Consider the following 114067-nt stretch of genomic DNA (forward strand, 5'->3'; position numbering starts at 1 on the left):
GGCCAGAACACCTCGCAGCACAGCGCACAGTTCGGTGGCCGCCGGGCAGCTCGTGAGCAGCTGCAGTATCTGTGCGAACGATCCGAGCAGGACAACATCGAGGTGCGGGTCCTGCCCGTGGAGGTCGGAGCGTTCCCGGGCGCCGGCCATGCGGTGTTGTACGAACGGGGTCGTGTCTCAGCTGGACACCGTGCAGCTGGACTCGGCTCACGGACGCGAGTTCACTCATGCCGAAGCACAACTCTCGAAGTATCAGACCCATATGGACTGGTGGCGCGCCAAGTCATTGGACCAGCAAGCTTCGCGAGAGCTCGTGCACAGTATCGTCCGTCAACTCTGAGGAGCGGCTGACATGACCGAGATCGCGTGGGAAGAGCCCTACTGCGGTGAGGGAAACAACTGCTTCCGCATAGGTACAGACGAGGACGGTCGCGCCTACATCGCCGTCGCCGGGCAGGAGCAGCGCCACCTCACCGACAGCCGGGAAGCCCTTCGCGCCCTCATCCTGGAGATCAAGTCGGGGAAGGCCGATCACCTGTTGTAGGTCGGTCCTCCGTGCGAGGGAAGGAGACCTCCACCCGCCGGTTCTTCTTGCGGCCGGTTTCCGTCGAGTTGTCGGCGATCGGGTACTGCTCCCCGTAGCCGCGGACCTCGTACGTGACGTCTGCGTCGTTCAGTTCCTTGGCCAGGACATCCTGAACGGCGTTGGCGCGCTGTTTGGACAGGACGTCGCCGTGCGCCGATGAGCCCAGGTTGTCCGTGAACCCGAAGACCCGCACCCTTGTCGCGCCCTGAGCCCTGATCTCCTCGGCGATACCGGCGATACGGGACTTCGACTCGCCGCTCAGCCTCGCGCTGTCCTTCCCGAATAGCACCTCGGCCTGGAGGGCGAACTTCACCTTGGTGTTGGTGTCCTCACGGCGCTCGTCGCCGCTCTGGTCCTCCACGACCGACTTGATGTCCAGCACCTTGGGCTCGGCCAGGGTGGCGCCGTCGGGGAGTTTCAGGTCCGGGTCGTTGGGGTCTACGTCCACGGGGGCGGAGGCCGACGCCTCCGTACCCGGGGGTACCGATGGGCCGTCGGCAGCATGGCCCACAGTGGCTCCGGCTGCGTTTGCTGCAATCAGAACGGTCGCAGCGAGGAATGCGGTCAGGCGGGCGTGGATCACGGTGACCTCACCCGGAAATTTCAATGACAGCGGCGGCGAAGGTAGGAAGCTGGAACGTGACTTCTGCGGTTTCGGTGGGGGGTGCAGGGAACTGCATGAAGACGGGAACGGTGGCCCCGGCCTTGATCCTCGGCAGATTGGTCGTCGCGAGAGGTCGACCATCCGTGTCCCGCAGGACGTAGTAGCGCTTCTTACCCGCTGAATCCACGAGAGTGGCCCCACCGAGCGATGATCCGTGCCTGATGATCTCGGTCTCGTCGCCCGCAGTGCGTACCGAAACACGAGCAGGCTGATCTCCGTCGTTCTTCAGTTCACCACTGACGGTGATGAAGCCCCCAGCGTCTCTCGTAGCGGAAGTAATCTTGAGTACGAGGTCGCCCTCCCCCTTGGCCTCCGCCAGCGGCTCGTCGGCTCCTTCTTGTGCGCTGGTCTTTGATCCGCCGTTCTTGGCAGCAGTTGCGGATGCACCGGACTTGCGGTCGTCGCCGCCTCCCCCGTCCCCCCCGCCGCAGCCGGCTACGCCGAGGGCCAGGACGGCCGCGGCAGCCATCGCGACCACCCCTCTATGGGCCTTCGTAGTGAACCGAATGCTCATGCTTCCGCTTCCTTCTTACTCGTCATTCGCTGGTTGATCGGCCAGGTGGACATCGAATAGGTCCCGGGCGTCCGGGCGATGGGACGTGTCCTCCGGGTCCAACTCCCACTCCTCGTCCTCGCATTTGAGCTGCGGTAGGACGTCCTCTTCCACGACAGTGGCGGACAGCTGGAACGTGCAGCGGGCGTCGATAACCGCGGTGGCAGAGGCCTGTGACCTCCGGTTCTCGGTACCGGGGACTATCGACTCCCCCACGGTCCGTGTGGTCTCAACGTCGACGGTGACGCTCAAAGGCCCTTCCGGGCTACAGGCCAGCACACGGGCATTGTTCCGCGCTGCAAATTGATCAGCTCGCCAGCAAGAGGAGGCCAGTCCCGCCGCATCGCCTTCGAATATTCCCTGCCAACTGGCCGGGTCGAGAATACTGTCCACCCAGGCGTCGGCCAGCTGCTCCCGTCTGTCCTGGGCTGCGGCGAGTGCCGCTGCATCGGCGGCCGTTTGAGCACCATTCCGGTTGGCTGCGGCCTGGCCGACTGCGAAGTACGCGAACGCGAGAAAGAGCAGGCCCCCGATCACGGTTATGTAAATAGGGAACGCCTGCCCTGCATCTCCATATTTGCGGAGAAGAGTCAGCCCGTCACTTCGTCGATCTTGGCCACAATCGCGTCGTAGATCGACTGCCCGATATCCGTCCCCGTAATTGCCAGCACGATCGCCACCACCACCGCGATGATGCCCAGATACTCCACCGCCGTCTGGCCCCTGTCGTTGCGGGTGGTGTGGGTGTGCAGATTGGCGATGAGGGTGGTCAGCCGGTTGGGCATGGGGGGTTCCTCCTGGGTGGGCGGGGCCGTCGGCTGGAGCGTACGGCTGGGGTGGCCGGCGTGTGGAGGGTCCGTGGGCCCAAAGGCGGGCCCAGGCGGACGGCGTCCGGCGTCGGTTGCGTGTGCTGCCCCCGTTGGTCACCGCGTGTCACTCCCCGCCTCGTCGGGTGTCCGGCGCCGTGCCGAGCCACTTCGCGGCGGCCTCGGAGCGGCTGGTGCTGTGCAGCTTGGCGAAGATGCGGTTGATGTGGTTCTTGACCGTCTTCTCGCTGATGAAGCACGCTGCGGCGATCTGCTGGTTGGTCATGCCGGACGCGATGAGGTCCATGATCTCCGCCTCCCTCGCGCTGAGCCGGAACCTCGCTCGGGCTTCCCGTCCCACCGACGACGACTGTCCCACATGAAGTTGCATCTGCGAAAGAGAGTTGGCGGAATTGCCTGACCCTGGGCTATTTGACGTTTCGTCAGTGTGTGCAGTCGCAGCTTCGTGTGCTGTTCGCCGTCGGAGGCCCGAGCGCAGTGCCTCGGCCGCCGTCGGGGTGAAGTGGGCCCCGCCGGCGCAGGTGTCCCGTACTGCGGACACCAGTTGCTCGGCGGTGAACTCGCCGTGGACCAGATAGCCGGACGCCCCGCGGTGCAGGGCCTCCTGGACGGTCTCCGACTCCCCGCTGTACGTCAGCATCATGACCGGGGCGATTTGCACCAGGTGAGGCAGGGCCGCGAGGCCGTCCATGCCGGGCATGCGTACGTCCAGCAGGACGACGTCGGGGCGCAGGCGCCGGGCCGACTCACAGGCCTCGTGGCCGTCCGCGGCCTCGGCGACGACCATGATGTCCGCGCGGCCGGACAGCAGGACGGTGAGACCGGCCCGGACGACCGGGTTGTCGTCGGCCACGATCACGCGCAGCGGTGGCCGGTGCATCGGGGCGCCCCCTCTCCAGTCGTCAGCGGCAGATCCACGCGGACCTCCGTGCCGGTCGGGTGGCCGCCCCGGCCGATGCGGATGCGGGCGCCGACCGCCGCCGCTCGCTCGGCCATGCCGAGCAGGCCGAAGTGACCGGATCTGCGGAGGTCCCGCAGGGCCAGGTCCGGGGGGAGGCCGACGCCGTCGTCGTAGACGCTGAGGTGCAGTTCCTCGCCGTCGGCTCCCGTCCGGACCCCCGCCCGAACCTCGACACGCGTCGGGGCCGCGTGGCGGTGCGCGTTCTCCATCGCCTCCGCGGCGATGGTGAGGAGGTCGCGGGCGACCGGGGGAGGGACGAAGCCCCTGCTCGTCCCTCCCGCTGGGCCGGTGGCTCCCACGGTTCGGTACTCCGTACGGATGCCGGTGCGGGCGGTGAAGGCGGCGGTGTGTGCCCGCAGTTCTGCCAGTACGTCCGTCTCCTCGTCCTGGCCCGGCTCACGGCGCAGGTCCGCCAGGAGCTCGCGGGACTCCGCGGCAGCCCTGCGGGCGGCCCGGGCGATCAGTGCCGCCTGCTGCCGTACCCGCTCGGGGTCCAAGCGTGCGGGGTCCGTGCGTGCGGGGTCCGACGAGACGGCCAGGCCGTCCGCGGCCAGGGCGACGCCGTGCAGGGTCTTGGCGACCGAGTCGTGCAGCTCGCGGGCGAGCCGGGCGCGCTCGGCGCCGACCGCCTCTGCCACGGCCAGGCGCTCCCGCACCGCCGTCAGGGCCTCGGTGGCCGAGCCGAAGCGGAGGAGAAGGCTGCGGAGGCTCGAGCCGGCCGCGCCGGCGATGACGCACAGGCCGGGGAGCAGGGACAGCTCGGCCACGCCCGGGTTCGGGTTCTCCAGGGCCGCATGGACCAGGAGCAGGATCAGGGACTGGAGGGAGGCGAAGAGGGCGGCCCCGCGCCAGCTGTAGGACAGGCCGGCCAGCAGCGGGGTGCAGAGGCTGACGTAGGACAGCGGGGTGTCCGGGCCCGCGGCGATGAGGAGCAGGGCGCCGAAGAGGGTGTCGACGGCGAGCAGAGTGGGGTGGCGCAGCAGGAGCGGGCCGAAGCGCTCCCAGTCGCGGAACAGGACGTAGGAGACCATGAAGGTGACGACCACCGCCGCGCCGACCAGGCGGACGCCCAGACCCGCCCCGGCGTTGAGGAGGGCGGTGGGGGCCGCCACGGCTATCACGGCCAGGCGGAAGCCGAAGACCTGGCGGCACAGGGCCTGGAGGGCGTTCACCTGGAGGCGGAGCGCGGGGGCGGAGGAAGGGGCGGGAGCGGAGGCCGGTTCCTTCGCGGATTCTCTCGTGGATCCCCTCCTGGATTCCGCCTCGGATTCCGCCTTGGACTCCGTCGCGGGTTCGGTCGCGGGTTCGGTCGCGGGTTCGGTCGTGGATTCGGTCGTGGATTCGGTCGTGGATTCGGTCGTGGATTCGGTCGTGGGCCGGTGCTGCTCCTGCCGTCGGCTCGCGTGCCGACGGACGGGCCACGGTCGCGCACCCTGTCCCGCGCCCGTCGCCCCGGCGGCCTTCGTCCCCGGTACCGGCATCGGCACCGTCCTCACCCGCACCACCCCCGGCCTACTCACCGGTGATCGTCCCGAAGTCCGTGCCCGAGCCCAGGATCAGGCCCGCGGCGAGCAGGATCATCGTGGCGGGCACCATGAACGTGGTGATCATCAGCGTGGCCTTGGGAACCGCACGCGCCGCCTTGCGCCGGGCGTTCTGGGCGTCGGTGCGGCGCATGTCCCTTGCCAGCGACACCAGCGTGTCGACGATCGGAGCGCCCAGTTCCTCGCCCTGCTGCAGGGCCGTGACGAACATCGCCACCTGTTCCGAGTCGTTGCGGCGGCGCAGCTCCGCGAAGGCCTGGCGGCGGCTCATGCCGAGGTCCATCTGGCGCAGTGTGATGCGCAGCTCGTCCGCCCAGGGGCCCTCGTAGCGGGTGGCGACGCGGTCGAGGGCCTGGCGGAAGCCGAGGCCGGCACTGACCACGACGGCGAGGACGTCGAGGAAGTCGGGGAGGGTGCGCTCGATCTCGTCCTTGCGGATCCGGATCGCCGACCAGATGCCGACCTCCGTCCAGAAAGCGCCGAAGGCCAGCAGGAGGAGGGCCACCAGGTACTGCCCGCGGAGCAGGAAGACCAGGAAGCCCACGGCGCCCAGGAAGCCGTAGACCGCGCGGCGGGCGGCGTAGCGGTCGATGGTCAGGCCGCCGGGGTTGCCCGCGAGATCGATCCTGCGGCGGTACTTTGCGACCTGGGCCGGGCCCATCAGGCGGAGTACGGCGGGGGCGTAGCGCATGCCGAGGCGGTCGATCAGGGAGTCGACGGGGCCGGTGCGGGTGGCGCCGACCTCCAGGGCGAGTGCGAGGTCGCCGGGGAGCCTGGCCTCCGCCCGGTACATGCGGATGCCGGCGAAGACGCCGCAGACGGACAGAGCCATCAGCAGGGCCAGCAGGATTGCCATGTCTTCCGTCCCCCTCCTCTTACACGTCGATCCGGGACATGCGGCGGATGAGGACGAATCCGAGCGCGTACAGGCCGAAGGCGGTGATCACTGCCGCTTGGCCGGCCGGGGAGCCCGTCATGCGCTCCAGGGCGCCGTCCTTGACCCCGTTCATCAGGAGCAACGAGCCGATGCCCATGACCGGGACGGCGTACGACGTCATGTTCACCTGGGAGAGCTGGGTGCGGATCTCGCGCCGGGTCTCCTTGCGCTCCTCGAGGGTCTCGGTGAGGTTGCGCAGCGCGCTGACGACCTGGCCGCCGGCGCGGTTGGCGAGGACCAGGGTGGTGACGAGGACGACGAGTTCGCGGGAGGGGAGACGGTCGGCGAGCTCGCCGAGGGCCTCGTCCATCGATGCGCCGACCGCCAGCTGGGCGGCCACCTTGCCGAGTTCCTCGCCGGCGGGAGCCTCGAGTTCCTCCGCCGCCATGCCGATGGCGGTGCGCAGGGCGAGTCCGGCCTGGGTGGCGTTGGCGAGGATACGGGCCAGTTCGGGGAGTTGGCCGATGAACTTCTCGATGCGTTTCTGGCGTTGCCAGTCGAGGAACTGCACGGCCAGCCAGCTGCCCAGCAGTCCGGCGATCGGGCCGAAGAAGGGGGCCAGGGCGGCGTGGCCGGTCAGCCACAGGCCGGCGACCGCGGTGAGCATGTAGACGGTGAACTCACCGGGGGTGATGTCCAGGCCGGTGGCGGCCAGGCGGAGTTCGAGTCTCCGGCCGAGCTGGGTACGGCGCAGGCGGCGGTCGAGTGTGGGGAACAGCCGCCGGCGGCCCGCGGGCGGTATCTGGCCGGTGGCCGTGAGCCGGTCGACGAGGGCCCGGCGCTGGGCCCGGCCGGCCGCGTACGAGTGCAGGCCCGCCACGGCCAGGGCGCAGGTGAGCAGGGTGACGCCCGTGGTGAGGGTGACGAGGGTGGACAGTTCCGTGGAGGGCATGGTCGGGGCCTACCTCCCTGCTTCTCGGGTGGCGAGCTGGGCCACGGTGTGGGCGACGCCGAACGCCTGGGGGACGGGCTGGCTCGCCATGTAGAGGCGGTCGGCGGTGCGGCGCGGGAGGGGATGGTGCTCGAAGGTGCCGTGGATGCGGCCGTCGGGGGTCATGGGCCGGGCTTGGAAGCGGGCCACCGTGTGCAGGCGGTACGGTTCGCCGCCGTGGCTGGCCAGCAGGGCGATCTCGGTGATCCGGCGGGCGCCGTCGGCGAACCGGGTGAGCTGCACGATGACGTCGACGGCGCTGTTGATCTGGTCGTGCAGGGCGGCGAAGGGGACCTCGACGTCGGACATGGAGGCGAGGGTCTGCAGCCGCATCAGGGCGTCCTCGGCGCTGTTGGCGTGGACGGTGGCGAGGGAGCCGTCGTGGCCGGTGGACATGGCCTGGAGCATGTCGAGGGACTCGCCGCCGCGGACCTCGCCGACGACGATGCGGTCGGGGCGCATCCGCAGGGAGTTGCGGACCAGGTCGCGGATGGTGATCCGGCCCTGGCCCTCGACGTTCGGGGGGCGGGACTCCAGCCGGATCACATGGCCCTGCTGGAGCTGGAGTTCTGCCGAGTCCTCGATGGTGATGATGCGTTCGGTCTCGGGGATCAGACCGGAGAGGGCGTTGAGGAGGGTGGTCTTCCCGGTGCCGGTCGCGCCCGAGACGATGATGTTGAACCTGGCCTGCACCAGGCCTGCGAGCAGGTAGACCATGTGCTCGTCGAGGGAGCCCAGGCCGATCAGCTCCTGGAGGGTGAAGGAGCGCGGGAAGCGGCGGATGGTGAGGGTGGCGCCGGTCAGGGAGAGCGGCGGGATGATGACGTTGACCCGTTCGCCGGACGGGAGGCGGGCGTCGACCATCGGGTTCGACTCGTCGACGCGCCGGTTGACCGTGGAGACGATGCGTTCGATGGTCTGCATCAGCTGGTCGTGGGAGGCGAAGCGGAGCGGGAGCTGTTCGACGCGTCCGGCGCGTTCGACGAAGACGGCGTCCGGGCCGTTGACCATGATCTCGGTGATGGACGCGTCCTCCAGGAGGGGTTCCAGGATGCCGAGGCCGAGGGCCTCGTCCACGACGCGGCGGATCAGCTGGGAGCGCTCGACGGTGGACAGCACCGGGCCCTCGCGGCTGATGATGTGGCCCAGCACGCGCTCCAGCCGGGCCCGGCGCTCGGCGGCGGCGAGCGAGCCCATCTCCGCGAGGTCGATCTCCTCCAGGAGTTTGGCGCGGTAGGAGGCGACCAGATGGCTGTCCTCGCCCCGGCCGGGATGTTCCTCGGGCGAGTGGATGCGTGCGCGCAGGCTCATGCGTCCGGCTCTCCTCGTTGCTCGGTCACTGTCGGCTTCCTGGATCGGTCACGGTCGCGGGTCGGGGTCACGGGTCACGGGTCACGGGTCACTGGTCGGGGGTCCCGGGTCACTGGTCGGGGGTCCCGGGTCACTGGTCGGTGTCGCGCGGCATGGTCGCGGTCCTGGTGGCATCCCCGAAGTCCCAGCCGGGGACGACGGAGGGGATGTCGACGGTGGCGGTGACCGTCACCTCGTCGCCGCCGTGGGACGCGGGGCAGTCGGTGCCGTCGGCGAGCCAGCCGCTGACCGCCGCGGCGCAGGCCGCCTGGGCGCTCTCGTCGAGCGAGGCGCTGCGAGCGCCGGCCCGGGCGGCCGTACCGGCCTGCTGGGCGGTGTAGGCGATCAGACCGAGCTGTACGGCGGCCAGGGCGACGAGGATCAGGACCGGGAGGAAGCCGAGGTACTCGAGGGCGGCCTGCCCCCGGTCGCCCCGGCCCCTCGTCCGTCGGTCATCGGCGTATGACGCCTCGGCCCGTCCGCCACCGGCGAGCGATGCCCCGCTCCGTCCCTCACGGTGGAATGACTTCTCGGCCCGTCCCTCACCGGCGCACGACGCCTCGGCCCGTCCGTCACAGGCACACGCCCCCTCGGCCCGTCCCTCACCGGCGCATGACCCCTCCACCCGCCCGCCACCGGCGCACGACCCCACAGTGCGTCCGTCACAGACCCACGCCCCCTCGAACCGTCCCTCACCGGCGAGCGACCCCTCGACCCGTCCCTCACCGGCGCACGGCGTTCCGGTCGGCTTGGTACGGGCGGAAGCCACGGCAGTGGGCCTGGCACGGGAGCACTGCATCTCAGTCGGTCTCCTCCTCCACGGCCCCTGCGCGGCCGTGCACGTCGAACGGGAAGCCGACCGCGCCCGGGAAGAGGAGCGGGACCCGGATCCGGACGTCGGCGGTGACAAAGCCGTTCGCGGTGGAGCAGTTCACGTCGGCGTCCCCCTCCCAGGCGCCCGGCAGCTTCTCCAGGCCGGCCGCCCGGCATGCGCCCTGCCGCTCCCCCGGACTCGCCGCCGTCGCCGCCCGTACCGCCTCGTCGGCAGCATTACCCGCCAGCGTGTACGTGTATCCCACGAGGACGAGCTGCCACAGCACCACCAGCGTGGCGAGGATGGCCGGGGTCATGCCGAGGAACTCGACGGTGACCTGGCCGCGGTCGCGCGGCCCGGCTCCGGTGCGGTGGCCCGCCCTCATCCGCCCGCCTCCCTGCGCCGCCGCAGCCCCGCCGGTGCGCGGTCGCCGCGGTGTCCGCGGTCGCCGCGCAGCCGGCCGCCCCTGCGGGTGCCCTCGGTGGCGGCGGCCAGGCCGAGTTCGCCGGCGAGGCGCCACAGGGCCTGCTTCACCGCGCTGCGGTGGTCCAGCGCATGCAGCCGGCCCGCGTCGACGACGCTCTGGAGCTCCTTGAAGCCGGCCGGGACGGTGGTTCCGGCGACCGCGGTGCCGGTGATCCGCTGGACGAGGGCGGGCTGGATCTCCGTACCGCGGATGTGCCGGTTGACGACGACGGTCGTCTCCTCGGCCTTGCGGATCTGCAGCCGGTCCCACATGCGCACCGTCCGCTTGGCGCCCCGGACCGCGATCACGTCGGGGGTGGTGACGAGCAGGGCGATGTCGGCCAGTTCCACGGCCGCGGCACCGGCGCCGCCGAGCTGGGCGCCGCAGTCGACGACGACGACCTCGTAGCGGGAGCGCAGGGCGCTGATGATCTGGCGGGCGGCACGGTCGCCGACCTCCTCGCCGCGTTCGCCCTCGCCGGGGGCGAGGAGCAGGGCGAGGCCGGTGTCGTGCCGGAAGACGGCGTCGGCCAGGACGCGCGGGGAGATGTCGGTGATCGCCGCCAGGTCCGCGACCGAGCGGCGGAACTGCACGTCCAGGTAGGAGGCGATGTCGCCGGTCTGGAGGTCCATGTCGAGCAGGGCGCTGCCGCGGCCGGATGCCTGTGCCGCCAGGGCCAGGTTGATCGCGGTGACGGTGGTGCCCACGCCGCCCTTGGCTCCGCAGACCGTGACGACGGTGCCGCCGGAGCCCGTGAGCAGGTCGGCGCCGGAGCCCAGATGGCGGCGGACGCCGACCGACCACTGGGCGACCGCCTGGACGCGGCTGGCGAGTTCCTCGTAGCCGAGCGGGAGGGCGACCAGGCCGCGCGCGCCGTGGTCCATGGCGGCCTGGAAGAGTCCTGGGCTCGCGTCGGAGGTGACGAGGATGACGCCGACGGCGGGGAAACGGAGGGCGACCTCGCGGATCAGTTCCAGTGCGGGGACGGGGCCGATCCGCTCGTGCACGACGACGACCTCGGGCAGTTCGTCGACCGATTCGGCGGCCAGCCGGGCGAGGGTGTCGACGAGCTGGGTGGAGTCGGTCACCGGGGCCACGGGTTCGGCGTCCGGGAGCTGGCTGAGCAGGGTGGTGACGGACCGGACGGCGTCCGCGTCGCCGACTGCCGGGAGGATCCTCGTGGGCATGCGGGCCTCTCACTTGTCCTTCGCGAGTTCGTACGTCCGGTCCTCCTCGGGGACCGTGGTGTCGCCGCCGGGTGCGACCAGCGCGAGCCGGACCCGCTGGGCGAACGACTCCGCGTAGGTGATGCGCTGGGCGTCGAGGGTGGACAGTGCGAAGGTGATCGGGACGGCGTCGGTGGGTTGTCTGTCGCGGCTGCTCTCGTCGGGGTCCAGCGCGGTGATCTCGCCGATGTCGAGGACCCGGGCATTGGTTACGATGATCTTGGACTGAGCGGGGTCACCCTCCCGCTCTCCCTCGAAGGTGGCATACACATTGACGGTGGAGCCCGGCGTGATCTTGCCGGCGACACCGGTCGCCGCATCGACCATGATGGCGACCTCCTGCTGCCCGGGCTGCAGGGCGGGCTGATCGACGATCATGTCGCTCTGCAGCAGGGAGCCTTCCTTCAGCGTGGTCACGGCGATCTTGCCGCGGATGTCGGCGAGGTCGGTGACCGCGTTCTGCGACAGCCAGCGCTCGGGCATCTCGATCTTCTCGAACTGGTTGGCGTTCAGCGCGGTGTAGGGCTGCACGTCGGTCCCGACGCGGTAGGCGATCACCTCCGGCCCCACCTTGGACTTCACGTCGCTGATGACGGACAGCACTCCGGCGAAGGCGCCGAGGGCGCAGACGACGGACAGGACCAGCAGGATCACGCCGCGGCGCTGACGGGAGTTCATGGGCCGTACAACCTCGTCGGGGGGTGGGGGTCGTGCGCGGTCGGGTGGGCGGAGGGGGCTCTGCGGCCCCGCGGTTCACGTGTCAGGGAGCGGATCTCCGGGTGTCCGGGTGTCCGGGTCGCCGGGTCATTGCCCGGGTCACCGGCTCACCCGGTGAGCATGCGCCGCTCGTCCCGGGCGGCGCGGGCGAGTTGGCGCGGACGGTTCGGCGGCGGGAGTGCGTCGTGGGCAGGTGGCGTACGCCAAGTCGAAGAGCGGCAAGCGCAAGGGCGCCCGGATCGGCGCGCCGCGGTTCAAGGCCCAGCGGAAGGCGCGCCTTGCCTTCCGGTTCACCACGGGCACGATCCGCGTGGACGCCGACGGCCGTCACGTCACCCTGCCCCGGCTGGGCACACTGCGCACCCACGAGCCCGCAGTGAAGCTCCTCGCCCGTGTCCAGGCCGGGACCGCCCGGATCCTGTCCGCGACCGTACGCCACGAACGCGGACGCTGGTTCGTCTCCTTCCAAGCCGAGGTGAAGCGGGACCTCGAACGCGTGGCGCGTCCGGATGCGGCGGTCGGGATCGACCTCGGCGTGAAGACCCTCGCGGTGATGGCCGACTCCACGGGCGAGATCCGCACCGTCGCGAATCCCGGCCACTACGACGCCGCCCGCGCGCAGCTGCGCCGCGCCTCCCGGATCGTGTCCCGCCGGCAGGGTCCCGACCGCAGGACCGGACAGAAGCCGTCGAAGCGGCGGGAGAAGGCCAACACGGCCCGCAACAGGGTGCATCACCGGGTGGCGAACCTCCGCGAAGACGCCCTGCACAAGCTCACCACCAGCGTGGCCGCCGAGTACGGCACCGTCGTGGTCGAGGACCTCAACGTCGCCGGAATGCTCCGCAACCGGCGCATGGCCCGCAGGATCGCGGACGCCGGATTCGGGGAGATCCGCCGCCTGCTCGACTACAAGACCGGCCAGCGCCACGCCACCCGCATGGTGGTCGCGAGCCGCTGGTACCCGTCCTCGAAGACCTGTTCCGGGTGCGGCGCGGTGGAAGCCGAGCTGCCGCTGCACGTGCGGACCTACCAGTGCGACGCCTGCCACCTGGTCATCGACCGGGACGACAACGCCGCGCTCAACCTCGCCGCCCTCGCGGCAGCCGCAGTGACTGGTACCGGAGTGGCCGGAGACCAGGGCACCGCCCCGGTGGTGTCGAAGCCTCGTGGAGCCGACCGTAAGACCCGCGCCACCCGCCTCCGCCGCATGGCGGAGGCGGGGCGGGCAGGTGGCGCAACCCTGCCGCACCAGCGGCAGACGGAAACGAGAGACGGTACTCAAGCCGAAGCCCTCACGCTTTGGTGATGTGACGGACCTTCCGGGCCGAGATGCCCGGAATGCTCAGAGCCGCTGAGGCTCTGAGCAACGGTCGCGGAGCAGAACACGCACCGGTCGCCGATGACGTCCAGGCCGCACCAGTGGCAGGTGTTCTGCCGTACCGAGGCGACCAGTTGGTAGAGGACCGACAGGTCGGGCAGGTAGGAGCAGAACTCGACCAGCCTGCCGGTGCCCCACCAGCGGGAAGACTCGGCGGGCAGCGGGCTCTCGCGCAGCCCCGTGACGTTCCAGGACGGGGCCAGGGTGCCGGTGACCCAGTCGGCCTGGAGCTGCCCCCGGGCCACCAGCAGCCAGGTGGCGAACTCCGGTCCGGGCAGGGCGGCTCCGGCCCCGATGCGCACCAGCCGGGGCTCGGGGTGTGCGAGGACGCCGAACTGGCTGCCGGGCATCCAGGATCGGGCGTGCGAGGTCAGATCGACGGGGATACGGTCGAGCCGGGTGACGGAGCCGAGCAGGGCGCCGGCGTGCAGGTAGTGGGTGAGCAGCCGGCCGGCCGAGGCGAGGACGCCGGGGCCGAGGTCGCAGGAGGCGAGCTGGCGCAGCTGGCGGGCGAGTACGGCGAGTCCGAGCGGTGGCAGCGAGGGACGGAACAGGGCGATCCGGTCGCTCTCCAGCAGCGAGCGGACGGTGTGCAGCCGGCGCTCGACGGCGGCGGGGGCGGCCTGCGAGCAGACCACGATCAGATGTCCGTGCTGGTCGATCAGCATCTGGAGGTCGGCGAGGGCCTGCTCCAGCGGCCGTCTGTCGATGTCGCCGAGCACGACGGCGGGCATGGTCCGTTCGTCCTGCGGCGGCAGCGCCAGGTCGGCGCCGGTCACGGCGATGGCAGTTGGCACACGCGGCTCCCCGTCTCCCCATGCCCCGCGGTCCGCCGGTGTTACTCCGGCACACCCGGACGACTTCACAGCGTGACTACCTGAGCACTGTATCCACGCGTCCGTGACCGGAGAACAGCGTTTCTGTAGCTGGGGAGCATCTTCTGTCGCGCAAGTTCCGCCAAACCGGGGCAGGTTGGGGCGCTCGACTCCGGTATGGACCTGACTCTTGACATCGCAATTGGTCTGGACCACCTTAATGACCCAGCGGTGGCCACCGTCCCCATCCCTCCCCACTCCCCCACCGGAGGCCCCAGTGGACCCCGTACACAGACGGCTCGGACGACGGACCCGGTTCTGGGCGGGAGCCGTCACCGCCGCGCTCGCCCTCTCTGTCACGGCCGTCGGCCAGGCGTCCGCCGCCGACGTCAACAACGCGAGGAACCCCGGGTTCGAAGCCGGTCTGAGCAACTGGAGCTGTTCGGCGAACAGCGGTACGACCGTCTCCTCACCGGTGCACGGCGGCGCCGCCGCGCTCCGGGCGACCCCCGCCGGGCAGGACAACGCCCGCTGCAGCCAGACCGTCAAGGTCCGGCCGGACTCCGAGTACTCGCTGAGCGCGTGGGTGCAGGGCGGGTACGCGTACCTGGGGGTGACCGGCACCGGCACGACGGACGTGTCGACCTGGACCCCGGACTCGGCCGCCTGGAAGCAGCTGTCGACGGCCTTCCGCACCGGCTCCTCGACCACCTCGGTGACCGTCTACACCCACGGCTGGTACGGGCAGGCGGCCTACCACGTGGACGACGTCTCCGTGTTCGGCCCCGACGGGGGCGGCGGCGGTGACCCCGACCCGACGGTCCCGGCCACCCCGGCCGGTCTGAACGTCACGGGGACGACGTCGTCGTCCGTGTCCCTGTCCTGGAACGCGGTGTCCGGGGCGACCGGCTACAGCATCTACCGCGACGGCACCAAGGTGACCGCGGTGACCGGCACGACGGCGACCGTGACCGGGCTGGCGCCCGACACGTCGTACGGCTTCCAGGTCACGGCGACCAACGCGGCCGGCGAGTCGGCCCGGTCGGCGACGGTGACCGGGCGGACGGCCGAGTCCGGCGGGGGCGGCGGCGACCTGCCGCGGCACGCCGTCACCGGCTACTGGCAGAACTTCGACAACGGCGCCACGGTCCAGACGATCGCCGACGTGCCGTCGCACTACGACATCATCGCCGTCGCCTTCGCCGACGCCACCGCGACGCCCGGCGCGGTCACCTTCAACCTGGACTCGGCGGGCCTCGGCGGCTACACGGTCGAGCAGTTCAGGGCCGACGTCCGGGCCAAGCAGGCGGCCGGGAAGAAGGTCATCATCTCGGTCGGCGGTGAGCTGGGCACCGTCCGGGTGAACGATCCCGCCTCCGCGACGGCCTTCGCGAACTCCGTGTACTCCCTGATGCAGACCTACGGCTTCGACGGCGTCGACATCGACCTGGAGAACGGCCTCGACGCGACCTACATGACACAGGCGCTGCGGGAGCTGTCCGCCAAGGCCGGCCCCTCGATGATCCTCACCATGGCGCCGCAGACGATCGACATGCAGTCGCCGTCCAACTCCTACTTCCGGACGGCGCTGAACGTGAAGGACATCCTCACGGTCGTCAACATGCAGTACTACAACAGCGGCACGATGCTGGGCTGCGACGGCAAGGTGTACGCCCAGGGCACGATCGACTTCCTCACCGCCCTGGCCTGCATCCAGCTGGAGAACGGCCTCGACCCGTCCCAGGTCGGCCTCGGCCTGCCGGCCTCCACCCGGGCCGCGGGCGGCGGCTACGTCGCCCCGAGCGTGGTCACCGCCGCGCTGGACTGCCTGACCCGGGGCACCGGCTGCGGCTCCTTCCAGCCGCCGCGGACCTATCCGTCCCTGCGGGGCGCGATGACCTGGTCGACGAACTGGGACGCGGCGTCGGGCAACGCGTGGTCGAACGTCGTCGGCCCGCACGTGGACGCCCTGCCGTAGCACCCGCTCCCGCCCCGGGGTGAGCCAGCCGCCCCCGCCCACGTCGCCCGTGGGCGGGGGCGGCGGTTCCGCGCCGGCCTCGGCGGAACTGCGGGAGGCTGCGTTCAGCCCGGAGTGGGACAAGATGCGGTGGGCGGCTCTCCCGGGATCGGCTCCCTAGAAGAAGTCCGACCAGGGCTGGTCCCAGATCTCGCGTACGCCCAGCACCAGGAAGAGCAGTCCGGCGACGGCGAGCATCGTGTTGCTCAGCATGCCGCTGCGCCATTCGGCGGGCGTTCGGGAGGAGTTGAGGAGCCAGATCAGGGTCAGGGCGAGGAACGGCATGAACGCGGCGCCCAGCACTCCGTAGATGATGACCAGGCGGAAGGGCTCGCCCTGGAAGAGCAGGACGATGGGCGGGAAGGTCAGCCACAGCAGATAGGCGCGGAACGGCCAGGAGCGCTCCCGGCGGCCGGAGGCGATCTCCTCGCCCTTCGCCTCCGTCTTCGACCTCAGTCGGCCCACGAAGTCGGCGAACATCAGGCTCACGCCGTGCCAGACGCCGATGAGCGAGGTGAACGTCGTCGCGAAGAAGCCGATGAGGAAGAACTTCGCGGTCGCGGTGCCGTACTCCTCGGCCAGGATGTCGCCGAGCTGCACCAGCCCCTTGCCGCCGCCGGAGAGGGAGATGTTCGCCGCGTGCAGCAGCTCCGCGCCGACGACGAGCATGGCGACGACGAAGACGCCGGTGGTGAGGTAGGCGACCCGGTTGTCCAGCCGCATGACCTTCATCCAGCCGGTGCTGGTCCAGCCCTTGGCGTTGACCCAGTAGCCGTAGGCGGCCAGCGTGATGGTGCCGCCGACGCCGCCGATCAGGCCCAGGGTGTTGAGGACGGCGTCCGGCTCGTCGGGGACGACCGGGACGAGCCCGGCGAAGGCGTCGCCGAGGTTGGGGGTGACCCGGACCGCCAGATAGACGGTCACCACGAACATGACGCCGACCAGGACGGTCATGACCTTCTCGAAGACGGCGTACTTGTTGAACCAGACGAAGACCAGGCCGGCCAGGCCGCAGGCCATGCCCCACCACTCGAGGTCCATGACGTCCGGGAAGAGGGCCTGCAGCGGCAGCGCGGTGGCCGACATGGCCGCGGCGCCGTAGACGAAGCCCCAGATCACCACGTAGACCGCGAAGAACCAGGTGGTCCAGCGGCCGAGGCCGGCCCAGCCGTCGAAGAGGGTGCGGCCGGTGGACAGATGCCAGCGGCCTGCCGCCTCGGCGAGGGAGATCTTCACCAGGCAGCCGACGACCGCCGCCCAGAGCAGGGTGTAACCGAAGTTGCTGCCGGCGATGAGGGTGGCCACCAGGTCACCGGCGCCGACCCCGGTCGCGGCGACGACGATTCCGGGGCCGATATAGCGCCAACTGGACTTACGGGGCGACGAGTCGGGGGAGCGGGAGGTACCGGAGTCTGTGGTGTTGCCCGTGGTGTCCGCCATGGAGGTCAAGAAAGCCCATGGCGGACGGCGGGACAAGAGGGCGTGCGTGGATCTTCACACGGTGCCCCTACTCGGCGGACTTCTCCTCGGCGGGCTTCTCCTGGACGGGCTTCTTCGCGGCGGGCTTCCCTTCGGGCGCCCTCGTGACCCCGTCGGCGTCCTCGGAGTCGTCACCGTCGTCGAAGTACGCGTCCAGGACCCGGTCCAGCGCCGCCTCCCACTCCTTGAAGTCGGAGCGGGACTTCGCCTCGATCTCGATCGGGTACCAGCGGCGCTCCGGCGTGTGCACGGTCACGGTGAACCGCTTGCCGAAGCGCGCGGTCTCCGTCTCGACCGCGCCGATCTCGTCCCAGCGGAACTCGCACTCCTGGTCGTCGAGACCGAGGCGGACGCCCCTGTGGTCGGCGACCATCCGGGCCCGGCGGTCGGATGCCTCGAAGACGGGCCCGTCGGGGTCCGCCGCAGCCTCCTCGGACTCGCCGCCGCGCTGCTCGTCGCGCCCGCCGACGGCTGCCTCCTCGGCCCGCCCGGCCTCCCCGGTCCCCGCCCCGCCCGGCTCGGCGTCCGCCGGCTGTGCGTCTTCCGGCGTCGCGTCCTCCGGCTCGGTGTCCTTCGGTTCGCCGGCGGCGGGCGAGGTGAGCCCGGGGATGAAGGCCGGGTCGAATCCGGCGCCTTCCAGAGGCTTGCTGCTCGATCCTATGCGCTGCTCCACAGCGGGCAGTATGGTCCAAGACTCTGTGCGGGTCACACTCAGCCCCGTCATCGTTACGTCGGCGACGCCTGACCAGTGCCGTTCTCACCCCCCGGGCGGGTGAGGCGGAGTGGTCCGCGAGGGGGATCGCTGGTGACATGGGAGGCACGCCGCACAGGCGCGGCCCCGTGGGCGACGCGGTGCGGCCGACGCCAGGACGGGAGGGCCCGGAGATGAGCGGCGACACCTGGACCGGTGTGGCGGTCGCCTCGGTCATCGCCGCCTATGCGCTGGGCTCACGGCGGCTGGCCCCGACACCGGTGTCGTCGGCGATGGTGTTCGTCGGTTTCGGAGTGCTCCTGGGGCCCGCCGCCCTCGACGTCGTCGATCTCCAACGGCACACCGGGCCGATCCTCTCGCTGATGGAGGCGGCTCTCGCCCTGGTGCTCTTCACCGACGCCATGGCCGTGCGCCCGCGGGATCTGCGGTCCGGCGGTTTCCTGCCGGCCCGCCTGCTGGGGATCGGGCTGCCCCTGACCATCGGGGCCGGCTGGCTGCTGGCCTGGCCCCTGCTGCCCGGACTGACCGTCTGGGAGCTCGCGCTGGTCGCCGCCGTGCTCGCCCCGACGGACGCGGCCCTCGGCAAGACGGCCGTGTCCAGCCCGCGGATCCCGCCTCTCGTGCGGCGGGGGCTGCATGTGGAGAGCGGCCTCAACGACGGCATGGTGCTGCCGTTCTTCCTGCTCTTCCTGGCAGCCGTGCCCGGGACGTCCGCCGCGGAGGAGGGAGTGGCGGGTGTCTTCTGGCGTTCGCTCGTGCTGAGTGCGGCGCTGGGCCTGCTGGTGGGCGGGGGCGGCGGCCGGCTGCTGCGGGCGGCGCAGGCGCGGGGGTGGGTCTCGCAGGAGTGGGAGCAGCTCTTCGTACCGGCTGTCGCCGCGGCGTCGTACCTGCCGGCCGTCCTGGTGGACGGCAGTGGCTTCATCGCGGCCTGGGTCGCCGGTTTCGGTTTCGGTGCCGCCCTGCGCCGGTACCGCGCCACCGGCCCGGCGTCCGGTGGCGCGGTACCGGACGGCCGGGAGCGGACCGCCGACTTCACCGAGCACCTCGGCGGGCTCCTGGCCTCGATCAGCCTGCTGGTCTTCGGGGCGGTGCTGCTCGGCCCGGTGCTCGACGAGCTGAGCTGGCGGGCCGTCGGCTACGCGGTCCTCAGCCTCACCGTTGTCCGGATGCTGCCGGTGGCCGTGGCGCTCACCGGCAGCGGACTCCGGCCGCCCACGACGGCGTACGTCGGATGGTTCGGTCCGCGCGGTCTGGCGTCGGTCGTGCTCGGACTGCTCGTCGTGGAGGAGCAGGTTCCCGGCACGGAGACGCTGGGAGAGGTGGTCGCGGTCACCGTCGCGCTGAGCGTCCTGCTGCACGGCGTCACGGCCTTTCCGCTGGCCGGGCGGTACGGCCGCTGGCACGCGAGGAGCACGGCCTCCGGCCGCGAACTGCGCGAGGGGGCGCCGGTACCGGAGTCCCCGCAGCGACGGATCGACGCCCGCTGAACCGACGGACGGCGGATTGCGGGAGAACGCCGCCGCGGGTCCGTGGGTCGACCGGGTCAGCCGAGTACGGCGAGTGCGTCGATCTCGACGAGCAGGCCGGCGGGCAGTCCGACGTAGACGGTGGTGCGCGCGGCGGGCGGCCCGGTGAGGCCCTGCTCGGCGAAGTAGGCGTCGTAGACCTCGTTCATCTCGGCGAAGTGGTCCACGTCGGTCAGGTAGACCCGGATCATCATCACGTCGTCCCAGCCGGCGCCGCCCTCCTCGAGGACCGCCTTGACGTTGGCGAGGGTCTGCAGGGTCTGCTCGCGCAGGGTGGGGCCGGCTGGAGTGGGGGCCCTGCCCTCCTCGTGGGGCAGGAAGCCGACCTGGCCGGCGACCTGGAGGATGCTGCCCTTCTTCACCCCGTGGGAGAACCTCGCCGGCGGGGCGGTGTGGGTCGCGGGAGTGAGGGCGGTCTTGTCGGTCATCTCGTGTCCTTCGCGGGGTGGTGCTGGACGGGCGTTCTGCCGGAGTACTCGCCGCTGATCGCGTCGGCCGTGCGGCGCACCAGCGGGAGCAGGGTGAGGAGTTCGTCGGCGGTGACGACGACGTTCGGCGCGGAGACCGACATCGCGGCGACGACTCTGCCGTCGGCGCCGCGGACGGGGGCCGCGACGCAGTTGATGGACTCCTCGTGGCCGCCGAGGTCGCTGGCCCAGCCCTGTTCGCCCACCTTGGCCAGTTCCTTCAGGAACGCTTCGGCGTGGGGGGTCGAACGGGCGGTGTAGAGGGGGTAGTCGAGCTTCTCGGCCACCGCGCGGCGCTCGTGCTCGGGGAGGTCGGCGAGGAGGAGCTTGGCGACGGCCGCGACGGTGATGGCGACCGGCTTGCCGATCCGGGAGTACATGCGGACCGGGTAGCGGCTCTCCACCTTGTCGATGTAGAGGACCTCGTCCTCCTCGTAGACGGCGAGGTGGACGGTGTGTCCGCACTGCTCGTTGAGGCGTACGAGGTGGGGGTGGGCGATCTCGCGGACGTCCAGGTTCTCCATGGCCTCCTGGGCGAGGGCGATGAGCCGGGCGCCGAGGCGGTAGCGCTGGTCGGACTGGCGGTAGACGAAGCCGTGGTCGTGGAGGGTGCGCAGCAGGCGCAGCGCCGTGGACTTGTGGACGCCGAGGCGCTCGGCGACGGTGCCGAGGTCGGCGGGGCCCTCGGCGAGCAGCGGCAGGATGCTGAGCGCGCGGTCGACGGTCTGGCTCATGGTGTGCGTGCCTCCTCGGCCTCTTCGTCGGCCCGTTCGCCGGCCTGGGTCCAGCCGGGGCCGAGTCGCAGTCTCCCCCACGCGGTGTCGTCCAGCGCGGCGAGCCGGTCGGCGTGGTGCCGGGCGGGGGGTGCGGCGAGGTCGCCGGGGGCGGTGAGGGCGGCGGCGGCCGTCAGATGCCCGTGGCGCAGCCGGTCGCGGACGGGCAGTCCGCGCAGGGTGGCGGAGAGGAACCCGGCGGCGAAGGCGTCGCCCGCGCCGACGGCGGCGACGACGTCGACGCGGAGGGCGGGCACGGTGGTGGTGTGGGGTCCGTGGAAGGCGGTGGCACCGGTGCCGCCCTGCTTGACGACCAGCACCTCGGGTTCGGGCAGCGCGGCCCGGACCGCCTCGGCACCGCCCAGTCCCCAGGCCTCGTCCTCGCCGACGAACACGATGTCGGCGCCGCGGGCCAGCTCCAGCAGTACGCCGGGGCCGTCCTGGGCGGTGGTGCGCCACAGTCCGGGCCGGTGGTTGACGTCGAAGGAGACGAGCGGGCGGCCGGGGCGGCGGGCGGTGAGCCCGCGCATCAGCCGCAGGCAGTCCGCGGAGAGTGCGGCGGTGATCCCGGACAGGTGGAGGATGCGGCCGGCCCGGATCGCGGCGAGGTCCAGGTTCCCGGCCGACATCGCGGACGCCGCGGATCCGGCGCGGTAGTAGGCGACCTCGTGCGCGTCGGTGGCGCGGTCCCCGGCGGTGCGGAAGTAGACGCCGGTCGGGCGGTCGGGGTCGCGGCGTACGGCGGAGACGTCGACGCCCCGGCCGCCGATGGCCTCGATCAGGTGGTCGCCGAAGCCGTCGGCGCCGACCCGGCCGACCCAGCGCGCGGAGTGTCCGGCTGCTGCCAGGACGCAGGCGACGTTGGACTCGGCGCCGCCGATTGCCCGGTCGAAGGAGGGGACGTCGGCGAGGCGGCCGGGACGGGAGGGCAGGAAGGTCACCATGGACTCCCCGAGCGCGACGACATCCACGACATCGGAGGCACCGGCCACGGGGCCGGGGGCACTGTCCGCGACGTCGGGCCCGGTGCGGGGTCGTCCGTGGGCGGTCACTATGGCGTGGGCTCCTGTCCTTCTTCGTGTTCCTCGCGGGCGGCGGATCCGTTGACCCCGCGTTCGGCGAGATGTTAGACAGCGGCAAGCGATATACGCAATGAGTGTTGCGTTCAACGCAACGCACCTGATCAGGGAGGTTTCATGGCCCTCGATGACACGGGTATCGGCACGGGCTCGGGCACCGGCTCCGGTGCCGAGGCCCTCGCCCGGCTGGCCGGGGAGCGCGTGGACCACCGCTTCAAGGGCCTCCCGCCGGACGCGCACGGCCTGACCGTCGCCGAGCTGGCCGCACAGCGCCGCAACCTGTTCACCGGCGGCTTCACCACGCCCGTGCTGGCCCTGTCCGCCGAGCGGCTGGAGCACAACCTGAAGGTGATGGAGACCTACGCCGCCCGGCACGGTCTCGCCTTCGCGCCGCACGGCAAGACGTCGATGGCCCCGCAGCTCTTCCACCGCCAGGTCGAGCACGGGGCGTGGGGCATCACCCTCGCCGTCCCGCACCAGGTGCGGGTGGCCCGCGCCTTCGGTACCCGGCGGGTCTTCCTGGCCAACGAGCTGGTGGACGCGGCGGCCCTGCGCTGGATCGCCGCGGAGCTGGCGGCCGACCCGGAGTTCCGTTTCGTCTGCTACGTCGACTCGGTGCGCGGTGTGGAGCTGATGGACGCGGCGCTGCGCACGGCGGAGGTCTCCCGCCCGCTGGAGGTGGTGGTCGAGCTGGGCGCCGGTGAGCGCGCCCGGACCGGGGTGCGCACGGAGGCGGAGTGCGCGGCGGTCGCCGACGCGGTGGCGGCGTCGGCCGCGCTGCGGCTGGTGGGTGTCGCCGGGTACGAGGGCGAGGTGCCGGACGCCGACCCGGAGAGGGTGCACGCGTGGCTGCGCCGGCTGGTCGCGCTCGCCGCCGGCCTGGACGGGGCGGGCCGCTTCCCGGAGGCGGACGAGATCGTGGTGAGCGCGGGCGGCAGCGCCTGGTTCGACGCGGTGGCCGACGTCTTCGCCGAGCTGCCCGGGCTGTCCCGGCCGGTGCTGAAGCTGCTGCGCTCGGGCGCCTACGTCTCCCACGACCACGGGCACTACCGCGAGCTGACCCCGTTCAACCGGGTCCCCGGGGAGGGCGCCCTGGAGCCCGCGTTCCGGCTGTGGACGCAGGTCGTCTCCCGGCCCTCGGCCGAGCAGGCCTTCACCAACGCGGGCAAGCGGGACGCGGCGTACGACCTGCACCTGCCGTTCGCCCAGGTGGTGCGCCGGGGGGAGGACGAGCGTCCGGCCACCGGCATCGAGGTGACCGCCCTGTCCGACCAGCACGCCTGGCTGCGCACCGGCCCCGAGGCGGATCTGGAGGTCGGCGACTGGCTCGGCCTCGGGCTGTCCCACCCGTGCACCTCCTTCGACAAGTGGCAGCTGATCCCGGTGGCCGAGGCGGACGGCACGGTCGTCGACTACGTCCGTACGTTCTTCTGAGGGGCCCGGCATGGTGAGGGGGCCCGGCATGGTGAGGGGGCCCGGCATGGCAGATCCGGCCCTGGCAGATCTGGTCATCCGGGACGCGGACGTCGTCGACGGCTCCGGCGCCCCTTCCTACCGCGCCGACGTGGTGGTCGACGGCGGGCGGATCGCCGGGATCGTCAAGGAGGCGTCGGCCGCGGGATGTCAGCGCCCGGCGGCACGCCGCGAGCTGGACGCCGAGGGGCTGGTCCTGGCCCCCGGCTTCGTCGACATGCACGCCCACAGCGATCTGGCACTGCTGCGGGACCCCGACCACAGCGCCAAGGCCGCGCAGGGCGTCACGCTGGAGGTGATCGGTCAGGACGGTCTGTCGTACGCGCCGGTCGACGACCGCACGCTCGGCGAGGTGCGCCGGGCCGTCGCGGGCTGGAACGGGCCGGGCGACGACGTCGACCTCGACTGGCGGTCGGTCGGCGAGTACCTGGACCGGCTCGACCGGGGCATCGCGGTCAACGCCGCGTATCTCGTCCCGCAGGGCACGGTGCGGGCGCTCGCCGTCGGCTGGGAGGACCGGGAGGCGACCCCGGCCGAGCTGGAGCGGATGCGGCGGCTGGTCGCCGAGGGCCTGGAGCAGGGCGCGGTCGGCATGTCCTCCGGGCTGACCTACACGCCCGGCATGTACGCCCGGGACGCCGAGCTGGCCGAGCTGTGCCGGGTGGTGGCGTCGTACGGCGGCTACTACTGCCCGCACCACCGCTCGTACGGGGCCGGGGCGCTGCGGGCGTACGAGGAGATGGTGGAGCTCACCCGCCGGACCGGCTGCCCCCTGCACCTCGCCCACGCCACCATGAACTTCGGTGTGAACCGGGGCCGGGCGCCCGAGCTCCTGTCCCTGCTGGACGACGCGCTGGCCGCGGGCGCCGACATCACCCTCGACACCTACCCCTACACCCCCGGCTGCACCACCCTCGTGGCGCTGCTGCCGAGCTGGGCCGGCGAGGGCGGTCCCGAGGCGGTCCTGGAGCGGCTGGCCGACGAGGAGACCGCCGAGCTGATCCGGCACCACCTGGAGGTGACCGGCTCCGACGGCTGCCACGGCGTGCCGGTGGAGTGGGAGACGATCGAGATCTCCGGCGTCACCGACCCGGCGCTGGCTCCGTATGTGGGCGGTACGGTCCTGGACTCGGCGCGGCGGCGCGGCGAGTCCCCGTGGGCGGTGGCGCGGCGGCTGCTGCTGGCCGACCGGCTGGCGCCGACGATCCTCCAGCATGTAGGTCACGAGGAGAACGTCCGCGCGATCATGCGGCACCGGGCCCACACCGGCGGTTCGGACGGCATCCTGCAGGGTGCGAAGCCGCACCCGCGGGCGTACGGCACCTTCCCGCACTACCTCGGTCACTATGTGCGCGAGCTGGGTGTGCTGTCGCTGGAGGAGTGCGTGGCGCATCTCACCTCGCGCCCGGCGGCCCGGCTGCGGCTGCCGGACCGGGGGCTGGTGCGCGAGGGGTACCGGGCGGACCTGGTCCTTTTCGATCCGGCGACGGTCGCGGCGGGCTCGACCTTCGCCGAGCCGCGCCGGCTGCCGACGGGCATCCCGTACGTACTGGTCGACGGGCGGTTCGTGATCGAGGACGGGCGGCGCACGGACGTGCTGGCGGGGCGTGCGGTGCGCCGGACGCCCCGGTGAGCCGCGTGGTGGCCCGGGGGCACGGGTGAGTCACGTGGGGCGGGTGGGGCCGACGGGACGCCGACCGGGCGACATCGGGGCGAACCACGCGTCTCACGTGGCGGAAAACACGGCCCGCCGGGTGTGACCGGGTCGTAAGCTCGCGGACATGCAGGTGATCCAGTCGACCAAGCTCGCCAACGTCTGTTACGAGATCCGGGGTCCGGTGCTCGAGGAGGCGATGCGGCTCGAGGCGGCCGGTCACCGCATCCTCAAGCTGAACACCGGGAACCCGGCGGCGTTCGGCTTCGACTGCCCGCCCGAGATCCTGGAGGACGTCCTCCGCAACGTCTCGACGGCGCACGGCTACGGCGACGCCAAGGGCCTGCTGGCCGCGCGCCGGGCGGTCGTCATGCACAACCAGACCCTCGGCATCGAGACCGACGTCGAGCACGTCTTCATCGGCAACGGCGTCTCCGAGCTGATCGTGATGGCGATGCAGGGCCTGCTCGACGACGGCGACGAGGTGCTCGTACCGGCGCCGGACTACCCCCTGTGGACGGCCGCCGTCTCGCTCTCCGGCGGCACGGCGGTGCACTACCGGTGCGACGAGCAGTCCGACTGGATGCCGGACCTGGCCGACGTGGAGCGGAAGGTCACCGACCGCACCAAGGCGATCGTCATCATCAACCCCAACAACCCGACCGGGGCGGTGTACGACGAGGCGATGCTGCGCGGTCTGACCGACATCGCGCGCCGCCACAACCTGCTGGTCTGCTCCGACGAGATCTACGACAAGATCCTCTACGACGACGCGGTGCACACCCCGACCGCGGCCATCGCCCCGGATCTGCTCACCCTCACCTTCAACGGCATGTCGAAGGCGTACCGGGTGGCCGGCTACCGGGTCGGCTGGATGTCGGTCTCCGGACCGCGGGCGCACGCCGAGTCCTATATCGAGGGCCTGACGATCCTGGCGAACATGCGGCTGTGCGCGAACATGCCGGGCCAGCACGGGGTGGTCGCGGCGCTCAGCGGGCGGCAGACCATCAACGACCTGGTGCTGCCGGGCGGGCGGCTGCGCGAGCAGCGGGACGTCGCCTACGACCTGCTGACCCAGATCCCGGGCGTGACCTGTGTGAAGCCGAAGGGTGCGCTGTACCTCTTCCCGCGGCTGGACCCCAAGGTCTTCAAGATCAAGGACGACCGGCGGATGGTGCTGGACCTGCTGCGCCAGGAGAAGATCATGGTCGTCCAGGGCACCGGCTTCAACTGGCCCGAGCCGGACCACTTCCGGGTGGTGACCCTGCCGACGACCGTGGACCTGAGGGACGCGGTGAGCCGGATCGGCACGTTCCTGGACGGCTACGCCCAGCCCTGACGGTCACCCTGTGTATACAGGAACCCCAGTTTTGTGAACGGCTCAACTTTAGATTGATTCTAAGCTAGGATGGCTTCCTGAAGCACTCAGGAGGCCCTCCCATGTACGAGCCGATCCGCAGCAAGTCGGTCAACAGCACGGTGGCCGGCAGCACCTCCTTCCCCCACCGCTCCCGCGAGGAGGAGCTGGACATCCAGCTCTCCGGCCATCTCGCGGCCCTGCTCGCCGTCACCGACGAGCTCCGCGCACTGGCGCCGTCCGCCGATCTGGACGCCGCCGCCGAACGGCTCGCCGGACAGGTGGCCCGGTTGCGGGGAGGACGGACGCCGGCCCGGGTGCCGCTGACCGCGGCCAAGGGCGAGCCGCATGTCGCCGCCCTGCACCGGCGCGCCCACACGCTCGCCGGGCGCGCCCTGGTCGTGGCGGCGTCGCGCGCCGACACGGCGGTCGCCATCCTCGCCGCGGAGCGCATGGACGCGCACGCCGCAGCTCTGGAACCCCGCGAGCTCACCTCCCGCTGAGCCCCGCCCCCTCCGGGGCTCCCCCGACGGCCCCGGTCCGCGCGCACCCGCAGCGACGCGCGGACCGGGCGCCACGGTTTCAGTACTCAGATGGCATGCAGTACGCGAAGATGCGCGCGATCGCCGAGGAACTCGGAGCCTATGCCGAGCACCTCGAAGGCGCTTGGAGCATCGAGATCGGCCCCGCCGGCCCGATACTGGCCATGATGTGCCCGTCGAAGCGTCACGAGGGCACGGTCCGACGCATCCGCGATCAGCGCAACGCGCAACTCCCCGCCACTCACCCCGAATACATCGGCGAGAACGGCCCCGAGATCGAGCACCCGGCACTCGCCCGTATGCGCCGCCCCGACGCCGTGGTCATCCCCGAAGACGTCCTCGACCAAGAAGGAGCCGTACATCTACGGCGATTCCGTGCCCTTCGGTCCCTGGGCGATCGAGACCTCCGGCTTCCGCCGCCACGGAAGGCCCGGCAACGGCGCCGGCTGACGGCCCCGGTCCGGCAGGGGGTGCGGTGCACAGGCTGCGGGCCGGGTCCGTCGCACGCCGTTGTGCGGGGACCCGGCCCGGACGGGATGCTCCCGCGCTCCGGGACATCGAGCTACGGGAGCGGGGAGCACCCCCTCGCGACCGGCTTTCGTGACGACATCACTGGTCAGGGCTAGTCGAACCGGCCGCGGAGACTACGGGGGCCACGGAGGGCCCGGGGAGGTCAGCCGAGGCGCTCCACCAGGGCGCGGTACTGGTCCCACAGTTCCTTCGGGGTGTGGTCACCGAAGGTGTTGAGGTGCTCGGGGACCAGCGCGGCCTCCTCGCGCCACACGTCCTTGTCGACGGTGAGCAGGAACTCCAGGTCGGCGTCGGACAGTTCCAGCCCGTCGGTGTCGAGGGCCCCCTTGGCGGGCAGCACGCCGATCGGGGTCCCGACGCCCTCGGCACGGCCGTCCAGGCGCTCCACGATCCACTTCAGGACACGGCTGTTCTCACCGAAGCCGGGCCAGACGAACCTGCCCTGGTCGTCCTTGCGGAACCAGTTGACGTAGTAGATCTTCGGCAGCTTGGACTGGTCCCTGTCCTTGGCGACGTCGATCCAGTGGCCCATGTAGTCGCCCATGTTGTAGCCGCAGAACGGCAGCATGGCGAACGGGTCGCGGCGCAGCTCACCGACCTTGCCCTCGGCGGCGGCGGTCTTCTCGGAGGCCACGTTGGCGCCGAGGAAGACGCCGTGGTTCCAGTCGAAGGACTCGGTGACCAGCGGCACGGCGGTGGCGCGGCGCCCGCCGAAGAGGATCGCCGAGATCGGCACGCCCTTGGGGTCCTCCCACTCCGGCGCGATGATCGGGCACTGTGCCGCGGGGACGGTGAAGCGGGCGTTGGGGTGGGCGGCGGGGGTCTGCGAGGACGGCGTCCAGTCGTTGCCCTTCCAGTCCGTCAGGTGGGCCGGGGTCTCCTCCGTCATACCCTCCCACCAGATGTCGTTGTCGTCGGTCAGCGCCACGTTGGTGAAGACCGAGTTGCCCCACAGGGTCTTCATGGCGTTGGCGTTGGTGTGCTCGCCGGTGCCGGGCGCGACGCCGAAGAAGCCGGCCTCGGGGTTGATGGCGTACAGGCGGCCGTCCTCGCCGAACCGCATCCAGGCGATGTCGTCGCCGATGGTCTCGACCGTCCAGCCGGAGATGGTGGGCTCCAGCATGGCGAGGTTGGTCTTGCCGCAGGCGGACGGGAAGGCGGCGGCGACGTACTTGGACTCCCCCTGGGGCGGGGTCAGCTTCAGGATGAGCATGTGCTCGGCGAGCCAGCCCTCGTCACGCGCCATGACCGACGCGATGCGCAGGGCGTAGCACTTCTTGCCGAGCAGGGCGTTGCCGCCGTAGCCGGAGCCGTAGGACCAGATCTCGCGGGTCTCCGGGAAGTGGGAGATGTACTTGGTCCGGTTGCAGGGCCAGGGGACGTCCTCCTGGCCGGGCTCCAGGGGGGCTCCGAGGGTGTGCACGGCCTTGACGAAGAAGCCCGTGTCGCCGAGCTCGTCCAGGACGGCCCGGCCCATCCGGGTCATGGTGCGCATGGCCACGGCGACGTAGGCGGAGTCGGTGATCTCGACGCCGATCGCGGACAGCGGCGAGCCCAGCGGTCCCATGCAGAACGGCACGACGTACATGGTCCGGCCGCGCATCGAGCCGCGGAACAGGCCCTCGTCGCCGGCGAAGATCTCCCGCATCTCCGCGGGCGCCTTCCAGTGGTTGGTGGGACCGGCGTCCTCCTCCTTCTCGGAGCAGATGAAGGTCCGGTCCTCCACGCGGGCGACGTCCGTGGGGTCGGATGCCGCGTAGTAGGAGTTGGGGCGCTTGATCGGGTCGAGCTTGCGGAAGGTGCCCTTCTGGACGAGCTCCTCGCACAGCCGCTCGTACTCGGCCTCGGATCCGTCACACCAGACCACGTTGTCCGGCTGGGTCAGCTCGGTGATCTCGCCGACCCAGGAGATCAGCTCCTGGTGCTGGGTGGGGACGGGGGGAGCCGCGATGTCGCGCGCCACGATTGCTCCTAGGTGAGGGATGTGTTGTTGGAGGCCCCGTGGGGGCTGCGACCCGGATGCTTCACGGTGGATCCCTTGGCGCTCATCCGGTGCCGACCGCACTCATTTGATCATCCGATGTGCGCGCCCATCTGTCCAGAGGGCCGCACACCTGAGCAGCGTGAGGATCGCCACGCACCTCGGCTTATCCCTGTTTTTCTTTGCGTATACGTTGGGTTCGCCTGGAACTTCTTTTACTTCGCGCCCCAGCCGGACCATCGCATGAGACGATGGCCACTCTGCGGCACATCATCCGTTCGTACTGATACGTAACCTACGGTTCCGTAGGTACCATGCGGCGCATGTCTGCGCCCGCCTTCGACGCGCCCAGGGACACGCCGGACGCCGGCGACGGTCCCGTCGCGCTCTCGCTGCCGCATCCGGTCAAGCCGAAGCTCCGCGGCTGGCTGCATCTCGGCATGTTCCCGGCCGTCCTCGTCGCAGGTCTGATCCTCACCGCGCTCGCGGACTCGACCCGGGGGCGTATCGCCTGCGGGATCTACGTCCTGACGGCCTGCCTGCTGTTCGGCGTGAGCGCGCTGTACCACCGGGGCAACTGGAGCCCGCGGATGGACGGCGTGCTGCGCCGCCTGGACCACGCCAACATCTTCCTGATCATCGCCGGCACCTACACCCCCCTCACACTGCTGCTCCTGCCGGAGGCCAAGGGCCAGTGGCTGCTGTGGGGCATCTGGGCCGCCGCCGCGGCCGGCATCGTCTTCCGCGTCTTCTGGGTCGGCGCCCCGCGCTGGCTCTACACCCCCTGCTACATCGCCATGGGCTGGGCGGCCGTCTTCTACCTGCCGGACTTCATGCAGGCGGGCGGTATCGCGGTGCTGGTCCTGGTGATCGTGGGCGGCCTGCTCTACAGCGCCGGAGGGGTGGTCTACGGCATCAAGCGCCCCAACCCGTCACCGCGCTGGTTCGGCTTCCACGAGGTCTTCCACTCCTTCACCCTCGCGGCCTTCATCACGCACTACGTCGGGATCTCGCTGGTGGCGTACCAGCACGCCTGACACGACCGGCAACGACACCCGGGGCCACGGCGGCACGCCGTGGCCCTTTTCCGTGCCGGCTTCCACGGCCAGTGGGCTAGCAGTAACTCTCTTTTGAGAGCTACTCTCAATTCATGGTAGCTGTCACTGAACCGGTCGCGGTTCCGCGCGACCCCCGCCGCTGGTGGGCCCTGGGCGCCCTGGTCGCGAGCATGCTCGTGCTCGGATTCGACCTGACGATCCTCAACGTGGCGCTGCCCACGATGGCCGTGCAGCTGGGCGCCGGCACCGCCGAGCTGCAGTGGATCGTCGACTCCTACGTGGTGGTCTTCGCGGCGCTGATGCTGCCCGCCGGGCTGCTCGGCGACCGGTTCGGGCGGCGCCGGATGCTGGTCGCGGGCCTCGCCGTGTTCCTCGCCGGCTCGCTGTTCGGCGCCCTGGCCGGCACCCCCGCGCTGGTGATCGCCGCCCGCTCGGTGATGGGGCTGGGCGCCGCGCTGGTGATCCCGCTCGGCCTGTCCGTGCTGCCGTCGATGTTCGGCGAGGACGAGCGCGGCAGGGCCGTCGCCGCCGTCAGCGCCTCCATGGCCGCGGGCCTGCCGCTCGGACCGCTGGTCGGCGGGCTGCTCCTGGACCACTACTGGTGGGGCTCGATCTTCCTGGTCAACGTGCCGATGGCCGCCGTCGGGATCGCCGCCTGTCTGTTCCTGCTGCCCGAGTCCCGCGACCCCTCCGCACCCCGGGTCGACGCGCTGTCCGCCGCGTGCAGCGCACTGGGGCTGGGCGCGCTGGTCCTCGGCATCATCGAGGCGCCCGAGCGGGGCTGGGACAGCGCGGTGGTGCTCGGCGCGTTCGCGACGGCCGCGGTGCTGCTGGCCGCGCTGGTGGCCCGGGAGCGGCGGGCGGTGCGCCCGATGCTCGACCTGAGGCTGCTGGGCCGCCGCGGGTTCCTGTGCAACACCCTGGCCGCGACGCTCGGGACCTTCGTCTTCACCGGACTGCTCTTCCTGCTGCCGACGTATCTGCAGGAGATCGGCGGCAGCGACGCGTTCGGCACCGGACTGCGGCTGCTGCCGATGATGGGCGGACTGATGGTCTCCGCGCGGGTGAGCACCGCCCTGGCCGCGCGGTTCGGCCCGCGGCCGGTGGTCACCTCGGGTCTGGTGGTGCTGTGCTTCGCCGCGCTGCTCGGCTCGCGCACCGAGACCGGCGGCGGCTACGGGTTCACCGCGCTGTGGCTGACCATCGCGGGGCTCGGCTTCGGCCTGGCGATGGTGCCCGCGATGGACGCGGCGCTCGGCGACATTCCCGCCGAGGAGTCCGGCAGCGGCTCCGGGCTGCTGATGACACTGCGTCAGGTGGGCGGTGCGATCGGCATCGCGCTGCTCGGCAGCCTGGTCGCGGGAGCCTACGGCGCCCGGCTGGACACCGCCGGGCTGCCCGCCGCGGAGGCCGAAGCGGCCCTGGAGTCGGTGAGCGGCGCGCACGCCGTCGCCGAGCGGCTCGGCCTGCCGGACCTGGCCCGCTCCGCCGACGCCGCCTATGTGGACGGCATGGGTACGACCCTCGCGGTCTGCGGCATCGCGGCCCTGGTCACGGCGGCGCTGACGGCGCTGCTGCTGCCGAACCCGCGGCCGGCCGCGCAGCGCGGCGGCGCCGGGGCCGTGGTGCCCCGGGAGGCCGATGACCGACAATGAGCGGTATGACCACGGCACGAACCCCTGTTCCCGAGGGCGCCCGGAACCTCGGCCTGCGGGAGCGGAAGAAGATCAAGACCCGGCTCGCGATCAGGGAGGCCACCTACGCCCTGGTCCGCGAGCAGGGGTACGACGCCACCACCGTCGAGCAGATCGCCGAGCGCGCCGAGGTCTCCCCGAGCACCGTCTTCCGCTACTTCCCCACCAAGGAGGACATCGTCCTCACGGACGAGTACGACCCCGTGATGGAGGACCTGCTGCGCGAACGCCCCGACGACGAGCCGGTGCTGGATTCGCTGCGGTGGGCGATCCGCAAGGCGATGACCCTGGCCCTCGCCGACAGCACCGCCTTCGGGCAGGAGGAGATGATGCTCCGCGTCCGGCTGATGGCCGAGGTGCCCGCCGTGCGCTCCCGGCTGCTGGAGAGCATGTCCGTCACGGGCCGGCTGCTGTGCCGGGCGCTGGCCGAGCGCACCGGCCGGGACGAGCACGACCTGGAGGTGCGGGTCTACGCCATGGGACTCATGGGCGCCCTGCTGGAGGCCACCCTCTACTGGGCCGAGCACGACTTCCGGGACGACCTGCCGGAGCTGGTCGACCGCACCCTGGCCACCTTCAAGGACCTCCCCCGCCCCTGAGGCCATGACATGCTGACCGGGTGAACGGTCCCGAGATCCACGTCGAGTTCGCCCCCGAGCTGCACCTGTTCGTCCCCGCGGCCCGCCGTACCGGCGCGGCCCGGGCCGCCGTCGACGGCGTCTCCACACTGGGCCATGTGGTGGAGTCGCTCGGCGTCCCGCTCACCGAGGTCGGCGCGCTGGTCGTGGACGGCCGCGAGGTGCCCCGCGCGCATGTCCCCGCGGCCGGCGAGTCGGTGGCCGTGCGCGCCGTCCCGCGCCCCCAGCATGTGCCCGGCGCCCCGCTGCGCTTCCTGCTCGACGTGCACCTGGGCACCCTCGCCCGCCGGCTGCGCCTGCTCGGCGTGGACACCGCGTACGAGTCGACGGACATCGGCGACCCGGCGCTGGCCGCGCGGTCGGCCGCCGAGCGGCGGGTGCTGGTCAGCCGGGACCGGGGGCTGCTGCGCCGCCGCGAGCTGTGGGCGGGCGCCTACGTCTACAGCACGCGGCCCGAGGAGCAGCTCCGCGACGTCCTGGACCGCTTCGCGCCCGAGCTGCGCCCCTGGACCCGCTGCACGGCCTGCAACGGGCTGCTCCGGCAGGCCACCAAGGAGGAGGTCGCCGACCAGCTCCGCGGCGGCACGCACCGCTCCTACGACGTGTTCGCGCAGTGCGGATCCTGTGGCCGCGCGTACTGGAAGGGCGCGCACCACGAACAGCTGGTGGCCATCGTGGAGCGCGCCCTCGCCGAGTTCGCGCCGGAGCGCTGAGCGCTCCGGCGGAAGTGCCGCGCTGTGCCGTCGCACGTCCGCGGCGCCGTCGTGGCCGGCCGCGCAGTTCCCCGCGCCCCTTCGGGGCGCTGCCGAACCGCAGCGGACGTCGCCCGACCTGCTCGGCTAGCGCTGATCCTCCGGGGTCTTCGGGGTCTTCGGGGACTTCGGAGTCCTCTTCTCCGGGGCCTTCTTGTTCTTGAAGTCCCCCTTGCCGCAGGCGGTGCCGTCGCGGTTCCGGTCCAGGTTCAGCGGGTCGTCCTTGCCGTTGACCTCCAGCGGGCCGAAGTCGTGCTCCGCCAGCCAGGTGCAGCGGGCCTGGGTCGTCCTCTTCACCTCGGCCGGGAACGTCGTCGGCACGCACACGTTGGCGGAGCCGTAGTGCCGGTCACAGCCGGAGATGGTGGGACTGACCGGCTGGGAGGCGCGCTTCCTGCCCGGCTCGGTCACCCTGCCCTCCGGGGCGTCGGCGAAGGAGTGGACGTGTGCGGAGGCGTCCTTGCTGCTCAGCGCCTGCGGGCCGTCCAGGTGCACCCACTTCGCCACCGAAGGCACGCCATTGGCGTCCACCGCGAAGAGCATGTACCAGCCGGGCGGCGCCAGGTTGGGGTTGCTCGTCACGTTCAGGTCGACGTTGTTGCCGTCGACCGACAGCGGCAGGTCCACGAACCGCTGGTTGGGGTCGGAAGAGTGGGTGACCGCGGCCGGGCGGATCAGCTCGGCCTTGGCGATCGGCCGGTCGACGGTGATGCGCTGGGTGTCGCCGTAGTTCCACTCGGTGTCGATCACCGAGGTGATCTCCGGCCGCTCGCCCTTGAGCAGATAGGGCGGCGTGTAGATCGACACGTCGTGGTTCCAGGAGCCGTCGCCCGGGTTGTCCCCGGTGGTCATCACCCGGCCGTCGGGCAGCAGGAACGCCGACGAGTGGTAGCCGCGCGCCTCGGGATCCGGGGCCACCGGGTCGAAGGTCTCCGTCTCCGGGTCGAAGATCGACGTCTCGTACACCGGGTCGGCGCGGTTGTGCAGCGCGCCGCCGGTCTCCAGCACCTTGCCGTCCGGCAGCAGCACCGCGGAGACGTACATCTTGCCCTGGGCGCCGGTCTGCGGGACCGGGCCGGCCCCGTAGTCGACCGTGCCCTGCGGGATCGGCGGGCCGGCGACGTAGGACGGGTTCGGCTGCTTGAGGTCGATGATGTCGGTGAGGCGGTTGGCGTCCGGGTTGGTGTCGATGTTGCCGCCACCGAGGGTGAGCACCTTCTGGTCCTGTGCCGGGGGCAGCAGCACGCTCGCGGACTGGTCGCGCTCGTCCTTGTTCCGCAGGCCGGGCACCTCGGTGATGGTGTTGGCCTCGTAGTCGTAGATCGACGAGCCGGTGCCGGGCGTGCCGTTGCCGAAGACATGGCTGCCCGAGTAGAAGAGGCGGCCGTCCTGCATCAGGATCATCGACGGGTACAGGCCCCAGAACGACCAGGTCTGGTTGACCTGCCAGGTCGGCAGCCACTTCTGCTGCTCGTCGGACCAGAGCTCGGCCGTCACCGAGCCGGAGGAGTCCTCGCGCAGCCCGCCGAAGGAGATGACGTCCCCGTTGCCGAGGATCGTCGCCGACGGGTACCAGTGGCCGTCGTTCATGTCGTTGGTCTTGCTGTAGGTCTCGGTCTCCGGGTCGAAGATGTACGAGTCCTTGTAGCCCTGGTAGCCGATGGTGCCGTCCGCCGACGGATAGCCGGCGTTGCCGCTCATGACCAGCACCCGGCCGTCGCGGAGCTGGACGTGCCCGGCGCAGAACATGTCCTTCGGGGTGGGGATCGTCCGGTACGTGCCGTCGGCCGGGTCGTACACCGCCGAGGTGAAGGTGCCCGCCTCGAAGAGCTCGGGGTCGTTGCCGGAGCCGGCGATCAGCAGCACCTTGCCGTTGTGCAGCACGACGGAGTGCATCGAGCGGACCGGGTTCTGGGTGGCCAGCACCTCCCAGCGGCCGTCGGCGCACTCCTCGGGCGTGCCGGTGCACTCGGGCTCCGGGACCGGTTCGGCGACCTGCTCCATCGTGTAGTCGTCGGTGGTGGCGGAGCCGGTGCCGTAGACGGAGACACCCCAGCTGATGCGGTCGGTGCCGACCGGGATCTCGGGGGTGCGGACGCTCGCCTCGGTCCAGTCGGCCGCCATCTCCAGGGTCTTGAGATCGGTCCAGTACTGCCAGCCGGCCGTCGTGTCGTGCCGGAACAGCGTGATGTTGGCGTCCGGGGTGGTCGTCTTGTACCAGAGCGACAGGTCGTACTGCCTGCCCTCGGTCACCACCGGGGCGCACTCGGTGGACTCGGTGATCAGAGCCTTGCGGTCCCCGTCGACCCGGCGGGTCAGCTCGACCTTCATGGCCTTGGAGCCGCTGTGCGCGTCGGTGACGGTCTCGAAGGTGAAGTCGTTGTCGCCCCAGCCGGACTTGCTCCAGCAGTACGGCATGTCGCCGGTGCCGGCGGTCTCGAAGCCGGGGTTGGTGATGAGGTTGGCGGCGGACGCGGGCTGGGGTGCGGTCAGGAGAAGGCCGGTGGTGAGCGCGCCCACCGCCAGCAGGGCGGTGCGCCTCCGTCTCGGGGTCATGCGACTTCTCATGCGTTGCTCCTTGCTGTGCGGCTCCTGGTGGTGCGGGACCTGCCGGACCTACGGGGCAGGTACACGAGCGCCTCCGTCCCCACGAAGCGCAGGACGAAGGTGATGACGAGCGCGAGCGCGGTGGCGGGCAGCACGGCCAGGCCGAACTTCCCGACGAACAGGGCGATCAGCGGAATGCGCAGCACCAGGTCGGCGTTGGCGAGCAGCGCGAACCGCACGGTGCGGTCGGCCCAGTGGCGGTGGCGGCGCCGCTCGCGGAACAGAAGCCGCTCGATGAGCAGGAAGTTCCAGACCACGCCGAACTGGTTGGCGACGATCTCGGCGGGCAGGTAGTGCAGCCCGGCCTCGGTCAGCACCCACAGCGCGGTCAGGTTCGGCACGAACCCGGTGAGCCCGATCAGCCCGAAGACGACCATGCGGGACAGCGGCGAGGCGGTGCGCAGCCCGGCCAGATGACGCAGGAAACGGGCACCCTCCTGCGCCGTGGACTTGGACTCGCCCGCGTACCGCTCCTGGAAGACGAACGGCACCTCGGCGACCCGGTCGGGGCGGCTGCGGACGGCGAGCTCGAGGAGGATCTTGTAGCCCAGGGGTCGGAGCAGTTCGGCGGTGACGGCGCTGCGGCGGATGGCGAAGAAGCCGCTCATCGGGTCGCTGATGCCGCGCAGCCGGCGCGGGAAGAGCGCCTTGGTCAGCCAGGTCGCCGCCCGGGAGACGGCGACGCGGTAGCTGCCGGCGAGTCCGGCGCGGCTGCCGCCCTCGATGTAGCGGGAGGCGACGACGAGCGCGGCGCCGGATCGCTCGCCGGTGGCGACCAGGTCGGGCACCAGGGAGGGCGGGTGCTGGCAGTCGCCGTCCATGACGACGATCCAGTCGGAGGTGGCCGCCTTCATGCCCTCGACGACCGCGCCGCCGAGCCCGCCGACGGGTTCCGGCCGGTGCAGCACGGTGACCGGGAACGGGCAGTCGGGTGCCGCCGCGCGGATCACCTCGGGGGTGTCGTCGGTGGAGTCGTCGACGAAGACGACCTCGCAGGGCAGCCGGGCCGGCACCGACTCGGTGATCCGGCGCAGCAGCTGCCGGACGTTCCCGGACTCGTTGAAGGTCGGTACGACGATGGTGACGGCGCCCGGCTCGGGGACGTCCGTGGCCCGTACGGGAGACTCCCCCAGCTCGCCGGGGACGAGGGACTCGTGACTCATCGGGTGCCTCCGGTGGCGTGCTGGATACGGCGGATCTCGATGCGGTCCTCTCCGGTGCCGAAGACGGCGACCGGCGCCGAGTGCTCGATGGCGGCCTTGACGGTGGGCAGGTCGACCGCGTCGCGCCGTACGGTGGGCGAGGCGACGACGTACTCCAGGTCGCGCCAGCCGCGCGGCAGCGTCTTCGTCACCGCCGGGTCGAGGTCGGCCTTGTAGAACCAGATGACGCCCGGCCCGGGCTCGTACCCGGCGTGCACCAGGTCCAGCCAGAGCGCGTCGTCGACGAGGACGCGCGTGTCCGCGGGGTGCTCGACCTCCTCGGCCATCCAGCGCGAGGCGGCCTCGTAGGGGGCGTTGGCGTCGGCGGTCACCGCGGTGCGGTCGCCGTCGTACCAGCGCGGGACGACGTAGGCGCCGGCGGCGAGGGCGAGGACGGTCACGAGGGCGTAGCGGCCCCGGGTGACGGCGCGCCGCTCGGCCTCGGAGCGCCGTCTGCGCAGCACGGCGTGGGCGACGCTCGCGGTGCCGCCGGCCAGCACCAGGGCGAGGAACGGCAGCGCCTGGATCACGTACATCGCGGGCAGATAGCCGTCCGGCCGCAGGGCGAGGGCGGCCAGGACGGCGACGGCCAGCGCGGGTCCGGCCAGCGCGCGGGCGGTCACCGACCAGCGCCACAGGACCAGCAGGAGCAGTGCCCCGGCGAGCCCGCCGAGCGGCAGCACGCGGTCGTAGTACAGCCACGACTGCAGCACCCCGTACGAGCCGGTGCCCTCGTCCAGGATGAAGCCGGAGCCCGGCCGGGTCAGCTGGTAGGTGATGCCGTCCCAGAGGGACACATGGCCGCTGCCCGGCAGCAGCTCGCCCTTGAGCAGGGCGAACAAGGGGTACGAGAACCCGATCAGCGCGCAGGCCGTCACCGCGCCGGTGAGGGCGAACTTGCGGGTGTCGCGGTGGCTGTGCCGCCAGGCGGTGACGAACAGGGCGGGCAGGACGAGGAGCATCGTCTCCTTGGTGAGCACGGCGGTGGCGGCGGCGACACCGGCGCCGAAGTGGTGCCAGAGATGCCGGCTCGGGGAGGCGGCGAGGGCGAACGCCAGCAGGGTCCACATCACCGCGAGGTTGTCGAGGAAGATCTCCCGCTGCAGGACGACCGAGAGCGGGGAGAGCCCGAACAGGACCATGGCCAGCCCGGCGGCCCAGCGGGGCAGCGACAGGCGGCGGGCCAGGACGTAGACCAGGACCGCGGAGGCGGCGCTGATCAGCAGCATCACCGCACGCATGGTGCCGACGGTCATCGACTCGGGGCTGAGCAGGGCCGGTATCCAGGTCAGCAGGGCGAGCTGGATCCAGCCGAGCGGCGGGTGGTCGTACCAGTAGGTGTAGTGGGCCAGGCCGTCGCCCTGCTGCACCGCCCAGGCCTGGGCGAGATAGGTGCCCTCGTCGTCGCTGAGCGTCGGGTAGGCGGAGATGTTCCAGCCCTGCACCACCAGGATCGCGACGAGCAGTACCCCGCACAGGATCAGGTCGGGCCGGGAGGAGCGCAGCCGGGTGGGCGGGCCGGCCGCCGGACGGTCGGGAGCGGTGTCGTGGGCAGGCTGCCGCTGCGCGGGGACCTTGGTGGCGGTCGCCGCGGGAAGGGTGGAGGTCACGCAGGAACGTCCTCTCGGTCCAGGTGCGCGAGATGGGCACCGACATGACTGGTCAGCTCCCAGTCGTTGCGCCCGCGCTGCTCGCGCCAGACGGCGCGGACGGCCGCGCCGGCGAGCAGGACCTGGTAGAAGGGGCCGCCCACGATCAGCTTCAGGTAGTGCACGAAGCGGACCCGCAGCCCGTACTGCTTGCCGAAGTCGTGCAGGCCGACGACCTCGAAGGCGAAGGTGACCAGGGCGGTGACGGCCGGCAGGAAGGTGATGAAGGCGATGGCGACCGGTACGTCGAGGAAGATCGCGATCGCGGCGTTGAGCGGGATGATGATGCCGGTGAAGGCCTGCATGAACGGCGTCATCAGGGTGTAGCGGGCGAGCAGCCGCTGCCCGAAGGTGGGCAGTTGGCGCCAGTCCTTCTTCCGGTAGACCTGCAGGAAGCCCTGGTTCCAGCGGGTGCGCTGCTTGAGCAGCGACATCAGGGTGCCGGGGGTCTCCTCCCGGGTGACCATGTCGGAGTCGTAGGCGACGACGACCTTCTTGCCGGTGCTGGACAGCCGGACGCCCAGGTCGCAGTCCTCGGCCAGGCAGTTCGGGTCCCAGCCGTCGGCGGCGCGGAGCACGTCGGTGCGGACGAAGACGGTGTTGCCGCCGAGCGGGATGAACCCCTTCTGCGCGTGCAGGTGCAGCCGGGAGCGGAACCAGAAGAAGTACTCCAGGCAGTTGCGCAGGCTGTACCAGCTGGAGTGGAAGTTGATCAGCTGGACGCCGCCCTGGACGACGTCCGCGCCGGTCGTGCGGAAGGCGTGGTCCACATGGGCGAGGAGCTCCGGGTGGACCTGGTCCTCGGCGTCGAAGACCCCGACGACGTCGCCGCGGCAGTGCGGCAGCGCGGTGTTCATCGCCTTCGGTTTGTTCTTCTTCTCGTGGGTGTCGACCACGACCCGGACGCGCGGGTCACGGGCCGCGGCCCGCTCGGCGACCTCGGTGGTCTCCGGGTCGTCGTGGCCGACGATGACGATGATCTCGAAGTCGGTGTGTGTGGACTGCAGCAGCCGCTGGATGGTGTGGTCCAGCACGGCCTGTTCGTGCCTCGCGGGCAGCAGCAGTGAGAACGACACGTGCTCGGCGCCGTCCGGACTGCTGAAGCGGGTGGAGGCCAGCACCTCCGGCGTGCGCCAGGCGTGCATCTGCCACCACAGCGTGAACGCCGCCATCCAGAACAGGGCCAGTGAAACGGCAGCGACGCATATGGACGTCAGCAAGAAAAGATCCCCCCAGATCCCCAAGTCCCCCGGTGGTGCTCCGGGCGCACCCACGGTCGGCGCATCCGGGTGCTGCGGCGGTCCCCACCGCCGCGGCACGGGGGAGAGACTATGAGTGATCTGTGAAGCGCGCGGGCGATTTTGGTGAAGGGCGTGTTTCTTCACAAACACGCCGAGGGCTGAACATTTACCCCGTCCACTACGTTCAACCGCGTTGCGCTTCTGTCGACTTCCGACCGTTTCAGCTGTTCAGCGCCGTGCGCAGCCGTTCCGCTTCGGTGGTCGGCGCGTCGCAGGTGAAGTTGCGGCACACGTAGGCGGCCGGTGCGCCGTCCACCAGCGGCCGGCCGGCCAGCAGCGGGAACTCTTCGCTCCCCTCGACGCCGGCGGCCACCACCGCGCCGGGCGCGGTGCCCAGCAGCGCGGTGCGGTGCAGGGCCGTGGTGGCATCGTCGGCGAGGGCGGGACCCACGACCGCGATCTCCCGCGGCCCGTCGAGCAGCGCCTCGGCGGCGGCCAGCCCCCAGCCGATGAAGCGCGGCACCCGCGGACCGAGCGCCTTGACCACGCCGAGCGCGCGCTCGGCGGCGGTGCGGTGCGGCTCGGCGCCGGTGTGGGCGGCGTAGGACAGCAGGGCGCCGGCGGCGGCGGTCCAGCCGGACGGGGTGGCGTTGTCGGTCGGGTCCTGCGGGCGGCGGATCAGCCGCTCGGAGTCGGCGGCGGTGTCGTACAGGGCGCCGTCCTCGCCGGTGAAGCGGATCAGGACGTGGTCCAGGAGCAGCCCGGCGAACTCCAGCCAGACGCCCTCGCCGGTGACCGACGCCAGGGCGAGGAAGCCCTCGGCGACGTCGGCGTAGTCCTCCAGCACCCCGGCGTTGCCACCGGCCCTGCCGTCCCTGCTGGTGCGGGTGAGCCGGGCGTGGTCGTCGAGGTGCAGCCGGACCATCAGGTCGGCGGCGGCGACGGCGGCCTCGACCAGGTCGGGGCGGTCGAAGTAGGCACCGGTCTCGGCGAGCGCGGCGATCGCCAGGCCGTTCCAGGCGGCGACCACCTTGTCGTCACGCCCGGGAGCGGGGCGCTCCGCGCGGGCGGCGAGCAGCCGTTCCCGGATCCCCTCGATCCGTCCGGCGTCGAACACGCCTTCGCTCTGCGGCAGCTGCAGCACCGAGCTGCCGTGCTCGAACGTGCCCTCCTCGGTCACGCCGAAGTAGGCGGCGGCGAGCTCGCCGTCGGCGTCCCCGAGCACCTCGCGCAGCTGCGCGGGGGTCCACACGTAGTACGCGCCCTCGACGTGCCGGCCCGTTCCGCCCTTCTGATGACGGGCTTCGCGCGGCGCCGCCTCCTCGCTGTCGGCGTCCAGCGCGGAGGCGAACCCGCCCTCCGGCGTGCGCAGTTCACGCACCAGGAAGTCGGCGGTCTCCAGGGCGACCCGGCGGGCGAGGTCCGAGCCGGTGGCCCGCCACAGATGCGCGTAGACCCGGCACAGCAGGGCGTTGTCGTAGAGCATCTTCTCGAAGTGGGGTACCAGTGGTCCACCCGCCCTGGGAGTGAGTACGTACCGGTGGAACCCGCCTCCCACCTGGTCGTACAGGCTCGAACGGGCCATTGCGCCGCACAGCCCTTCCACCATTTCCAGCGCCGCCACGGAACCGGTCCGCGCGTGGTGGCGCAACAGGAACTCGATCACCATCGACGGCGGGAACTTGGTGTCTCCCTTGAACCAGCCGCTCGCGGGGTCAATGTCCCGGGTCAGTTGGAGGAGGGCCAGAGCCTGGGTCTCCTCGGTGGGCAACCCTGCGGCCCCGATGCTCAGCTCCCGTTCGGCAAGGTCTCTGGTGATCTTCGCGGCGACTTCACCCACCTCGTCGCGCCGACCCGTCCACGCGCTATGGACGCCTTCGAGTACCTGCTGGAAGGACGGCATCCCGTGCCGGGGCCCGGGAGGGAAGTACGTGCCGAAGTAGAACGGCTCCCCGTCCGGCGTCATGAACACGGACATGGGCCAGCCGCCCTGCCCGGTGGCCGCCTGCACGGCCTCCATGTAGACGGAGTCCACGTCCGGGCGCTCCTCGCGGTCGACCTTGACCGACACGAAGTGCTCGTTCATGTACGCAGCGGTGTCGTCGTCCTCAAAGGACTCATGCGCCATGACGTGACACCAGTGGCACGCGCTGTAGCCGACGCTCAGGAACACGGGGACATCGCGCCGCCGGGCTTCTTCGAAGGCGTCCGTCTCCCATGGCCACCAGTCAACGGGGTTGTCCGCGTGCTGGAGGAGGTACGGGGATGTGGCCTGCGCGAGTCGGTTGGGCATACCCCCATCCTTGCGCACCCGCCTCGGCCCCGCCCATGCGCCACGGGACCGCGCACGAACGGGGCAAAGGGATGGCCGGCTCAGTGCTCGCGCGGACGGACCGGCTGACGAGTGGCGGCACTGCGCCACCACCACAGCCCCCGGCAGGCGGGCAGGGAGAGCCCGAAGAACTCCCCGCACCGCGCGCACCACGGCAACCCGTTCTCCGGGTCGGTGGGGCACTCGGCATTACATCCGGGGGCACTTCGGCACGGGACCTGGTGGCCGGGTCCGATACCCGGCCTTGCGCTTCGAACTCACTTCTTGGTGATTGTGTCCTTCTTCGACAGCCAGTCGAACTCAAGGCGTTCGAGGATCGGGGTGTGGTCCCCCTGCCGCGCGGCGGGCTTGACCGTGATGCCCTTCTCTCCGAGGGCGCACCTCAGGAGCATCCGCTTGTCCGCCATATCCGCCGATTCCCATGCCTCACGCAGGGTGTCGACCTGTGTGAGGGGGGAGAGGTCTGCCCCCGCGTCCAGCGCCTCAAGGGTCGCGGTGGTGCTCTCGAAGGAGGTACACCGTGACCGCCGAGATGGTGGCGCCCGCGTGGATGCATTCGCAGATCAGCGTGGAGCAGTACGACTCCTGGTCCGAGGAGCAGTGCGCCGGCATCGAGATCGTGGACGGGATGGTCGTCGTGATCCCGAGCGCCTCCAAACGGCACAACCGGCTGGCTCGGGTCCTGGCCAATGCCCTGGACTCCGCCGCGGGGCCCGACTGGAACGCGGACACGGACTTCGACGTCCGTCTGCAGGACGTTCCCCTCACCAACCGCCGTCCGGACGTCATCGTCTACCGGGCGGAGACCATCGACCTCACGCTCACCCGCCCCGAGCATGTGCTCCTGGTCGTCGAGGTCGTGTCGCCCGGTTCGGAGACAACCGACCGCGTCGTGAAGGTGGACCAGTACGCCAGGTCCGGCATCCCCTTCTACCGGCGGGTCGAGCAGGCCCGCCACCGGCGTCCCGATCGTCTACACCTACGTCCTCGACCCCGCCACCAAGGCTTACAGGGACGGCGAGATGTTCACCGGCACGGTGGATGCCACCGCACCTTTCTCCCACACGGTCGATCTCGGGGACCTGTAGGGACGTTGCGGGCATCCGTGGCTTCGGGCGTGGAAGGTGGCCGGGCACGTCGCCGTCCATCGAATCCGCACGGCAGGTCTTCACAACCCCGGCACGCGCCGTGAAGACACACGCTTCGTCCCGCCGGTCATCTGCGGTCGGCGCCGCAGCCCCCTGCCGCACCGGACAGGAAACGCCAAGGGGTGCCCGGCCCAGCCATACGCCATGGCTCAGGCGCGGGTCGTGGTGGGCGCCTGCTCGGCTGGGACGCTCTGCCGGGCCGTGCGCGTCCGCCCGGTGCCCGCGCCGGACGGGGCAAGGAAGCCGACGAGGAGCGCGGCGACGCCGAAGCCCACCGCGACGGACAGCGCGACGCCCGTGAACTGGCCGAAGAGCTGGGGCACCTGGGCACCGAGCCCGGCGCCGAGGTTGAGCAGGAAGCCGTAGACGGCCAGCACAGTAGCCCGGGAGGCACCTGCGGCCGTCCCCACCGCCTGAATCAGGGCGGGTCCCGCGGTGGTGGCCGCGAGCATGGTCACGAACAGCGCCGCGCCCAGTCCGATGACACTGTCGTGCGCGAGACCTGCGGCGGCCATCCCGAGGGCGGCCAGCACCAGCGCGCCCGCAGCCCGCCGACCCGCGCCGATGCGGGACAGGGCGGGGGCGAGCAGAACAGAGGCGATCAGCGCGGGCAGCGCGCTGGCCCGCAGGGCGAGGATGGCGTTGGCATCGCCGACCAACTGCTCGGGCCCGTACAACTGGACCGCGGTGTACGCGGCAGTAATCCCTCCGAGCACCACCAGCGCGCTGAGGAACAGCGGCAGCAGCCGACCCAGACGCGGGGCGGCGGCAGTAAACTGGCCTGTCTCGTGCGATGCGGGGGGCAGCGCGTCCGGCAGCATCACCTTGTAGATCAGCACCGCGGCCACCGCGAGCAGCGGCGCGGAGATCCAGAACACCGAGTCCCAACCAGCCGCCGGTGCCAGCAGCTGACCCGCCATCTGCCCGATGACGAGGCAACCGCTCAGACAGCTCGAGAAGATCGTGATGCCGACGGCGAGGCGCTCACCCGGAAGCCGCTCACCGAAGTACACGTACACCACAGGCGGGACGACACCAGCCGCCAGGCCCTGAAGGGCACGCACCACAGACCCGCTCAGCAGATCACCGGTCAGCGGCATGATCGCGGTGAAGGCCGCGAGTACAGCAAAAGACCAAGCGATCGTGGCGCGCCGCCCGAGCCACCTGGTCAGCGGCGCAGCGAGCAGCGAACCGCAGGCGAAGGCAATGGCGAAGGCGGAGGTGGCCCAGGCTGACGCCTCCTGCGTCACATGCCACGCGTCGGCCAGGTAGGGCATGAGCGGGATCGACAGATATGCCTGGCAGGCCAGGATGACGGCGGCCGGGGCCAGCGTCCACAGGGTTCTGGCGAACGGCGCCGTCGGGGCGCTCGCCTTGTCGGAATGCTTCAAGGGTGGGGACTTTCTATGGAAGGGCAGGGAAAGGTGCGGACTCGGAGCATCTGCCAGCAGGCCGCGTCCGCGACGAAGTTGGCGGCGCGACGGACAGAGCCCTGGGTGGCCAAGGGGCATCGATGACGCCAGTTCGTTTGGTCCCGGCAATCCGCCGAACGCGACGAGAGCTAGTTCCATGTCGAATAGTACGACATCAAATCATCTCGCACGAGGCCCTCTAGAGTGGGGACGTGGCAGAGAAGACGCAGCAGACAGACGCGGTGGACGAGATCCTCGCCCAGTGGCACAGGGAACGCCCCGACCTGGATCTGGCAGCCATAGGGATCTTCGGCAGGCTGGGGCGGCTCTCCCTCCTCCTTGGACCAGCCCTCGACGAGGTGGCCGCCGGCCACGGACTGCGACCCGGCGAGTTCGACGTACTGGCCACCCTGCGCCGCTCCGGGCCCCCGTATACGCTCATCCCGTCGGCACTCGCCCAGACCCTGATGCTCTCCCGCGCCGGAATGACCAACCGGCTGGACCGCCTGGAGGCCGCCGGTCTGGTGGAACGCACCCTCGACCCCGCGGACCGCCGCAGCTTCCGGGTCTCCCTCACCGACCGCGGCTATGAACTCGTCGACGCCGCAGTCACCGACCACGTCGCGAACGAGACTCGACTCCTTTCCGCCCTCACTCCCGAGGAGCGCGCGGCCCTCGACCGGGCCCTGCGTGGCCTCCTGCACGCCATCGGGTAACAGCCGCCTGCAGTGGCACCAGTGGCAGGCGCTGCAGCCGACGCTCAGGAACACGGGGACGTCGCGCCGCCGGGCTTCCTCGAACGCCTCGGCCTCCCATGGCCACCGGTCGACGGGGTTGTCCGCGTGCTGGAGGAGATAGGGGGACGTGGCCTGCGCGAGTCGGTTGGACATGGTCCCATCCCTGCGCACCCGCCTGCGCCCCGCTCATACGCCACAGCGCAACACACGCACCGCACGGAGCGGGGTGACGGCGCTCGGCGCCGAGCGGCCGGACCGGCACCTGTGCTGCCCCGCCCGGTCATGGCTCGGGACCGGGACAGCCGGGAAACGGCAACCCAGGGCCGGTCGTCCCCCGGCTCTCGGACACATACGGCCGGGTGGTCCGGCGACCAGGACGGCCGCTTCGCACACCGGCCCACGGTGGGCTGACGTGACGGGCTTCTTGCGCCACAGGCCCGTCGACTGGCACTGTTCGCACGTTTGAACAGATCTACGGCCACCAGGAACTGCAGGCGGAGGATGGACGAGCAGGCGTTCGACGCCTTTTACGCCGGGAGTGTGGGGCGGCTCATCGGCCAGCTGTACGCCATGATCGGCGACCGTGCCGAGGCGCAGGACGTGGTCCAGGAAGCCTTCGTCCGGGCCTGGGAGCAACGGGCCCGGCTGGACGAGGACGGTGCACCCGAGGCATGGGTGCGTACGGTGGCCTGGCGGCTGGCGGTGAGCCGGTGGCGGCGCGTGCGGACCGCGCTCTCCTTCGCACGGCGCCAGGGCCCGCCCCCGGACGTACCGCCGCCGGACACCCACCATGTGCTGCTGGTGCAGGCGCTGCGGCAGATCCCCGCGGCGCAGCGGCGGGCCATCGTCCTCCACCACCTGTGCGATCTGGAGGTGAAGCAGGTGGCTGCCGAGACCGACTGCCCCGTCGGTACGGTCAAGGCACAGCTGAGCCGGGGGCGGGCCGCGCTGGCAGGGATTCTGGCCGATAGCGAGCTGGATCCGCGGGCGGGCCGAGTATCGGAGGTGGAGCATGGCTGACGAGACCCGTCTGGACGATCACCTCGCCGGCCTCGCCGCCGAGGGCCGGCGGTTCGCCGTGCCGCTGGCTGCGGAGCAGATCCGGGTGCGCGGTGACCGGCGTCGGCGCCGTAAGCGGGCGGCCCGGTTGTCGGGCGGTGTGCTGCTGGCCGCTGCCGTCGCCGTGGGGGGCCTGTCGCTGGTCCTGCCCGGCACGGAGTCGGCACCGGCCGCCGGGAGGCCGACAGCGCCGAACTCGCTGCCGTTCGTGCCCCCGACACCGGCCCCGGGTGAGGAGTACGCCGTCGAGATCGGCTACGTGTACGGCGCGGTGGTGCTGGAGGACGCGGTCCGGGTCACCGTGAAGCAACTCCGTACCGAGCGGGGAACGGCCCTACCCACCGGGGTGGTGCACCAGGTGACCCTGTCGCCGCAGACTCCGGTCGAGGTGGAGCGGTTGGCCGGTGGGAAGCCCGGGGACATGCGGCTGGGGGAGCTGGTGGACCGGCTGCGCGGCGGGCCACGGTGGGTGTTCGCCCTCGACTACGACGGTGAGGGCCGGGTTCGGTCGCTTCGGGAGGCGTCCTGGCTGTCCGTCGGGTGAGCTTCGGCGGCGGCAGAAAAGTCCGGCCGGGATGCAACCCGGGGGGCGGTGTGCGGCGTAGAGACCGTGTAACCCGACCGCACCGGCTTCCAGGAGAACGTTGACCATGTCTGCCGCACGTCACGGGGCCACCATGCGCCTGCTCACCGTTGCCGCCCTCGGCGCCCTCGTCCTGACCGGATGCGGCGAGAAGGGCGAGGAGCCCACGGATCCCAGAACCGCCGCGGCGACGGACGCCACGGCGACGGCACCGGCCGACGGTGGCGGGACGGCCGCCCCGTCGGACGACGGTGCGGGTTCGCAGGATGTACAGGCGTCGGCCGGTGGGTCCGCGTGGGCCGGCACCAAGCAGTTCGTCACGATCGACCGGGCCTGGACCGAGGGCGGACTGACCCGTCTGTCGGTGCGGCCGGCCCAGAAGGAGGTCAACACCCGGTTCGACACGTGGGAGATCATCCCCGGCACCGGGGACTTCACCACCGTGACCATGGCCGAGGACGCCCGGATTCTGCTGACGACCCCGGTGCGCGGCGACGATGCCTCCGGTGCCGGCCGGGGCGAGCCGCTGCCGTCCTCCCAGGCCGAGTTCGTCACCCTGCTGCAGCAACTGGACCCCAGGCTCGCCCCGGGCATCGGGTACGACCTGAGCTTCGACGGAGAGGGCCGGGTGGCCAAGCTGCAGTCCCTGTTCCGGCCGTGAGTCGCGCACGCCCGGGCCTCGTGGGGCCGCCGAGGCCGGGGAGCGTGGCTGACGGGACCGGCGTCGGGACCGTCTCGCCGATCTCGCCGCCGCGGGGCGCCGTGGTGGCCGGCAGTGGACGATCCGGCCGGGGATGCAGCCCGGTCGGATCGTGCGGGGCGTAGAGACCGTGCAACCCGAGCACCGGATCAGCCGGACTCCGGCCCTCTACGGGGGCATCGGGTACGACCTGGTCGTCGACGGAGCGGGGCGGGGCGGGGCGGGTGACCGGCCTGAAGTCGCGGCGCCGGACCGGGTTCCGGGGTCCGGGTGCCGCGCCGGACCGGAGTCCGGGGTCACGTGGCACCCGGCTCTGTGCGACGTCATGTCCCTGGCGGCAGGTAGGGGGCGGCGCCGGCTCCGCGAGGGCCACGGGGCACTTCTGGCTCGCGCCCGTCATCGCGCTGCCCACGATGATGTGGTCCCGGCGGGACATCGAGGCCCCCCGGCAGGGCGGTCGCAAAGCCCTCAGCCCGTCCCCGTCAGGTTCTGTTCGATGGCGTCGACGGTTCTGAGCAGGATGCGTGCCGCGCCGCGCAGATCCTTGCTGTGCACCGTGTCGCCGACGACGACCGCGGCCACCGGGCCGGTTCTGCCGAGGCGGACCGGGGCGGCCAGCTCGACCAGTTCGGGGATGGCGGCGCTGCGCGCGTAGGACAGTCCGGTCCGCCGGATGCGGGCGAACTCGCGCCGCATCGAGTCCGCCACGGCGGGCCCCGTGCGCGGGCCGGCCGGCGGGGTGGTCCGGAGGTCCGCCGGGTTGCGCACGGCCATGGCGAGCAGCAGTCTGCCCGCCGCCGAGGTGTGCGCCGGGACCGGCCCGCGCAGTGCCATCGCGAGCCGGACGTGCTCCTGACCGTAGAGGGTGCCGACATGCTGGACCCTCGTGCCCGAGAGGGTGCCGAGGCTGACGATGCCGTTCGTGAGCTGGAACAGCTCGATCAGGAAGGGGGTGATCGCGAAGCTGAGCCGGTGCACTCCGGCCGGACCGCTGGTCGCCGCCAGCCGGAAGAGATACGCGCCGAGTTCGTAGGACTTCGACTCCATCCGGACGGCGAGGCCGATGTCGGTCAGCACCCGCAGCAGACGGTGCAGGGTCGACTTGGGCAGGTCCACCAGACGTGACAGCTCCGACAGGGTCAGCGGCCGCGACGCCTCGGCCAGCGCTTCGAGGACGGCGAGCGCCCTGCGCAGCGGTCCTCCCTCGGGCCCGGGCTCGCTCGCGAGCAGCGCCTGAGGGTTCGGTTCACCGTCCACCGCGATACTCCCGTCGCTGAAGCAGTCACCCGGCTGGTCCATGGCTACCGGCGTCCGGACGACGGGCTCAAGATCGGGCGGTGGTGCTGTCCCGTGGGGTCTTCGGACCGGTCCCCTTCGACGGCCACGCCCCTTGCGGACACGACGGCCACGACCGTTCCGGACACCACGGCCACGACCGTTCCGGAAACCGGAAACCGGCGTTGAGCGGGCGGCCCCGGCCTTCCTACTGTCCCGGGCATGGCTGATGTGAGCGCGGACGTCGCACCCGAGAACCGCATCGCCCGCCGTGTGCTGCTGGCCGGTCCCCGGTCCTTCTGTGCAGGTGTCGAGCGGGCCATCGAGATCGTCGAGCAGGCTCTTCGGACGCGGGGCTCCCCCGTCTATGTCCGCAAACAGATCGTGCACAACGTCACCGTCGTCGAGGACCTCGCCGGTCGCGGCGCGGTCTTCGTCGAGGAGCTGGACGAGGTGCCCGACGACGCCACGGTGGTGTTCTCCGCGCACGGGGTCTCCCCCGCCGTGCGCCAGGAGGCGGCCCGGCGCGGCCTCGAGGTCATCGACGGAACGTGTCCCCTGGTCGCCAAGGTGCATGCCGAGGCGCGCCGTTTCGCGGCCCGGGGCGACACGGTCGTGCTGGTCGGCCACGCCGGGCACGAGGAGGTCGAGGGGACGCTCGGCGAGGCGCCGGAGTCGATGATGCTGGTCCAGTCGGCCGACGAGGCCCGCGAGCTGGCCCCCGCCGACGGGCGGCGGATCTCCTATCTGACCCAGACCACGCTCGCGGTCGACGAGACCGCGGAGGTGGTGGGCGCGCTGCGGGAGAGGTTCCCGCAGCTGAAGGAGCCGCCGTCGGAGGACATCTGCTACGCCACCACCAACCGGCAGGCCGCGCTGCAGGCGATCGTCGCGGAGGCCGACCTCGTCCTGGTCGTCGGCTCGCGGAACTCCTCCAACTCGGTCCGTCTGGTGGAGCTCGCGCGCCGCGGGGGCACCCCGGCCGAGCTGATCGACCGGGCCGGCGACATCCGGCCGGAATGGCTGGCGGGAGTACGCACCGTGGGGCTCACGGCCGGCGCCTCGGCACCGCCCGCGCTGGTCACGGAGGTGGTGACCAGGCTGGGCGACTTCGGTCCGGTCCGGGTCGAGGAACGCGAGATCGCCCGCGAGACCGTGCACTTCGACCTTCCCCCGGCCGTCCGCGGCGACGCCCGGCGGGCCGCGGACGACCCTTCCAGCTGAGCGAGGAGAGACGTGTCACCGACTGTGCTCGGCCGGGTCACCGGCCCCGAGGAGCTGAAGAAGCTGAGTCCGGAGGAGCTGCCCGCGCTGGCGGGCCGGATCAGGGAGTTCCTGGTCGACAGGGTCTGCGCGGCCGGCGGGCACCTCGGCCCGAACCTCGGCGTGGTGGAGCTGACCATCGCACTGCACCGCGTGTTCGACTCCCCGGCGGACCGTATCGTGTTCGACACCGGCCACCAGGCCTACGTCCACAAGATCCTGACGGGCCGGCAGGACGCCTTCGGCTCGCTCCGTGCGGCGGGGGGTCTGTCCGGCTATCCGCTGCGCGAGGAGTCCCCGCACGACCTGGTGGAGAACTCGCACGCCTCCACGGCGCTGTCCTACGCGGACGGCCTGGCCAGGGCGCAGCGGCTGCTGGGCGAGGAGCAGCGCCGCGTGGTCGCGGTGGTGGGGGACGGCGCGCTGACCGGTGGCATGGCCTGGGAGGCGATGAACAACATCGGCGGCGGTGACCGGCCGGTGGTCGTGGTCCTCAACGACAACGGCCGCTCCTACGATCCCACGGTCGGCTCGCTGGCCGGTCATCTGGCCGACCTGCGCAGGTGCCGGTACCGGGGCCAGAACCTGTTCGAGACCCTGGGCTTCGCCTATCTCGGGCCGGTGGACGGGCACGACATCGCCGCCGTCGAGCAGGCGTGCCGTCTCGCGGCGGGGCTGGACCAGCCGGTGGTCGTCCACTGTGTGACCGAGAAGGGCCGCGGCTACGCCCCGGCCGAGAACGACGAGGCCGACCACATGCACGGCATCGGTGTCGTCGACCCGGTGACGGGCCGGTCGCGGGGCGGCTCCCCGCCCTCCTGGACCGGTGTGTTCGGGCAGGAGCTGGAGCGGATCGCGGCCGAGCGGCCCGACGTGGTCGCGCTGACCGCCGCGATGCTGCGGCCGGTCGGGCTGCACCGGTTCGCACAGCGGTTCCCGGAGCGGGTCGTCGACGTGGGCATCGCCGAGCAGCACGCCGTCACCAGCGCCGCGGGGCTGGCCATGGGGGGTCTGCACCCGGTGGTCTGTCTGTACGCCACGTTCCTCAACCGTGCGGTCGACCAGATCATGATGGACGTGGCGCTGCACCGGCTGCCGGTGACGTTCGTGCTGGACCGTGCGGGGGTCACCGGTCCCGACGGGGCCAGCCACCACGGCATGTGGGATCTCGCGCTGCTGGGCGCGGTGCCGGGGATGCGGGTCGCCGCACCGCGTGACCCGGTCCGGCTCGCCGAGCTGCTGGGCGAGGCGGTGTCCGCGCACGACGGTCCGACCGCGCTGCGGTTCCCCAAGGGCGGCAGCGGCCCGGAGATCCCCGCGCTGACCCGTATGGAGGGCGTGGACATCCTGCACCGCACCCGGTCCCGGCCGCTGGACGTGCTGATCGTCTCCACCGGGGTGCTCGCGGGCGCCGCGGTGCGCGCGGCGGAGCAGCTGGCCGGGGAGGGCCTCGGGGTGACGGTCGTCGACCCGCGCTGGGTGCTGCCGGTCGATCCCGCCCTGGTCCATCTGGCGTCCCGGCACCGGCTGGCGCTCTGCGTCGAGGACGGGGTGCGTGCCGGGGGTGTGGGCACGGCGCTGGCGCAGGCCGCCGCCGACGCCCGGATCACCACGCCGGTGCACGGTCTGGGGCTGCCCCGGGAGTTCCTGAGTCACGGTGACCGGCCCGGCATTCTCGCCGAACACGGCCTCACCGCGCAGTCCATCGCCGGGACCGCGCTCGCCCTGCACGGCACGGTGGCGGCTGCCCACCGGCCCGCACCCGGTGCCGCTCGCCCAGCGGCGTCGGGTGCCGCTCGCCCATCCGCATCCGGTACCGATCTCACGCCCTCGCCAAGTACGGATCTCACACGCTCGTCCAGTACGGATCTCACGCCCTCGTCCAGTACCGCTCTCGCACCCGCACCCGACGGGGAAAGGACACTCCGGTGACCCAGGTCGCGCTCGGTATGCCCGCTCCGCCGCCCGTGCCGCTCGCCGCTCGCCGACGTACCCGACAGCTGCGGGTGGGGGCGGTCGGGGTCGGCAGTGACCACCCGGTCTCGGTGCAGTCGATGACCACCACGGTCACGGCCGACGTCAACGCCACCCTGCAGCAGATCGCCGAACTCACCGCCGCCGGCTGCGACATCGTCCGCGTCGCCTGCCCGAGCGCCGACGACGCCGAGGCGCTGCCCGCGATCGCCGGGAAGTCCAAGATCCCGGTGATCGCCGACATCCACTTCCAGCCGAAGTACGTCTTCGCCGCGATCGAGGCCGGCTGCGCCGCGGTGCGCGTCAACCCCGGCAACATCAAGAAGTTCGACGACCGGGTGGGCGAGATCGCCCGGGCGGCCCGGGACCGTGGCACGCCGATCCGGATCGGGGTGAACGCGGGCTCGCTGGACCCGCGCCTGATGCGGAAGTACGGCAGGGCCACCCCGGAGGCGTTGGCCGAGTCGGCGCTGTGGGAGGCCTCGCTCTTCGCCGAGCACGACTTCCACGATCTGAAGATCTCGGTCAAGCACAACGATCCCGTGATCATGATCCGTGCCTACGAGATCCTCGCCGAACGCTGCGACTACCCGCTGCACCTGGGCGTCACCGAGGCGGGGCCGGCGTTCCAGGGCACCGTCAAGTCGGCCGTCGCGTTCGGGGCGCTGCTGCGCCAGGGCATCGGTGACACCATCCGGGTGTCCCTGTCGGCGCCTCCGGTGGAGGAGGCCAAGGTCGGTGCGCAGATCCTGCAGTCGCTGAACCTGCGGCCCCGGAAGCTTGAGATCGTCTCGTGTCCGTCCTGCGGCCGGGCCCAGGTGGACGTGTACAAGCTCGCCGACGAGGTCACCGCGGGGCTGCAGGGCATGGAGGTGCCGTTGCGGGTCGCGGTGATGGGGTGCGTGGTCAACGGTCCCGGGGAGGCGCGCGAGGCCGACCTCGGGGTGGCGTCCGGCAACGGCAAGGGGCAGATCTTCGTCAGGGGAGAGGTCGTCAGGACCGTTCCCGAGCACCGCATCGTCCAGACGCTGATCGAGGAGGCGCTGAGTCTCGCCGAGGCGATGGACCCGGCCGCGTCGGGGCCGGTGACCGTCGTCACCGGCTGAACGAGGGAATCCCCTTGGGGGAACAAGAACAACCCGAACACCCGGCTCCCCGAAGTCGGCCACAGTATGGTTCTTCACGTCGCCTTTCCGACTGTCAATGACCATATAAGGCCACTCTCGGGGAGCTTTGACGTGCCTCCTGCACCATGCAGCTTGACGCCGGCCCGGAAAAAAACGCCGAGTAAACGACGGGTTACGACTCTTCACAGACGGGACCTCACCTCCCAGTCCGCTCCGAGACCGCTCTGATCTGCCACGTCGCCCTTTTCTGATGCGGTGGGCGACGATACCGCGGCAAAACCGCGCAGAATCGGACGGCACCCGGTTCGGAAATGCACCACGATCGACGCCCGGCACGGCAACGGAATGCCCGGCGCACACGCTGCCCAATTCCTGGAGGTCTCGCTATGATCACTGACGCCAGCACCACGATACGTACGGTAAAGGCACTGGTTCGGGCCCCGGATCCGCTGACGCATTCGGCGATCAGCGGTCATCTCGGTGCCGCGGCCGGCGTCGAGCTCGTCTCGGAGGAACGCCCGGAGCCGGCCGACGTGGCGGTGGTCGTCGCGGAGCGGATGACCGTGGAGGTGACCTCGTTACTCCGCAGGATCAAGGACACTCTCGGCGTACCGGTGGTGCTGATCCCGTCCGAGATCGACCGGGCCGACCTGTTCATCGCGGTGGAGTGCAAGGTGGTCGCGGTGCTGCCGCGGGCCGCCGCCACCAGTGACCGGATCGAGGAGGCGGTGCTGACCGCCGCGTCCGGCGGGGGCGCCCTGCCCTCCACCCTCCTCGGTGAGCTGCTCCGGCAGATCGAGCGGATGCAGCGCGAGGTGCTGTCGCCGCACGGGCTGCACACCTCCGGGCTGACCCCCCGGGAGATCGGGGTGCTGCGGCTGATGTCGGAGGGCCTGGACACCGCCGAGATCGCCGACAAGATGTTCCTGTCGGAACGGGCGGTCAAACGCGTCATCTTCGGGGTCACCCGGCGTCTGAACCTGCGCAACCGGCCTCACGCGGTGGCGTACGCGCTGCGCAGCGGCGTCATCTGACCGGGGCGCCGGACCGGGCCGGAGTCCCGGGGACGGCCGCCGGTGCGCGCAGCGCCCACAGCGGCCGTCCCTCCCGCCGCATCGTCCTGCGCAGCAGGACCACATAGGCGATGTCCAGGGCGATGTACGTCGGCACCAGCACCTGGAGCAGGTGGTGGGACGGGTAGACGACGAAGGCGGTCAGCCCGGCGAAGAGGGATCCGACGAGCTTGGCGGCGGCGATGTGCATCGACTGCCCCACGCTGGACCCGCGCCGCCTGAGCATCAGCAGGAACGAGGCGCTCAGCGGCACCTGGATGATCATCCCGGTGTACATCCCGTCCCGGTCGTGGAACTCGTTCGCCGCCGCGACGATCACGACCGACGCCCAGACCAGCACGCCGGCGAAGGTCCACCGGAAGACCCGCGGTGACAGCGCGGGGTGGTCGCGCGGCCCGAGCCGCACCGCCTGGTACAGCAGGACGGCGTTGAACAGCACCCAGAGCACGTTGATCTGACGCTGGGTCGGAGTCTGCTCCAGCAGGAAGGTCAGGCTGAACTCCCACGCGAAGTTCACCGCCACCAGGTAGGCGGGGACAGCCACCCGCCCGTCCAGCAGGGCCTGCCGGATGGCCAGCACATAGGTCAGGACCCAGCCGACGGCGGTGGGTCCGGCGACGGCCCAGAAGAGTCCGTCCGGAACGTCGGCCGGCCCCACCGTGACCGGGGCGACCTGCGACATGGGGATGAGGAAGGGGGGCAGCCAGGCCATGGAAGTCCTTCGGGTGGCCGGTCGGGTCAGAGGCTGGGCACCACGGGCGCCAGGCCGAAGAACGACCCGCCGTACAGTTCGTGGCCGATACGGGGGTTGAGCATCGCGTGTCGGGCCGCCGTGTTGGCGTCCCGCCAGTACTGCTGCAGGGGGTTGGACTCGGCGAAGGCTGCCGCCCCGTGGGCCCACATCAGCTCGTCGAGCGCGACCGTGACCAGGTTGACCGCCTGGCCGACGTCCCCGCGGATGCGCAGGAGTTCGCTCTCCGGAAGCCCGGTGGCGTGGTGGGCGGCCTGATCGAGCACGTCCGCGGCCCGGTCGGCGTGCAGCTCGGCCGCGTCGATCTGCAGGGCCGTCCGGCCGAGCGCGGACACGAAGGTCTGTGACTCCGGCTGGCTGGTGTACCTGCTGGGCGCGATGGGCCGTCCCGGCGCCTTGTCGACGACATGGGCGCACGCGGCCTGACCGATACCGATCACCACGGAGGCGCAGATGACGGCCATGGCCGCGATCGCGGCCGTCCGGAACAGCGGTGGCAGACCGGCGTCGGTGGTGTTCTCCCGTCCCCGCTGGGTCTCCGCGGAGATCACCCGGTGCGCCGGGACGAAGGCGTCCCGGAGCACGACGGTGTGGCTGCCGGTGGCCCGCATCCCGACGGTGTGCCAGGTGTCCTCGACCGTCACCTCCGCGACCGGCACCAGCAGGGACAGCCCGCCGACGGGCTCGCCGTCCGCGTCCAGCTCCCTGGCGACCAGGATCGCCCAGTCGTCGTGCAGGATCCCGGTGGCGTACGGCCAGGTGCCGGTGAGGAGGTACCCGCCGTCGGTGCGCACCGCGGTGCCCGCGGTCGCGAAGACCGAGGCCAGCTTGGCGCCGGGGTGGCCGCCGAACACCTCGTCCCGCGCCGCCTGCGGGAACTTCGCGGCGAGCAGGTTGGACCCGTTGATGTTGTTCACCACCCACGAGGTGGACGGGCAGTAGTGGGACAGGGCCTTGGTGACCTCGCTCAGCGTGCGGACATCGGTCTCCAGTCCGCCGTAGGCGCCCGCGGTCCACAACATGCCCACCTGCGACGCCTCCACGGCCCGCACCGTGGCGTCGGGCAGCCTGCGCTCCCGCTCCCCCTCGGCGACGCCCTCGGCGAGGACCGGGCCGAACTTGTGGACCCTGCCGACCAGTTCGGCTCGCAGTTCCGTCGGGTCGGTTCGGTTGTACGTCATGGTCACCGGTCCGGGCGCTCGGAGATGAGATGGGTGGGGTCGTAGTAGTCCCGCCAGGCGCTGATCAGGTCGCCGCGCAGTTCGAACGCCGCCATGACCTTCAGGTTCAGCGCGATCGGGGTGCCGTCGGCACGGAACATGTCCTCGATCCGCTCGACCAGCACGGTGTCCGCGGCCGTGGCCAGGTGCCGGAACCTGACCTCCAGCCGCGCGAAGTCGGCGGGCAGGAGGGCGAAGATCTCCGGTTTGCCCCGGCACACCGGGGCTCCGGGGTTCTCCCACACGCAGTCGTCGGTCAGGAAGCCGTCCACGGTCCTCCTGACCTCGGCCGGGGTCGGCCCCATCCGGGTCAGGAACGCGTGGACGACACGCTCGCCGTCGGTGGAGGGTTCGGTGGAGGGCCCGGGTACGGGCTCGGTGGAGGGCACGGCTCAGCTCCCGGTGGTCGTCGCGTCGGAGCGGCCGAGGACGCGGCTGAACGCCTCGCCGAGTTCCTCGTCGGCGTGCGGGCCGGCCTGTCCGCTGCGCCACGCGACATGCTGGTCCGGCCGCACCAGGACGGCGCCGTCGTCGTCGGTCCCCCGCACCGCGGCCCAGGCGCCCTCGGCGTCCCAGTAGTCCGCCGCGCCGGGTCTGCTCCCGACGCTCACCACGGCGAGCGCAGCCCCGTGGCGGTCCGCCGCCTTCTTGGCCGCGACCGCCCAGCCCTCGCCCAGCGGCCCGGTGATCAGGACGAAGCCGGCCCGGCCGCCGACCAGGTCGTGCGTCGACAGCCGGGTGTCGCCGTGCCGCAGCCATGCATGCGGCAGCCGGTGCCCCGGCCGGGTGAGCGGACGGTATACCGCGCCCATGGGGTCCCGGGGCGGCGGCGGGGTGCCGTCCGGGAGCACCGCACCCGACGTGTAGTGGTGGCCCAGCTCGATGTCGTGCGCCTGGTACTCGATCCGCTGGGTGCCGAACACCTCGCGCACCACGGTCCGCCGCGTCTGCCCCATCGGTGTGTCGGCGAGGAGTTCGCGGAGGTTGGCCCGGGTGGTCTCCGGCTGCCCGGGTACCACGCCGAGGCTCGCGAACAGCACACCGTAGTTGAGCAGGCTGGTCATCGCCCAGCTCACGTTGCGGGCGGCCACCGGCAGCCGTTCCGACTCGTACGAGTCGAGCAGCGCGTCGCCGGCCCGGCCGCCGAGCACCGCCGAGAGCTTCCAGGCGAGGTTGTGCACATCCTGGATCGCCGAGTTCAGGCCGCCGCCGAAGGAGGGCGGCTGGCGGTGCGCGGCGTCCCCGGCGAGGAAGACCCGGCCGGCCCGGAAGGTCCGGGCCACGACCGCCTCCGGGCGGTACTCGCTGACGTGGTGGATCCGTACGTCGAGGTCCCCGGGCAGCTTCAGCAGCCCGCGCACCCTCCTCTCGACCGCCTCCGTGCCGAGGTCCGCCGCGGCACCGGGCGGAACCCGGAAGTGCAGCGCCCATTCCTCGGACGCCAGTCCCCAGCCGGGTCCGGCCGCGACGACGACGGCCACCTCGCCGTCGGGGCTGACGATGTGGGTCATCAGCACCGAGTCACCGCTCCACCAAGGCGAAAGGTCCGCGCTGAAGTGGACCGAGACGATGGTGAACCCGCCGCCGGCGCCGTCCATCGGCACACCGAGCGATCTGCCGATGCTCCGGCCGCCGTCGGCGCCCAGCAGATAGCGGGCCCGCACGACGCCCGTCCTGCCGGTGGACCGGTCGGTGATCCGCGCGGTCACGCCGTTCTCGTCCTGGGTGAGCCCCTCCATCTCGTGGTGGAAGAGCAGGGCGCCCGGCGCCCGTTGCTCCGCGTGCCGGCGCAGCAGCGGTTCGAGCCGGTGCTGCGGGAGGTTGGTCGAGGGGCAGGGGCTGTCGGCCGCGTAGGGACCGGCCGTGCTGCCGCCGCCGAAGGCGTCCATCCGGTGCAGCTCCCGGCCGTCGAGGGGACCGTCGCCGCCGAGCGAGGTGCACCAGGCGACCTGACTCATGTGGGCCGGCGGGGCGCTGATCCGGTACACGTCGTCGGCCATCCCGTGCTGCCGGAAGATCTCCATGGTGCGCTGGTTCAGATAGTGCGCCCGGGGGAGCACCGAGGTGGACTCGCGGCGCTCCACCAGCAGATGGCGCACGCCCGCGTCGGACAGGAGGACCGACGCGGCGAGTCCGCAGCCGCCTCCACCGACAACGAGAACGGGCACGTCTGTGTCAAGCATGGGATTTCCCCTGGGGGTCGGGCGGACTTCTGGGCGGTGCGGGCCGGTCACGCGTCGTGCGCCGGGGCGCTCTCGTACAGGGCGATGGCGCCGGCCGGGCATCGCCGGGCGGCTTCCCGGGCCGACTCGCGCTGGTGCGGCGGCACCGTCGCGTCGAGCAGGACCACGGTGCCGTCGTCGTCGCTCTGGTCGAAGACCGCCGGGGCGAGAGCGGCGCAGTTGCCGACCGCCAGGCACCGGCTCCCGTCGGCCTCGGCCCGCAGGATCGCCCCCGCCTCCTGGTCCCCGGTCACCAGGTGACCGGCAGGGTGTCGACGCCGAAGACCAGCGCCTGGGTCCGGTAGTCGAGTTCGTCGTCCCGGACGGCCGGACGCAGTGTGGGGAACCTGGTGAACAGTGCGGGCAGCGCGACCCGCAGCTCCATGCGCGCCAGCTGCTGGCCGAGGCACTGGTGCGGGCCGAAACCGAAGGTGAGGTGCCGCTGCACGGGGCGGCGCACGTCCAGCCGGTCCAGGTCGTCCCGGCCGGTCGTCGCGCCGGGGTCCCGGTTGGCGGCCAGTACGGACGCCACCACCCGCTCGCCCTCCGCGATCTCCTGGTCGCGCACGCAGATGGTCCCGGACGCCTGGCGCGGCACGATGACCGCCGGCGCGCAGTACCGCAGCAGCTCCTCCACGGCACCGTCGGTCGCCGAGGGGTCGTCGCGTACCACCGCGAGCTGGTCGGGATGCCGGAACAGCAGGGCGACGGCGGCCGAGAGCGTGCTGGCGACGGTCTCGTGCCCGGCGATGAGCAGCATGTTGCCGATGCCCGCCAGTTCGCTGTCGGTCAGCTGGTCGCCGAAGTCGCGCACCACACGGCCCAGCACGTTGTCGCCCGGGGCCTTGCGGTGGCGCGCCACGAGGCCGGCCATGTAGGCCTCCATCTCGGCCGCCTTCTCCATCTGCACCTCGCGGCTCTGGGTGAAGTCCAGCGCGAGCGCGGTGCGGCGCTGGAACTCCGCACGGTCGCCGTAGGGCACGCCCAGCAGTTCGCAGATGACCAACGTCGGGATCGGGGTGCAGAAGAGCTGCACCAGGTCCGCGCCGGGGCCGGCCTCCGCCAGCTCGTCCAGCGCGGATGTGACGGCGCCCTCGATCTGCGGCCGGAGCTCCCGCGCCCGTTTGCTCGTGAACGACCCGGTCAGCATCCGCCGCAGGCGGGTGTGCTCGGGTCCGTCGTAGCTCAGCAGGTTGCCCGCCTGGTACGGCATGGACCCGCCCATGCGCAGCCGGTCGTCGGCGAGAACGCTCCTGACGTCCTCGTACCGGGTGACGACCACGGCGTCGAACGCGCCCAGCAGCGGGCTGGGCACCCTGACCCGGCGCAGCGCGTCGTCCTGCTGCGCCTCGTACAGTTCGGGGGCGGGGGCGAACGGACAGCCGTCGGATCGGCCCCCGATGGGGATCGTCCGGGCCGGGGACTCGGTCATGGGATCGCCTCTCTCGTTCCTTCGGGGGGAATGTGACGCGGGTGTCGCGTGGGCGGCGCCGGTACCGCCGTGGTTCACAGCCGCCTGCCGACGACGAACCCGGCGATCTCCAGGAACTCGCCGCACACGTCGTCCGGGATGCCCGCCGCGGCGAGGCACTCCTCCGCCGCGGCGAGTCTGCGGGCCGCCTCGTCCCGCGCCCAGTCCCGTCCGCCCGCACGCTCGACGAGATCGGTGACGCGCCGGACGTCCCGCTCGGTCAGCGGCTCCGGACGCCGGTACAGGGAGCGGAGCTCGTCCGTCCCGGGCGCGTCGAGCGCCGCCACCACGGGCAGGGACTTCTTGCGGACCCGCAGGTCGGCACCCACCTGTTTCCCGGTGCTTGCCGGATCGCCCCAGATGCCCAGCAGGTCGTCGACGAGCTGGAAGGCGAGCCCGATGTGCTCGCCGAACGCGCCGAGCCCGGCGACCAGGGTCCGCCCGGCGCCCACCAGTTCGGCGCCGAGGGAGCAGGCGCAGCCGAGCAGGGCCCCCGTCTTGTCGCCGGCCATGCGCAGGCACTCGGCCGGCGTCACGTCGTCGCGTCGTTCGAACCCGACGTCGGCGGCCTGGCCGTCGATCATCCGCCGGGTGGCGGTCATCAGCGACACGGTGGCGGAGCGGGCTCCCGCGGCGGGCGCGGTCAGCAGCGCGGAGGTGGCCGCGGTGAGCAGCGCGTCGCCGGCCAGGACGGCGCTCGGCACGCCGAAGACCGTCCAGGCGGTCGCCCGGCCCCGGCGGGTCTCGTCACCGTCCATGATGTCGTCGTGCAGCAGCGAGAAGTCGTGCACCAGCTCCACGGCCACGGCGGCGGGCAGGCCGTCCGCGACCGCCGCGCCCGCCGCCCGCGCGGACAGCAGCGCCAGGGTGGGCCGGACCATCTTCCCGCCCCAGCTGCCGGTCGGCCGGCCCGCGGCGTCCGCCCACCCGAAGTGGTAGTCGGCGATCCGGGCCATCTCCGGGCCCAGGTGGGCGCGTACCGCGTCGCGCAGGGACGGCCCCAGGATCGCGCGGCCGGTCTCGAGGGCCGCGGGAAGACTGCGGGTCGGTGTCGTCGTCATGAGCCCCACCGGTCCCCCGCGGAGCGGGCCGGGAGACGGGAGGGCGTCCGGGGCCGGTCCGCACGCGGAGGGTCCGGGAACGCGGTGGCGTGTCGCATCGTGCACCTTCACTGTCGGCTCGTGAACGGTCATGGCGTGGGCAGATCCCGGGGGGTCGGCACGGCGGTGCCCAGCAGGGTCCGGCGCAGCACCCGGGGGGAGGTGAGCAGAGTGCGGGGCGGGGCCAGCAGGAAGAGGACGTCACGGTTGGCGGCGCACACGACCGGATCACCCGGTACGTGATCGCGTACGCGGGCGAGGTACCGGTTCAGCAGCCGGGCGCCGGGCCCGGAGCGCACCGCGTTGCCGGCCGCCCCCGGCATGGGACTGTCCGCGCCCGTCGCCACCTCCCACGCCGTGCGGGAGGACCGCAGCACCGCCCGCTGCAGGGTGTGCGCCGAAGGAGTACGGCCCCCTGCCAGTGCCGTCCTGAGCGCGACCGCGTTCAGGGCCGCGACGGACAGGCCCTGCCCGTAGACGGGGTTGAGCGCGCACACCGCGTCCCCGACGACGAGCAGTCCGGTACGGCCCGGGCCCGCGCGGTCGTAGCGGCGGCGCCGGTTGGCGGTGTGCCGGTATCCCACGGGCCGGGTGAGCGGGAACGCCGTGCTCAGCCATTTGTGCGGAGCGGGATGCGGCAGCAGGCCGGCGAAGTCGACGAACCCCTCCGGGTCGGTGGGCGGCGCCTGGCCCCGCGGCCCGGACAGGGTGACCAGCCAGCGGTCGCCCTCGGCGGGCAGCACGATCGCGCCGAGCGGTTGCCCGGCGTCGGGCACGATGTAGAAGCCCTTGAGACCGGCGGCCGGGCCGTCCGCGTGGAAGACGCAGGTGGCGTAGGCCCGCCCGGTGTCCACCACCTCCTCGGCGGGGGGCCGGCCGCCCAGCTCGGCCAGCCACTGGGGCGTACGGCTGGCCCGGCCGGCGGCGTCCACCACGAGGTCGGCCGTGATCTCCTGCCGGGCGTGGTGAGCGCCGCTGCGGTCCCGGACGGCGACCCCGGTGATCCGGCCGGGCTCGCCGAGCAGGCCCGTCACCTCGGCTCCGGTCCGGACGCGGATGCGGGAGCCGGCCAGGACGCGCCGGCGCAGGCGGTGCTCCAGGAGGGGGCGCGAGGGGGTCAGGACCGGCCGGGACGGATTGCGGCGGGAGATCCACTGCTCCGCCTGCCACACCCCGAGGTCCCCCGGCACCGCCAGTCGCGGGGCGCCGGCGTCGGCCAGTTCGGGCAGCAGACCGGGCAGCAGTTCGCCCAGCGCGTTCATCCCGCTGGTCAGCAGGACGTGGGTGTGACGTGACTGCGGCACCCCGGCACGGGGTCCGGGACGGTCCTCGTAGTGGTCGCGTTCGAGAACCGTCACCCGTTCCGCGTGGTCCGCGAGGACGTGCGCGGTGAGCAGCCCCGCCACGCTGCCGCCCACCACGACCACATGGCCCAGCGGGGGCCGTGCGGTCGGTGTGCGCAGCGGCCGGACGGCGGGTGCGTGCTCGTGGTCCGGCCGCTGCGGTGCGGCGGCCGGCTCCCCCGCAGGCGTGCCGTCCGGCGGGCCCGGCGTGCCGTCGGCGTGCAGCGGGCACGCCGTGCCGTGCTGCCTCCCGGGAGTGTCGTCCAGCCGGCCGGCCAGGAAACCTGTGCCGGAGGTCGCGCCCGTGCCCGGCAGTTCACCGAGCATGTGGCCGACCAGCTCCAGGTGCGTGCTCCGCCAGCGCCGCACCGCTCCGGTCAGCTCGCCGAACCGCCGGGCCTGCTCCGGGGGGTGCTCGCGGCCGGGCTTCGTCAGTCGCCTGACCAGTGAGAACAGTTCCATGAACTGCTCCGACTCCAGCCCGCTCGCGGTGCCGAACCGGTCCCGGAAGGCGAGGAAGTCCTCCCGGCGCAGCGTGCGGTGCAGCAGCGTCAGCTGTCCGGCCAGGGCGTCCACCAGCCGCGTCGCCCGTTCCGTCCGATCGGTGAGGCACTGCTGCCCGCACGGGCCGGCGCCGATGTGTCTCAGGTCGACGAGGGCCTGGCTGAGCAGGGTCTCGGAGGCCTGGTGCACGACGATGAAGAGCCGTTCACTGTCGCTGAGGTCCCGCTGCTCCGCCGGGGTGAGCGGATGCTGCAGCGAGAGCAGTTCGTCCAGTCGCAGGTACGTCGCATAGGTCGGGGTGCTCGGGGTGGTCATCGGGCCAGCTCCTCGGGTGGGTCCGCGCTACACGAGGCGCCCGGGCACGGTGAGATCCGCCAGCGCGTCCCGGTGGACGCCGGGCGGCAGGGCCTGCAGCGCTGATGCGGCCAGCTGCACATGGCGGTGCGACACCTCGCGTGCGGCGGCCGTCCCGTCGTACGAGCGGACCAGTTCCGCCATGGCCTCGTAGCGCTGCTCGACCGGTACGGAGGTGTCGGCGAGCAGGCGCTCGATCCGCCGCTGCTGGTGCTCGGGCGCACGTTCGTGGGCGAGCAGCACGGGCAGGGTGGGGCGGCCGTTGCGGACGTCGGAGACGTTCGGCTTGCCCGCGCGCGTGCCGTCGTAGGCCATCAGGTCGTCGCGGATCTGGTAGGCGATGCCCAGTTGGTCGCTGTACTCGCTGAGCGCCTTCAGGGCCGTGTCGTCGGCTCCGCCGAGGGTGGCGCCGACACCACAGGCCATCCACAGCAGGGCGCCGCTCTTGTCCGCGATCATGCCGAGGTAGGTGTCGACGGAGCAGATGCCGCGGCTCATCCGGATCTCCCGGAGCGCCGCGTCCCCGATCCGCACGCCCGCCCTGGCCAGGACCTCCAGTGCCTGCGCCACCCGCGCCGCGGGGACGCCGGCGTCCCGGCACTCGGCCAGTGCGGCGAAGCCGTGGAAGAACAGCCCGTCCCCGCCGACGATCGCGGTGGACTCCCCGAAGACCGTGTGCGCGGCCGGCTTGCTGCGCCGCTCCCCGTCGCGGTCGATGATGTCGTCGTGCATCATCGCGCCGACCTGCACGCATTCCAGGGCCACCGCCGCGGGAAGGACGGTCGCTATGTCACCTCCCACCGCGAGACTGGAGCGGATCACCAGCCAGGGGCCCATCATCTTGCCGAAGGGCACCAATCCGTAGCGCACTATTTCGTCGAGGCCCGAAACGTCGTGCGGCCACCGGCCTTCGACCTCGGCCCGTACGATCGCCGCCACTTCGGGGTCGGCGACCTGAGGCACATCGATGTCGGTCATGAACCCGACGCTAGGGACGGTGTACCGGGGGTGTCGTCACCGACGGCCGGGCTCTGCCCGAGTGGGACCGGGGAATGGCATCTTTGGCCCGGACCCGAACCGGCCCGGACCCGACCCCGGACCGGACCCGACCCCGAACCCGAACCGGAACCGGAACCGGACCGGAAACAGAACCGGAGCCCGGGCCGGAGCCCGGGTGCGTGACCCGGGCCTGAGCCCGGGTGCGTGGCCGCCCCCGCGCTCAGGTCACCTCCCGTGCCAGCCGGCCTCCCAGGCTGGCCGCGGCCAGCTCGACGCGGGAACGGTAGCCGGTACGGGCGAACAGGCGCGTCAGATAGTTCTCCACGGTCTTCTCGCTGATCCGGAGGCGCAGCGCGATCTGCCGGTTGGTCAGTCCCTCGCCGATCAGCTCGACGATGCGCCGCTCGGTGACGGCCGGTGCGTCCCGCCGGCCGCGGGCCCGCGGTGCGGGGACCCCGCGTTCACGGGTCACCGCGCGGACCTGTTCCAGCAGCACCGACGCGTCGCACTGCTTGGCCAGGCCGTGTGCCTCGCGCAGCCAGGGCCGCGGATCCTCGGCGAACCGCGCGACGGCCAGACACGAGTCCAGCACGGCCGGCAGGTCTCCCCGGCCGCGCGCCAGGTCGACGGCCGACCGGACCTGCTGCACGTCCCGGTGCACCAGGCCGCGCGCCAGCAGAAGGCTCTCCGTCGCGTCCGTCCCGGTCTCGCGGCGCAGGAGCTCGATCTCCTCCAGCAGCTCCGCCGCACCCTCCTCGTCGTCGGTGGACGCGGCGATCCGGACCGCCCGCGTCAGCAGGGAGAACAGGCCCGCGTGGGGCCCGGCCCGGCGCAGCCGCGGGCTGAGCCGCCGGGCCAGCCGCACCGCGCGCGCGTCGTCGCCGCCGCGGCTGTACAGGCCGATCCGCGCCCAGGCGCGCAGCACGGCGAGCCCGGGGGCCGGCGCGGCGTCGTGCAGCCACTGGGCCGCCTGCCGGAACTCGCCGCGGGCGGCGCACATGTCCGCGGCGAGCAGCCGGGCCGCGTGGTGCGCCAGCGTGTCCGCGGAGGCCGACAGCTCCAGCTCCCGGACCGCGGACATGGCCTGTGCCCAGTCGGCCCCGCCGTAGTCGTGCACCACCCGGCGGTACCCGCCGAGCACGCCGGTCGCCGGAACCCGGTAGCGGGCGCCGAGCACGAGGCGCATCACGCCGGCCACGTCGACCACCGAGGCCGCGCAGTGCAGCTGGTCCAGGCGCGGGGAGGGCGCCGCCCGGCCCGAGCCGCGCCAGGCCCGCTCGCAGCCGCCCAGGTCGCCGGAGAGCGCGCTGCTCAGCAGGTCCATCCGCGCGGCGGAGACCGGCTCCTCGGTGCCGGCCGGGTCGGCGGGCCCCCGCTCCCCGGCCGCTTCCCCGGGGGTCAGCCTGCGGCCGAACCACCACTGGGCGAATCCGACCGGCTCACGGCCGGTGACCTGCTGGTCCAGCAGCGCCCGTACGGCCGCCTCGGCGGGTACCTCGCCGGAGTGCAGGGCGACCAGGACCGCGGCGTGGCGGATCTCCGGCAGGGAGCTCGGAGCGCAGCCGTGCTCCGCGTACTGGACGAGCGGCTCGCGCAGCAGCTCGTACTGGCCGGTCCGGACGACCAGGTTCAGCAGCCGGGTCAGCGCCGGGGCGTGCTGGGGTCCGCTCGGCGGCAGCCTGCGCAGCACGGCCGCGCACCACAGGGCCGCGCGTTCGGGTTGTTCGCGTTCGGCAGCCGCGGCCAGGCCGAGCAGCCAGGTGATCCGGTCCGCGTCGAGCGTGACGGACGTCCCGCCGTGCGCGATGTGGTCGGCCAGCTCCAAGGGGTAGGTGCCGCCGTGCTGCCGCGGCCGGGCGAGCAGCCGTTCGACGATCGACGCGTGCAGTGCGGCGGCGCCGTGGGTGCCCGGCCCCCGGGCCGCCGCCGCCAGGGCGGGGCACCGGCAGCGCAGCCGGCCCGCCGGGTCGGCCACCAGCACCTCCGCGTCGATCAACTGGTCCAGTGCCCGGCCGCAGTCGGTGAGGTCGGCGTCCAGCACCTCGGCGAGCAGCGGCAGATCGTCCACGCCGACGCCGTGCCACACCGCGACCGAGGACAGCAGCCGTCCGGCCGGATCGCCCAGGGAGGCGACCCGGCGCAGAAGATGGTGCTCCGGGGGCAGCTCGATCGGCTCCGCCGGGGCGCGCAGGCACAGCCGGCCGCGGAATGCGGTCAGCCGGCCCCGGCTGCGGAGGTCGGCGAGGGTGCCCAGCACCGTACCGGGGTTGCCGAACAGCGGCCCCAGCGCGCTGCGCAGGAGACCCGGCACCGCCTCGTCCAGCCGTGTGCCCGGCGCACGGCGCACCAGGGACTCCGCGATGTCGTCGGGCAGCGGTCCCAGAGTGACCACCTCGTCGGCGGCCGCCAGCAGTTCGGCGAGCCCCGGCTCGCGTTCCGCGCTCTCCTCGCAGGTGGCCAGCACCAGACAGCCGGACCGGCGGGCCGCGGTGAGCAGGGGGGCGGGCTCGGGGACCGCCTGCGCGTCATCGGCCAGGATCGCGGTACGACCCTGCCTGCCCATGCTCTCGAAGAGGTTGTCCAGCGCGGTGACCATGGACGGAGTCCATCCGCCGGCGTCCCGCCCCGCCGTGTCGCTCAGCCGGGCCACCGTGCTGAGCGACACGGCCAGCCCGGACTCCTGGAACTGCTCGAACCGGTCGCGCACGGTGCGTACCAGCGGGGCGAGGGCGAACGCGTCGTGGCCGTGGCCGCGGCCGTCCGGACCGGCGTCGCCCAGCCGCACCGGCAGGACGCGGAACCCGTCCGCACGCAGCATCCGCTCCGTCTCGTCCAGCAGCGCGGTTCTGCCGATGCCGGCCGGCCCTCTGAGCACGATCAGGCGGCCGCCGTCGGCGGCCGACGCCGCGCGCAGCACCGCCAGTTCCCGTTCTCTCCCGCGGACCGCGGCGCGCGTTCGGGCCACTGCCGGCCTCCTCTCGTGCCGCGTCGTGCGGCGATGACGGCGGGACTCGGCAACTCCCCTTGTGGAATCTGATTTTAATGTTCGAGAAGCCTGCCGGAACCGGGCACCAGGCATACTGGAAACGTGATCAACCACGGGCACTGTACGGCCGATCCCCACCGGCCGGTGCGGGCGCTCTTCGGTCGCGACGCCCCCGTCGCGCGGGTCGCCGACATCGCGGCTTCCCCCGGCGCGGCACCATTGGTCCTGGTCACCGGCCCGATGGGGATCGGCCGGAGCGCGGTGCTGGACGCTGTCCGGGACGAACTCGCCGCGCGCGGCCTGCCCACCCTGTCGCTGCGGGTGGCGCGCAACGAACGCGACCGCCCCTACTCCCTGGCCTCCCGGCTGGCCGCCGAGCTCACCGCCCGGTACGGGGGCGGGGACGTCAGGCGCTCGCCCAAGGCCGCGGTCCCGGCCCCGCGCGCGGAGGCCGGCCGTCAGCTGGCCGCCGAGCTGCGATCGGCCATCACCGCGCGCGACAAGCTCACGGTGCTCATCGACGACGCGCAGTGGATCGACGCCGACTCCCGCGCCGTGCTGCTGCCGATCCTGCGTACACCGGCCGGAGGCCCGGTCACCTTCGTCTGCGCGCTGCGCCCCTCACCCGCCGATCCGGCGGGCGACCGCGCGGCACTGGACCAGCTGCTCGCCGCCGGTCTCGCCGAGGTGGTGCCGCTGGGGCCGCTGCGCGACGCGGAGGTCCGCTCACTGGTCGCCCAGCAGCTGCAGGCCAAGCCGTCGGCAGCGCTGATCGCGCATCTGCGCCGGGAGTGCCGCGGCAGGCCCTCCGCCGTGCTCGCCGCATTGGCGGGGCACTGGCGGAGCGGGTCGCTGTGCGTCTTCGACCGGCACGCGTACCTCACCTCGCCGGACCGGCCGCCGCTGCTGCCCGCCGATCTGCCGCCGGTCGAGTATCTGCGCCGACGGGGCGGGCTGCTCTGGCCGGTGGCCAAGGCGGCGGCCGTGCTGCACCCGCTGGGCACCGCGGCGGCCGGGCTCATCGCCGAGGCCGTGGGCAGAGGCGAGGACGAGGTCCGCGACGCGCTGTCCGAGCTGTGCGCCGAGGGGGTGCTGCGGTCCGGGCCCGGACCGGACCGCTGGCGGTTCCGGCTGCCGCTGCTCGCCTCCGCGCTGATCACCTGCCTCGGGCAGTACGAACGGCGCAGGCTCGCCCAGCTGGCGGTCACCGCGATCTGGGCGGGCGAGGCCACCGCGGACGGCTGCTACCTCGCCGAGCAACTGGTCACCGCGGGCCGGTTCGTGGACTCCCGGCGGGCGTCCGGCGAGCTTCTCGCCCGGGGCAGCGCCGCCATGCTTGCCGACGGGTACTTCGCGGAGCGCTGGCTGCGCGCCGCCATCGACCTGATCACCGAACCGGACCGGCAGGTCGTCGCGCTGCTCGCGCACGCCGCCACCTGCTACATCCATCTGCGCTTCACCGACGCCATGAACAGCGCGTGGTCCGTGCTGTCCTGCCATGCCGACCTGGTCACCCCCGCGGCCCTGCTGGAAATGGAGATGATCTACGTCGTCTCCCTGGCCCAGACCTTCGACACGGAGGCGCTCACCGAGATCTGCGACGGAGGCTGGCGCAGGTTGCCGGGCGGGGAGGGGCACCGCGTCCTCACCCGCTGCGTCGCGCTGTGTCATCTGGACCGCTGGCGGGAAGCCGACGAGCACCTGGAGGCGCAGCGGGACGTCTGGAGCCGGGACAGCGATCTCGTCAACGGGCTGGGGCTGCTGATCAGCCAGTCCGTCGGGGCGTTCCTGGGCAGGACCGAGCCGCTGGACCGGGCGGTCGCCGATCCGCCCCGATGGCCGCTGTGGGACCAGGGAACGCGGCACCGCTACGAGCGTCTGTCGCAGATGACCCGGGTGCTGATGGCCTTCGGTGAACTCGACCGGGCGGAGGGGGTGCTGGCGGCGCACCAGCTGCCCTCCGGATACCGGCCCGTTCCCGACCGGGTGGTGGCGGACAGCCAGGGCGGGCGCTGGCACCGGGCGCTCGACACGGCGCGGCTGGGCCTGGCCACCGGCCTCTCGGTCGGCGAGCTGCCCGCCCACACCCTGATGTGCCGGGAGACGAGCGTCATCCTCGGTGCGTGCGGCCGGCTGACCCAGGCCCGCGAGGTGATCGAGAGGGCGCGGACCATACAGCCCGCCATGCTCCATATGCTGGCCGTGCCGGAGTCGTACCTGGACCAGGCGCTGGGCGCGACCGAGCGGGCCGATCAGGTCGTCGCCGAGGCGCTCGCCCTGGCCGTCGAGCGCGGCCTGGTCGTCGGCACGGACGAACTGTGGCTGCGGATGGCGCTGACGGAACTGGCCGCCGGCGATCCGGCCGCGGCCGAGCAGTGCGTCGCCGAGACGGCCCGGGTCGCCGAGCTGACCGGTACCGGCCGGGCCCGGCTGTGCCGGCTCGCCGCCACCGCCGTGGTGCGCCGCGACCGCGCGGCCGCGGCCGAGGCGGTCCGGCTCGCCCGGCGGCGGGCCCAGCCGCTGGAGCAGGCCGACACGGTGGCCGCCGCGGTCCGTCACGGGCTGGCCGACCCGGAGCTGCTGCACGAGGCGTATGCGCTCTACGGCGACCTCGACGCGCTGCTGCGCCGGGCACAGCTGCGGAACCTGATGCGCCGGCACCAGGTCGCCGTGCCGCGCCGCAGCGCCGTCATCGCCGAGAGCGAGCGGCTGCTCGCCACCCTGGTCACCGAGGGGCTGACCAACCGTGAACTGGCCGTCGTGCTCGACTGCAGCGAGAAGAGCGTGGAGAGCCGGCTGGGCAGGCTGTTCAAGCGCACCGGGTACCGCTCCCGCGTCGAGCTCGCCTCGGCGGTGCTGACGGACGACTTCCCTTCGTGACGGGTGTTCACTCGGGTGACTTGACCGGTTCCGGCCGGGGAAGGAGCCCTGGGGAGTCCGGAGCCGGCGGAGGGGGACGCGGGATGCGGGACAGTCATCGGGCGGATGCCGAGCGGCTGCTGGTGCGGGCCGTGGAGGAGGAGGTGCGGCGCTCGGGCGGGCGCACGGACGGCAAGGTGCTGCTGTCCCGGGCGCGCGGGGCGCTGGAGGCGATGGCCGGCTCGGCCGCCGAGGAGTACGAGGCCTACACCCGCGCCCTGGACGAGGCCGGGGCCGGGCAGCTGACCTTCCGTCAGCGGTACGCCCGTGACGGCGCCGGGACACCGCTGCTGGTGGCGGCAGTCGCCGCGGTCGCCGCGGTGACCGCGGATCTGGCACTGGGCACCGGCACGGGCACGGCGGTCGGTGCCGGTGTCACCGTGGGAGTGGCCGGGGCGGCGGCGACCGTGGTGAGGGTGGCCGGCGCGCATCTGCCCGCCGCGCACCGCCGGGCCGGTGCGGTGAGCCAGCCGGGCGGGCCCGAGCAGTTGCGGCTGCAGTGGCTGACGGCGCTGGAGGTGCGGGGCATCCGGCCGTTCCTGGACCAGCAGCGGGTGCTGGCCGCCTCGACCGGGCCGCAGCAGCCGGGACCGCGGCTGCGCGGTATGGACAAGAGTGCGGCGGCCCGCGGGCGCACGGTGCTGGAGCAGTCCTTCGCCCGGCTGCCGGAGCTTCAGGGCGCGTTCGCCGGTCGGCGGCGGGAGATGGCCCGGCTTCGCCAGTGGGTGCAGTCGGCCCGCGCCGGTACCCGGACCGAGCCGACGGTGGTCGTGCTGCACGGGGCGCCGGGCAGCGGACGTACGACGCTGGCGGTGCGGGCCGTGCACGAGCTGCGGGACCACTTCCGCGGCGCCTGCGTCGTCGATCTGCGCGGCGGCGCCGATCAGGCCCCGCTGCCCACCCGGGACGCGCTGCTGCATCTGCTGAACCGGCTGGGGGCACCGCGCGAGCAGCTGCTGTTCCGGGAGCGCTCCTCGGCGGACCAGCAGGTCAAGCGGCTGAGCGAGCTGTACCACCAGCATCTGACGGGGGTGCCGGTCGCCGTGGTGCTCGATGACGCCTCGGACATCGAGCAGGTGTGCACGCTGGTGCCGGACCGGTCGGACAGCCTGGTGCTGGTGACGGCGCGCAGCGAGCTGGAGCTGCCGGCCGGTCTGCCCGCGCGGGTGCACCACCTGCCGGTCGAACCGCTGGACGCGGCGGGCACGGAGGAACTGCTCGGCGCCGCCGCACAGGAGGCGCCGGGGCCGTACGACGCCGAGGCCGCCGACCGGATCCGAGAGCTGTGCGGAGGGCTGCCGCTGGCGCTGCGGGTGGCGGGCTCTGCGCTGGGTCCGCGCGCGCCGCACGTCCTGGCCGCGGATCTGGCGGCGTACGGCCCGGTCGGGCCGGTGGAGCGGGCGCTGTGGCTGCGCTACACCGACCAGCCGGAGCCGGCCCGCCGGCTGCTGCGCCGGCTGGCGCTGGCCGGGCGGTCCTCGCTGGGCGCGGCTGCTGCCGCCGCGCTGCTGGACACGGACCGGGCTCAGGCGGCGCGGCGGCTGGCGGAGCTGTCCCGGGCGGGCCTGATCGACCCGGTGCGCGGCAGCCGGTACCGGCTGCACGACGAGGTGCGCGGGTTCGCGCGGGCCCGGCTCGCCGACGAGGAGGACCCCGCCGAGCGGGCGGCGGCGCAGGAGCGGCTGATCACCAACCACGCCGAGCTGGCCGACTCGGTGCTGCGGCTGGTGGACGGCCATGTGTCGACCCGCTCGGACCGGTTCGGGGCGCACGGGTTCACGTCCCTGGACGAGGCGCTGCGCTGGCTGGACGACGAGTCGAGCTTCATCACGGCGGCGCTGCGGCACGCGGAGGGCGTCGACCAGCGGGTGGTGCTGAATCTGCTGGGCGCGCTCTGCGACTACTGCCTGCTGCGCGGCGACCTGTACCGGCTGGGTGAGATCAGCGAGCTGGCGCAGGCGGTCGACGAGGGGCTGCTGGTCCGCTCGGTGCAGTGGCGCACCGGGATCGCGGCCCGCCAGCTGGGCGAGCTGGACCGGGCCCGGACCACCCTGGCCTCCGTGGTCGACCTGTACCGGGAGGCCCACCACGACGCGGGCGCCGCGCGGGCGCTGACCTCGCTCGGCATCACCCTGCACCACCAGGGCGGTCTGACCGAGGCGGCGCAGAAGCTGCGGGAGGCGCTGGACCTGGCGGCTGCACCGCAGCTGGCCGGGGACCGGGCCTGGACGCTGCACGCCCTGGCCGCGGTGGAGCGGGACCGGGCCCGGCCGGCCCAGGCGCTCGAGCTGCTCACCGAGTCGCTGACGCTGCACCGGGCGAGCGAGTCGGTGCACGGTCAGGCGTGGGCGCACTTCCAGCTCGGTCAGCTGCGGCTGCGGATGGGCGACGCGGGCCGGGCGGAGACCGAACTGCGGGCCGCGCTGGAGTTGTACGGCCGCACCCGGGACGCCCGCGGCGAGGCGTGGGCGCTGACCCAGCTGGCCCGCGCCACGCTGGTCGCCGGGGATGCCGCTGCGGCGGTGGAGGAGCTGCGCGCGGCGGCGGCCCGGCACCGGGAGAACGAGGATGCGCGCGGTACGGCGTGGACGGTGTACTACCTGGGCCAGGCGCTGGAGGAGACCGGCGACCTGGACCGCTCGGTGCGCGAACTGGAACGTTCGCGCACCATGTTCTCCCGGATGCGGGACGTCTACGGTCTGGCCTGCGCCCGGCACCACTCGGCCCGGGTCACCCGGGACCAGCGGGCCGCGCAGACCGGTTCGCTGCGCAATTCCGGGTTCGCCCGCCAGCTGCTGGTCGACGCCCGTGCCGACTTCCGGCGGATCGGCGTCGCGCACGGCGAGGCGTGGACGTGCCTGGAGCTGGCGGTGGTGGACGCGGGAAACGCCCGTACGCCGCAGGCGCTGGCCCGGTGCGACGAGGCGACGGCGCTGTTCGCCTCGTACGGGGACCGGCGGGGCGAGGACTGGGCGCGCTTTCTGCGCTGCACCCTGCTGCCGTACGCCGCGCCCGGCGGTGTGGAGGTGGGGTCGGCGGTGGCGCAGGAGGAGCTGGCCCAGCTGGCCCGGGCGGCCCACCCGGCACGGGATCCGAAGCTGGGCGAGTACGCGGAGGCGTTCCGGCTGCTGCTGGAGCGGGGCGTGCGGCTGGAGTCGGGCTGGCAGGCCTGGCGGCTCGGCATGGTCCCGGACCGCCAGGCCCGGGAGGTGCTGGGGGTGGAGATCCCGTCCCCCACCGCCGGCAGCGCGCCCTAGGGAAGGAACGCTGATCGGCGCGTACGTTCCGGCGGGGCGGCTGCGCGCCGCGGTGCCGGAACCTCCGCGCCGACCGGCGTCAGCCCTGCTGCGGCTCGACGCGACCGGACGACTCGGCCGTCCTGGCGGTCCCGGCCGCGCCGGTGCCGGAGGACGGGGCGTCCGGGTCCGGGGCCTCCTCGAAGTCGACCTTGCCCATGTGCCGGTTCATGGACTTCATCAGACCCCACACCGCCAGGGCCATCACCGCGAAGACGATGAAGCCGAGGACGCCGGGGGTGACCTTGTCCTCGTCCAGCTCCTTGGCGAGCGGGACGAGGTGCGTCATTGCCAGGCTTGCGCTTGCGCTCATGTCAGGCATTGTCCCGGATGCCCGCGAAGAGGTCGTCCTCGGGGAGGGAGGTGTCCACGAGGGACTTGGCCAGCTCGTACTCCTCGGTGGGCCAGACCTCCTTCTGGATCTCCATCGGCACCCGGAACCAGCCGCCGTCGGGGTCGATCTGCGTGGCGTGCGCGATCAGCGCCTTGTCACGGATCTCGAAGAAGTCGGCACACGGGACATGCGTGGTCAGCGTGCGCTCCTTGCGCTCGAACTCGGCCCACCGCTTCAGCCACTCGCCGTAGGGCGACTCCAGGCCGCGCTCCAGCAGCGCGTGGTGCAGCGTCTCGGTGCGCTGCCGGTTGAAACCCTGGTTGTAGTACAGCTTCTGCGGCTGGTAGGCCGGGCCGTACTCGGCCTCGGGGTACTTCTCGGTGTCGGTCGCGCCCTCGAACGCCACCATCGTGATCTTGTGGGTCATGATGTGGTCGGGGTGCGGGTAGCCGCCGTTCTCGTCGTAGGTGGTGATCACCTGGGGGCGGAACGAGCGGATCTGCTTGACCAGCTCGCCGGCCGCCTTGTCGACGTCCTCCAGGGCGAAACAGCCGTCCGGCAGCGGCGGCAGCGGGTCGCCCTCGGGCAGCCCGGAGTCGACGAAGCCGAGCCACTCCTGCTTGACGCCGAGGATCTCGCGGGCCTCGTCCATCTCCTTGCGGCGCACCTCGTGGATGTTGGCCTCGATGTAGGGGTCGCCCTGGAGCTTGGGGTTGAGGATGGAGCCGCGCTCCCCGCCCGTGCAGGTCACCACGAGCACGTCCACCCCCTCGGACACGTACTTCGCCATGGTGGCCGCGCCCTTGCTCGACTCGTCGTCGGGGTGCGCGTGGACGGCCATCAGTCGCAGCTGGTCAGTCAAGACTCATTCCTCGGTCAGGTCGGCGCGCCCCTGTGCGTCGGCGCTGTCTGGACGGTGTCGTCCCGGGGTGTCGTCCCGGCGACGTGGGTGGGGCATGGGTGAGGGGTTGCGGTCGGGTCGCGGTCCGGCGGCTTCTATAGTGACCGAATCGGAGGACGGAAAATTCCGGGGCCCGGCATCGGGCCCGTTCCGGGGCATCCGTCCCGCTCCGGCCGAGAGGACGATCATGAGTACGGCGAGCACGCGACTGCCCGAGGGCCGCTACGGCCGTTCCTCGGACGAACGGGCCGACCGCACGCTCAAGATCGTCGGTGGGGTGCTGGCCGCGGCACTGCTCGCCGTGCTCGGCTATTTCGGCTACCACTACGTCGGCCAGAACAAGATCAGCGGCGAGGTGATCGGCTTCGAGACCGGCGAGGACGCGGTCCGGGTGCACCTGGAGGTCCGCAAGGACGCCGGTGCCGCCGGTTACTGCACGCTGCGCTCCCAGGCCGAGGACGGTGAGCTGGTCGGCCAGGCCGACTTCCGCTTCGAGGGCGACGCCACGCGCATCGACAGGATCGTCACGCTGCGCACCAAGGCCCCGGGCACGACGGCCGAGCTGATCGGCTGCCACGCCGACTGAGCTGGGCCGGGGCTGCTGGGGCGGCCGGGGCCGCTGAGGCGAGACGCGCTGCCGACGGGACGGATCCAGCGACTCTGACCTGCGGTGACATAAATCTGGTGGCTTATGTCCTCCCCCTTTCCGCACTGAATTGTTAGGCTCGTGGTTTCGCCCTTCCGTGAGGGAACATCCTTCTGGGTAGGGCGATGATTTGTATTCCCAGTACCGACGAGGAGCACCTGTGACCCAGACCAGCGAGAACGTCACCTGGCTGACCCAGGAGGCGTACAACAAGCTCAAGGAGGAGCTTGACTACCTTACTGGTCCTGCGCGCAGCGAGATCTCTGCCAAGATCGCCGCGGCGCGTGAGGAGGGGGACCTGCGCGAGAACGGCGGGTACCACGCGGCGAAGGAGGAGCAGGGCAAGCAGGAACTCCGTGTGCGCCAGCTCACCCAGCTCCTCGAGACCGCGAAGGTCGGTGAGGCTCCGGCGGCCAACGGCGCGGTGGCGCCCGGCATGGTCGTCACGATCGCCTTCGACGGCGACGAGGACGACACGCTGGCCTTCCTGCTCGCCTCCCGCGAGTACGCCAGTGCGGACATCGAGACCTACTCCCCGCAGTCCCCGCTGGGTGCCGGCGTCATCGGCCACAAGGTCGGCGAGGACGCGGAGTACGAGCTGCCCAACGGCAAGACCGCCTCGGTGAGGATCCTCAAGGCCGAGCCGTACGAGGGCTGACGGCAGACCCGACCGGCAGACCCGACCACCGGACCCGACTGACTGGTCGGCCCGGCCCCCGGTCCAAGACAGGCCCCCGGCGTCCCTGCGGACGCCGGGGGCCTGTCGCCGTCCGGGACCGGGTCAGGCGGTCGCCGAGCGGTACTTGCGTACCGCCAGGGTCCGGAACACCACGATGATCAGCAGGGACCACAGCAGCGACGCCCACACCGGGTGCTGCATGGGCCAGGCGTCCGGCACCGGATAGCCCGCCGGCAGGTTCCCGAAGAGCTCGCGGCAGGCCTGCACCGTGGTGCTGAACGGGTTCCAGTTCGCGACGGTCTGCAGGAAGGCGGGCATGTTCTCCGGCGGTACGAACGCGTTCGAGATGAACGTCAGCGGGAACAGCCAGATCAGACCGCCCGAGGTCGCCGCCTCGGGGGTGCGGACGGACAGGCCGATCAGTGCGCCGATCCATGAGAACGCGTAGCCGAGCAGGAGCAGCAGGGCGAATCCGGCCAGCACCTTCCCGAGGTTCTCGTGCGTCCGCCATCCGACGATGAGGGCTACGACCCCGAGGACCACCAGAGTCAGCGCGGTCTGCACCAGGTCGGCGAGAGTGCGGCCGGTGAGCACGGCACCGCGGGCCATGGGCAGCGAGCGGAACCGGTCGATGAGGCCCTTGTGCATGTCGTCGGCGATGCCCGCACCGGCGCCGGCGGTGGCGAAGGTGACGGTCTGCGCGAAGATGCCCGCCATCAGGAACTCGCGGTATCCGGAGGCGCTGAGACCTGCGCCCGGCACGTTGATCGAGCCGCCGAACACATAGCTGAACAGCACCACGAACATGATCGGCTGGATCAGCCCGAAGATGAGCATCTCGGGAATCCGCGCCATGCGGATCACGTTCCGCCGGGCGACGACCAGGGAGTCCCGGACGGACTGGCCTACGGGGTTGGGGGACGCCTCGGTCCGCACGGCGTCGGTGACAGCACTCACTTGACGGCCTCCTTGTCCTGGCCCTCGGGGGCGGACTCGGCCGTGTGTCCCGTGAGGGAGAGGAAGACGTCGTCCAGGGTGGGTCGGCGCAGGCCGATGTCGTCTATCTCGATCCCGCGGGCGTCCAGCTCGCGGATGACCTCGGAGAGCAGCTTGGCGCCGCCGGTCACGGGCACGGTGAGCTTGCGCATGTGCTCCTCGACCGTCGTCTCGCCCTTGCCGAAGCCGCGCAGTACCTCGGAGGCCGCCGGTATGCGGTCGGCCTCGTGCACCACGACCTCGACGCGCTCGCCGCCCACGCGGGCCTTGAGCTGGTCGGAGGTGCCCTGGGCGATCACCCGGCCGTGGTCGACGACCGCGATGTCGTGGGCGAGGTGGTCGGCCTCCTCCAGGTACTGGGTGGTCAGGAGCAGCGTCGTACCGCCGGAGACCAGCTGTTTGATGACCTCCCACAGCTGCTGGCGGTTGCGCGGGTCCAGACCGGTCGTCGGCTCGTCCATGAACATCACCGGGGGCGAGACGACGAGGGCCGCCGCGAGGTCGAGGCGACGGCGCATGCCCCCGGAGTAGGTCTTGGTGGGCCGGTCGGCGGCGTCGGTGAGATGGAACTGGTCCAGTAGCTCGGCCGCGCGCTCCTTCGCCGGCTTCGCCCTCATCTGGTAGAGCCGGCCCACCATCTGGAGGTTCTCCCGGCCGGTCAGGTACTCGTCCACCGCCGCGAACTGGCCGGACAGACCGATGGACCGGCGTACGGCGTCGGGGTGCTCGAGGACGTCGAGGCCCGCGACGACGGCCCTGCCGCTGTCGGGCCGCAGCAGGGTGGTCAGACAGCGGACGGTGGTCGTCTTGCCCGCGCCGTTCGGCCCGAGCAGGCCGAGGACCGTGCCCTCGGGCACATCGAGGTCGACACCGTCCAGAGCCTTTACGTCGCCGAAGGTCTTGACCAGACCTTCGGCATGGATGGCGCCTGGCATATCAGTCTCCACGTCATCGGGAAGTCTTCGGAAAGCATGGAAGTGCGTGGTGCGTACCGCTGGCCGCGCAGGTGGCGCACGTCGTTCGTCCTCCGGGAGAGGGCGTGCGGCCCGTCGGCACGGATGCCACAGCCACGGTAACGCGATGTATCGCGTCTCTCAACGTGTTTCACGGGGAATGGACAGCAGGCGGCGGGCAACAGGTGGCGGGACGGGCTACGGACGTACGCGAACGGGTCCGAATGACGGGCAGCTCTACCGCATGACCGTGTAACCGGCGTCCCGCAGCGCCCGGCCGACCTCCACGCAGTGCTCCGGGCCCTTCGTCTCCAGGTGCAGCTCCACCTCCGCCTCCGTGAGCCCGAGCCGCGGGTCGGTCCGTACGTGACTCACATCGAGGACGTTAGCGTCGACCACTGACAACACCCCGAGCAGCGTGGCGAGCGCGCCCGGCCGGTCCGTCAACCGAAGCCGGACGGCCAGGTAGCGGCCCTGCGCGGCCATACCGTGCCGTAGCACGCCCTGCATCAGCACCGGATCGACATTGCCCCCGGACAGCACCGCCACCAGCGGCCCCTCGAACGCCCCAGGGTCGCTCAGCAGCGCCGCCACCGGGCTTGCCCCGGCCGGCTCGACCACGAGCTTGGCCCGTTCCAGACACAGCAGCAGCGCGGTGGACAGCTCGTCCTCGCTCACCGTGCGGACCTCGTCCACCAGGGAGCCGACGATCCCGAACGGCACATCGCCGGGCCGTCCCACCTTGATCCCGTCGGCCATCGTCGACGGCTGCTCGACCGACACCGGCCGTCCGGCCGCCAGCGACGGCGGGTACGCCGCCGCCCCCTCCGCCTGCACGCCCACGATCCGCACATCCGGCCGCAGCGACTTCACCGCGATCGCGATCCCGGCCGCCAGACCACCGCCGCCGATCCCGACGACGACGGTGCGCACCTCCGGGCACTGCTCCAGGATCTCCAGACCGACCGTGCCCTGACCGGCAATGATGTCCGGGTGGTCGAAGGGGTGGATGAACACCGCCCCCGTCTCCCGCGCGTACTCCTGCGCGGCGGCCAGCGTCTCGTCGACCACCTGACCGTGCAGCCGAACCTCGGCGCCGTAGTCCCGGGTCGCACTGATCTTCGGCAGCGGGGCGCCCTTCGGCATGAACACCGTCGCACGCACCCCGAGCAGCGACGACGCCAGTGCCACGCCCTGCGCGTGGTTGCCCGCGCTGGCCGCGACCACCCCGGCCGCGCGCTCCTCGGGCAGCAGCCCGGCGATCCGCACATAGGCGCCGCGCAGCTTGAACGAGCCCGTCCGCTGCAGGTTCTCGCACTTGAAGTGCACCGGGGCGCCGACCAGCTGGGACAGACGCCGGCTGCCCTCCATCGCCGTCACCCGCGCCACGCCCGTGAGCATCTTCTGCGCGCCGCGGACGTCGTCGAGGGTGACAGGCGGTGCGGTGCGGGCCGTGCGGTAGCTCATGACTCCAGCATCGCAGTTCACAGCCGCCGAGGGCCGTTGTGACCAACCTGCGAGACCCGCTTTGCGCAGCGCTGGTACGCCCTGCCGCCGGGCCGCGTACCCTGTCCCCCAACCAGCAGCCCTCCACGAAGTGAGCCCCCGGCCATGCCCACAACACCTGAAATGTCGATGGACATGACGACCGCCGGTGACACCGGTCTACTCGACACGCTGCAGCACGAGGTGGCGGTGTTCGCCCGCCGTGCCGAACAGACCCGGCTCGGCGGGGTCGGGCAGGTGCGCAACTCCATGGACCGCGCCGCGTACCTGCTGCTCAACCGCCTCGACAAAGAGGGCCCGATGGGCGTCAAGGCGCTCGCCGCCAGCATGGGGATCGACTCCTCGACCGTCACCCGGCAGGTCGCGCCGCTGGTCGACACCGGACTGGTCAAGCGCACCTCCCACCCCGAGGACGGCCGTGCGGTGGTCCTGCAGCTGTCCCCGCGCGGGGTGGCTCGGCTGGAGGAGGTACGCTCCTCCCGGCGTCAGCTGATGGCCGAGCTGACCGAGGACTGGACGCCCCAGGAGCGCGACGCGTTCTGCACCCTGCTCACCCGGTTCAACGGCGCGCTGTCCGCCCGGATGGCCGCGACCGGAGTCACCGGCCCGGAGGCACCGGCTCCCTCCTGAGCTCCGGTCGCTTCCCGCCCCTTGACCCACGGCTGGCCCTGGCCTGATATGAGACCTGGCAGGGTCGCCCTCACACGGGGAGGCGCGGTGCGCGGGAAGCAGGCGTCGCAGGGTGCCCGCCGGGTCCGGGAGTTCGAGGCGTTCGTCGCGGGCGCGGCAGGGCGGCTGCTGCATGCCGCGACGCTGCTCACGGCCGAGGCGCCGGACGGCAACCCGCGCGCACGGCGGCTGCTCACCCTGTCCCTCGCCCACACCTACGCCTGCTGGGACCGGCTGCAGGGCGAGGACCCGTACGTCCGGGCCCGTACGTATCTGGCCACCCGCTTCGCCCGTGAGACGGCCTGGCACCGGCAGCGGAGCCTGCGCCGGGACCGCCCGCGCCCGGGCGGCACCCTGGCCGCGCTCACCGCGCAGGAGCGGCTGGTCCTGGTGCTGCGCGTGTTCGACGGTGTCGCCGAGGAGCAGACGGCGGCCCTGCTGGCACTGCCCGTGGAACGCGTCCGCACGATCTGCGACCGCGCCACCGCCACACTGCTGCACCCGCCGCGCGGCCCGGCACCCCCGGCGGCACCGGCGAAGGCCACGGCACCATGAGGCCCGCGCCGGGACGGCACCGCGACACACCACCGACGACGGACCGCGCCACAGAGAAGGACGGGGCCCTAGAGAAGGACAGGGCAGTGGAGACGGACAGGGCGATGGAGACGGAAGGGACGGCGGAGACGGGCAGGACCGCGGAGACGGGCGGGACCGCCGCCCGGACCGCACACGGGAGGCCGCGATGAACCGGCCCGAACGGGAGGCGGCCGTACGGCGGATCATGGCGCGGTCGGCGCCGCCGGTGCCGCCGGGCCTGGCCGCGGACGCGGTCCGCCGCGGCGAGGCGAAGCTGCGGCACCGCACCGCCGCCCGCCGGCTGATGTGGCTGCTGCTGACCGCCGCGGCCGTCGCCCTCGCCGTGTGGACGCTGACCGCCCAGCCGTGGGCGGAGCCGCCGTCGGAGACGACTCCGCCCCTGACGGGCTGGTGAGCGGCGCGCAGCGGCGGCGAGGCGCGCGGCTCAGCCGAGCGCCTGCTGCAGGTCCTCCAGCAGGTCGTCGACGTTCTCGATGCCCACGGACAGCCGCACCAGGTCGCCCGGCACCTCCAGGGCGGAGCCCGCGGCGGAGGCGTGCGTCATCCGCCCGGGGTGCTCGATCAGCGACTCGACGCCGCCCAGGGACTCACCGAGCGTGAACACCTTCGCGCGGTTGCAGACCTCGACGGCCGCCTCCTCGCCGCCCTGCACCCGGAAGGACACCATGCCGCCGAAGGCCCGCATCTGCTTGGCGGCCACCTCGTGACCGGGGTGCTCCGGCAGCCCCGGGTAGAGCACGCTCGTCACGCGCGCGTGCCGGGTGAGCATGTCGGCGATCCGGGTGGCGTTCTCGCTGTGCCGGTCCATGCGCACCGCGAGCGTCTTGGCGCCGCGCAGCACCAGCCAGGAGTCGAAGGGGCCGGCGACCCCGCCCATCGCGTTCTGGTGGAACGCCAGCTCCTCGCCGAGCTCCGGGTCGCCGACCACCAGCGCCCCGCCGACCACGTCCGAGTGGCCGCCCATGTACTTGGTGAGGGAGTGCACCACCACGTCCGCGCCGAGGGACAGCGGCTGCTGCAGGTACGGCGTGGCGAAGGTGTTGTCGACGACGAGCTTGGCGCCGACGTCCCGGGCGGCCTGCGCGACCGCGGCGATGTCGGTGATGCCGAGCAGCGGGTTGGACGGCGTCTCCACCCACACCAGCCTGGTCTTCGGGGTGAGCGCCGCCCGCACCGCGGCCGGGTCGCCGGTGTCGGCCACGGACCACTCCACGCCCCACCGGGTGGCGACCCTGGCGAAGAGGCGGAAGGTGCCGCCGTATGCGTCGTTGGGGATCACCACGTGATCGCCGGGGCTGAGCAGCGTACGCAACAGGCAGTCCTCGGCCGCCAGTCCGGACGCGAACGCCAGGCCGCGTCGGCCGCCCTCAAGGGCGGCGAGGTTCTCCTCCAGCGCCGTGCGGGTCGGGTTGGCGCTGCGGCTGTACTCGTAGCCGCCGCGCAGGCCGCCGACACCGTCCTGCTTGTAGGTGGACACCTGGTAGATCGGCGGGACGACCGCGCCCGTCAGAGGGTCGGCGGTGTTGCCCGCGTGGATCGCGAGCGTCTCGAAGTGCTGACTGATGTGCCTGTCACTCATGGGCCCGAGCGTAATGCGCCGGAGCGGTTCGCGACGGGCCATGGGGCCGACGGAGTTTTCCACAGGTTCGGGGGGCAGGTTGGCCAAGTGTCGGCACGGTCTGGTTCGCTGGGGGCATGGAGATTCTCTGGGTCCTGATGGCCCTGGTCATGCTGGGCTTCGTGCTGCTCACCGTTCTGCGGCGCAGGCGCGGCATGATCGAGCAGGTGCCGCCCGGGCATCCGGACGCCGCGGACCCGGCCGACTACGGCTTCGTCCGCGAGGAGGAGCTGGACATCCGGATGCCCGGCCCCGACCAGGACCTGCTGGACGTCCTGGACCTGGTGCAGCGCACCGGGGACCACCGCGCGGCGCAGCAGCTGCTGGCCGGCACCGAGGCGGAGGGCGAGCGGCGCTGGCAGCGCGTCCAGGCCTTCGCCGGTGCCGCCTCGCTGGAGCTGGCCCAGCGCCCGGGCGGAGTCGGCGAGACACCGGGGGGTCAGTGGCTGCGAGTGTGGCGGGCCGAGGCGCCCAAGGACGCGGGCGGCGCGGCGGTGCACGCCGAGTTCCTGGTGCAGCAGGCGTGGCGGACGGCCGCGCCCGGCACCGACGAGTTCCGGATCATCATGGAGGAGGCCAGAGCGGCGTGCGGCGAGGCGGCGCTGCTGGCCCCCGGTGACCCGGTCCCGTACATCGTCGAGCTGTCGGTGGCCCGGGGCCTCGGCTACCCGCAGCCGGAGTTCGAGCAGCTGTGGCTGAAGATCCTGGACCGCGCCCCGTCCCACATGGGCGCGCACCTGGCCGCGCTGCACTACTGGTGCGAGAAGTGGCACGGCTCGCGCGACCTGGCGTACGCGTTCGCGGAGGCCGCGGCGGCCCGGGCGCCCCGGGGTTCGCTGCTGGCCGCGATGCCGCTGTTCGCGGTCTTCGAGCACCTCCCCGACGTCAACCTGGTCAGCGGCTTCTACCGGAGCGAGGTCGTCACCAGGGCGATCCACGGCGCGCTGCACGCGGTCCACTCGGCCCGCCCCGACGACCCGATGCAGGCGCACGTCCGCCATCTGCTGATCTTCTTCCTGGTGCGCGGCGAACGCTGGGCGGAGGCCATGGACCAGCTGCTGGCCGTCGACGGCCATGTGGGCGCCCTGCCGTGGACGCTCTCCGCCGACCCGGCCGCGGAGTTCGCGGTCTACCGCGCCCTGGCGGTCGCGGGCTACGAGGCGAACGGCGGCAGCCCGGCGACCCTCCCGCACTGAGCACGGCCCGCTACGTCCCGGGCCCGGAATTCCACCTGCGGTTCGGACGTTGACCACACCGTAGCCCCGATTGGAGACCGCATGTTCCTGAACAGCCGCACGCCCCAGCTGCCGACCCCCGAGCAGGCTCTCCGGGGCCGCCCGGAGCCGGCGTTCACGGTCCCCGACCGCCACACCGTCCTCGGCAACGCCCTCCTCGGCCCCTACCCCGAGGGCCTGGAGACCGCCGATTTCGGCCTGGGCTGCTTCTGGGGCGCCGAGCGCAAGTTCTGGCAGCTCCCGGCGGGAGTCTGGACGACCCTGGTCGGCTACCAGGGCGGCCACACGGAGAACCCCACCTACGAGGAGGTCTGCTCGGGCCGGACCGGGCACACGGAGGCCGTGCGGGTGGTCTACGACCCGAAGCTGATCTCCTACGAGAGCCTCCTGAAGACCTTCTGGGAGTCCCACGACCCGACGCAGGGCTTCCGCCAGGGCAACGACGTCGGCACCCAGTACCGCTCGGCGATCTACACCCGCTCGCCCGCCCAGGCCGCCGCGGCGGAGTCCTCCCGCCAGGCCTACGAGCAGGTCCTGACCGCCTCGGGCCACGGCACGATCACCACGGAGATCCTCCCCTCCGAGGGCCGCCCCTTCTACCCGGCGGAGGCCTACCACCAGCAGTACCTCGACAAGAACCCGGCAGGCTACTGCGGCATCGGCGGGACCGGCGTGAGCTGCCCGATCGGGATCGCTCCGGCGCCGGAGACCACGGACAAGTAGGCCGTGGGCACGAAGAGCGTGGCACCGGCAGTCCGCGCGGTGCCGCGCCTGGCGCTCTCCGTCGCCGCCAGCCGCAAACGGGAACGACGCGGCATCTGCAGCCGCTCCACGTCCCGTGAACGGCGTGTATTTTCCCCGCGAGACCGTCAGATCATCAGCGGCAGGGGATCAGAGAACCAGTTCGCCTGCGAGGTCGGATGGTTCAGATCGACTGTGTAGCCGGAGAGACGCTTGTCAAGTCCCAGATGCCCGGTGTACCTGCCACGGGACTCGCTGCTCCAGGTAACCGTGATCACGACGTCGTCACCGCTTACGACTCCATCGCAGTCCCCGCGGTTGCTGTTGTGGAACGCGTCTCCGGAGATGCGTTCTCCGCTCTGATCCAGGTTGAAGTACACATCGGCGCCGTTCGTCTGGTGAGCGGCCCAATGCCCTCGCACATCAACAGCCATGGGTAGCTCCTCCTGGGCACATTCGGAAAAGAAAAGATCCCCCTCTGATATGGAGTGGCGCCAACGACAAGTCGCAACCGGTGCGTTGCTCGACGTGGCATTTCCACTCCCACATCTCAGATTCTCACGTCTCTGCCCAGGATGCATCCCGGGTACCTCCGCTTTCGCCGTCCGGTCGGTCGGGTTACGCTCGATATTCGAGGCATTGGGGGTCAGATTCCGGTCTCGGAGGTCGCTATGGATGTCACCGTGGGGACATTCAACCTCAACAACCTCTTTTCACGGTTCAACTTCCGGGCAGAGATATCGGCTGTCCATCCGGTCGACGACGAGGGTCGGCTGACCTCCAGTTATGTCTTCGACGACCCGGAGAAGGTGCGGATCCGTACCTACAAGGGCAGGCTGGTCAAGGGAAAGGACCCCGGGGCGCAGCAGACGGTCGCCCGGCGGATCCGCGAAATGGACCTGGACATTCTCGCCGTGCAGGAGGTCGAGGACATCGACACCCTGCGGTTTTTCGTTGCTCAGCACCTCGGCGGCGCATACCCGCACCTCTCGCTCATCGAGGGCAATGATCCCCGCCTTATCGATGTCGCCGTCCTGTCCAAGTTCCCGTTCGGGGCGGTGACGTCCTGGCAGCACGCGGTCCATCCGGACCTGCCCGGTGAACGCGTCTTCAGCCGGGACCTGCTGGAAGTGCACATCCTGGATCCCCGGGACCCCGACAGACAGCTGCTGACCGTCTTCAACAACCATCTCAAGAGCCAGTTCGTCGACCCGGCCACCGACCCCGAGGAGGGCAAGCGGCTCAACGACGAACGCCGCACCCGCCAGACGGACACCATCGTCCGGATCGTCGCCGAACGGACCCGCCCCGACGGGCGCTACATCGTGCTGGGCGACATGAACGACACCCCTGACGCACCGACGCTCGCCAGACTGGGCGAGCCGACACCCCAGTCGAGCCTGACGGAGGCGCTCGCGCATCCGGAGGAGACCCGGGCACCCAAGCCCGACGATCCTCCGCCGCCCGCCTCGGGGTCGTGGACCCATCGGTTCAAGGAGACCGGACAGCCCGCCGACTACGAGTTGTTCGACCAGATCTGGCTCAGCAGGAGCCTCGTGGCGCGGCACAGGAGCTCCCATATCGACCGACGTACCAGGCACGGCGGTGACGGATCGGATCACGATCCCGCCTGGGTGGTCCTCGACCTCTAGTTTCTTTTCCCCTTTTCCATACCGGCTTCGTTCCGGCTCGAGCACCGGCGGAGGGAAGACTCATGCCCTTGAAGAACTACGGAGTGCTGGCGTGCAAGGTCATCGACCGGCGCCGGGAAGGGGCGCCCGACGACACCCCGCACTACCAGCTGCACCTCACCGACGACAGGGGCACGCACTACCGCGGCGCGGTCAACGTCCTGTCCCAGCAGGCTCCTTCCGAGCTGCTGTTCCTGGCCGACGACGACTTCCGGCACCCCGTGACCGCGCAGCTTCCGCCGGCGGGCAGTGGATGGACGGAACTGCCGTCGCGGCCGGGCACGGCGAGCCTGGACTTCATCCGTGGCAACCTCTTCGCCCCGGAGTCGATGCGCGAGCTGCCTCCCGATGTGGCCGGGCCGGACAACGACCTGTCCGACAGGCTGGACCACTACATCGAGCGTGCCATCGGCGATCCCACGGCCGCGCTCTACGTCTTCGGCGAGCGATGGGGACCGGAACGCGGCAAGCGCGACAAGGTGTTCGACTTCGAGCCCGGCAACGGTGTGCACGACATCCACATGAACCAGGGCAGCGTAGGGCGTTTCCGGCCGACCAACGGAGTCTGGCAGGACGGCGCGCTGATCCTCCACTTTCCCGCCGAGTCCCGCTGGGCGGCCGTGTTCCTGGCCTTCCAGTCCCAGGCCTGGCACACCGACGAGCAGACCGGCCACCCCATCGAGACGGCCCCTGCCCGGCCCGTCCGGGGCGAAGCCGCGGTACGCATCCTGGCCGCCATGGTCAACCCCAGGGGCCCGGCGCCGGAGCGGGAGACGGTGACCCTCATCAACGCCTCGCCCGAACCCGTCGACCTCCAGGGCTGGCAACTGGCCGACAAGAGCGATCACATGCTTCCGCTGCCCGCGGAGCACGTCGCCGCGGGCGCGACCGTGGTCGTCGAGGGCGGCAACGGTTTCGCGCTCGGCAACCGGGGCGGGGCGATCACGCTGCTGGACCCGTCCGGGCTCAAGGTCGACGGAGTGTCGTACACGGAGGCTCAGGCACGCCGCGAGGGCTGGACGGTGTCCTTCTGACCGGGCGGACGCGCTCCTCGGGCCGTTGTCAGTGGTCGGTGCTTTCATGGAGCCATGACCAGCAGAAGCGTCGCAGTGGAGCGTCGTATTGCCGCGAGCCGGGATGCCGTGTGGCAGGCGCTGACCGATGTCCGGGGCATGGAGCGGGTGCTCGGCGGGGTGTCGAGGGTGGAGGTCCTGACCGAGGGGGACTTCCGCGTCGGCACCCGGTGGCGGGAGACCCGGCGGATGTTCGGCAAGGAGGCCACCGAGGAGATGTGGGTGACCGCCTGCGAACCGCCCGAGCGCTATGTGGTGGAGGCCGAGTCGCACGGCACCCGCTATGTCTCGGAGTGGGTGCTGCGGGCGGAGGGGGCGTCGACGACGGTCCGTATGACGTTCAGCGGGCAGTCGGTCGGTGGCTCTCCGGGGCTGCTCGCCAGGATCCTGGGAGGGGTGGGCGCGCGGGCGGTGCGCAAGGCCGTGACCAAGGATCTGGACGACATCGCCGCGGCGGTGGAGGGCGGGCTCGGAAGCTGAGAGCGGTCCGCGACCGGGCGGCCGGCGGTGCCGTCCCGGGCGTGGACGGACCGGTGCCGCCCGGTCGGGCAGGTACTGCCGGGCCCGGCAGTCCGGGCCCGGCCTGCCGGTCAGATCGTCGCCGTGTCGATCACGAAGCGGTAGCGGACGTCGCTGCCGAGGACCCGCTCGTAGGCGTCGTTGATCTCGGTGGCCGCGATCAGCTCGATCTCGGCGCCGATGCCGTGCTCCGCACAGAAGTCGAGCATCTCCTGCGTCTCGCGGATGCCGCCGATGCTGGACCCGGCGAGGGTCTTGCGGCCGACGATCACCGAGAACAGGTTGAGGGAGACCGGCTCCTCGGGGGCACCGACGTTCACCAGCGCGCCGTCCGTCTTCAGCAGCCCCAGGTAGGCGCCGAGGTCCAGCGGCGCGGAGACGGTGGAGACGATCAGGTCGAAGGTGCCCGCCAGCTGCTCGAAGGTGACCGGGTCGCTGGTGGCGTGGTAGTGGTCGGCGCCCAGCCGCAGCCCGTCGTCCTTCTTGCGCAGGGACTGCGACAGGACGGTGACCTCGGCACCGAGGGCGTGCGCGATCTTGACGGCCATGTGGCCGAGTCCGCCCATGCCGAGGACGGCGACCTTCTTGCCGGGCCCGGCGTTCCAGTGCCTCAGGGGCGAGTAGGTGGTGATGCCGGCGCAGAGCAGGGGCGCGGCCTCGTCCAGCGCGAGGCCGTCGGGGATGCGGACGACGTAGTTCTCGTCGACGACGATCTTCTGCGCGTAGCCGCCGTGGGTGGGCTCGCCGTCCCTTCCGATGCCGTTGTAGGTCATCACGGCACCGTTGGTGCAGTACTGCTCCTGGCCTGCCCTGCAGTTGGCGCACTCGCGGCAGGAGTCGACCATGCAGCCGACGCCGACGCGGTCGCCGACGGTGTACTCGGTGACGCCGGCGCCGACCTCGGAGACGACGCCGGCGATCTCGTGGCCGGGCACCATCGGGAAGATCGCCTCGCCCCAGCCCTCGCGGGCCTGGTGGATGTCGGAGTGGCAGATGCCGGCGAACTTGATGTCGATCAGGACGTCGTGTTCGCCGACGGCCCGCCGCTCGATGGTGGTGCGCTCCAGCGGAGCCTTGGCGGCGGGTGCGGCGTATGCGGCGACAGTGGTCATGCCGGATCTCCGTGGGTGTCGTAACGAGGGGTACGCGTCCAGCCTGCAGCCGGTTGCGATCGGTACCCAGACCACGGTTCTGCCTACGTCCAGCGTGCCTACCACTGGCGGGGACAGGCTGGTGGGCGTACGTCGGTGAATACTGGAGGGCATGGATGAGCAGCCCGATCGTGTACCGGAGAACCGGGTGCCGGGGAGCGGCGGGTCCGGGGCAGGTCTGGACCGGCGGGCCGAGCTGAGCGAGTTTCTGCGCACCCGGCGTGCCCGGCTGAAGCCGCAGGACGTGGGGCTGCCGTCGTACGGGCGGCACCGGAGGGTGCCGGGGCTGCGGCGGGAGGAGCTGGCGCAGCTGGCCGGGGTGTCGGTGGCGTACTACACGCGGCTGGAGCAGGGCAACGGGCGGAACGTGTCGGCGGAGGTGCTGGACTCCATCGCCCGCGCGCTGCGGCTGACCGATGCCGAGCATGCGCATCTGATGCATCTGGCGAAGCCGAAGCAGCAGCGGAGGAAGCCGGCGGCGCGGGCCCAGCAGGTACGGCCGGGGCTGCGGCAGCTGCTGGACTCGATGGAGACGGTTCCGGCGTATGTGGCGGGCCGGCGCTCCGACATCCTGGCGTGGAACCGCATGGCCGCGGCGCTGTTCGGGGACTGGGGCCGGCTGCCCGCGCAGGAGCGGAACTGGGCGCGGCTGGTGTTCCTGAACCCGGACTACCGCGAGCTGTTCGTGGACTGGGACCGGAAGGCGTCCGACATGGTCAGCTATCTCCGCATGGACGCAGGCTGCCATCCGGACGACCCGCGGCTTTCCTCGCTGGTCGGGGAGCTCTCCGTGAAGAGCGAGGAGTTCCGGCGGCTGTGGGCCACGCACGATGTGAAGGAGAAGAGCCACGGCGTCAAGCGGATGCGTCATCCGCTGGTCGGCGAACTGGCCCTGTCCTTCGAGACGTTCCGGATGGTGGACGACGCGGACCAGTCCCTGGTCACGTACCACGCCGAGCCGGGCTCCCCGTCCGCGGAGGCACTGCGGCTGCTGGCGAGCTGGGGGACGGACGCGGCGGTTCCGCTCACCCGGTGAGGACCGGCCCGTCCGGGGCTCCGGGGCTCCGGGGCTCCGGGGCTCCGGACGGGCCGTTCACCCGGTCCGGCTACCTGCCGGAGTAGGCGCCGTAGATCGTGATCGTCGAGGTGTTGCCCTTCCTGTCGGCGATGGCGGCGCGGAAGGAGATCGACTTGCCCTTCGCCGGGTTCCTGACCACGATCCCGCCCTTGACGACCTTGGTCTTCTTCCAGGTCCTGCCGGAGTCGTAGGAGATGTGCACGGTCAGTGACCTGAGGTTCCCGCCCGCGGCGGCTCCCTCGACGGTGACCGGGATCCGGACCTTCCTGCCCGCCGGTGCCCTGCTGTCCAGCCCGGTGGCCGCGTGGAAGCGGGCCGTGGCGGCGGGCAGCTGGGTGAGCTCAGCGGTCTTCCCGGAGCGGAACGTCCAGCTCGCGTCGATGCGGCCGGAGGCCGCCGCGACGTCGGCGCTGCGCCGGACCGACGTGGTCAGCCGGTACGAGGCGGCACCGGACGGGACGGTGAACTCCTCGTCGCCGAAGAGCGGGTCCTGGTGGGAGCCGATCTTCTTGCCGTTGCGGTGGAGGGTGGTGGTGACCGAGGTGAAGGCCGAGGAGCCCGCGTGGCCCTTGCCGTCGGCGAACAGCGGGACGACGCCGGTGATGGTGTTGCCGTCGCGGAACAGGCCGAAGTCGGCGGTCAGGCGCGGTCCGAAGACGGCCGTGTTGACGGTCGTCGCGTAGTTCCGGCCGGGCCGGTACGTCTGCGGGGCGCCGAGCGTGTAGTAGGCCTCGCTGACCGGGAAGCCGTCGGCGTCCTTCCCACCGTACTGCTCGAAGCCGATGTCCCAGCGCACGCCGCCCTGGGTGGACAGGTGCAGGGTGCGGGTGCCGGGCAGCGGCTGGGCGATGCCGAGGCCGGAGGCGCCGTTGCTGCCGGGCAGCTCGCCCATGGCGGTGACGGCGCCCTCCTTGCCGCGTGCCGAGGCACCCAGGCCGGTCTTCAGCGTCGCCAGGTCGCCCTTCCGGTAGTGGCGGGTGTAGCCGGTGGCGAGCTGCTGGACCGTGCCCCCGGCGACGGTGTCGTACTGCTCCTTGCCGCCCTTGGTCCAGTGGCCGTCCCACTGCTGGTGCAGCGAGCCGTCGGTGATCCGCGGGCCGAGGTGGCGGGTGCGGAAGTTGTCGTAGGAATCCAGCCACCAGCCGAAGGAGCTGGTGGACTCACCGGTCTCCACGGCGAAGTCCGCCGAGGCGAACACGGACTCGGCGCGCTTGTCGGGGACGGTGATGTTCACCGGCCGCGCCGTGCGGGCGTCCAGGGTGATGCTCCGGTTCCGGGTGACGTCGAGCCTGGGCTGGGCGAGCCAGTCCGCGCCCTGGTAGGTCGCCGGGTCGTCGCCCGCGTAGATCGCGGAGTTCAGGACGTAGCGGCCCTTGGGGACGCGGGCGGTGACGGTGCCGTCGGCGTCGTACGGCGTGTACCACTTGCCGGCGGCCAGGCCGGTGAGGCCGGTCAGGTCGGTGGAGTAGTGCGCGGCGGGCCTGCCGTCGCGGCCGACGGCCTTGAGCGTGACGTCGTACGACTCCACCTCGCGCTGTACGGCGGCTGCCGTGCGGACGCTCTGCCCGCCGCCGGTCGCCGTGACGTACGCCGAGTAGGCGCCGTCGACGGTGCCGCCCAGCCTGGTGTCGGCGGTGAGGCCGACGGAGGCCCGGCCTCCGGCCGGGACGGTGACCTTGCGGGCGCCGAGGGTGAAGAAGCCGGCCGGGGCGGGTTTGCCCCTGGGGTCGGTCGCGGTGGCGGAGAGGGAGAGCGTGACGTCCTTGCTGCCCAGGTTGCGGTAGGTCAGCCGCTTGGTGACGGGCTTGTCGTCGGTGTGCGGCCACTGCTGCACACCGAAGCTCAGGGACACCGGGTCGGCGATCACGGTCTGCCGGCCGGCCCGGTCGGCCTGGATGCGGCCCGAACCCTGCTGGAACGGGGTGTACTTGCCGCCCTTCGCGGAGCCGGTGAGGGCGCCCTTGAGTTCGGTGGACGTCCAGTCGGGGTGCTGCTGCTTGAGGAGCGCCGCGGCACCCGCGACATGCGGGGTGGCCATCGAGGTGCCGGAGATGGTGACGTATCCGGCGGGCTTCTCGCCCTCCTCGCGGGCGATGAGGCTGTCCTTGGCGGAGGCGGCGGTGATGTCGACGCCGGGGGCGGTCACATCGGGTTTGACGGCTCCGTCCAGTCCGGGGCCGCGGCTGGAGAAGTCGGCGAGCCGGTCCTGGTCGTCGACGGCGCCCACGGTGAGGGCAGCGGCGGCGCTGCCCGGGGAGCCGACGGTCTGCTCGCCGTCGCCCTCGTTGCCGGCGGCGATGGCGAAGAGGATGCCCTTCTCCGCGGACAGTCTGTTGACCTGCGCCTCCAGCGGATCGATCTCCGGGGTGTCGGCGCCGCCGAGGCTGAGGTTGACGATGTCGGCGCCCTGGGCGGCGGCCCACTCCATGCCGGCGAGGATGCCGGAGTCGTCGCCGTAGCCGTCGTCGCCGAGGACCTTGCCGTTGAGCAGCTCGGCGCCGGGGGCGACGCCCTTGAACTTGCCGCCGCCCTTGGCGCCGGTGCCGGCGGCGATGGATGCGACGTGCGTGCCGTGACCGTACCGGTCGGTGGCGTCCGGCGAGGCGGAGAAGTTCCCGGACGCGACGACCTGGTTCTTCAGGTCGGGGTGGCCGGTGTCGACGCCGGTGTCCAGGACGGCGATCCTGACGCCCTTGCCGTCGTAGCCGGAGGCCCAGGCCTTGGGGGCGCCGGTCTGCGGGACGGACCGGTCGAGGCTGGCCCTGCGGACGCCGTCGAGCCAGACGTGCGCGATGCCGGCGGCGGTCCGCTCGCCGTCGGTGACCGCCTCCCACAGCTCGGGGGTGCCTTCGTGCGGGGTCTGGACGGCGTCGGCGTTCAGCGACTTCAGGGTGCGGCGCAGGGTGCCGGCGTCGCGGACCTCGGACCGGGCGCCGGCGGCGGCTCCCCGGTATCCGACGATGACTTTGAGGCCGTCCCGGTGTGCCTTGCGGGTCGAGGCCTCGGCGAGTTCGGTGATGTCGAAGAGGCGCCGGTCGAGCTTGCCGGTGGCGACGAGGCGGGCGGCGTCGGCCGGGACGACGAGGGTGTGGCCGCCCGTCCTGCGGATCTGGACGGGTATGTGCTCGCGTCCCGGGGCCCGCTCCATGCCGGTGACGCGTCCCTGTGCGTCGACGACCACGCGGTCGCCGGTGATCAGTGTGACGCGCTGCGGGGCGGTCACCGTGGGGCGCGCGGCACCGGCCGCCCGCTGCCCGTCGGCCGTCCGTTCGTCGTCGGCCGCGGCCGGGCTGGTCGGGCCCGCCGCGAGGGCCACGGCCGCCGCTGCGGCGATGGTGGCCGTGCACGCTTTCTTCCCGTGTCTGCGCAAAGTTCCCCCTTGCGGAAGTCCGGGTGACGGGACGTCACCCGTCCGGGGGCGGTCTCGTACGCGTGCGCGCACCCCCCGGAGGACGCAGTATGCCGAGGGGTGATCCGCCGCTCAACGGAGTGGCGCGCGCCGGGCGGAAGGGTGCGGAAACCGACGGGTGGCCGTAACGCGATCGCGTGAACTCCGTTACGCGGCCGCCGGGTTGGGCTTCGGCCGAGGGGACGCCGGCCGGGTCCGGGGCGGCAGGGGCCGGGTGCGAGGGCATGGAAGACGACCGCCGCCGCCCGGCCCGTGGGGGCGGACGGCGGCGGGGTCACGTGCGTGGAGCGGGGCGCCTCAGAGGGCCGAGCCCGCCTTCCACTGGGCCCAGTCCATGTTCCAGCCGTTGAGGCCGTTGTCCGGGGCGATGGTCCTGTCGCCGGTGTTCTGGACCACGACCACGTCGCCGACCATGGAGTTCTCGTAGAACCAGGAGCCCGGGGTGTTCGGGTCGTCGGCGCCCTTGGTGTCGGCGAGGCCGACGCAGCCGTGGCTGGTGTTGGCGTTGCCGAAGATGGACTTCGCGCCCCAGTAGTTGCCGTGGATGAAGGTGCCGGAGGTGCTCAGGCGCATGGCGTGCGGCACGTCCTTGATGTCGTACTCGCCCTCGCCGTCGTCGTCGGTGAAGCCGACCGTCGCGCCGTTCATCCGGGTCTCCTTGAACTTCTCGGAGATCACCATCTGGCCTTCGTAGGTCTTGTTCTCCGGGGAACCGGCGGAGATCGGGATGGTCTTGACGGTCTTGCCGTCCCGGGTGACCTTCATCTGCTTGGTCTTGGCGTCGACGTAGGAGACCTGGTTGCGTCCGATGGTGAAGCTGACCGTCTTCTGCTGCACGCCGTAGACGCCTTCGGCGCCCTCGACGCCGTCGAGGGCGAGCTTGAGCGTGACGGTCGAGCCGGCCTGCCAGTAGTCCTCGGGGCGGCAGTCCATGCGCTGGGTGCTGAACCAGTGACAGGCGACCTCCTGGCCGCTGCTGCTGGTGACGGTGACGCCCTTCTGGACGTCGGCCTTGTTGGTGATCTCCTTGTCGAAGTTGATCGACACCGGCATGCCGACGCCGACCGTGGTGCCGTCGTCCGGGGTGAAGGTGCCGATGAAGCTGTTGGCCGGGGAGACGGTGGTGAACGAGGCGTTCTCGTGGGCGGCGCGGCCCTCGGAGTCCTGTGCGGTCGCCGTCACCTTGTAGGTGGTGGACCGCTCCAGCTGTCCGCTCGGCTTCCAGCTGGTCTTGTCCGCGGATATCTCGCCGCTCACCTCGGTGCCGTCCACCGTGGCCATGGTGACCTCCGTGAGCGTGCCCTTGCTCACGGTGACCGCCGCGGAGTTGTTGATCGAGGCGTTGGCCGAGCCGTCCTTGGGGGTGATCTTGATCTGGGCCTCGGAGGCCTTCTCGGCCGCCGCCTTGTCGACCGTGGTCTGTGACGTCTCGTCCCCCCCGGCGGAATCGTCCTCGCCGCCTCCCGTACAGGCCGAGAGCACCAGAACGCCGCCGAGCAGCGCGGATGCGGCCGCCAGGCCCCTGCGCCGCTTACCGTCCGTCATCACACGTTTCTCCATCGTCACGGATTCCCGAAACCCCAAGATTCCCCCGTCATGACCTTCAACGCTACGACCGGTTCCTCCCGTTCCACACTGCCCCGACATGTGGGGCACACCACGTCCGGTGTGGTGGCGTGGGGTGGCGTACTGCTCGGCCGACGCGACCGTTGAGACGACGAAACCCCGGGCTCCGGTTGCCGCCCGGGGTCACGATTTCCCCAAGAACGTGGGTGCCGGTCCGCCGAAGGAGGTCAGTCGGCGATCCGTTCCGGGCGGCCCCCGCCCTCGTCGTATCCCGCGTACCCCGCCCCCTCCTCCTCGTCCGGGTCCTCGCCCTCCCGGCTCTCCCGGCCCTCGTCCTCGTCCTCGTCCTCGAGTTCCCAGTCGGCCGAGTCCGGGTCGTAGTCGATCTGTTCGCTGCTCCAGGATGCCTGCTGGAGTTCCACCCCGGGCACCTCGCCGACCAGGTCGAACGGGTCGACTAGATAGGCGAGGGCCTCAGCGGCGTCCTCCGCCACGGCGCTCTCCGCGTGGGCCCGTTCCGCGTCGGGCATCTCCATGTCGTCGGCGACCCGCTGCAGCGCGGCCCCGGTCACCGCCTCCTCGTCTTCGACCTCCAGCACCAGGTCCACGCGAAGGCGTACAAATCGTGATGTCTCAGGAGTGCTCATGCCCCGGAGCGTACGGCGGAGCGCTCTCGTGACTTTCCTGTGACCCGCGACTTTCACTAACATCGCCCCACATGGCCAATTCGCCAGCGCCACAAGGGGATCGATATTCCGTGTCATCCGCTCGCCGTCCGTTGCTGACCACCGCCGCCGCAGGTTCCGTGCTGTGCGCCCTGTGGTTCGTACCGTCCGCCAACGCCTCCTCGGACGGACCGGCCGGAAGCACCCCGTCGACGAGCACGTCTCCCCAGGTCACGGAGCAGGCCAGGGCCGCGTCCACGGGTACGGAGGCGGCCGGGACGGAGGCCAGACTCGCCGACACCGGCAGTTTCGACAGCACTCCGTACGTCGTCGGCGGCACCGCTTTCCTGACACTGGGCGCCGGTTTCGTGGTGTATTCGGTGCGGCGTGAGCGGCTCGGCCTCTGACGGCGACAGCGCTGACGACGGCGCATTCTTGACTGTCTTTTGACGGTCTGTCGAAGCGTCTCGCAATGATGGTGGTCTTCCGGGCCCCGGTTCCCCGCCGGGGCCCACGGCCTGTCCGGGCAGGCCCGGACCGTGTCCGGGCCCGGCGGGCCCGGTGTCCGGCCCTGTGTCCGGCCCTGTGTCCGGCGCTGTGTCCGGCGCTGTGACCGGCCCTGTGACCGGCCTTACCGCAGCGGCCCGGTGACCGTCTCCGCCGCCGCGACCAGCCGCCCGTCACGGACGAACGCCTCGGCCGCGGCCAGGTCGGGCGCCAGGTGGCGGTCGGGGCCGGGGCCCTGCACGCCCGCCTCCCGTACGGCGTCGATGACGGCCCGGGTCGCGGGGGCCGGGGTGAGTCCCTCGCGGAGCTGGACGGCGCGGGTGGCGGCGTACAGCTCGACGGCGAGGACGCGGGTGAGGTTGTCGACCGCGGTGCGCAGCTTCCGCGCCGCCGACCAGCCCATGGACACATGGTCCTCCTGCATCGCGGAGGACGGGATGGAGTCCGCCGACGCCGGTACGGCGAGCCGCTTCAACTCGCCGACCAGCGCGGCCTGCGTGTACTGGGCGATCATCAGGCCCGAGTCCACACCGGCGTCGTCGGCGAGGAACGGGGGCAGGCCGTGGCTGCGGTTCTTGTCCAGCAGCCGGTCGGTGCGCCGCTCGGCGATGGAGCCGAGGTCGGCGACCGCCACGGCGAGGAAGTCGAGCACGTAGGCGACGGGTGCGCCGTGGAAGTTGCCGTTGGACTCCACCCGCCCTTCTCCGGTACCGAAAGCCTGGGAGGCGCCCCCGGGCAGCACCACCGGGTTGTCCACCGCCGACGCCAGTTCGCGCTCGGCGACGAGCCCGGCGTGCGCGAGGGTGTCCCGGCCGGCACCGGCCACCTGCGGGGCGCAGCGCACCGAGTAGGCGTCCTGGACCCGCGGGGCGTCGTCCTGGTGATGGCCCGTCAGCCCGGAGCCCTTGAGCACGGCGAGCATGTTGGCGGCGCTGGCGGCCTGCCCGGGATGCGGGCGGATGGCGTGCAGTTCGGGGGCGAGCACCCGGTCGGTGCCGAGCAGTGCCTCCAGGGTGAGGGCGGCGGTGACGTCGGCGGACTTGTAGAGGGTGTCCAGGTCGGCCAGCGCCATGACCAGCATGCCGAGCATGCCGTCGGTGCCGTTGAGCAGGGCCAGGCCCTCCTTCTCGCGCAGCTCGACGGGCCGGATGCGGTGCTCGGCGAGCAGTTCGGCGGCGGGGCGCACGGTGCCGTCCGGACTCTCGGCCTCCCCCTCGCCCATCAGCGCGAGGGCGCAGTGGGACAGCGGTGCGAGGTCCCCGGAGCAGCCGAGCGAGCCGTACTCGTGCACGACCGGGGTGATCCGCGCGTTGAGGAGGTCCGCCATGGTCTGCGCGACCTCCGGGCGGACACCGGTGTGCCCGGAGCAGACGGTCTTCAGCCGCAGGAACATCAGCGCCCGTACGACCTCCCGCTCGACACGCGGCCCCATGCCGGCGGCGTGCGAGCGGACGATGTTGCGCTGCAGCCGGCCCCGCAGGTCGGGGCTGATGTGCCGGGTCGCCAGGGCGCCGAAGCCGGTGCTGACGCCGTACACGGGATCGGGCTTGGCGGCCAGCGCCTCCACGATCTCGCGGGCCGCGGCGAGCGCCGCAACCGCCTCCTCGGAGAGCTCGACCCGGGCGCCGCCGCGCGCCACGGCGAGGACGTCGGACGCGGTGACGCCTGCCGTCCCCACCACCACAGAGTGCATATTCATATTCAGGAGCCTACGCAGTGAATTCAATGATGTCACTAGTGCGCTGCGGGGGCACCCCTTACGCCGAGCCGCCCGCGCCCGACCGCTTCCCGGTACGCCGCTACGGGGAACGCCGCCCGCGGAACCGGCGGCGCTCGCCGTTCTCCTGCCGGGACGGCTCGTCCGCCAGCCGTACGACCGGGTCGTCGGGCCCCTCCCGGCCCGCGACCACCGGTCGCTGCGAGCGCTCGGCCTTGGCCCGGTACTGGGCGGCGTCGGCGAGCCGGAAGAGCCGACGGGCGGAGCGGACCGGGCCGATGGGATCCTCGGTGGACGCGACCCCGCAGGCGACCCCGTCGCCCAGCTCCAGCTCCCCGGCCCGGCGGCACAGCTCGCCGGCCGCCTTGACCACGGCGTCGGCCGGCGGCCCGACCGCGAGCAGACAGAACTCGTCGCCGCCGAGCCGCGCCGCGAGCGCACCCGGCACCATCGCCCCGCACAGCGACAGCACCGATCCGAACCGCTCCAGGAGCCGGTCGCCGACGGCGTGCCCACGGGTGTCGTTGACCCGTTTGAGCCCGTTGAGGTCGCAGACGACCAGGCTGACGACCACGCCGTCCCGGCGGTGCCGTTCCACGGCCTCGTCCAGGCGGGCGTCGACCGCCCGGCGGTTGGCGAGGCCCGTCAGCGCATCGGTGAACGCCAGCCGGCGCACCTCCTCCAGCCGCTCGGTCTGCGCGATCCCGGCGGCCACCACCGAGGCCAGGACGGTGGCGAAGTCCGCGTCCGACCGCGCGAAGACGGCCTCGCCCACCTGCCGGGCCACGTACAGCTCGCCCCAGGCACGCCCGTGCAGCACGATCGGTGCGACGACGCAGCAGCCGCGCCCGCGGCGGCGCAGCGCGGCGACGCGCTGATGGACATAGCCGGGGCGCCCGGCGGCCGGCCCCTCGGCGGTCTCCACCCAGGCGTCGGGCTCGCCGCCCCCGGCCCACCGCTCGTGCAGGAACTCGGTGATCTCCGCGAACTGGTGCACCGGATAGGACTCGTCCTCCGGGAACTCCTCCTCGTCCGGCGCCCGCTCCCCCACGTTCACCAGGACCCGGAGGCGGCCCAGCTCCCGCTCCCACACCGACAGGGCGGCGAAGCTGCCGCCCAGCGCCCGGCAGCCGCCCAGGGCCGCCGCGCGCCACGCGTCGCGCGAGCTGTGCGCGGCGGCCATGCCCTGCGCCAGCGCGACAACGGCCGTGAGCCGCCTGTCCTCACCCATCACCCCAGATTAGGGATATTCAGGATGAAACAGACATTGTTTCCGGCGAATGGCGCTTTCCCGTACGAACCGGTACGGCCGTCACCCACCCCGGCCGGCAGGGCTACTCGCCCGGCCAGCGCGGCGCACGCTTCTCGTTGAACGCCGCCACCCCCTCCGCCCGGTCCCCCGAGAACGCGACGGCCCGCCACGCCGCGTCCTCCACCTCCAGCCCGGCCCGCAGGTCCAGCCCCTGCCCGAGCCGCAGCGCACGCTTGGCCGCGCGCAGCCCCACCGGCGAGTTGGCGGCCACCCGGCCGGCCAGGGCCAGCGCCTCCTCCCGGTCCCGGCCCTCCTCCACCAGCTGGTCGACGATCCCCAGCTCGCGCGCCTCGGCGGCCGCCACCCGGCGCGCGGTGAACACCAGCTCGGCCGCGCGCGCCGCCCCCACCCGGCGGGGCAGCAGCTGGGTGCCGCCGCCTCCGGGGATCACCCCCACGGACACCTCGGGCAGCCCCACCACGGCGGTGCGGTCGGCCACGATCACATCGCAGGACAGCGCCAGCTCGAAGCCGCCGCCGAGGGCGAACCCGTGCACCGCCGCGACCGTCGGCATCGGCAGCTCCAGCACCGCGGTGTACGCGGCGCGGGTCACCGGCCGCTGGCGCAGCAGGTCGGCGTCGCTGAAGGAGTTCCGCTCCTTCAGGTCGGCCCCGACGCAGAACGCCCGCTCGTGCGTCGAGGCCAGCACCACCGCCCGGACGTCCCGGTCCCCGGCCAGGGCGGCACAGGCTTCGGTGACCGACCGGGCCATCGCGGTGGACACGGCGTTCATGGCCTTGGGCCGGTCGAGGGCGAGCTCCGCGACATGCCCGTCCCCGTGCCGCCGCACCACGACGAACTCTCCGAACCGCTCCTCGCTCATGACACCCCTCCGGGTTAACGCGGGTTAACAAGGTCGACGGCTCCGATCATTGCAGGCGGTCCGGCACGGGGAAAGCCCGTCCGGAAGCCGCCCGCGGACCGCCGCCGCACCCTCCGCCCACCCGTTCGAGTGACATCACCGCCACTCTCGCGCCCCGTACCGCCCCGAGCGCATAGCGTGCGCCCCACCACGGCGCACCGGGGGACACATGCGCACCGGGGAGGGACCATGACCACGACCGACACACGGGCCACCGCGCGGGTCACCGCGAAGGACACACAGGCCGGCACGTCCGGCGCGCCGGACGGTCCGCCGCAGCGCCTCTGGGGACCCCGCGGGCGCCACCGCCGGCCCCGGCCCCGCAAGGTGCTGCTCGCCGCCGGCGGTCTCACCCTGGCGATCGGCGCGCTCAGCCTGGTGCGGTCGGTCTCCGATCCGGGCGCAGGCCCGGGCCGCTACGACGCGGCCGAGGCCGAGCTCCGCACGGAGACCGGGCTCGGCACCGCCGCTGACACCGCCGGCACCGCGGGGACCGCTGACACCACGGGGACCACGGGGACCACGGGGACCACCGGGAGTTCCTCCCGAACCGGTGTCGGGACCGACCGGGCGGCCCGGACCGCCGCCGGCGCCTCTGCCACGCCCCGGCCGGGTCCCTCGGCGCCCCCCGCCCTGAGCGCGCCGGGCACCCGGTCCGCCACCGCCCCCGTACCGGATCCGGCCGCGAGCACCGCGGCTCCGGTGCCCACCGCGACGGCGGCGCCCGCCGCCCCGCCCACTCCGCGTCCGCCCGCCGCCGGGCCCACGCCGACCGGCGGGCCCCAGCCCGAGGCGCCCCCGGCGACACCCCCTCCGCCCCGGACGGACACCCCCGCGCCCCCGGGCCCGGGTGCACCCGCCCCGGCTCCGGACCAGCCGGGCCTGTGCGTACCGGTCATCGGTCTCTGCGTCGGCCTGCCCGACTGAGCAGCACCGGGAGCTACGGCTCCGCGCCCCGCCGGGTCAGCAGCCACGGCTCGACCACGCCCAGGCCGCGCACCGGGCGCTGCCACATCGGCTGGAGCCCGAAGCGGTACGCCGGCGGCTCCTCGCCCTCCTTCTCCGCCGCGGCGATCCTCTCCGCCGCCTCCGTCTCGGAGGACGGGGCGTCCCCGGTGCGGATCAGCTCCTGTGCGAAGGCGGCGTCGACCAGGACGGCGTCGCGGGGCGCTATCGAGGTGAGCCGCGAGGCCAGGTTGACGGTGCTGCCGAAGACATCACCCATCCGGGTGGTGACGGTGCCGAACGACATGCCGACCCGCAGCTCCGGCATCGTCTCGTCGCCCGCCATGGTCTCGATCAGGCGCAGCGCGATCTCCGCCGCCGTGCCCGCGTCGTCGGCGGCGTAGAGCACCTCGTCGCCAAGGGTCTTGATCAGCCGGCCACCGCGCGCGGCCACCAGGTCGGCGGCGGTGGTCTCGAACGCCTCGACCAGTTCGCCGAGTTCCTCCTCCTCCATCCGGCGGGTCAGCCGGGTGAAGCCGACGAGGTCGGCGAAGCCGACGGCGAGGCGCCGGTCGACCATCTCCTCGTCGTCGGCGGCCTGGACGACCCTGCCGGTCGCGGCGGCGAGCTGGCGCCGCCAGACGTAGACGAGAAACTCCTCCAGTTCCGGCAGGAGCAGCTCGACCAGGGGGTAGGTGACCTCGGTGCGGGTCATGCCGGGCTCGGGGGGCTCGGTCAGGCCTTCCAGGAAGGAGTCGATCTGCCAGTCGGCCAGCCGGGCGGTGGTCTGTCCGGTGGAGCGGGCCACCTGCACCGCCATGGCCTCGCTCAGCAGCCCGGCCTCGACCAGACCGGACAGCCGGCGCAGCGCGAGGACGTCGGCCTCGGTGAGCGCCTTGGCCTGCCCGATGTCGGCGAACCCCATGGCCCGCCAGAAGCGGGTGGCCAGCTCCACGGAGACCCCGGCGCTGCGGGCAGCCTGGAAGGGGGTGTAGCGGCGCTCGGCGCCGAGGATGAGGTGTTCGAGGCGGAGCGCGAGCGGGTCCTCGCCGGAGTCGTCGGCGGACTGCGGCTCCACCCCGCCGTCTCCGTCCGTGCCGGAGCCCGTGTCGTCGACGGTCACGCCTGCTGCCCTTCCGATCTGCCGCGGTCAGATATCGACCGGCCCCAACTTTACGTCAGCTGTGGGCCAGCTCACTCCCGAAGAGCATTGCGCCGCCCGCGGGCAGTCGTACCGCCGCGCACCCGAGTCGTACCCGTGCGCGCGGGCGCCTGTCGTACAGCCGGGTGCCCACACCTGCCGAACCTGCGCGCCACCCGCCGGACCTGCGCGCCCCGCGCCACGAACCGGGGCATGCCCGCGGCGGTCTCCCACCCCTGCACGCGCACCCGTGGCAGCGCTGCGACACCGGGGTGCCGCCGGGCGTCGGGGTACCGCTGGACGCCGTGGTACCGCCGTGCGCCCGGGACGCCCTCGTGCCGCTGCGCGACGCGCCCGCCGGACCGCGGGGCGCCCGCGCGCCGTTCCGCCGCCCGGCCCGTCCGCGTCCACGCACCAGCGCGCGCCGCATCCCCGTGCGCCCGCGCCGTCGCGCTGCCGAACGCCCCCGCGCGGCTCACGCCGTCCGCAGATGGACGATGTCCCCCGCCCCGACCGGCTCCTGCATGCCCGCCTCCGTGGCCAGCACGAGTCGTCCGTCGCCGTCCACGGCGACCGCCTCGCCGACCACCGACCGGTCGCCGGGCAGCTCCGCCCGGACCACCCGTCCGAGGGTCGCGCATCCGGCGGCGTACGTCTCCTGCAGCCCGCTCACCGACGGGTCCCCGCCGGCCGACCGCCACCGTCCGTACCACTCCTCCAGCGACCGCAGCACACCGCGCAGCAGCGGGTCCCGGTCCGTGCTGACCGCCCCGGCCAGTGCCAGCGACCCGGCCTGCGGCACCGGCAGTTCGTCGGTGCGCAGGGTGACGTTGATACCGACGCCGATGACCACACCGTCGCCGCTCGCGCGCTCCACGAGGATGCCGCCCGCCTTGCGCTCCTCGTCCCCGATGCTGACGAGGAGGTCGTTGGGCCACTTCAGGGCGGTGTCGACGCCTGCCGTCCGGGACAGCCCGGTGGCCGTCGCGACGCCGGTGAGCAGTGGCAGCCAGCCCCAGCGGGCCACCGGCACCTCGGCCGGGTCGAGCAGGACGGAGAAGAACAGTCCGGAGCGGGCGGGCGCCGTCCACTGCCGGTCCAGGCGGCCGCGCGCGGCGGTCTGCTCCTCGGCGACCAGCACGGCCCCCTCCCGCGCAGCGCCCTCGGCGGCGCGGGCGACCAGGTCGGAGTTGGTGGAGCCGGTGCGCTGCACCACGTCCACCTGTGTCCACAGCCCTCCCTCCCGTACCAGCCCGCGGCGCAGGGCGGTGGCGTTCAGGGGCGGACGGTCCAGATCGGACCAGCGGCTGCTGCTGTCGTCTGAGGCATCTCGCGGCGTCATGCAAGCCACACTAGGTGTGGGAAAGACCGCACTGCCGACCGGAAGACCCCCTACTACTCTACGAATGAGTAACCGTCCCCCCTTTTGAGCAGGCAGGGAGCCGCATCCCGATGTCCGAGCCGGAAGAGCAGCAGCCTGACATCCACACAACCGCGGGGAAGCTCGCGGATCTCCAGCTCCGTATCCAGGAGGCTACGCACGCCGGTTCGGCACGCGCTGTAGAGAAGCAGCACGCCAAGGGCAAGCTGACGGCCCGTGAGCGCATCGGCCTCCTGCTCGACGAGGGCTCCTTCGTGGAGCTGGACGAGTTCGCCCGGCACCGCTCCACCAACTTCGGGCTGGACGCCAACCGCCCCTACGGCGACGGCGTCGTCACCGGGTACGGCACCGTCGACGGTCGCCCGGTCGCCGTGTTCTCGCAGGACTTCACGGTCTTCGGCGGTGCCCTCGGCGAGGTCTACGGCCAGAAGATCGTCAAGGTGATGGACTTCGCGCTGAAGACCGGCTGCCCGGTGATCGGCATCAACGACTCCGGCGGCGCCCGCATCCAGGAGGGTGTGGCCTCGCTCGGCGCCTACGGCGAGATCTTCCGCCGCAACACCCACGCCTCCGGCGTGATCCCGCAGATCTCCCTGGTGGTCGGCCCGTGCGCGGGCGGCGCGGTGTACTCCCCCGCGATCACCGACTTCACGATCATGGTCGACCAGACCTCCCACATGTTCATCACCGGGCCGGACGTCATCAAGACGGTGACCGGTGAGGACGTCGGCTTCGAGGAGCTGGGCGGGGCCCGCACCCACAACACCGCCTCCGGCGTCGCCCACCACATGGCCGGCGACGAGAAGGACGCCATCGAGTACGTCAAGCAGCTGCTGTCGTACCTGCCGTCCAACAACCTCTCCGAGCCGCCCGCCTTCCCCGAGGAGGCCGACCTCGAGGTCGGCGACACCGACCGCGAGCTGGACGCGCTGGTCCCGGACAGCGCCAACCAGCCCTACGACATGCACACCGTCATCGAGCACGTCCTCGACGACGGCGAGTTCTTCGAGACCCAGCCGATGTTCGCGCCGAACATCGTCACCGGCTTCGGCCGCATCGAGGGCCACCCGGTCGGCATCGTCGCCAACCAGCCCATGCAGTTCGCCGGCTGCCTGGACATCACCGCCTCCGAGAAGGCCGCCCGCTTCGTCCGCACCTGCGACGCGTTCAACGTCCCCGTGCTGACCTTCGTCGACGTCCCCGGCTTCCTGCCCGGCGTGGACCAGGAGCACGACGGGATCATCCGCCGCGGCGCCAAGCTGATCTACGCCTACGCCGAGGCCACCGTCCCGCTGATCACCGTCATCACCCGCAAGGCCTTCGGCGGCGCCTACGACGTCATGGGCTCCAAGCACCTGGGCGCCGACCTCAACCTGGCCTGGCCCACCGCGCAGATCGCGGTGATGGGCGCCCAGGGCGCGGTCAACATCCTGCACCGGCGCACCCTGGCCGAGGCCGAGGCGAGCGGTGAGGACGTCGAGGCGGTGCGGGCCCGGCTGGTGCAGGAGTACGAGGACACCCTCCTCAACCCCTACACGGCCGCCGAGCGCGGCTACGTCGACGCGGTGATCATGCCCTCCGAGACCCGTCGCCATCTGGTCCGCGGCCTGCGCCAGCTGCGCACCAAGCGGGAGTCCCTCCCCCCGAAGAAGCACGGCAACATCCCCCTGTAAGGAGCCGCTGTGATCAAGGTCGTACGGGGCAACCCGACCCCGGAGGAGCTGGCCGCCGCCCTGGCGGTGGTCCGAGCCCGCGCCGCGGCGGCAGCGGCCGAGCCGTCCGGCGCGCCCGCTCCCCGGGACTCCTGGTCCGACCCGGCCCGGATCGCCGCCCACCGGCTCCCCCAGCCGGGACCCTCGACCTGGGCGCGCACCTACTGGCCCGGGGCCTGACGTGTCCTCCCCCGCCGGGCGGCTCCCCGGCGGGGGAAGTTGAGTACGCGTACTCAGGCGGCACCCGCGGCCGGCGCCGGACGATGGTCGGATGCTGTGGTCCGACCCCGAGAACGAACCGCCCGAGGAACTGCGCGACACGCAGGACATGTTGCGGCGGCTGAGCGTTCTCCTGGCCCTGGCCATGGTCCTGGCCATGATCGTGATCGGGCTGGGCTGACCCTCGGCACGGTGACCGTGCCCGGGACGAGGGCGGCGGACCGCGCGGATACCCTGACCGCATGACAGATCAGCCGCGCCGCCGACTCGTCCTCGCCTCCCAGTCCCCCGCCCGGCTCGGGCTGCTGCGCCAGGCCGGCCTCGACCCCGAGGTGATCGTGAGCGGCGTCGACGAGGACGCCGTCAGCGCCCCCACCCCCGCCGAGCTCGCCCTGGCGCTGGCCGAGGCCAAGGCCTCCGTGGTGGCCGCCCGGCCCGACGTCATGGGCGCGCTGGTGATCGGCTGCGACTCGGTGCTGGAGCTGGACGGCCAGGCACTCGGCAAGCCCGCCGACGCCGAGGAGGCCACCGCCCGCTGGAAGGCGATGCGCGGCCGGGCCGGCACGCTGCAGACCGGGCACTGCGTCTACGACACCGTCGCCGGCCGCTACGCCTCGGCCACCGCCTCCACCGTGGTCCGCTTCGGCGACCCGTCCGACGACGAGATCGCCGCCTACGTCGCCTCCGGCGAGCCCCTCCATGTCGCCGGGGCGTTCACGCTCGACGGCCGCTCGGCGCCGTTCATCGACGGCATCGACGGCGACCACGGCAACGTGATCGGCATCAGCCTGCCGCTGGTGCGCCGACTGCTCGGGCAACTCGGCGTGCAGATCACGGCGTTGTGGGCGCCGGAGGGCTGACCGGCGTACCGCCCTGCTCGGCGGGCCCGTCCCGTGGCTCCTCGAGTGGTGCGTCGTGCGTCATCAGCAGCAGCACGACGAGCGCCAGGACGAGCACCATGAACAGGAACGCGGGCCAGCCCACCAGGCCCCAGACGAAGGCGCCGAGCAGCGCGTGCACCACGGCCGCGCTGGTCAGCAGCACCCGCCCGAGGCCGGCGGGACGCCGCCCGCGCAGCGCCACCAGCAGCGCGACCAGCCCGCAGAGCGCGAAGTAGAGACCGAAGACCACGCCGCCGACCTTCGAGGACACGGACATCACATCCGGGTCCAGACCGGCCAGGGACATGCTCTGCCGGTCGACGACCACGCCGAGGAACCAGTTCAGCGCCGCCACGCCGAGCGCCTCGGCGAACAGCACGACCGCCACGATCCACGCCACCGGTCTGCGCACCACCGGCCCCCACCCTCTTTCGGGCACACCTACGGGCTACCCCGAGTACGTTCGAGACATCGCGAACGCTACTAACCGGTAAACCAGGGGACAAGGGTTCTGCCGCGGGCAAAGATGCGTTAGCCCGTTCGTAGGGATTCCACAAAGAAACGGAGTGGCTCGCAGCACGCCCTCACAGAGACCTTGACCACACCGGGCGGCTAGGGTTTTCCGGAGGAAGCCTGCGTACCGCCGCGCGACAAGGGCTTTCGCGGGTCGAGCGAGCCTCGAATCACGCTCCGTGTGGGCAAGCTCACCATTGGGGATGGGTCGAAGTGGCGTGTCGGCAGTCCCTAAACTCGGCTTGTTTCAAGGAGGGAGCCTCAATCGTGCGCAAGGTGCTCATCGCCAACCGTGGCGAAATCGCTGTCCGCGTGGCCCGGGCCTGCCGGGACGCCGGGATCGCGAGCGTGGCCGTCTACGCGGACCCGGACCGGGACGCTCTGCATGTCCGCGCCGCCGACGAGGCGTTCGCCCTGGGCGGTGACACCCCCGCCACCAGCTACCTCGACATCGGCAAGGTCCTGAACGCCGCCCGCGAGTCCGGCGCGGACGCGATCCACCCCGGCTACGGCTTTCTCTCCGAGAACGCCGAGTTCGCCCAGGCCGTCCTCGACGCCGGCCTGATCTGGATCGGCCCCCCGCCGCAGGCGATCCGGGACCTGGGCGACAAGGTCGCCGCCCGCCACATCGCCCAGCGGGCCGGCGCCCCCCTGGTGGCCGGCACCCCCGACCCCGTCTCCGGCTCCGGCGAGGTCGTCGCCTTCGCCGAGCAGCACGGGCTGCCCATCGCGATCAAGGCCGCCTTCGGCGGCGGCGGACGCGGCCTCAAGGTCGCCCGCACCCTCGAGGAAGTCCCCGAACTCTACGACTCCGCCGTCCGCGAGGCCGTCGCCGCCTTCGGCCGCGGCGAATGCTTCGTCGAGCGGTACCTCGACAAGCCCCGCCATGTCGAGACCCAGTGCCTGGCCGACACCCACGGCAACGTCGTGGTCGTCTCCACGCGAGACTGCTCCCTGCAGCGCCGCCACCAGAAGCTGGTCGAGGAGGCCCCGGCGCCGTTCCTGTCCGAGGCGCAGGTCGCCGAGCTGTACCGCGCCTCCAAGGCCATCCTCAAGGAGGCCGGCTACGTCGGCGCCGGCACCGTGGAGTTCCTGGTCGGCCTCGACGGCACCATCTCCTTCCTCGAGGTCAACACCCGTCTCCAGGTCGAACACCCGGTCACGGAAGAGGTCGCCGGCATCGACCTGGTCCGCGAGATGTTCCGCATCGCCGACGGCGAGGCGCTCGGCTACGACGACCCGCCCCTGCGCGGCCACTCCTTCGAGTTCCGCATCAACGGCGAGGACCCCGGCCGGGGCTTCCTGCCCGCCCCCGGCACCGTCACCGCCTTCACCCCGCCGTCCGGCCCCGGCGTCCGTCTGGACGCGGGCGTGGAGTCCGGATCGGTCATCGGCCCGGCCTGGGACTCCCTGCTCGCCAAGCTGATCGTCACCGGCCGCACCCGCGCCGAGGCCCTCCAGCGCGCCGCCCGCGCCCTGGACGAATTCACCGTCGAGGGCATGGCCACCGCCATCCCCTTCCACCGCACCGTCGTCCGCGACCCCGCCTTCGCCCCCGAGCTGACGGGCTCCACCGATCCCTTCACGGTCCACACCCGCTGGATCGAGACCGAGTTCGCCAACACCATCAAGCCCTTCACCGCCCCCGCCGACACCACCGAGGCGGACGAGGAACCCGGCCGTGAGACGGTCGTCGTCGAGGTCGGCGGCAAGCGTCTGGAGGTCTCCCTCCCCTCCTCGCTCGGCATGTCCCTGGCCCGCACCGGCCTGGCCGCCGGAGCCAAACCCAAGCGCCGTGCGGCGAAGAAGTCCGGCCCCGCCGCCTCCGGCGACACCCTCGCCTCCCCGATGCAGGGCACCATCGTCAAGATCGCCGTCGAGGAGGGCCAGGAAGTCAACGAAGGCGACCTGGTCGTGGTCCTCGAAGCGATGAAGATGGAGCAGCCCCTCAACGCCCACAAGTCCGGCACCATCAAGGGCCTGACCGCCGAGGTCGGCGCCTCTCTCACCTCCGGCGCCGCCATCTGCGAGATCAAGGACTGACCGCGGGACGACGATCGAACCGTCCGCACGACGCGACCGGGGTGCCCGGTGGACCGCAGCCGTCGGTCCGCCGGGCGCCCTGTCCGCTGCCAGGACGCGGTGAACCGCCGGTGCGGTTCGGCAGCGCCCCGAAGGGGCGCGGGGAACTGCGCGGCCAGCCACGACGGCACCGCAGACGAGCGACGGCACAGCGCGGCACTTCCAGCGGCACTTCCAGCGGAGCGCTCAGCGCCGACGCAGGTCCGCGACCCGGGCCCGCTGTTCCGCCCCGGTGCCCGGCTCGCCGAGCGCCGCGGCCGTCCGCAGCCCGGCGCCCGTACCGGGGACCTGGCGGCGGGGTCCGGGCAGTGGCACGTCCCGACGCTGCTGGCGCGCCGGGGCCGGCTCACCTCCCGGGCCGCCCGCCCCGCCCTGAGTGCCGGCCACGGCGATCTGCACACCCTGGTCGGCCAGGGCCTGGAGCTCGGTGGTGGCCCGGTCGTCGTGGGCCGGGGGCTCGTCCGTCACCAGCCGGGTGATGACGTCGGTCGGCACGGTCTGAAACATCGTGTCGGTGCCGAGCTTCATGTGGTCGGCCAGGACGACGACCTCGGCGGCGGCCTGCACCAGCGCCCGGTCGACGGACGCCGACAGCATGTTGGACGTGGACAGGCCCCGCTCGGCGGTCAGCCCGCTCCCGGAGAGGAAGGCCCGCGAGACGCGCAGCCCCTGCAGGGACTGCTCGGCGCCGCTTCCCACCAGGGCGTAGTTCGAGCCGCGGAGGGTGCCGCCGGTCATGACCACCTCCACGCGGTTGGCGTGGGCCAGGGCCTGGGCCACCAGCAGCGAGTTGGTGACGACGGTCAGCCCGGGCACCCGGGCCAGCCGGCGGGCCAGCTCCTGGGTGGTGGTGCCCGCCCCCACCACGATGGCCTCACCCTCTTCGACGAGGCCCGCGGCGAGATCGGCGATGGCGGTCTTCTCGGCGGTCGCGAGATGGGATTTCTGCGGAAAGCCGGACTCCCGCGTGAAGCCGCCCGGCAGTACCGCACCGCCGTGCCGGCGGTCGAGGAGTCCTTCTGCCTCCAGTGCGCGCACGTCCCGCCGTACGGTCACTTCGGAGGTCTGGACGACGCGGGCGAGCTCCCGGAGCGACACGGCCCCGTTCGCTCGCACCATTTCGAGGATCAATTGGCGACGTTCTGCAGCGAACACGAAACTGACAGTAACCCCAACGACCGTCTGGTTTCAGCAGTTTGCGCCGAATAACAGAAGTTGTTCGCACGTCAGGCCACTGCGTGGTATGGGGGTTACTCCAGCAGCGTATGCCGTACGCACGTCCGACAACTCCCCGTGACCGGCGAGGAGCCGTTTCCAGCCGCCGGCTAGGCCTCCGCGCTCGCCTTGCGGGTGTGGAGCTGGCGGGCCACTTCGGCGATGGAGCCGGACAGCGACGGGTAGACGGTGAAGGCGTTCGCGATCTGTTCGACGGTCAGGTTGTTGTCGACCGCCAGCGAGATGGGGTGGATGAGCTCCGAGGCGCGCGGGGCCACCACGACACCGCCCACCACGATCCCGGTGCCCGGCCGGCAGAAGATCTTGACGAAGCCGTCCCGGATGCCCTGCATCTTCGCGCGCGGGTTGCGCAGCAGCGGCAGCTTCACCACCCGGGCGTCGATCTTTCCGGCGTCGACGTCGGCCTGTGTGTACCCCACCGTGGCGATCTCGGGGTCGGTGAACACGTTGGACGACACGGTCTTCAGGTTCAGCGGGGCGACCGCGTCGCCCAGGAAGTGGTACATGGCGATCCGGCCCTGCATGGCGGCCACCGAGGCCAGCGCGAAGACACCGGTGACATCACCGGCGGCGTACACGCCGGGAGCCGTGGTCCGGGACACCCGGTCGGTCCAGATGTGCCCGGAGTCGCGCAGCCGGACCCCGGCCTCCTCCAGGCCCATGCCCTCCGAGTTGGGGACGGCACCGACGGCCATCAGGCAGTGCGACCCGGTGATGACCCGCCCGTCGGAGAGGGTCACCTCGACCCGGTCCCCGACCCGCTTGGCGGACTGGGCCCGCGAACGCGCCATGACGTTCATGCCCCGCCGCCGGAAGACGTCCTCCAGGACCGCTGCGGCATCGGGGTCCTCGCCCGGCAGCACGCGGTCCCGCGACGACACCAGCGTCACCCTCGACCCCAGCGCCTGGTAGGCCCCGGCGAACTCGGCTCCGGTGACACCGGACCCCACGACGATCAGCTCCTGCGGGAGCTCGTCCAGGTCGTACACCTGGGTCCAGTTCAGGATCCGCTCCCCGTCCGGCCGGGCGTCGGGCAGCTCGCGCGGATGCCCGCCCGTGGCGATGAGTACCGCGTCCGCCGTGAGCGTCTCCTCGCTCCCGTCGGCGGCCCGCACCACGACCTTCCGGGACCCGTCGAGGGCCTGCATGCCCTCCAGCCGGCCGCGCCCGCGCATGACCCGCGCCCCGGCGCGCGTCACGGACGCGGTGATGTCGTGCGACTGTGCCAGGGCCAGCCGCTTCACCCGCCGGTTGACCTTGCCCAGATCCACACCCACCACCCGGGCGGCCTGCTCCAGGGGCGGGGTGTCATCGGCGACGATGATGCCCAGTTCCTCATAGGACGAGTCGAAGGTGGTCATCACCTCGGCCGTCGCGATGAGAGTCTTCGACGGCACGCAGTCGGTGAGCACCGACGCACCGCCCAGGCCGTCGCAGTCGACGACGGTCACCTCCGCGCCGAGCTGGGCGCCGACCAGCGCCGCTTCGTATCCGCCGGGTCCGCCACCGATGATCACGATCCGAGTCACGTACTCCATTGTCCCGCACCCTTCAACCAAACACCGCGCCGGGGGCCCACCCGATACGCCCCCGTGACCAGTGACACGCTGCCGTACCCTCTCCCCATGTCGCTCTACGCCGCGTACGCCGGCAACCTCGACGCGCGGCTGATGTCCCGCCGTGCCCCGCACTCGCCGCTGCGCGCCACCGGCTGGCTGAACGGCTGGCGGCTGACCTTCGGCGGCGAGCACCTGGGCTGGGAGGGCGCCCTCGCGACGCTGGTCGAGGACCCGATCTCGCAGACCTTCGTGGCGCTGTACGACATCGCCCCGATGGACGAGGAGGCGCTGGACCGCTGGGAGGGTGCGGGCCTGGACATCTACCGCCGCACACGCGTCCGCGTACACACCCTGGACGGTGAGACCGGGGCCTGGACCTACGTCCTCAACGCCTACGAGGGCGGCCTGCCCTCCGCCCGCTACCTGGGCGAGCTGGCCGACGCGGCCGAATCCGCCGGCGCACCCCACGACTACGTCATGGAGCTGCGCAAACGCCCCTGCTGAGGGTGGCTTCGTGGGAAACGACAACACAACGATCCGGATCACGTGAGCTCTGTCATCTACGCGCGTAGGCGTAAAGCGGCTACCCTCATCCACGTGAACGCATCTCTTCTTCCGGACGACATCCAGGGCGACCCGTACGCCGCCGCCGACGCCGCCGCGGCCCGCCTGCGCGAACTCACGGGCGCCGACACCCACGACGTCGCCCTCGTGATGGGCTCCGGCTGGGCACCGGCCGTGGACGCCCTCGGCGCCCCCGAGGCCGAGTTCCAGGTCACCGAGCTGCCGGGCTTCCCCGAGCCCGCGGTGGAGGGGCACGGCGGCAAGATCCGCTCGTACTCCGTCGGCGACAAGCGCGCGCTGGTCTTCCTGGGCCGCACCCACTACTACGAGGGCCACGGGGTGGCCCCGGTCGCCCACGGCGTCCGTACGGCCGTCGCCGCCGGCGCCAAGACCGTCATCCTGACCAACGGCTGCGGCGGACTGCGCGAGGGCATGCGCCCCGGCCAGCCGGTCCTCATCAGCGACCACATCAACCTCACCGCTGCCTCCCCGATCGTCGGCGCCAACTTCGTCGACCTCACCGACCTCTACTCCCCCCGCCTGCGGGCCCTGTGCAAGGAGGTCGACGCCACCCTCGAGGAGGGCGTCTACGCCCAGTTCCCCGGCCCGCACTACGAGACGCCGGCGGAGATCCGCATGGCCCGGGTCATCGGGGCGGACCTGGTCGGGATGTCGACGGTCCTGGAGGCGATCGCGGCCCGTGAGGCCGGCGCGGAGGTGCTGGGGATCTCCCTGGTGACCAACCTCGCCGCCGGCATGACGGGCGAGCCCCTCAACCACGAGGAGGTCCTCCAGGCCGGTCGGGACTCCGCGACGCGGATGGGTGCGCTGCTGACACAGGTGCTGGGGCGGATCTAGCCACCGGGATGCCGGCCGGCGTCTGGGCGGGCGGCGGTGCCCGCCAGGCTGGCCAGCCGACCGGCGCGGCGGTGCCCTCCGGGGTGCAGAGGTCGCCCGGCACCGTGGTGCACGCCGGGGTGGGCAAGCCGCCCGGCGCGGCGGTGACCGTCGGGGGTGGGCTGCGCGGCCCGGCGCTGACGGAGTGCCGCCCACACCCACCCGTGCCGCCCAGGCCGTCCAGGCACAGGGTGCGGCACGACTGCCCGCGGCTTGGCGGACCCTGCCGCCCCACGGGTGGGCACTGCCCCGGCGACGCGAGCACCCGCCGCTGGGCGGAACCCTGGCGGCCCGGCACGGGCGAGCGACTGCGGTCGGGCGGATTCCGCCACCCGGACGGGTGGGCACCCACGCGCAGCGGCGGCGTCCGCTGCGGAACGGGTGGGCGTCGCCCCGGGGGCCGACGGGCTGCATCGCTCCAGGGGCCTGGTGGGGGGCGGGCCCGCGGACGCGTACGGCGAGC

Annotated in this window: 100 protein-coding genes and 3 pseudogenes; 44 read left to right on the forward strand and 59 right to left on the reverse strand. The window is 72.1% G+C overall.

Annotated elements, in window-relative coordinates; all coding sequences use genetic code 11:
- The first annotated feature begins 69 nt into the window (after nucleotides 1-69).
- Entirely contained in the window at nucleotides 70-351 is a 282-nt protein-coding gene (locus V5O46_RS23165; protein WP_332886690.1) for a hypothetical protein, read from the forward strand.
- A 1-nt stretch (nucleotide 352) separates the two neighbouring features.
- On the forward strand, nucleotides 353-544 hold the full coding sequence (locus V5O46_RS23170; RefSeq protein WP_332886599.1) for a hypothetical protein: 192 nt from the start codon (nucleotides 353-355) through the stop codon (nucleotides 542-544).
- Here V5O46_RS23170 and V5O46_RS23175 read toward each other — a convergent pair.
- The 13 genes and pseudogenes from V5O46_RS23175 to cpaB form a co-directional block, all read right to left on the reverse strand.
- Nucleotides 513-1127 (reverse strand): OmpA family protein, encoded by a 615-nt coding sequence (locus tag V5O46_RS23175; RefSeq protein ID WP_332886691.1) that lies wholly within the window; start codon nucleotides 1125-1127, stop codon nucleotides 513-515. The genes V5O46_RS23170 and V5O46_RS23175 overlap by 32 nt on opposite strands.
- Nucleotides 1128-1176: 49 nt before the next feature.
- On the reverse strand, nucleotides 1177-1764 hold the full coding sequence (locus V5O46_RS23180) for a hypothetical protein (protein ID WP_332886600.1): 588 nt from the start codon (nucleotides 1762-1764) through the stop codon (nucleotides 1177-1179).
- Between the two features lie 15 nt (nucleotides 1765-1779).
- Complete coding sequence (locus V5O46_RS23185; protein ID WP_332886692.1) at nucleotides 1780-2397, reverse strand: pilus assembly protein TadG-related protein; 618 nt, start codon at nucleotides 2395-2397, stop codon at nucleotides 1780-1782.
- Nucleotides 2394-2588: a Flp family type IVb pilin gene (locus tag V5O46_RS23190; protein WP_332886601.1), complete on the reverse strand. Its 195-nt coding sequence runs from the start codon at nucleotides 2586-2588 to the stop codon at nucleotides 2394-2396. The genes V5O46_RS23185 and V5O46_RS23190 overlap by 4 nt, the downstream gene beginning before the upstream one ends.
- 148 nt (nucleotides 2589-2736) lie before the next feature.
- On the reverse strand, nucleotides 2737-3510 hold the full coding sequence (locus V5O46_RS23195; protein ID WP_332886602.1) for a response regulator transcription factor: 774 nt from the start codon (nucleotides 3508-3510) through the stop codon (nucleotides 2737-2739).
- Nucleotides 3486-4763, reverse strand: coding sequence for a sensor histidine kinase (locus V5O46_RS23200; RefSeq protein WP_332886603.1), 1278 nt, complete (start codon nucleotides 4761-4763; stop codon nucleotides 3486-3488). The genes V5O46_RS23195 and V5O46_RS23200 overlap by 25 nt, the downstream gene beginning before the upstream one ends.
- A gap of 340 nt (nucleotides 4764-5103) precedes the next feature.
- The gene (locus V5O46_RS23205) at nucleotides 5104-5991 is read right to left on the reverse strand and encodes a DUF5936 domain-containing protein (protein WP_332886604.1); all 888 of its coding nucleotides are present in this window, start codon (nucleotides 5989-5991) and stop codon (nucleotides 5104-5106) included.
- 19 nt (nucleotides 5992-6010) lie between these two features.
- Nucleotides 6011-6964 carry a type II secretion system F family protein gene (locus tag V5O46_RS23210; RefSeq protein ID WP_332886605.1) on the reverse strand — a complete coding sequence of 318 codons (954 nt, stop codon included), beginning with the start codon at nucleotides 6962-6964 and terminating at the stop codon, nucleotides 6011-6013.
- A gap of 9 nt (nucleotides 6965-6973) precedes the next feature.
- Nucleotides 6974-8314, reverse strand: coding sequence for a CpaF family protein (locus V5O46_RS23215; protein WP_332886606.1), 1341 nt, complete (start codon nucleotides 8312-8314; stop codon nucleotides 6974-6976).
- A 130-nt stretch (nucleotides 8315-8444) separates the two neighbouring features.
- Nucleotides 8445-8804 (reverse strand): annotated as a pseudogene (locus V5O46_RS23220) (TadE/TadG family type IV pilus assembly protein); the annotation flags it as partial.
- Nucleotides 8805-9153: 349 nt separating this feature from the next.
- Nucleotides 9154-9552 carry a TadE/TadG family type IV pilus assembly protein gene (locus tag V5O46_RS23225; protein ID WP_332886607.1) on the reverse strand — a complete coding sequence of 133 codons (399 nt, stop codon included), beginning with the start codon at nucleotides 9550-9552 and terminating at the stop codon, nucleotides 9154-9156.
- Entirely contained in the window at nucleotides 9549-10820 is a 1272-nt protein-coding gene (locus V5O46_RS23230; protein ID WP_332886608.1) for an AAA family ATPase, read from the reverse strand. Before V5O46_RS23230 ends, V5O46_RS23225 begins: the two co-directional genes overlap by 4 nt.
- 9 nt (nucleotides 10821-10829) lie before the next feature.
- On the reverse strand, nucleotides 10830-11537 hold the full coding sequence (cpaB, locus tag V5O46_RS23235; RefSeq protein ID WP_332886609.1) for a Flp pilus assembly protein CpaB: 708 nt from the start codon (nucleotides 11535-11537) through the stop codon (nucleotides 10830-10832).
- A 217-nt stretch (nucleotides 11538-11754) separates the two neighbouring features.
- Here cpaB and tnpB point away from each other — a divergent pair, with 217 nt between their 5' ends.
- Nucleotides 11755-12882, forward strand: coding sequence for an IS607 family element RNA-guided endonuclease TnpB (tnpB, locus tag V5O46_RS23240; RefSeq protein ID WP_332886610.1), 1128 nt, complete (start codon nucleotides 11755-11757; stop codon nucleotides 12880-12882).
- On the opposite strand, the gene V5O46_RS23245 is transcribed toward tnpB, so the two are convergent.
- Nucleotides 12855-13751: a hypothetical protein gene (locus V5O46_RS23245; protein WP_332886611.1), complete on the reverse strand. Its 897-nt coding sequence runs from the start codon at nucleotides 13749-13751 to the stop codon at nucleotides 12855-12857. The genes tnpB and V5O46_RS23245 overlap by 28 nt on opposite strands.
- 295 nt (nucleotides 13752-14046) lie before the next feature.
- On the opposite strand from V5O46_RS23245, the gene V5O46_RS23250 reads away from it, so the two are divergent.
- A complete protein-coding gene (locus V5O46_RS23250) occupies nucleotides 14047-15747 on the forward strand; it encodes a chitinase (RefSeq protein WP_332886612.1) in 1701 nt (566 codons plus the stop codon).
- A gap of 156 nt (nucleotides 15748-15903) precedes the next feature.
- On the opposite strand, the gene V5O46_RS23255 is transcribed toward V5O46_RS23250, so the two are convergent.
- Nucleotides 15904-17226: an Nramp family divalent metal transporter gene (locus V5O46_RS23255; protein WP_332886613.1), complete on the reverse strand. Its 1323-nt coding sequence runs from the start codon at nucleotides 17224-17226 to the stop codon at nucleotides 15904-15906.
- Between the two features lie 67 nt (nucleotides 17227-17293).
- Entirely contained in the window at nucleotides 17294-17938 is a 645-nt protein-coding gene (locus V5O46_RS23260; protein ID WP_332886614.1) for a hypothetical protein, read from the reverse strand.
- A 212-nt stretch (nucleotides 17939-18150) separates the two neighbouring features.
- Between V5O46_RS23260 and V5O46_RS23265 the strand changes: the two genes are divergently transcribed.
- Nucleotides 18151-19464 carry a cation:proton antiporter gene (locus tag V5O46_RS23265; protein ID WP_332886615.1) on the forward strand — a complete coding sequence of 438 codons (1314 nt, stop codon included), beginning with the start codon at nucleotides 18151-18153 and terminating at the stop codon, nucleotides 19462-19464.
- A 56-nt stretch (nucleotides 19465-19520) separates the two neighbouring features.
- On the opposite strand, the gene V5O46_RS23270 is transcribed toward V5O46_RS23265, so the two are convergent.
- From V5O46_RS23270 to V5O46_RS23280, 3 genes are read right to left on the reverse strand one after another with little or no spacing between them, the layout of a single operon-like run.
- Nucleotides 19521-19931 carry a RidA family protein gene (locus V5O46_RS23270; RefSeq protein ID WP_332886616.1) on the reverse strand — a complete coding sequence of 137 codons (411 nt, stop codon included), beginning with the start codon at nucleotides 19929-19931 and terminating at the stop codon, nucleotides 19521-19523.
- The gene (locus V5O46_RS23275) at nucleotides 19928-20704 is read right to left on the reverse strand and encodes an IclR family transcriptional regulator (RefSeq protein WP_332886617.1); all 777 of its coding nucleotides are present in this window, start codon (nucleotides 20702-20704) and stop codon (nucleotides 19928-19930) included. The genes V5O46_RS23270 and V5O46_RS23275 overlap by 4 nt, the downstream gene beginning before the upstream one ends.
- The gene (locus V5O46_RS23280) at nucleotides 20701-21687 is read right to left on the reverse strand and encodes a sugar kinase (RefSeq protein WP_408649039.1); all 987 of its coding nucleotides are present in this window, start codon (nucleotides 21685-21687) and stop codon (nucleotides 20701-20703) included. Before V5O46_RS23280 ends, V5O46_RS23275 begins: the two co-directional genes overlap by 4 nt.
- 252 nt (nucleotides 21688-21939) lie before the next feature.
- Between V5O46_RS23280 and V5O46_RS23285 the strand changes: the two genes are divergently transcribed.
- The 4 genes from V5O46_RS23285 (at nucleotide 21940) to V5O46_RS23300 (ending at nucleotide 26809) form a co-directional block, all read left to right on the forward strand.
- A complete protein-coding gene (locus V5O46_RS23285) occupies nucleotides 21940-23256 on the forward strand; it encodes an amino acid deaminase (protein ID WP_332886618.1) in 1317 nt (438 codons plus the stop codon).
- Between the two features lie 61 nt (nucleotides 23257-23317).
- Nucleotides 23318-24928: an N-acyl-D-amino-acid deacylase family protein gene (locus V5O46_RS23290; protein WP_332886694.1), complete on the forward strand. Its 1611-nt coding sequence runs from the start codon at nucleotides 23318-23320 to the stop codon at nucleotides 24926-24928.
- Between the two features lie 148 nt (nucleotides 24929-25076).
- Nucleotides 25077-26288 carry a pyridoxal phosphate-dependent aminotransferase gene (locus V5O46_RS23295; RefSeq protein WP_332886619.1) on the forward strand — a complete coding sequence of 404 codons (1212 nt, stop codon included), beginning with the start codon at nucleotides 25077-25079 and terminating at the stop codon, nucleotides 26286-26288.
- 101 nt (nucleotides 26289-26389) lie between these two features.
- Nucleotides 26390-26809, forward strand: a complete 420-nt coding sequence (locus tag V5O46_RS23300) for an SCO4983 family protein (RefSeq protein ID WP_332886620.1) — start codon at nucleotides 26390-26392, stop codon at nucleotides 26807-26809.
- An 86-nt stretch (nucleotides 26810-26895) separates the two neighbouring features.
- Here the strand turns inward: V5O46_RS23300 and V5O46_RS23305 are convergent, their stop codons facing one another.
- Nucleotides 26896-27210 (reverse strand): hypothetical protein, encoded by a 315-nt coding sequence (locus V5O46_RS23305; protein ID WP_332886621.1) that lies wholly within the window; start codon nucleotides 27208-27210, stop codon nucleotides 26896-26898.
- A gap of 311 nt (nucleotides 27211-27521) precedes the next feature.
- On the reverse strand, nucleotides 27522-29342 hold the full coding sequence (locus V5O46_RS23310; protein WP_332886622.1) for a phosphoenolpyruvate carboxykinase (GTP): 1821 nt from the start codon (nucleotides 29340-29342) through the stop codon (nucleotides 27522-27524).
- A 341-nt stretch (nucleotides 29343-29683) separates the two neighbouring features.
- Between V5O46_RS23310 and trhA the strand changes: the two genes are divergently transcribed.
- From trhA to V5O46_RS23330, 4 genes are all read left to right on the forward strand, one after another.
- Entirely contained in the window at nucleotides 29684-30397 is a 714-nt protein-coding gene (trhA, locus tag V5O46_RS23315) for a PAQR family membrane homeostasis protein TrhA (protein ID WP_332886623.1), read from the forward strand.
- A 113-nt stretch (nucleotides 30398-30510) separates the two neighbouring features.
- Complete coding sequence (locus V5O46_RS23320) at nucleotides 30511-32073, forward strand: MFS transporter (RefSeq protein WP_332886624.1); 1563 nt, start codon at nucleotides 30511-30513, stop codon at nucleotides 32071-32073.
- A 5-nt stretch (nucleotides 32074-32078) separates the two neighbouring features.
- Nucleotides 32079-32711, forward strand: coding sequence for a TetR/AcrR family transcriptional regulator (locus tag V5O46_RS23325; protein ID WP_332886625.1), 633 nt, complete (start codon nucleotides 32079-32081; stop codon nucleotides 32709-32711).
- A 20-nt stretch (nucleotides 32712-32731) separates the two neighbouring features.
- Nucleotides 32732-33463, forward strand: coding sequence for a Mut7-C RNAse domain-containing protein (locus V5O46_RS23330; protein ID WP_332886626.1), 732 nt, complete (start codon nucleotides 32732-32734; stop codon nucleotides 33461-33463).
- 126 nt (nucleotides 33464-33589) lie between these two features.
- Here V5O46_RS23330 and V5O46_RS23335 read toward each other — a convergent pair whose 3' ends face one another.
- From V5O46_RS23335 to V5O46_RS23360, 6 genes are all read right to left on the reverse strand, one after another.
- Nucleotides 33590-36070: a galactose oxidase early set domain-containing protein gene (locus V5O46_RS23335; protein ID WP_332886627.1), complete on the reverse strand. Its 2481-nt coding sequence runs from the start codon at nucleotides 36068-36070 to the stop codon at nucleotides 33590-33592.
- Nucleotides 36067-37272 carry a glycosyltransferase gene (locus V5O46_RS23340; protein WP_332886628.1) on the reverse strand — a complete coding sequence of 402 codons (1206 nt, stop codon included), beginning with the start codon at nucleotides 37270-37272 and terminating at the stop codon, nucleotides 36067-36069. The genes V5O46_RS23335 and V5O46_RS23340 overlap by 4 nt, the downstream gene beginning before the upstream one ends.
- On the reverse strand, nucleotides 37269-38921 hold the full coding sequence (locus V5O46_RS23345) for an ArnT family glycosyltransferase (RefSeq protein ID WP_332886629.1): 1653 nt from the start codon (nucleotides 38919-38921) through the stop codon (nucleotides 37269-37271). Before V5O46_RS23345 ends, V5O46_RS23340 begins: the two co-directional genes overlap by 4 nt.
- Nucleotides 38918-40180: a glycosyltransferase gene (locus V5O46_RS23350; protein ID WP_332886630.1), complete on the reverse strand. Its 1263-nt coding sequence runs from the start codon at nucleotides 40178-40180 to the stop codon at nucleotides 38918-38920. The genes V5O46_RS23345 and V5O46_RS23350 overlap by 4 nt, the downstream gene beginning before the upstream one ends.
- Before the next feature lie 241 nt (nucleotides 40181-40421).
- Nucleotides 40422-42494 (reverse strand): thioredoxin domain-containing protein, encoded by a 2073-nt coding sequence (locus V5O46_RS23355; RefSeq protein WP_332886631.1) that lies wholly within the window; start codon nucleotides 42492-42494, stop codon nucleotides 40422-40424.
- Nucleotides 42495-42790: 296 nt separating this feature from the next.
- Nucleotides 42791-42940: a hypothetical protein gene (locus V5O46_RS23360; RefSeq protein WP_332886632.1), complete on the reverse strand. Its 150-nt coding sequence runs from the start codon at nucleotides 42938-42940 to the stop codon at nucleotides 42791-42793.
- A 113-nt stretch (nucleotides 42941-43053) separates the two neighbouring features.
- Here V5O46_RS23360 and V5O46_RS23365 point away from each other — a divergent pair.
- Nucleotides 43054-43621: pseudogene (locus V5O46_RS23365) on the forward strand (Uma2 family endonuclease).
- Nucleotides 43622-43830: 209 nt separating this feature from the next.
- Here the strand turns inward: V5O46_RS23365 and V5O46_RS23370 are convergent.
- A complete protein-coding gene (locus tag V5O46_RS23370) occupies nucleotides 43831-45072 on the reverse strand; it encodes an MFS transporter (RefSeq protein ID WP_332886633.1) in 1242 nt (413 codons plus the stop codon).
- Nucleotides 45073-45305: 233 nt separating this feature from the next.
- Here V5O46_RS23370 and V5O46_RS23375 point away from each other — a divergent pair, with 233 nt between their 5' ends.
- Entirely contained in the window at nucleotides 45306-45809 is a 504-nt protein-coding gene (locus V5O46_RS23375) for a MarR family winged helix-turn-helix transcriptional regulator (RefSeq protein ID WP_279931161.1), read from the forward strand.
- A 12-nt stretch (nucleotides 45810-45821) separates the two neighbouring features.
- Here the strand turns inward: V5O46_RS23375 and V5O46_RS23380 are convergent.
- Nucleotides 45822-45983 (reverse strand): annotated as a pseudogene (locus V5O46_RS23380) (DUF255 domain-containing protein); the annotation flags it as partial.
- Between the two features lie 348 nt (nucleotides 45984-46331).
- Here V5O46_RS23380 and V5O46_RS23385 point away from each other — a divergent pair.
- From V5O46_RS23385 to V5O46_RS23395, 3 genes are all read left to right on the forward strand, one after another.
- On the forward strand, nucleotides 46332-46850 hold the full coding sequence (locus tag V5O46_RS23385) for a SigE family RNA polymerase sigma factor (RefSeq protein ID WP_332886634.1): 519 nt from the start codon (nucleotides 46332-46334) through the stop codon (nucleotides 46848-46850).
- Nucleotides 46843-47433 (forward strand): hypothetical protein, encoded by a 591-nt coding sequence (locus tag V5O46_RS23390; RefSeq protein ID WP_332886635.1) that lies wholly within the window; start codon nucleotides 46843-46845, stop codon nucleotides 47431-47433. Before V5O46_RS23385 ends, V5O46_RS23390 begins: the two co-directional genes overlap by 8 nt.
- A 106-nt stretch (nucleotides 47434-47539) precedes the next feature.
- Nucleotides 47540-48133: a hypothetical protein gene (locus V5O46_RS23395; RefSeq protein WP_332886636.1), complete on the forward strand. Its 594-nt coding sequence runs from the start codon at nucleotides 47540-47542 to the stop codon at nucleotides 48131-48133.
- A 507-nt stretch (nucleotides 48134-48640) separates the two neighbouring features.
- On the opposite strand, the gene V5O46_RS23400 is transcribed toward V5O46_RS23395, so the two are convergent.
- Nucleotides 48641-49471: an IclR family transcriptional regulator gene (locus V5O46_RS23400; protein ID WP_332886637.1), complete on the reverse strand. Its 831-nt coding sequence runs from the start codon at nucleotides 49469-49471 to the stop codon at nucleotides 48641-48643.
- A gap of 198 nt (nucleotides 49472-49669) precedes the next feature.
- Here V5O46_RS23400 and V5O46_RS23405 point away from each other — a divergent pair, with 198 nt between their 5' ends.
- The 4 genes from V5O46_RS23405 (at nucleotide 49670) to V5O46_RS23420 (ending at nucleotide 54845) form a co-directional block, all read left to right on the forward strand.
- Complete coding sequence (locus tag V5O46_RS23405; RefSeq protein ID WP_332886638.1) at nucleotides 49670-50671, forward strand: 4-hydroxy-3-methylbut-2-enyl diphosphate reductase; 1002 nt, start codon at nucleotides 49670-49672, stop codon at nucleotides 50669-50671.
- Nucleotides 50672-50683: 12 nt separating this feature from the next.
- Nucleotides 50684-52642 carry a 1-deoxy-D-xylulose-5-phosphate synthase gene (locus tag V5O46_RS23410; RefSeq protein WP_332886639.1) on the forward strand — a complete coding sequence of 653 codons (1959 nt, stop codon included), beginning with the start codon at nucleotides 50684-50686 and terminating at the stop codon, nucleotides 52640-52642.
- Entirely contained in the window at nucleotides 52639-53790 is a 1152-nt protein-coding gene (gene ispG / locus V5O46_RS23415; protein ID WP_332886640.1) for a flavodoxin-dependent (E)-4-hydroxy-3-methylbut-2-enyl-diphosphate synthase, read from the forward strand. The genes V5O46_RS23410 and ispG overlap by 4 nt, the downstream gene beginning before the upstream one ends.
- Before the next feature lie 407 nt (nucleotides 53791-54197).
- Nucleotides 54198-54845, forward strand: coding sequence for a helix-turn-helix transcriptional regulator (locus tag V5O46_RS23420; protein WP_332886641.1), 648 nt, complete (start codon nucleotides 54198-54200; stop codon nucleotides 54843-54845).
- Here the strand turns inward: V5O46_RS23420 and V5O46_RS23425 are convergent.
- The 10 genes from V5O46_RS23425 to V5O46_RS23470 form a co-directional block, all read right to left on the reverse strand.
- The gene (locus V5O46_RS23425) at nucleotides 54838-55596 is read right to left on the reverse strand and encodes a transmembrane-type terpene cyclase (protein ID WP_332886642.1); all 759 of its coding nucleotides are present in this window, start codon (nucleotides 55594-55596) and stop codon (nucleotides 54838-54840) included. The genes V5O46_RS23420 and V5O46_RS23425 overlap by 8 nt on opposite strands.
- A 26-nt stretch (nucleotides 55597-55622) precedes the next feature.
- Complete coding sequence (locus V5O46_RS23430) at nucleotides 55623-56816, reverse strand: acyl-CoA dehydrogenase family protein (protein WP_332886643.1); 1194 nt, start codon at nucleotides 56814-56816, stop codon at nucleotides 55623-55625.
- A 2-nt stretch (nucleotides 56817-56818) separates the two neighbouring features.
- Nucleotides 56819-57244 carry a limonene-1,2-epoxide hydrolase family protein gene (locus tag V5O46_RS23435; RefSeq protein WP_332886644.1) on the reverse strand — a complete coding sequence of 142 codons (426 nt, stop codon included), beginning with the start codon at nucleotides 57242-57244 and terminating at the stop codon, nucleotides 56819-56821.
- 3 nt (nucleotides 57245-57247) lie between these two features.
- Complete coding sequence (locus tag V5O46_RS23440; RefSeq protein ID WP_332886645.1) at nucleotides 57248-59038, reverse strand: FAD-dependent monooxygenase; 1791 nt, start codon at nucleotides 59036-59038, stop codon at nucleotides 57248-57250.
- A 47-nt stretch (nucleotides 59039-59085) separates the two neighbouring features.
- On the reverse strand, nucleotides 59086-59331 hold the full coding sequence (locus V5O46_RS23445) for a ferredoxin (protein ID WP_332886646.1): 246 nt from the start codon (nucleotides 59329-59331) through the stop codon (nucleotides 59086-59088).
- Complete coding sequence (locus V5O46_RS23450; protein WP_332886647.1) at nucleotides 59328-60509, reverse strand: cytochrome P450; 1182 nt, start codon at nucleotides 60507-60509, stop codon at nucleotides 59328-59330. The genes V5O46_RS23445 and V5O46_RS23450 overlap by 4 nt, the downstream gene beginning before the upstream one ends.
- A 74-nt stretch (nucleotides 60510-60583) precedes the next feature.
- Nucleotides 60584-61609, reverse strand: a complete 1026-nt coding sequence (locus tag V5O46_RS23455; RefSeq protein ID WP_332886648.1) for a polyprenyl synthetase family protein — start codon at nucleotides 61607-61609, stop codon at nucleotides 60584-60586.
- 128 nt (nucleotides 61610-61737) lie between these two features.
- Nucleotides 61738-63810, reverse strand: a complete 2073-nt coding sequence (locus V5O46_RS23460) for a tryptophan 2,3-dioxygenase family protein (protein ID WP_332886649.1) — start codon at nucleotides 63808-63810, stop codon at nucleotides 61738-61740.
- Between the two features lie 27 nt (nucleotides 63811-63837).
- Entirely contained in the window at nucleotides 63838-64827 is a 990-nt protein-coding gene (locus tag V5O46_RS23465; RefSeq protein WP_332886650.1) for a polyprenyl synthetase family protein, read from the reverse strand.
- A gap of 241 nt (nucleotides 64828-65068) precedes the next feature.
- A complete protein-coding gene (locus tag V5O46_RS23470) occupies nucleotides 65069-67813 on the reverse strand; it encodes a helix-turn-helix transcriptional regulator (RefSeq protein WP_332886651.1) in 2745 nt (914 codons plus the stop codon).
- A 123-nt stretch (nucleotides 67814-67936) separates the two neighbouring features.
- Here V5O46_RS23470 and V5O46_RS23475 point away from each other — a divergent pair, with 123 nt between their 5' ends.
- Together V5O46_RS23475 and V5O46_RS23480 are read left to right on the forward strand one after the other, a co-directional pair.
- Entirely contained in the window at nucleotides 67937-70714 is a 2778-nt protein-coding gene (locus tag V5O46_RS23475) for an AAA family ATPase (protein WP_332886652.1), read from the forward strand.
- An 83-nt stretch (nucleotides 70715-70797) separates the two neighbouring features.
- On the forward strand, nucleotides 70798-74010 hold the full coding sequence (locus V5O46_RS23480; RefSeq protein ID WP_332886653.1) for a tetratricopeptide repeat protein: 3213 nt from the start codon (nucleotides 70798-70800) through the stop codon (nucleotides 74008-74010).
- 79 nt (nucleotides 74011-74089) lie between these two features.
- Here the strand turns inward: V5O46_RS23480 and V5O46_RS23485 are convergent, their stop codons facing one another.
- Nucleotides 74090-74371, reverse strand: coding sequence for a hypothetical protein (locus tag V5O46_RS23485; protein ID WP_332886654.1), 282 nt, complete (start codon nucleotides 74369-74371; stop codon nucleotides 74090-74092).
- Complete coding sequence (gene mca / locus V5O46_RS23490; RefSeq protein ID WP_332886695.1) at nucleotides 74364-75224, reverse strand: mycothiol conjugate amidase Mca; 861 nt, start codon at nucleotides 75222-75224, stop codon at nucleotides 74364-74366. The genes V5O46_RS23485 and mca overlap by 8 nt, the downstream gene beginning before the upstream one ends.
- A 247-nt stretch (nucleotides 75225-75471) precedes the next feature.
- Between mca and V5O46_RS23495 the strand changes: the two genes are divergently transcribed.
- A complete protein-coding gene (locus tag V5O46_RS23495) occupies nucleotides 75472-75870 on the forward strand; it encodes a DUF4307 domain-containing protein (RefSeq protein ID WP_332886655.1) in 399 nt (132 codons plus the stop codon).
- 220 nt (nucleotides 75871-76090) lie between these two features.
- Nucleotides 76091-76588 (forward strand): transcription elongation factor GreA, encoded by a 498-nt coding sequence (gene greA / locus V5O46_RS23500; RefSeq protein ID WP_332886656.1) that lies wholly within the window; start codon nucleotides 76091-76093, stop codon nucleotides 76586-76588.
- Between the two features lie 123 nt (nucleotides 76589-76711).
- On the opposite strand, the gene V5O46_RS23505 is transcribed toward greA, so the two are convergent.
- The 3 genes from V5O46_RS23505 to ilvA form a co-directional block, all read right to left on the reverse strand.
- Nucleotides 76712-77566, reverse strand: coding sequence for an ABC transporter permease (locus V5O46_RS23505; RefSeq protein WP_332886657.1), 855 nt, complete (start codon nucleotides 77564-77566; stop codon nucleotides 76712-76714).
- Nucleotides 77563-78540 carry an ATP-binding cassette domain-containing protein gene (locus V5O46_RS23510; protein ID WP_332886658.1) on the reverse strand — a complete coding sequence of 326 codons (978 nt, stop codon included), beginning with the start codon at nucleotides 78538-78540 and terminating at the stop codon, nucleotides 77563-77565. The genes V5O46_RS23505 and V5O46_RS23510 overlap by 4 nt, the downstream gene beginning before the upstream one ends.
- A gap of 255 nt (nucleotides 78541-78795) precedes the next feature.
- The gene (gene ilvA / locus V5O46_RS23515) at nucleotides 78796-80025 is read right to left on the reverse strand and encodes a threonine ammonia-lyase (protein ID WP_332886659.1); all 1230 of its coding nucleotides are present in this window, start codon (nucleotides 80023-80025) and stop codon (nucleotides 78796-78798) included.
- Nucleotides 80026-80187: 162 nt separating this feature from the next.
- Here ilvA and V5O46_RS23520 point away from each other — a divergent pair, with 162 nt between their 5' ends.
- From V5O46_RS23520 to V5O46_RS23530, 3 genes are all read left to right on the forward strand, one after another.
- Nucleotides 80188-80694, forward strand: a complete 507-nt coding sequence (locus V5O46_RS23520) for a MarR family winged helix-turn-helix transcriptional regulator (RefSeq protein ID WP_332886696.1) — start codon at nucleotides 80188-80190, stop codon at nucleotides 80692-80694.
- Between the two features lie 87 nt (nucleotides 80695-80781).
- Nucleotides 80782-81288, forward strand: coding sequence for a sigma factor-like helix-turn-helix DNA-binding protein (locus tag V5O46_RS23525; protein WP_332886660.1), 507 nt, complete (start codon nucleotides 80782-80784; stop codon nucleotides 81286-81288).
- A gap of 187 nt (nucleotides 81289-81475) precedes the next feature.
- Complete coding sequence (locus V5O46_RS23530; RefSeq protein ID WP_332886661.1) at nucleotides 81476-81724, forward strand: hypothetical protein; 249 nt, start codon at nucleotides 81476-81478, stop codon at nucleotides 81722-81724.
- A 30-nt stretch (nucleotides 81725-81754) separates the two neighbouring features.
- Here the strand turns inward: V5O46_RS23530 and V5O46_RS23535 are convergent, their stop codons facing one another.
- Nucleotides 81755-82909 (reverse strand): cystathionine gamma-synthase, encoded by a 1155-nt coding sequence (locus V5O46_RS23535; protein ID WP_332886662.1) that lies wholly within the window; start codon nucleotides 82907-82909, stop codon nucleotides 81755-81757.
- Between the two features lie 116 nt (nucleotides 82910-83025).
- Between V5O46_RS23535 and V5O46_RS23540 the strand changes: the two genes are divergently transcribed.
- Together V5O46_RS23540 and msrA are read left to right on the forward strand one after the other, a co-directional pair.
- Nucleotides 83026-84144, forward strand: a complete 1119-nt coding sequence (locus V5O46_RS23540) for a hypothetical protein (RefSeq protein ID WP_332886663.1) — start codon at nucleotides 83026-83028, stop codon at nucleotides 84142-84144.
- 81 nt (nucleotides 84145-84225) lie between these two features.
- Nucleotides 84226-84906 (forward strand): peptide-methionine (S)-S-oxide reductase MsrA, encoded by a 681-nt coding sequence (gene msrA, locus V5O46_RS23545; protein WP_332886664.1) that lies wholly within the window; start codon nucleotides 84226-84228, stop codon nucleotides 84904-84906.
- A 146-nt stretch (nucleotides 84907-85052) separates the two neighbouring features.
- Here the strand turns inward: msrA and V5O46_RS23550 are convergent, their stop codons facing one another.
- On the reverse strand, nucleotides 85053-85358 hold the full coding sequence (locus tag V5O46_RS23550; protein ID WP_332886665.1) for a hypothetical protein: 306 nt from the start codon (nucleotides 85356-85358) through the stop codon (nucleotides 85053-85055).
- Nucleotides 85359-85607: 249 nt separating this feature from the next.
- Between V5O46_RS23550 and V5O46_RS23555 the strand changes: the two genes are divergently transcribed.
- The 3 genes from V5O46_RS23555 to V5O46_RS23565 all read left to right on the forward strand — a co-directional run bounded on the left by V5O46_RS23555 (nucleotide 85608) and on the right by V5O46_RS23565 (nucleotide 88168).
- The gene (locus V5O46_RS23555; RefSeq protein WP_332886666.1) at nucleotides 85608-86576 is read left to right on the forward strand and encodes an endonuclease/exonuclease/phosphatase family protein; all 969 of its coding nucleotides are present in this window, start codon (nucleotides 85608-85610) and stop codon (nucleotides 86574-86576) included.
- 62 nt (nucleotides 86577-86638) lie between these two features.
- Complete coding sequence (locus V5O46_RS23560; protein ID WP_332886667.1) at nucleotides 86639-87649, forward strand: DUF2278 family protein; 1011 nt, start codon at nucleotides 86639-86641, stop codon at nucleotides 87647-87649.
- A gap of 54 nt (nucleotides 87650-87703) precedes the next feature.
- On the forward strand, nucleotides 87704-88168 hold the full coding sequence (locus tag V5O46_RS23565; RefSeq protein WP_332886668.1) for an SRPBCC family protein: 465 nt from the start codon (nucleotides 87704-87706) through the stop codon (nucleotides 88166-88168).
- A gap of 110 nt (nucleotides 88169-88278) precedes the next feature.
- On the opposite strand, the gene V5O46_RS23570 is transcribed toward V5O46_RS23565, so the two are convergent.
- Nucleotides 88279-89319 (reverse strand): NAD(P)-dependent alcohol dehydrogenase, encoded by a 1041-nt coding sequence (locus tag V5O46_RS23570; RefSeq protein ID WP_332886669.1) that lies wholly within the window; start codon nucleotides 89317-89319, stop codon nucleotides 88279-88281.
- A 151-nt stretch (nucleotides 89320-89470) separates the two neighbouring features.
- Here V5O46_RS23570 and V5O46_RS23575 point away from each other — a divergent pair, with 151 nt between their 5' ends.
- Nucleotides 89471-90394, forward strand: coding sequence for a helix-turn-helix transcriptional regulator (locus tag V5O46_RS23575; RefSeq protein ID WP_332886670.1), 924 nt, complete (start codon nucleotides 89471-89473; stop codon nucleotides 90392-90394).
- 70 nt (nucleotides 90395-90464) lie between these two features.
- Here the strand turns inward: V5O46_RS23575 and V5O46_RS23580 are convergent, their stop codons facing one another.
- The 3 genes from V5O46_RS23580 to V5O46_RS23590 all read right to left on the reverse strand — a co-directional run bounded on the left by V5O46_RS23580 (nucleotide 90465) and on the right by V5O46_RS23590 (nucleotide 96058).
- On the reverse strand, nucleotides 90465-93806 hold the full coding sequence (locus tag V5O46_RS23580; RefSeq protein ID WP_332886671.1) for a S8 family peptidase: 3342 nt from the start codon (nucleotides 93804-93806) through the stop codon (nucleotides 90465-90467).
- Nucleotides 93807-94142: 336 nt separating this feature from the next.
- Nucleotides 94143-95390: a L,D-transpeptidase gene (locus V5O46_RS23585; RefSeq protein WP_332886672.1), complete on the reverse strand. Its 1248-nt coding sequence runs from the start codon at nucleotides 95388-95390 to the stop codon at nucleotides 94143-94145.
- A 248-nt stretch (nucleotides 95391-95638) separates the two neighbouring features.
- Nucleotides 95639-96058, reverse strand: coding sequence for a hypothetical protein (locus V5O46_RS23590; protein WP_332886673.1), 420 nt, complete (start codon nucleotides 96056-96058; stop codon nucleotides 95639-95641).
- Between the two features lie 110 nt (nucleotides 96059-96168).
- On the opposite strand from V5O46_RS23590, the gene V5O46_RS23595 reads away from it, so the two are divergent.
- Nucleotides 96169-96483: a hypothetical protein gene (locus tag V5O46_RS23595; protein ID WP_332886674.1), complete on the forward strand. Its 315-nt coding sequence runs from the start codon at nucleotides 96169-96171 to the stop codon at nucleotides 96481-96483.
- Between the two features lie 224 nt (nucleotides 96484-96707).
- Here the strand turns inward: V5O46_RS23595 and hutH are convergent, their stop codons facing one another.
- From hutH to V5O46_RS23610, 3 genes are all read right to left on the reverse strand, one after another.
- Complete coding sequence (hutH, locus tag V5O46_RS23600; protein ID WP_332886697.1) at nucleotides 96708-98276, reverse strand: histidine ammonia-lyase; 1569 nt, start codon at nucleotides 98274-98276, stop codon at nucleotides 96708-96710.
- A gap of 106 nt (nucleotides 98277-98382) precedes the next feature.
- Nucleotides 98383-99531: a GGDEF domain-containing protein gene (locus V5O46_RS23605; RefSeq protein ID WP_332886675.1), complete on the reverse strand. Its 1149-nt coding sequence runs from the start codon at nucleotides 99529-99531 to the stop codon at nucleotides 98383-98385.
- Nucleotides 99532-99634: 103 nt separating this feature from the next.
- On the reverse strand, nucleotides 99635-100435 hold the full coding sequence (locus V5O46_RS23610; protein ID WP_332886676.1) for an enoyl-CoA hydratase/isomerase family protein: 801 nt from the start codon (nucleotides 100433-100435) through the stop codon (nucleotides 99635-99637).
- 228 nt (nucleotides 100436-100663) lie between these two features.
- On the opposite strand from V5O46_RS23610, the gene V5O46_RS23615 reads away from it, so the two are divergent.
- Complete coding sequence (locus V5O46_RS23615; protein WP_332886677.1) at nucleotides 100664-101401, forward strand: hypothetical protein; 738 nt, start codon at nucleotides 100664-100666, stop codon at nucleotides 101399-101401.
- Nucleotides 101402-101414: 13 nt separating this feature from the next.
- On the opposite strand, the gene V5O46_RS23620 is transcribed toward V5O46_RS23615, so the two are convergent.
- Nucleotides 101415-102542, reverse strand: coding sequence for an adenylate/guanylate cyclase domain-containing protein (locus V5O46_RS23620; RefSeq protein WP_332886678.1), 1128 nt, complete (start codon nucleotides 102540-102542; stop codon nucleotides 101415-101417).
- A gap of 493 nt (nucleotides 102543-103035) precedes the next feature.
- A complete protein-coding gene (locus V5O46_RS23625; RefSeq protein ID WP_332886679.1) occupies nucleotides 103036-103902 on the reverse strand; it encodes a biotin--[acetyl-CoA-carboxylase] ligase in 867 nt (288 codons plus the stop codon).
- 110 nt (nucleotides 103903-104012) lie between these two features.
- Between V5O46_RS23625 and V5O46_RS23630 the strand changes: the two genes are divergently transcribed.
- From V5O46_RS23630 to V5O46_RS23645, 4 genes are all read left to right on the forward strand, one after another.
- On the forward strand, nucleotides 104013-105614 hold the full coding sequence (locus tag V5O46_RS23630) for an acyl-CoA carboxylase subunit beta (protein WP_332886680.1): 1602 nt from the start codon (nucleotides 104013-104015) through the stop codon (nucleotides 105612-105614).
- 9 nt (nucleotides 105615-105623) lie between these two features.
- On the forward strand, nucleotides 105624-105833 hold the full coding sequence (locus V5O46_RS23635) for an acyl-CoA carboxylase epsilon subunit (RefSeq protein WP_332886681.1): 210 nt from the start codon (nucleotides 105624-105626) through the stop codon (nucleotides 105831-105833).
- A gap of 91 nt (nucleotides 105834-105924) precedes the next feature.
- On the forward strand, nucleotides 105925-106053 hold the full coding sequence (mmpB, locus tag V5O46_RS23640; protein WP_332886682.1) for a morphogenic membrane protein MmpB: 129 nt from the start codon (nucleotides 105925-105927) through the stop codon (nucleotides 106051-106053).
- A gap of 61 nt (nucleotides 106054-106114) precedes the next feature.
- Nucleotides 106115-106732, forward strand: a complete 618-nt coding sequence (locus tag V5O46_RS23645; protein WP_332886683.1) for a Maf family protein — start codon at nucleotides 106115-106117, stop codon at nucleotides 106730-106732.
- On the opposite strand, the gene V5O46_RS23650 is transcribed toward V5O46_RS23645, so the two are convergent.
- Nucleotides 106704-107168 (reverse strand): hypothetical protein, encoded by a 465-nt coding sequence (locus V5O46_RS23650; RefSeq protein WP_332886684.1) that lies wholly within the window; start codon nucleotides 107166-107168, stop codon nucleotides 106704-106706. The two genes, V5O46_RS23645 and V5O46_RS23650, sit on opposite strands and share 29 nt — an antisense overlap.
- Before the next feature lie 365 nt (nucleotides 107169-107533).
- Here V5O46_RS23650 and V5O46_RS23655 point away from each other — a divergent pair, with 365 nt between their 5' ends.
- Complete coding sequence (locus tag V5O46_RS23655) at nucleotides 107534-109309, forward strand: acetyl/propionyl/methylcrotonyl-CoA carboxylase subunit alpha (RefSeq protein ID WP_332886685.1); 1776 nt, start codon at nucleotides 107534-107536, stop codon at nucleotides 109307-109309.
- A 225-nt stretch (nucleotides 109310-109534) separates the two neighbouring features.
- On the opposite strand, the gene V5O46_RS23660 is transcribed toward V5O46_RS23655, so the two are convergent.
- Together V5O46_RS23660 and V5O46_RS23665 are read right to left on the reverse strand one after the other, a co-directional pair.
- Nucleotides 109535-110503 carry a DeoR/GlpR family DNA-binding transcription regulator gene (locus tag V5O46_RS23660; protein WP_332886686.1) on the reverse strand — a complete coding sequence of 323 codons (969 nt, stop codon included), beginning with the start codon at nucleotides 110501-110503 and terminating at the stop codon, nucleotides 109535-109537.
- Between the two features lie 170 nt (nucleotides 110504-110673).
- Nucleotides 110674-112122, reverse strand: coding sequence for an NAD(P)H-quinone dehydrogenase (locus V5O46_RS23665; protein ID WP_332886687.1), 1449 nt, complete (start codon nucleotides 112120-112122; stop codon nucleotides 110674-110676).
- Between the two features lie 87 nt (nucleotides 112123-112209).
- On the opposite strand from V5O46_RS23665, the gene V5O46_RS23670 reads away from it, so the two are divergent.
- Nucleotides 112210-112647: a gamma-glutamylcyclotransferase gene (locus tag V5O46_RS23670; protein WP_332886688.1), complete on the forward strand. Its 438-nt coding sequence runs from the start codon at nucleotides 112210-112212 to the stop codon at nucleotides 112645-112647.
- A 93-nt stretch (nucleotides 112648-112740) separates the two neighbouring features.
- Nucleotides 112741-113565 (forward strand): purine-nucleoside phosphorylase, encoded by an 825-nt coding sequence (locus V5O46_RS23675; protein WP_332886689.1) that lies wholly within the window; start codon nucleotides 112741-112743, stop codon nucleotides 113563-113565.
- Nucleotides 113566-114067 lie beyond the last annotated feature (502 nt).

This window comes from Streptomyces poriticola (genome assembly GCF_036689765.1).
GTDB classification, from domain to species: Bacteria; Actinomycetota; Actinomycetes; order Streptomycetales; family Streptomycetaceae; genus Streptomyces; species Streptomyces poriticola.

Coding starts and splice junctions, on each gene's coding strand:
- V5O46_RS23170 (WP_332886599.1), top strand. CDS start 353: ATGACCGAGATCGCGTGGGAAGAGCCCTACTGCGGTGAGGGAAACAAC.
- V5O46_RS23180 (WP_332886600.1), bottom strand. CDS start 1,764: ATGAGCATTCGGTTCACTACGAAGGCCCATAGAGGGGTGGTCGCGATG.
- V5O46_RS23190 (WP_332886601.1), bottom strand. CDS start 2,588: ATGCCCAACCGGCTGACCACCCTCATCGCCAATCTGCACACCCACACC.
- V5O46_RS23195 (WP_332886602.1), bottom strand. CDS start 3,510: ATGCACCGGCCACCGCTGCGCGTGATCGTGGCCGACGACAACCCGGTC.
- V5O46_RS23205 (WP_332886604.1), bottom strand. CDS start 5,991: ATGGCAATCCTGCTGGCCCTGCTGATGGCTCTGTCCGTCTGCGGCGTC.
- V5O46_RS23210 (WP_332886605.1), bottom strand. CDS start 6,964: ATGCCCTCCACGGAACTGTCCACCCTCGTCACCCTCACCACGGGCGTC.
- V5O46_RS23215 (WP_332886606.1), bottom strand. CDS start 8,314: ATGAGCCTGCGCGCACGCATCCACTCGCCCGAGGAACATCCCGGCCGG.
- V5O46_RS23225 (WP_332886607.1), bottom strand. CDS start 9,552: ATGAGGGCGGGCCACCGCACCGGAGCCGGGCCGCGCGACCGCGGCCAG.
- V5O46_RS23230 (WP_332886608.1), bottom strand. CDS start 10,820: ATGCCCACGAGGATCCTCCCGGCAGTCGGCGACGCGGACGCCGTCCGG.
- cpaB (WP_332886609.1), bottom strand. CDS start 11,537: ATGAACTCCCGTCAGCGCCGCGGCGTGATCCTGCTGGTCCTGTCCGTC.
- V5O46_RS23255 (WP_332886613.1), bottom strand. CDS start 17,226: ATGGCGGACACCACGGGCAACACCACAGACTCCGGTACCTCCCGCTCC.
- V5O46_RS23265 (WP_332886615.1), top strand. CDS start 18,151: ATGAGCGGCGACACCTGGACCGGTGTGGCGGTCGCCTCGGTCATCGCC.
- V5O46_RS23270 (WP_332886616.1), bottom strand. CDS start 19,931: ATGACCGACAAGACCGCCCTCACTCCCGCGACCCACACCGCCCCGCCG.
- V5O46_RS23275 (WP_332886617.1), bottom strand. CDS start 20,704: ATGAGCCAGACCGTCGACCGCGCGCTCAGCATCCTGCCGCTGCTCGCC.
- V5O46_RS23280 (WP_408649039.1), bottom strand. CDS start 21,687: ATGGTGACCTTCCTGCCCTCCCGTCCCGGCCGCCTCGCCGACGTCCCC.
- V5O46_RS23285 (WP_332886618.1), top strand. CDS start 21,940: ATGGCCCTCGATGACACGGGTATCGGCACGGGCTCGGGCACCGGCTCC.
- V5O46_RS23295 (WP_332886619.1), top strand. CDS start 25,077: ATGCAGGTGATCCAGTCGACCAAGCTCGCCAACGTCTGTTACGAGATC.
- V5O46_RS23300 (WP_332886620.1), top strand. CDS start 26,390: ATGTACGAGCCGATCCGCAGCAAGTCGGTCAACAGCACGGTGGCCGGC.
- V5O46_RS23305 (WP_332886621.1), bottom strand. CDS start 27,210: ATGTACGGCTCCTTCTTGGTCGAGGACGTCTTCGGGGATGACCACGGC.
- trhA (WP_332886623.1), top strand. CDS start 29,684: ATGTCTGCGCCCGCCTTCGACGCGCCCAGGGACACGCCGGACGCCGGC.
- V5O46_RS23320 (WP_332886624.1), top strand. CDS start 30,511: ATGGTAGCTGTCACTGAACCGGTCGCGGTTCCGCGCGACCCCCGCCGC.
- V5O46_RS23325 (WP_332886625.1), top strand. CDS start 32,079: ATGACCACGGCACGAACCCCTGTTCCCGAGGGCGCCCGGAACCTCGGC.
- V5O46_RS23335 (WP_332886627.1), bottom strand. CDS start 36,070: ATGAGAAGTCGCATGACCCCGAGACGGAGGCGCACCGCCCTGCTGGCG.
- V5O46_RS23340 (WP_332886628.1), bottom strand. CDS start 37,272: ATGAGTCACGAGTCCCTCGTCCCCGGCGAGCTGGGGGAGTCTCCCGTA.
- V5O46_RS23355 (WP_332886631.1), bottom strand. CDS start 42,494: ATGCCCAACCGACTCGCGCAGGCCACATCCCCGTACCTCCTCCAGCAC.
- V5O46_RS23360 (WP_332886632.1), bottom strand. CDS start 42,940: ATGGCGGACAAGCGGATGCTCCTGAGGTGCGCCCTCGGAGAGAAGGGC.
- V5O46_RS23385 (WP_332886634.1), top strand. CDS start 46,332: ATGGACGAGCAGGCGTTCGACGCCTTTTACGCCGGGAGTGTGGGGCGG.
- V5O46_RS23390 (WP_332886635.1), top strand. CDS start 46,843: ATGGCTGACGAGACCCGTCTGGACGATCACCTCGCCGGCCTCGCCGCC.
- V5O46_RS23395 (WP_332886636.1), top strand. CDS start 47,540: ATGTCTGCCGCACGTCACGGGGCCACCATGCGCCTGCTCACCGTTGCC.
- V5O46_RS23400 (WP_332886637.1), bottom strand. CDS start 49,471: ATGGACCAGCCGGGTGACTGCTTCAGCGACGGGAGTATCGCGGTGGAC.
- V5O46_RS23405 (WP_332886638.1), top strand. CDS start 49,670: ATGGCTGATGTGAGCGCGGACGTCGCACCCGAGAACCGCATCGCCCGC.
- V5O46_RS23420 (WP_332886641.1), top strand. CDS start 54,198: ATGATCACTGACGCCAGCACCACGATACGTACGGTAAAGGCACTGGTT.
- V5O46_RS23425 (WP_332886642.1), bottom strand. CDS start 55,596: ATGGCCTGGCTGCCCCCCTTCCTCATCCCCATGTCGCAGGTCGCCCCG.
- V5O46_RS23430 (WP_332886643.1), bottom strand. CDS start 56,816: ATGACGTACAACCGAACCGACCCGACGGAACTGCGAGCCGAACTGGTC.
- V5O46_RS23440 (WP_332886645.1), bottom strand. CDS start 59,038: ATGCTTGACACAGACGTGCCCGTTCTCGTTGTCGGTGGAGGCGGCTGC.
- V5O46_RS23450 (WP_332886647.1), bottom strand. CDS start 60,509: ATGACCGAGTCCCCGGCCCGGACGATCCCCATCGGGGGCCGATCCGAC.
- V5O46_RS23455 (WP_332886648.1), bottom strand. CDS start 61,609: ATGACGACGACACCGACCCGCAGTCTTCCCGCGGCCCTCGAGACCGGC.
- V5O46_RS23460 (WP_332886649.1), bottom strand. CDS start 63,810: ATGACCACCCCGAGCACCCCGACCTATGCGACGTACCTGCGACTGGAC.
- V5O46_RS23465 (WP_332886650.1), bottom strand. CDS start 64,827: ATGACCGACATCGATGTGCCTCAGGTCGCCGACCCCGAAGTGGCGGCG.
- V5O46_RS23480 (WP_332886653.1), top strand. CDS start 70,798: ATGCGGGACAGTCATCGGGCGGATGCCGAGCGGCTGCTGGTGCGGGCC.
- V5O46_RS23485 (WP_332886654.1), bottom strand. CDS start 74,371: ATGCCTGACATGAGCGCAAGCGCAAGCCTGGCAATGACGCACCTCGTC.
- mca (WP_332886695.1), bottom strand. CDS start 75,224: ATGGCCGTCCACGCGCACCCCGACGACGAGTCGAGCAAGGGCGCGGCC.
- V5O46_RS23495 (WP_332886655.1), top strand. CDS start 75,472: ATGAGTACGGCGAGCACGCGACTGCCCGAGGGCCGCTACGGCCGTTCC.
- V5O46_RS23510 (WP_332886658.1), bottom strand. CDS start 78,540: ATGCCAGGCGCCATCCATGCCGAAGGTCTGGTCAAGACCTTCGGCGAC.
- ilvA (WP_332886659.1), bottom strand. CDS start 80,025: ATGAGCTACCGCACGGCCCGCACCGCACCGCCTGTCACCCTCGACGAC.
- V5O46_RS23520 (WP_332886696.1), top strand. CDS start 80,188: ATGTCGATGGACATGACGACCGCCGGTGACACCGGTCTACTCGACACG.
- V5O46_RS23530 (WP_332886661.1), top strand. CDS start 81,476: ATGAACCGGCCCGAACGGGAGGCGGCCGTACGGCGGATCATGGCGCGG.
- V5O46_RS23535 (WP_332886662.1), bottom strand. CDS start 82,909: ATGAGTGACAGGCACATCAGTCAGCACTTCGAGACGCTCGCGATCCAC.
- V5O46_RS23540 (WP_332886663.1), top strand. CDS start 83,026: ATGGAGATTCTCTGGGTCCTGATGGCCCTGGTCATGCTGGGCTTCGTG.
- msrA (WP_332886664.1), top strand. CDS start 84,226: ATGTTCCTGAACAGCCGCACGCCCCAGCTGCCGACCCCCGAGCAGGCT.
- V5O46_RS23550 (WP_332886665.1), bottom strand. CDS start 85,358: ATGGCTGTTGATGTGCGAGGGCATTGGGCCGCTCACCAGACGAACGGC.
- V5O46_RS23560 (WP_332886667.1), top strand. CDS start 86,639: ATGCCCTTGAAGAACTACGGAGTGCTGGCGTGCAAGGTCATCGACCGG.
- V5O46_RS23565 (WP_332886668.1), top strand. CDS start 87,704: ATGACCAGCAGAAGCGTCGCAGTGGAGCGTCGTATTGCCGCGAGCCGG.
- V5O46_RS23570 (WP_332886669.1), bottom strand. CDS start 89,319: ATGACCACTGTCGCCGCATACGCCGCACCCGCCGCCAAGGCTCCGCTG.
- V5O46_RS23575 (WP_332886670.1), top strand. CDS start 89,471: ATGGATGAGCAGCCCGATCGTGTACCGGAGAACCGGGTGCCGGGGAGC.
- V5O46_RS23585 (WP_332886672.1), bottom strand. CDS start 95,390: ATGACGGACGGTAAGCGGCGCAGGGGCCTGGCGGCCGCATCCGCGCTG.
- V5O46_RS23590 (WP_332886673.1), bottom strand. CDS start 96,058: ATGAGCACTCCTGAGACATCACGATTTGTACGCCTTCGCGTGGACCTG.
- hutH (WP_332886697.1), bottom strand. CDS start 98,276: ATGCACTCTGTGGTGGTGGGGACGGCAGGCGTCACCGCGTCCGACGTC.
- V5O46_RS23605 (WP_332886675.1), bottom strand. CDS start 99,531: ATGGGTGAGGACAGGCGGCTCACGGCCGTTGTCGCGCTGGCGCAGGGC.
- V5O46_RS23610 (WP_332886676.1), bottom strand. CDS start 100,435: ATGAGCGAGGAGCGGTTCGGAGAGTTCGTCGTGGTGCGGCGGCACGGG.
- V5O46_RS23615 (WP_332886677.1), top strand. CDS start 100,664: ATGACCACGACCGACACACGGGCCACCGCGCGGGTCACCGCGAAGGAC.
- V5O46_RS23625 (WP_332886679.1), bottom strand. CDS start 103,902: ATGACGCCGCGAGATGCCTCAGACGACAGCAGCAGCCGCTGGTCCGAT.
- V5O46_RS23630 (WP_332886680.1), top strand. CDS start 104,013: ATGTCCGAGCCGGAAGAGCAGCAGCCTGACATCCACACAACCGCGGGG.
- mmpB (WP_332886682.1), top strand. CDS start 105,925: ATGCTGTGGTCCGACCCCGAGAACGAACCGCCCGAGGAACTGCGCGAC.
- V5O46_RS23645 (WP_332886683.1), top strand. CDS start 106,115: ATGACAGATCAGCCGCGCCGCCGACTCGTCCTCGCCTCCCAGTCCCCC.
- V5O46_RS23665 (WP_332886687.1), bottom strand. CDS start 112,122: ATGGAGTACGTGACTCGGATCGTGATCATCGGTGGCGGACCCGGCGGA.
- V5O46_RS23670 (WP_332886688.1), top strand. CDS start 112,210: ATGTCGCTCTACGCCGCGTACGCCGGCAACCTCGACGCGCGGCTGATG.